This window comes from Paenibacillus sp. FSL H8-0537 (assembly GCF_038051995.1).
Lineage (GTDB): Bacteria > Bacillota > Bacilli > Paenibacillales > Paenibacillaceae > Pristimantibacillus.
This window is the reverse complement of sequence record NZ_CP150290.1, coordinates 6,881,543-6,996,885: the sequence shown is the minus strand read 5'-3', so window position 1 is coordinate 6,996,885 and position 115,343 is coordinate 6,881,543. Positions and strand designations below refer to the sequence as shown.

Sequence of the window (115,343 nt, the reverse complement as noted above, 5' to 3'; positions counted from 1 at the left end):
AAACACAACGCTGCAAATTGAAGGCGTATTGCTCACTATGCTTGACGCCAGAACGAATCTGGGTATTCAGGTTATTGAAGAAGTGAAGAAATACTTTCAACAGAAGGTATACCAAACGATTATTCCGCGTAATGTACGCTTAAGTGAAGCACCTTCTCATGGACAAGCGATCATTACGTATGATCCCAAATCGAAGGGTGCAGAAGTATATCTTGAACTGGCGAAGGAAGTGATTACGTATGAGCAAGCGGCTAGGTAGAGGTCTGGATGCACTTATTCCATCGCTTTCGGTAAACGATGATGATAAAGTCATTGAGGTTGCAATTGCGCAATTGCGACCAAACCCTTACCAACCACGGAAAACATTTGATGAACAGTCGATAAAAGAATTGGCGGAATCGATTAAGCAGCATGGTGTCATTCAGCCTATTATTGTTCGCACTGTAATGAAGGGCTATGAGATTATTGCGGGCGAACGTCGATTCAGAGCATCGCAGTTTTGCGGCAATGCGACTGTTCCGGCAGTTGTCAGATCCTTCTCGGATCAACAGGTTATGGAAATTGCGTTGGTTGAAAATTTACAGCGTGAAGATCTAAATGCGATAGAAGTGGCGATAGCTTATCAGAACCTAATGGACAAGTTCAAGCTGACCCAAGAAGAGCTTTCTATGAAAGTAGGCAAGTCCAGATCGCATATTGCTAACTTCGTGAGATTGCTGGCATTGCCAGAATCTATTAAAGACAATGTTTCACGTGGAACAATTTCCATGGGACATGCCCGTGCACTGGCAGGCATTAAAGATTTGAAGGTGCAGCTGGAATTGGCCGAACTCATTATTAATCAGGGCTGGAGCGTACGTGAGCTGGAGGAAGCGATTCAGAAGCTGGAGTCGATTAAGGATGAGGACAGCAATGACGGCAAACAGGCCAAAGGCAAAACGAAGAAGCGTGATCCTTATATTGAAAGCTTAGAGGAATCGCTCAGAGAACGCTTCAAAACAACAGTGAAAATTAAGCAGCAAAAGGATAAAGGGAAAATCGAACTTCAATATTATAATAAACAGGACTTGGAACGGCTTCTGGAGATGCTTCAATACATGGCGTAGTCTTGATAAGATAGCATACCCGAGGTGTAATCTTTGATCCTGAAGATTAAACTAAGGTATGCTATTGTTATGAGAAGAAACGTTAGTGATGGTAGGAGTGGATGGATGATGAATACTGATGGTGAAAAAATCATTTACTTAGATCATGCTGCAACTTCATGGCCGAAACCTAACTCGGTTATTGATGCTGTAAATCATGCTATGCTGCATGATGCAGCTAACCCGGGGAGAGGCAGTCATCGAATGGCTGTTCGAGCAAGCCGTGTGTTGTTTGATACACGAAAGCAATTAGCTAAACTGTTTCGGGTGAGAAACCCTAATGATATTGCATTTGCAGGGAATACGACAGGCGCTTTGAATATGGCGATAAAAGGCTATCTCAAAGAAGGCGACCATGTAGTTGCTACTGGAATTGAACATAATTCCGTAAGACGGCCGTTGGAGTTTTTAAAGCAGTCACTCGGGATAAAGGTCACCTACGTAGAGGCGGACGAACAGGGTAATATAACGGTTGATCAAGTACGGGATGCAATTGTGCCGAAGACGACGCTAGTTATCGTGAGCCATAGTTCAAACCTGCTGGGAACCATTGTTCCTTTAGCTGAAATTGGCGAGCTGACCCGCCAAAGAGGTGTGAAGCTGCTAGTGGATGCTGCTCAAAGTGCAGGAATTCTGGAAATTGACGTTGAAGCTATGGGGATTGATATGCTTGCTTTCCCTGGGCATAAAGGGCTGCTCGGTCCACAGGGCACAGGGGGCTTGTACATCCATCCGGAGCTAGACCTTGTTCCAATGCTCCACGGCGGTACTGGAAGCCAATCTGAGGCGGCTGAGCAGCCTCATGTGCGTCCGGATCGTTATGAAGCGGGGACGCAAAATACGCCAGGTCTGGCTGGTTTGAAGGCTGGCGTGGAGTATGTTCTGAATGAGACGGTTCATAAAATCCATACTAAGGAATGGACGCTTACCCAGCAGATGATGGAGGGGTTGTCTGCGGTAGAAGGAATCAGGCTGCTTGGGCCGAAGCTTGGTCAGCAGCGGACGGGTATGGTTTCTTTTGTGGCGGAAGGCGTAGATCCTTCGGAGATGTCTTTTATTTTAGACCAGCATTACCAGATCGCTGTGCGTGCAGGGTTTCATTGTACGCCGCTTGCTCATGCCAGCGCAGGTACGATGGCTACAGGAGCGGTTAGAGCGAGTGTGGGTTATTTTACAACAGAGGCGGAAGTGAGTGCTCTCGTTGATGCGGTGCGTGAAATACGTACGCAATATAAAATTTGATTTATTTCTGGGGGCGGAAAGGTTTACATGAATGATTGGATGAACAACCCTTTATACGGTTTGTTGGCATTACTGGTACTGCTGCTTTTTATTATTTTAATTTGGGTCATTTCTCTGGGAAGAAGGCTCAAAAAACTGCGTAAGCAGTACGTTGAGGTCATGGGCAATACAGGTGTGACGAATATTGAAGAAGTCGTTATTGGTCTGAAGCAGGAAATAGCCGAGCATGCAAGGCATTCTAGAGCAGTGGAGGCGCAGTTGGAGCAACTGGAACGGCGCCAGCTTGAGGAGAAGGGACGCTTGGGTATTATTCGCTATAATGCGTTCTCGGAGCAAGGAAGCGACCTTAGCTTCTCCATTGCAATTGTAAATGCCGCGCAAGACGGAGTCGTCGTGTCGAGTATTCATAACAGGGATAGTGCTTATGTGTATGCCAAGCCGTTAGAGGGCGGAAAATCAACGTATCCGTTAACACCGGAAGAGCTGCAGGCGATTGCGAAAGCAAAATAAAAAGGGCGAGTCTAGAGCTTGAGGTTGTATCATTCGGCTGAAGCGGCTTGTTCTCTAGCCTGAAGCATGACACGATTGCTGCCCATTACAGCGGAGAAAAGGCCAAAGGCAATAAGGTCGGCCATCTTGATAACAAGATGCAGACGGGTATTTTGCAGCACGAAGTATTCCATAAAACCACCCACATTCACGATGCCGGTAATATGCATATCACCGACAGGCGGGAGCTCCTTATTAACACCGGCTCCAGGGCGTACCGGACCCGTTCCAATATGAACGGAGCCAATGCTGGATACTTGTCCTAAACAAGCATCAATGCCAATGATAAATGGATTGTGGTGGTTTTGATGAATAAGTGCCAGCGTATCGGTCAGGTTCATCGCGTGAACCGGCTCTTCCAGCGTGCCGTATAAAGCAAAGTAAGGGCTGTTGTATTTTGCGAGAGAGGTTCCGATGATGGGGCCAAGCGAATCGCCCGTTGAACGGTCGGTACCCACGCATACGATGATGAGCGGCCTGGTACCTGAAAGCTCATTGAGCATCAGGGAGAGGCGGTTTACGATTAACGTCATGGCGTTGGTATCGGTATGCGGAACTTTCAATGGTACATCCTTCAAAAAAGAAAGTTTCATAGAATCCCTCCGTTATAGCTAATATGTTATCTAGTATATGGATGGGACAACCATTTTATACGTCATAAACCCACTGATTACGTTGCGTAAAAAGAGGGAGAGGAGAAAACTGGCTTATGTTGATTGCCTTTGATTCCACACAGCAGGCGTTGCGCGCGGAAATGCTGCTCGAATATGCGGAGATTGAAATAGATATTTGTCCAACCCCTAAAGAGATTACGGCGGGGTGCGCCTTGTCTATTCATTTTCCAGAGGACGATTTGGAGACGGTGCAGCAGGTCATTGTGTCTGAGAACGTTGAAATAAGAGGGATTTTTAAACCTATTCACTCGGGATATGAACAAGTGAATCTGTAGGAGGAAATAGCTCTTGAATACACTAAACATGTACAAAAACTTCATGGATTGGTTGACCAATGTGGAAACTTGGCAGCGCTTCGGCGAATCAGCACTTCGGATAGCGCTCATTATTGTTATTACGCATTTGTTAATATGGATTGTCAATAAATCGATTGATCGTATATTATCAAATAAACAAACAAGCCGGTTGCCGATGCAGGCTAGAAGAATGGTCACGGTAGGACGGCTGCTCAAAAATATCGTTATGTACGCTTGCTATTTAATTGGCGGCATGCTGTTAATGTCGGAGCTGGGCATTCAGCTGGGGCCGCTGCTCGCAGGTGCCGGAATCGTAGGTTTGGCTATTGGCTTTGGCGCGCAGAGCTTGGTGAAGGACATTATTACCGGATTCTTTATTATTTTGGAGGACCAGTTTGCCGTGGGCGATGTCATTCAGGCTGGACAGTTTAAAGGAACGGTCGAGGTTATCGGATTGCGTACAACTAGGCTGCTGAGCTGGACAGGGGAAATATTCATCATTCCAAATGGCATGATTAATGAGGTGACGAACTTCTCCTTGCGCAACTCTGTAGCAGTCGTGGACGTTTCGATCGGCTATGAGGAAGATGTAGATCGGGCGACAAGCATTATCCAAGCAACCGTAGATAAGCTGGAGGATGAAAATCTTGCCAAACCGCCTGAGGTTCTCGGTATTCAGCTGATGGGCGCAACAGATGTCAAAATCCGTATCATAGCGGAATGCTTGCCTAATACCCAGCATGCGCTGGCTAGGAAGATTAATTTGCAGGTGAAGAAAGCTTTGGTTGAGAACGGTATGGATACACCGTATCCACGCATGGTTACCTATCATCGCGATGAGAGGAGCGGAGAAAGAAATGGAGCGTAAGCAATTTGAGCTTGGTGATGTCGTACAGATGAAAAAGCAGCATCCTTGCGGTTCGAATGAAATGGAAATTATTCGAATGGGCATGGATATCCGTATTAAATGCGTAGGCTGCAAGCACAGTGTATTAATACCTCGGGCGAAGTTTGAGAAAAATATGAAAAAAGTGCTTCGTTCCACCGCTTCTGCTGATGGTGGGCAAGCGCCGGCCCAGTATGAGCTGGACTCTCAATGAAAAATCATTGACGGAATAAATGATTACAGGAATGAGTGACCTCCAGCCTTTTATTTAAAGGCGATGGAGGTTTTTTTATTTCTCGGCTTTTCCAACGTTTACAGCCTGGAAACAACGCGGACGTCTTTCAGATACTTTTGCTCCGTATAGTATGTTTTGACATTAGAAATACTATGTCTTAGCGATCAGGAGAGAGTGGAGGAAAGAAGCCGATGTGTGGAATTTCCGGAATCATCCGATACGGCAATGGAAGTGATCCAACGGATAGAGAGATTAGCAGCATGATGGAGCAGATAGGACATCGAGGTCCTAATCAATCCGGCATCCAGCTTATGGATAGAGCAGCATTAGGCTTTAACAGGCTTTCTATTGTTGATATTGAAGATGGAGCCCAGCCAATGACCAATGAAAATGGACAGGTTTGGCTTATTTTTAATGGAGAAATATATAATTATAAAGAGCTGAGACAACAGCTGCTGAGTAAAGGCCATCAGTTTCGCAATCGTACCGATTCAGAGATCATCGTGCATCTCTATGAGGAGTATGGAATAGATTGCGTGCACCATTTAAGAGGTATGTTCAGCTTTGTGATTTGGGATAGAAAGGAACAGCGCCTGTTTGCGGCGCGGGACCATTTTGGGATAAAGCCGTTCTATTATTCGCAGGAGGAGCATCAGTTTCTTTTTTCATCAGAATTAAAGGGGCTTCTGGCTGTAAGCGGGCAAGCTCCGCATGTGGATTATGCCAGCATGATGCACTATTTGACCTTTCAGTACGTACCGCAGCCGCAGACGATGTTTAAAGGGATTCAGAAGCTGGAGCCGGGGCATTTTATGCTTGTTGATCGGGAAGGCAGGATAACCAAGCGGCGTTATTGGGAGCCTGCTTTTGAACCGGAGCAGCGGCCGATAGGCACATTTATAGAGGAAATAAGAGCTGTGCTTCGCGATTCGGTGAAGCTGCATCGCCAGGGTGATGTGCCGCTTGGCAGTTTTTTATCAGGCGGAATCGACTCGTCAGCGATTGCAGCGTTATCGATGCAGGAGCAGCTAACGAAGACCTTCTCGGTAGGCTTTGCAGGAGAGCGAAATGAAAATGAATATGCCCGGGCAGCGGCTGATGTAATTGGCTCCAAGCATTATGAAGAAGAAATAACGCCGGAGCAATTTTTTGCAAATACGCAAAAAGCAGTATGGCATATGGACGAGCCCGTTGCCGATCCGTCAGCTGTTGCGTTATACAGCCTATCTCAGCTGGCAGGAAAGCAGGTAACGGTCGTCATGTCGGGAGAGGGGGCAGATGAGCTGTTCGGCGGTTATGGGATCTATGGCGAGCCACGCTCGTTGCGGCCTGTCTCATGGCTGCCGGACGGCATGAAGTCGCGGCTGCATCGAATGGTGGAGCGGGTTCCGCTCGCTTTTCGCGGGAAAAACTATTTGTTACGCGGTTTCTCGCCGATTGAGCAGCGTTTTTACGGAAATGCCAAGCTGTTTAATGAAAAAGATAAACAACAAATCACGCTGCTTAATCCGGAACGTTTTGAGGCGATGCAGCCTTCGGCTTCATTAACAAGCGACGTTTATTATAATAGCCGCCATCTAGATGATGTGACTCGAATGCAGTTAATTGATATGAACTTCTGGCTGCCGGGCGATATTTTGATGAAAGCGGATAAAATGAGCATGGCGCATTCGCTGGAGCTGCGCGTTCCTTTTCTCGATAAAGAGGTGTTTGAGGTGGCCCGCAAAATTCCAGCCGAATACAAGCTGGCGAACGGAACGACCAAATACGTGCTGAGGGAAGCGATGCGAGGCATTCTTCCTGAGCCGCTAGTGCAGCGGCCCAAGCTTGGATTTCCAATCCCGCTCCGCAAGTGGCTGCATGGAAAGATTGGAGATCAAATGCTGGAGCAAATTAGCTTTGTGCCGCAGTGGTTTAATGTCCATGCCGCCCGTCTAATGCTGATGCAGCACCGGGAGGGCAAGGGAGATTACTCGCGGAAGCTGTGGGCGCTTTATATATTCGCAGTATGGCATTCCACCTTTATTGGTCAATATTCCTTTGGGCAAGCGCGCACGCAGCAGCTGCAAATAGGCACGAATCGGTTGCATGCTAACGGCATAAAAATATAAGAGGTTTTAGTTGCATCGAGTCGGCAAATATGATAAGATCTTCTTATATGCGGAGAGGTACCCAAGAGGCCCAAGGGGGCTGACTCGAAATCAGCTAGGCGTGTCAAAGCGTGCGTGGGTTCGAATCCCACCTTCTCCGCCATTCTCGCACATATGCGCTGTTACAGCGATTGTAATACTATAGTGTTACCTATGAAAAAGCTGGTTCCTGCTTCAAACGGGAATCAGCTTTTTTTGTTGTGCTTATTATGAAATGAAACCAGTCCCTTAAGGAGCTGGCTTCGCTTCCATCGTTTTTTTGGACAGAATAATAATAATTGCAGCTGCTACGGATAACAGGGTACAGCACGTAAACATGGCAGGGTAAGAGCTGCTTTGCAGTAGAATGCCCATTGCGAATCCGCCAAGGGAAAAACCAAGGTCGTAGGACGATAAAAAAATCGCCATCAGCACATAGCGGGTTTTCTCCGGCAAAATAAAAGAAAGATAGGTCGTCAGCGTTGGATAGAGCAGCGCAACGGCGAAGCCATTAAATACGGCAGACACGTATACAAAAGCACCTACAATGTCCAGCATGGCCAGCAGTTGGCTCCCCAGCGCAGCAGACAGCAGCATCCCAGCCATGAGCCATGTATTCCAGCTGCCATTGGACGGGATTTTTTTGCGCAAAACAAACCGGCAGGTGATGACGACCAGACCCTGTATTGTTAAATATACACCGGCATTCCCTGAGCCGGCTGCTAACATAAACAGCGGAAGAAAGGTCGCGGTTGCCCCAAACACGCAGGAAGCCAGCAGCATAATGATGCTGCTAATGAGCAAGGGTGGACTCGTCCAAATCGTGCCCAGGGAAGCAGCCATATCGCGAAGCGTATAGGTTTTGTCCTGTACAGTCCGTTCCGGAAGCGCCGCGCGGTAGAAGACGAGCAGGGGACCGATAGCCAGCACGATCATCAGCAGGGCGAATAGCAGCTGGCTGTCGCTTTGCCATATTTGTAAAGCGGCGATCGGAATAACGAGTGACGGGACCATTGTAAACAAGGTGTACATGGATAGCCCCTGAGCCCGATCTTTATTTTCCAAAGATTCAACAATTCCCACCTGCATCGTCATGGAGAAAAAAGCCGTTATAGCCCCCTGCAGCGCTCTGAGCCAAATGTATTGCTCCGTTCCGCTAACGGTATAAATGAGCAGGAGGACAGCATGGGCACAAAGCAGCCATTTCATAACGGAAAGCGGGCCAAAACGGCCAATTAGCTGTGCGGCAAAAGGTCTGAAGAGCATACATGTAAACATATAGGCTCCCATAATGAAGCCGATCTCCGCCTGATTCATGAGGGCTGCCTCGCTTCGGAGCGGCAAAATAATCGTTAAAGCCGAATTGGCTGCGAAAAAGAAAAAGGCCAAAACATACAAGCGAATAAATGAAGCAGAGGAAGGATGCTGCTTCGCTGATACAAAATGCAAGATAATACCCACCTTTGTGCAAATCAATTAAGCCATACTCTGATTACTTTACCATGGAACAGGCATTTTATAATATAAAATAAACATACGAAAAAGGAGCTCTTGCGAGCTCCTTCAGGCTGTCGAGAAAGTCTCGACAGCCATCTTTATAAGCATTTGGTTTAACACGACACCGCGTTACTATGGTATAATAAAGATAACTTATACGAACGGAAGGTGTCGCCCTATGCTGCGTTCTAATCGAGATAAACAACAAAGTTACGAGTTCGTTTCCATAGAAGACTTAGTGCCTGTTGATCATATGCTTCGCAAGATCGACAAGTATATTGATTTTTCCTTTATTGATGAAAAGGTTCGACATCTGTATTCACAAGATAACGGGCGTCCAGCCATTGATCCGCTTGTTCTTTTCAAGATGATCTTTCTGGGCTATTTCTACGGGATTCGTTCCGAACGTCAGCTTGAACGCGAAGTGCAAACGAATCTCGCGTATCGTTGGTTTTTAGGACTGGGATTAACGGATCGTGTGCCTGACCATACAACGATTAGTTGGAACCGGCGTACCCGGTTTAAAGATACTTCTGTTTTTCAAGACATCTTTGATGAGATTGTGCTGCAAGCCGTCTCGCATCGCATGGTTGGCGGCCGTGTGCTGGTTTCGGATTCGACCCATGTCAAAGCGAACGCGAACAAAAACAAATACACGAAAGAACAAGTCAAGCAAAACACAAGAGATTATCTCGATGAGCTAAATGCAGCCGTTGAAACGGATCGTCAAACCCAAGGAAAAAAGCACTAAAACCACGGGAGGAGGTGAACGAGGACAAGGAAGTGAAGGTGAGCACAACGGATCCGGACAGCGGATATATGTTTCGGGAAGGCAAGCCAGAAGGCTTCTTTTATTTGGATCATCGCACCGTTGATGTGAAGTACAACCTCATTACCGATGTTTTCGTAACCGCAGGCAACGTCCATGATTCCGTCCCGTATCTCTCTCGATTAGACCGTCAGCGTAAACGTTTTGGTTTTGAGGTAGAAGCCGTTGCTTTAGATTCAGGCTACATGACCACGCCCATTTGCAAAGGGCTGGAAGAACGTAAAATCTTTGGTGTCATCGCGCATCGCAGATTTCATCCCACGCAAGGGTTGTACCCGAAGTGGAAATTCACGTATGAGGCCGAGCGAAACGTGTACCGCTGTCCCGAGCAGCAGGAACTGGTGTACCGCACGACGGATCGTCACGGGTACCGACATTATGCTTCGGATCCGAAGAGGTGTGCCGCTTGTCCTGTCCTGGAAAAATGTACGCGATCTCGCAACAAGCGAAAGATCGTCACGCGGCACATCTGGGAGAATAGTAAGGAGCAAGTGCGATTAAACCGCCTCAGCAAGTCAGGCAAAAGGCTATACCGAAAACGAAAAGAGACGATTGAGCGAAGCTTCGCGGATGCTAAACAGCTCCATGGGTTTCGCTATTGCCGGTTGCGGGGACTGCGCAATGCTACGGAGCAAGCGCTGATGACCACAGCCGTGCAAAACATGAAGAAGATCGCCCTCTATCTTGAAAGGAGGGCGCAATAGAGGAATCCTCCTCCTTTAGCTTCGTTTGGATCCCCAAAACAAAGAGAAACCCAAGCGTCTTGGAACAAGACGTAGGGTTTCTCGACAATCTGAAGGAGCTCTTGCGAGCTCCTTCTCCTGACGGTGTTTGATCGATTGAGTACATTTTCTCACTACTTTACAACAGAAACATGGGAGCAATCACTATTCAATCAGTACCAACGTTTCCGCTGCTGCGTATTCGTTAACTGACCTGTCCATTCTTCTGGCTGGCGGCATATACCGCTTTACTTTTGGAAATGGGCAAGTGTGCGTGTGTTACGGACATTGTCTTTGGCACAACCCTCCGCTTCTAAAGCTCAGTGGACAAATTCCTCTTGTAGCAGCCCTTGCACTATGAAGTCCAACGGAACCACACCTCTCTTCACACCGTCATAAATTAGAATGCCCACGCTGGGCGAAAGCTATACATTCGTTTTGAAATTTAGTGGCCCATTCGCTTCCACTTGCGCTCGTGGTTCGAGTTGTCCGGGAAGCGTTGGCCTTTGCTCAGCTTTACCTTCTGCGGGTTTTGAATGCCTTGATGAAAGGAATTGACGCCATCCTCGATGTAAGTGCCATCATTCGGCGCCTTATCGCCAGCGGAAAACAATGTTCCTTCGCCCATCGTAAATAACCTCCTGTACATGATGTGGATTGCCATTGAAGCCGTTATGACGTCATGACATAAGCCTGCAAGCATAATGAAATCGTCTGCCCGCTACATTAATATGAGCCGAGGGCTGGACGTTCATGAACGCCAGATAACGGGAGGAAATAGAAGCTTGTTTTTGGGCTATATATTTGGTATAGTTAGAGGATGCGAGTAAGAACCTCGCTCCTTGCTCCATTTATGGGGCCGTTAGTCCAAAAGGAGGTGAAACATAATGCGCAAATACGAAGTGATGTACATTGTTCGTCCTGATGTTGAGCAAGAAGCTCTTCAAGCTGTCGTTGAGAAATTTAATGGCATCATCTCCAATGGTGGAGAAGTTACGAAACAAGATGTTAGCGGTAAACGCCGTCTTGCGTATGAGATCAACAAGATTCGTGAGGGATACTACGTTCTGGTTCATTTCAACGGAACTACGGAAGTCGTTAACGAACTTGACCGTATCCTGAAGATTACGGATGAAATTATCCGCTTCTTGGTCGTCAGAGACGTAGCTTAGTTGAAGCCAAGGATTGATCGATTGGGAGGTCAGAGACGATGTTGAATCGTGTAATACTTATTGGTAGATTGACGAGAGATCCAGAATTGCGTTACACGCCTGCTGGCGTTGCAGTAGCGCAATTTACAATAGCAGTTGACCGTCCGTTTACGAGCGGTCAGGGCGAGCGTGAAGCGGATTTCATTCCGGTAGTCACGTGGCGTCAGCTAGCCGAGACATGCGCCAACTACTTACGCAAAGGCCGCTTAACGGCGGTTGAAGGTCGCATTCAGGTTCGGAACTACGAGAACAACGAAGGCAAGCGCGTCTATGTGACGGAAGTAATCGCTGACAACGTCCGTTTCTTGGAATCCAACAAGGATGCGGGCGGAGCGCGTGAAGAGAGCGGTGCCATGAGCGGCGGAGGCGGTTCTTTCGGAGGCGGTTCTTCCTACGGTAACGGTGGAGGAGGCGGAGGCGGCTATAACAGCAACAACAACAACAGTAATAACAATAGCGGCCGCTCCAGTAACAACTCACGTAACGACAACCGTGATCCGTTCTCGGATGATGGTCGACCGATCGATATATCTGAGGATGATTTGCCATTTTAATTGAAAGGATGGATTCGAATGAGCTTTAAGCCAAGAGATGGCGGAGACGGAGAGCGTCCAGAACGCAAATTCGGCGGCCGCAAAGGCGGACGTAACAAACGCCGTAAAGTTTGCTTCTTCACCGTGAACAAGATCACTAAAGTTGATTATAAAGACACGGACCTGCTTAAAAAGTTTATCAGCGAGCGCGGCAAAATTTTGCCACGTCGTGTAACTGGAACAAGCGCGAAGTACCAACGCCTGCTGACTGTTGCGATCAAACGTTCGCGTCAAGTAGCATTGCTGCCGTACACTACAGAATAGATTTTTCTATTCAAAAGAAGTCTGCCTGAGATTCGTCTAGGCAGGCTTCTTTTTTATGCCTATTTATGATGGTTGATTTGGGCAGGCTGAATAAAAGGCAAAAAGAGACCCACAGCAACGGGCTGTGGGTCTAAGCATTTATATTAATTAAAAGGGGGGTTGAGTACTAGTATAGAGGTTGTTTATTAAAACAAGATGAAGAGAACTTTGCAAATACATTACTAATCATTGCAAGTCATTTCACGTTATTTCAAGCTTGTGGGGCGACACTGGGAATGGATGCTTGCTCGTGGCTGCTGGACAGCTTGCGAGAAAGCACAATCAAAATCACAGCAAGCAAAACGCCAAATGAGCCAATCCACGTAATGCTAGGCAAGGAGACTTTGGCGACGATTAGTCCGCCTGCGCTTGCACCAACAGCCATCGCTAGCTGCAGTACGGAAGTATTCAGGCTGAGCATAATGCTCGATGCGCCCGGAGCAAGCGTCAGCAAATTGTATTGCTGTGTAGGTCCGGATGACCAAGCAGCAAATGACCACAGCATAAGCAGCGGGAAGACAATAACAGAAGAGCTGGAGCTGAAGGAAATGAACAGTAGAGCAGCAGCATGAACGAGCATACCTCCCATTAACGTACGCTTCACGCCCCATTTATCTGTGCTGAAGCCGCCTAGCTTGGAGCCAATCAGGCTGGCTACCCCAAAACCGAACAAGGCGATGCTTAGTGTATTTTCGCTCATAGAAGTGACTTGTAGAAGGTAGGGCGAAATGTACGTATAGGGAATCGAATAGCCGGCTATCCATAAGAAAGTGACACCTAAAGCAGCGGCTATTTTTGGAGTTTTGAGCAGAGCTAGCTGCTCCCGCAGCGGTACAGAAGGCTCGCCATCATATCTTGGAATAGCAAATGCAATAATAAGGATGGCAAGCAAACCGAGTACGCCGATGCCACCGAAGACGCTTTTCCAGTCATAAGAGGCTGCTACCATACGGCCAATTGGAATGCCGATGATAAGCGCGGCAGTAAACCCCGTTACGACGGTAGCGAGTGCGCTGGCCTGTTTGCCTGGCGGTGCCATTTTTGTAGCAAGCGTTAGTGATGTTACAACGACGACGCCTGCCCCAAGCGCCATAATGATGCGTGCTGCAATAAAATAGCCAAAGCCTGGAAGAGCGATGGCAAGCAAGTTGCCAAGAACGAAGACGACCATCGCATACATGAGCAGCTTGCGGCGTTCAATCCGTCCCGTCATGGCCATCAGAATAGGGGTGCCAAGCGCGTAAGTAAGCGAGAAGAAGGTGATGAGCTGGCCTGCGGCACTGACTGATACGCCAATATCCTCCGCTATTTTATCCAGTATCCCCGCAATGACGTATTCCGAAGTTCCAACCAAAAAACTAATTAAAGCAAGCAAATAAATTTTCCACGTGTTTGACAGCATGATGATAGAAAGTCCTCTCCACTTATATTTTCATATTTCTAAAAATATAGAAATTAAAATCAAAAAAATTACGCCAGCAAATAAGGAGCGTATTTCTGTATAACGTCCATATCCGGGCTGTAGTAAATAAACGTACCTTCCTTGCGCATTTTTAACAGGCCGCATTCGGACAGCTGCTTCAAATGGTGGGAAAGTGTTGAGCCTGCAACCATCTCTAATTGATGCCCAAGCATGCTGCAGCATTGATCAGGCTGCTTAGCGAGCAGTTGAGCGATTTTAAACCGAGTCGGCTCTCCGAGCGCTTTATAAACTTTTACGGCGGCTTGCGCTGCTTCCTGTTCCTCCACGGTCTAGCCCCTCCTCCAATATTATTTCTATATCTGTGGAAATAAGGCTATCATATTGGTATGTAATAAGTAAAGCTTTAATTTTAAGAAGGAATGAGGTGGGATTTTCTTTACAATAACCCCCTAGGGGGATAAGATGAGGAGAATATGCGGTACAAACGGGAGGCTTGAATTGAAGGGCATGTTCGATCGGTGAAGGAAATGACGGCCGACGGACGCGACTGCTCGGATATTTTGCTGCAGATCGCGGCGGTGCGCAAGGCGCTCGATAATGCGGCCAAGCTGCTGCTTAAGGATCATTTGGAGAGCTGTGTGGTGGATGCGATTCACCATGGGGAGAAGAAGACGCTGGAGGATTTGAATAAGGCGCTAGAGCATTTTATACGCTAGCCAATAACTGCTTACGGGTTACGGAGGGATACGGATACCTGATAAACAGTGAACGGTAACCAGTTAACAGGAAGACAAGCCGTGTTTCTCTGCTGAAGAGAAGCACGGCTTGTTTTATGCCTATTTTTTCTACACGGCTATTCGGTCTTTCTTCGGGTGAACGCCAGCATAAGAAAGGAGATTAGTACAATGGCCATCGTCCAAGCCCATGCCATCGTCATATTTCCCCCGTCTACGGCGACGTAGATCGCAGTTGGTACCGTCTGCGTAACACCTGGAATGTTGCCAGCAATCATGAGCGTAGCGCCGAACTCACCGAGCGCTCTGGCGAAGCCGAGTAGATAAGCGCTGATGAGTGATGGCCATACAAGCGGCAGCGTAATATAGCGAAAAATCTGCCACTCGTTGCCGCCCATGGAGCGGCCCGCATCCTCAAGATGATGATCTACTCCTGAGAAGCCAACCTTCATCGTCTGGTAGACGAGAGGAAAGGCAACGACAATGGAAGCGATAACCGCCGCCCACCAAGTAAAAATGACCGGTGCATGAAACACCCATTCAATCAGCTTGCCCATCCAGCCCCTGCGGCCCAGCAACACAAGCAGCAGGAAACCAACGACTGTAGGCGGCAGCACGAGCGGCAGCATGAATAGCGTTTCAAGCAGCAGCTTGCCTTTAAACTTTGCTTTTGACATCCATTTTGCAATGAGGACTCCAAGCAAAAGGGTTACAACACTCGATAGTAAGGCAACCTGTAGAGAAAGCCGGATCGGCGTCCAAAATGCGGGCCAATCTATGCCTGCCCCAATCATTGCGCTGCGGAGAATCCGTATTTAGTGAATACGTTCATCGCATCGGCTGTTTGCAGGTAAGCGTAAAAAGCTTCTGCTTCGCTTTGATGCTTCGTTTCTTTCACAATACCGATTGGATATACAATGGGGGTGTAAGTTGCCGGGTCAACAGCAGCAGCAATTGTGACTTTATCGGAAGTTAAAGCATCTGTACGATAGACGAAACCAGCGTCTACATTGCCTGTTTCTACATATTGCAGTACTTGGCGCACGTCTTTCGCTTGGACAAGCTTGGATTGCAGGCTATCCCACAGCTTAGCGTTCGTCAAAGCTTCCATTGCATAGTTGCCGGCAGGAACGCTTTCTGGAATACCGATTGCGATTTTGCCAAGGGTATCCTGGCTGAGATCAGCAATCGCGGCTACTTGAACTTTGCTGTCAGCTCTCGTTACAATAACGAGTTCATTGGCTAGCAGCTTCTTTTGCTGGTCTTCGTCAATAAAGCCGCCTTCAACGAGCACCTTCAGGTTTTTGGAAGAAGCCGAAAGGAACAGATCAGCTGGAGCTCCTTGCTCGATTTGCTGTTGCAATGCGCCAGAAGCGCCGAAGTTAAAGTTCAAGGAAATGGATGGATTTGCAGCTTCATATGCTTGCTTGATTTCTTGCAGGGCATCCGTCAAGCTGGCAGCAGCGGAAATCGTTAAAGCTGCGTTTTCAGCGGGTGCGGCAGCTTCGCTCGCTTGCGGCGATGCCGATTCTACAACAGCAGCGCTAGGACTGCTTGTGCTGGTATCTATTGCAGCCGTTCCGGTATTGTTCGCGCCACACGCCGCGCATACTAGCAGCACAGCCAACATGAAAAAAAGCACAGCAGGTTTTTTGAAAGGTTTAAACATAAACTCTCCTCCAAATATAGTTTATTATATCTACTTATAACTAAATATCATTATAGATGGTGTCAATTCTACTGTAAAGGGAGATGGGATGTTTGAAATATATTATGCTACAATTAAGGGTATGAAAATAATGACCAAAATCAGCCCGCAAACTAGGCTGAGCGAGGCTAAGGAGATCCAATATGTCCGCTGACATCTCATATACAACTGAAGAAATCGCCAAGCTATTAAAAATTTCCAAGCTCACGGTATACGATTTAATTAAAAAAGGAGAGCTGCCGTCCTACCGGGTAGGGAAGCAGATGCGAATTGATGCTTCCGATCTGGAAGCATACAAGCTGCGGGCTAAAGGCCTCCAGGCTAATATGCCTGCCAGCAAGTCAACAGCTTCCCAGCATCAAGGTACTCCACACGTGTATGCACAGGACTTATCGGACAGAAGCGCTGCCTCAGCAGCTGCTGGCGGGGGACGGCCTATCGTCATTACCGGACAAGATATGAGCCTAGATATTCTAGCCAAGCATATCGAGCGGGAGGGCTTGGGGCTGCGCCCGCTGCGCTCCTACGTCGGCAGCATGGACAGCCTAGTATCGATGTATAGAGGAGAATCTGACATTGTCAGCACGCATTTGCTGGATGGCGATACAGGGGAATATAACGTTCCCTATATTCGTAAGCTATTAATTGGAGCACCTTATATCGTTGTGCATTTGCTGAAGAGAAGCGCAGGCTTGTTCGTGCAGAAGGGCAATCCGCTTAAGCTGGCAAGCTGGGCCGATTTGGCGAAGCCGGGACTGCGCCTCATCAACCGCGAGCGCGGTGCCGGCGCACGCGTTCTGCTCGATGAGCAGCTGAGGCTGCACCATATTCAGGCAGCCTCCATAACGGGCTATGACCAGGAGCAGACGAATCATCTTGGAGTAGCTGCGCAGATTGCGTCAGGCGAGGCCGATGTGGGTATTGGAACGGAGAGGGCTGCAGCGAACGTTTCCCGCGTTACCTATATTCCGCTTGTTCAGGAGCAATATGACTTGGTTATGTTGAAGAAGCCGGACAATCAAGTTTTCATTAATGCGGTTATTCGCATTTTACAGTCGCAAAGCTTCAAGCAGGAGCTGGGAGCTATCGAAGGGTATGATTTAACCCGTACCGGGGAAATTACCGCGGAAAGCTGAGAACATCAAAAGCAGGAAGAAGGAACAGCGGATGAACCATTTTAAAACAGGAACAGAGCGGTTTGTACAATTTATTTTAAATAATAAATTTGTTATATTTCTGCTCGTGCTGCTTCTGGTAAGTTTGAATATTTTCGTCATGAGCAAAATCTCCTACGTGTTCACGCCGCTCACCGTATTGTTCAAGACGGTGCTGCTGCCGATTATTTTAGCCGGTGTAGCTTATTATTTGCTAAATCCGATTGTTGACTATTTGGAGACGAAGAAGGCTCCGCGCATTTACTCCATTTTTGTAATCTTTGCGGTCATTTTAGGCTTGCTGACGATTTTGCTGACGGTGGTTATTCCAATTGTAAGCACACAGGTCGTAGGTCTGGTCGAAAATTTACCGGGTTATGCGGATCAGCTGCGAACGAAGTTTGATGAGCTGATGCACAGCGGCGACCTGCGGGATATCGAGCGGTGGCTCAATATAAATCCGTCGGATTTGAGCGGCAATATTACGAAGCGGGCAACAGAGCTGCTAAATGGCGTGTGGCAAAGTGTTGGTTCTTTCGTTGGCGCGCTTAAAGATGTTGTGCTTGCAGTCATCACGCTGCCGTTCATTCTATTCTACTTATTAAAGGATGGTAAAAAGCTGCCGGATTATATTGCTACTATACTGCCAACGAACATGAGGACGCATACGAAGCGTATTATGGGCGAAATGAACGGCCAAATCAGCAGCTACATTAGAGGGCAGATTATTGTGAGCTTCTGCATTGGCCTGCTGCTGTATATCGGTTATTTGATTATTGGGCTCGAGTACTCGCTGGTGCTGGCGCTGATCGCTGCTTGTACAGCTATTATTCCGTATCTGGGTCCAGCTATCGCGATTACGCCCGCTCTCATAGTAGCGATGGTAACCTCACCCGTCATGCTGCTTAAAATGATTGTGATCTGGACCATTGTCCAGCTGATTGAAGGAAAGTTTATTTCTCCGCAAATTATGGGGAAAAGCATGAAGATTCATCCCATTACGATTATTTTCGTCATTTTGACCGCTGGAAATTTGTTTGGATTGGGGGGCATTATTTTAGCCGTCCCAGGCTATGCGGTGCTGAAGGTTATCGCAACGAATTTCTTCCATTGGCTGCAGGCGCGTTCCCCGCTTTACGCAGCGGAGGAAGTGAATGCGGATAATGATTTTAAGCTATAATATAAGCATTATAAATCGGAGGACTGCTGGCATAAGCAGTCCTTTTATTAAAATATAATAAAGGATCTAAAAGTTGTAATTGCAGTTTTTGTCGCAAAGGAATAAAATGAACATGAGTGTGGTCAAGTCCCTCTAATTATGCACCCTTATTGTGAAACATTTCACAATTTCAGGCTTTTTTTTCAGAGGCGGCTTGCCGTTGTAACGGCGTTTAACTAATCATGCAACAAACAACGCAAGGGAGGCATTTTTCGTATGTCGGAAACATTAACAGAGCAAGAAGTACAGACGGGATCTGTACGTAGTGAACTGGACGTTCTGGAGCAATTGCTTAAACCGGAAATCCAAAGCTCGCTGAATCAGCTGGTAGAAAGCTTGCCTAAGCTTGCTGAAATGGTTACTTTGATGACCAAAGCTTATGATGTAGCAACAACTGTGGCGAATGATCAAGTGCTTATGGGCGACATGAAGCATGGTATTGAGGAATTCGTTAAGCCGATTACGGACAAGGCTAAAGGCATTGCATCGGCTGCTGTAGAAGCAAATGATCGTGCACAAGCAGAGCCTACGACAATCGGTCTGTTCGGCATTCTCAAAATGCTGAAAGATCCTCAGGTTCAACAAACATTGCGTTTCGCGCAATCGTTCCTGGATGTATTGGCTGAGCGCAACAAACAACGTTAAGATCGGATCAGAATGAGAACGGAGGAACAGTATGTCTAAGCATATTTTGATTTTGGGTGGCGGATATGGTGGTTTGCTGAGCGCATTGACAACTCGCAAACATTTATCCCCCGAGGAAGCAAGCATTACCGTTGTTAACCGTATTCCATCGCACCAAATCGTAACTGAATTGCATCGTCTGGCTGTTGGCGGCGTTCATGAGAACAACGTTGCTTTGCCGCTGACGAAGCTGTTCAAAGATAAATCCATCAATTTAGTTATCGACACTGTCGACAAAATTGATCCGGACCAGAAGCAAGTTCACCTTTCCAGCGGTGCAAAAACTTCCTACGATACGCTTGTTATCGCTCTTGGTGGCGAAACGGCATTTTTCGGCATTCCAGGCCTTGAAGAGAACAGCCTGACGCTGAAATCGGTTGAGGAAGCTAACCGCGTGAGCGCGCACATTCAAGAGCGCCTTGCTGCGTATGCAAAATCGAAAAACAAAGCTGACGCAACGATCGTTGTTGGCGGCGGCGGCCTGACTGGTATTGAGCTGATCGGTGAAATTGCCGACATGCTGCCAAAATGGTGTGAGCAAAGCGGCGTAAACATCAGCGAAGTATCGGTATACAACGTTGAAGCAGGCCCGTCGATCCTGGCTGGTTTCCCTTCAGAGCTTGTTGACCGTGCGAAAGCAAGCCTTGAGAAACGCGGCGTTCAATTGCTGATGGGTATTGCGGTTACAGAAGTGAAAGGCAACGAAGTTATTTTGAAAGACGGTCAAACGCTTGTGGCTAACACATTCGTATGGACGGGCGGCGTTACAGGCAACCCTGTCGTAGCAAACTGCGGTATCGAAGTGAACCGTGGCCGTGCGACAGTGAATGAGTTCCTGCAATCGACTTCGCATCCTGAAGTTTACCTGGCTGGCGACAACGCAGTTGTATTTAGCCCGGATGGCCGTCCATATCCGCCAAGTGCACAAATCGCATGGCAAATGGGCGAAGCAATCGGCTACAACTTGTTCGCGCAATCCAAAGGCTTGCCGCAAAAATCGTTTGAATTCGTTAACTCCGGCGTTCTTGCGAGCCTTGGCCGCAAAGATGCAATCGGAACAATTGGCGCAAGCCAGCTTCGTCTGAGAGGCACTGCAGCTTCCCTGATGAAGGAAGCAAGTAACGTTCGTTACTTGACGCACGTTAACGGCTTGTTCTCGCTCGTTTACTAATTTAATTATGAATAACCATAATAAGTTCTCGTTTAAACGGCAGCAGCTGTTTGGGCGGGAACTTTATTTTTGTTGCTTTAAGATGGTACGATAAAAAGAAAGGGGGACAACGGCTATGGAACATTATGTTGAATATTGCCTGGGCAAGAAGGGCGCTTTTGAAGATTATCCTTTCGGACCGGAAGCGTTGGTTATGAAGGTAGAAGGAAAGATGTTTGCCCTGATTTCAGACGACCGGAAATCGATATCGCTCAAATGCGACCCCATCATTGCGGAAAATTTACGCGAGCAGCATGCGGCGGTTATTCCCGGCTACCATATGAACAAGAAGCACTGGAATACGGTGCTGCTGGACGGCAGCTTGGAGCCGGAAGAGGTCGAGAGCATGATCACCCACTCCTATGAGCTGGTGGTGAAGTCGCTTCCGAAGGCGGTGCGCGAGAGCTTGAGCTGAAGTTAATAGGCTGAAAGTATGGTTTTAGAGGCTCATTTCAGGTATAATAAAAGCATTGAGCTTGTAATTGAATAAAAAGATGTTTTTTGGAGGAGTCTGTCAACAACGGGATTTCTCTGTCTGCTTGTAAGGAGCCCGTATATATGCGGGCTCCTTCTTTACGTTTTTTTGCTGCAAAAGGAGGAAGATGAAATGGAATTTATTTTAACGTTAATGCTAATTATTGCGGTGTCCAAAATCGCTGGGGCGATCACCGTTAAGCTGGGTCAGCCTGCTGTACTCGGAAAGCTGCTTGCAGGAATAGTCGTCGGTCCCGCTTTGCTTGGCTGGGTCGACAATAGCGACTGGCTCGCTCATTTCTCAGAAATAGGCGTGCTGCTGCTCATGTTTATCGCAGGGCTTGAGACGGATCTGGAGCAGCTGCGTAAAGACTGGAAAGCATCACTTTCAGTGGCGCTGGGGGGCATTATTTTGCCATTCGCCGGTGGATACGGAGCAGCTGTCTTGTTCGGTTTATCCTCTGGGCAGGCGATCTTTCTCGGGCTGCTGCTCTCGGCGACCTCGGTCAGCATTTCGGTCCAAACGTTGAAGGAGATGAACAAGCTCAGCTCCAGAGAGGGCACGACCATACTCGGAGCAGCGGTTGTAGATGACGTGGTGGTCGTTGTTTTGCTGGCTGTTGTCATGAGCTTGCTTGGTTCAGGAGGAGATGTATCTATTCCATTGCTGCTCGGGAAAAAAGTTCTGTTCTTTGCTGTTGTCATCGCTGCGAGCTGGTGGCTGGTGCCCTTCGTCATGAAGCGGCTATCCCGCTTTCCGGTTACAGAGGCGGCGATAAGCGCTGCGCTTGTTATCTGCTTTGGGTTTGCCTACTTCGCAGATGCAATGGGCGTAGCTGGCATTATCGGTGCCTTTGCTGCGGGAATTGCGATTGGGCAAACACCGCTTCGCCATACGGTCGAAACGAAGATTGAGCCTATAGCCTATTCGTTGTTTGTGCCTGTTTTTTTCATCAGCATCGGACTTAACGTTACCTTTGCCGGAATCGGCGAGCAGCTGCTGTTTATCGCCTTGCTTTCCATTGTTGCTATACTGACAAAGCTGTTCGGCGCTGCTGCCGGAGCAAGGCTCACAGGCTTCAATATGCGTTCTTCCATAGGAATTGGTGCGGGAATGATCTCCAGAGGCGAGGTAGCGCTTATTATCGCTGCATCGGGCTTGCAGTCGGCCCTGCTGCCGCAGGCTTATTTTACTCCGGTCGTACTCGTCATTATGGTGACAACGCTGGTTACGCCGCCGCTGATGAAGCAGTTGTTCAAGCGGGAGCAGACAGCAAGCTAATATTAGGACGACGGAGCATGCAGGGGAATATAAATAAATCGGGGCGCCTCTCTATTATAAAGAGAAGCGCCCCGATTTTAACTTATGAGTCCTATGCGGTTGTTACAACCTGTGAATCTATATCATTGGCTTCGATAATCAGCTCGACCTTCTTGATTCTATGCTTGCCGATCTCGCGAATAATAAAGCGCATATTCAGGTGATGGAGCTCCTTGCCGATGCGCGGATCTTGAATTTCACTGTACAGCCAGCCGCCTACCGTATCGACTTCCTCATGCTCCAGGTTGATGCCTGTCAGCTCGCTTAGTTCGTCGAGCGATACTTTGCCGTCTAGCAGGTAGGAGTTGTCCTCCAGCTTCTCAATATCCTTGCGCTCGTCAGCATCAAATTCATCGCGAATTTCGCCAACGATTTCTTCCAAGATATCTTCAATCGTAATAAGGCCGGATGTTCCGCCGTATTCATCCATCAAGATGGCGATATGAACTTGCTCCTGCTGCATGCGCTTAAGCAGCGTTTTGACAGGCAGCACTTCGGAAACCGTAAGTACAGGATGGATCAGCTTTTTGAAATCAAACTCTTTATTATGATGGAATTGCAAAAACATCTGCTTCGTATTAATCATGCCGATAATGTTGTCTTTGCTGTCTTGAGCGACAGGAAAGCGTGTATATTGTTCTTTATGAATAATTTCCATGTTTTCAACTAACGATTTGTTGGAATACAGGCAGATCATATCGGTGCGGGGCACCATAATCTCCTTCGCGAGCATTTCGTCAAAAGCGAAAATGCGGCTCACGTAGCCATATTCCGTGTTGTTGATTTTGCCGCTCTGGTAGCTGTCATTCAGAATAATCTGAATTTCTTCTTCGCTATGAGCATCTTCATGTTCTTTAACGGGCTTCAGACCGAACATGCGCACAAGCGCGTTAGCGGAGCCGTTCAGTACCCAGATGAAAGGATACATAATTTTGTAGAACAAAATGATTGGCTTTGCTACTGTGAAGCTGATAAACTCAGCTTTTTGAATTGCCCACGTCTTCGGAGCAAGCTCACCAATAACAACGTGCAGGAATGTAACGGAAGCGAAAGCAATAATAAAGGACAATATGTGACTGACTTCACTGCTTATACTAAGCTGTTGAAAAAGAGGGAACAGGATTTTCTCCACTGTCGGTTCACCCAGCCAACCTAACCCGAGAGCTGTAATGGTAATACCAAGCTGACAGGCCGACAGATAACCATCCAAATTGCTTGTAACCTGTTGTACGGCAAGAGCGTTTTTCTTGCCTTCAAGCACTAATTGATCGACCCGGCTTGCCCGGAGCCTGATAACAGCAAATTCCGTTGCCACGAAAAAGGCAGTCATCACAATTAATAATGCAATCAATAACAGATTAAGTCCTATACCCATGTCTACTTTTCACTATCCTTTTTAAATGAATTTTAAGTTCTTATGAACTAATATACCGAACTCTAGGGTCAATATGCAATCTCGCCATTCGTTGTTAGCAGGCCATATGAGGCAAATTACAGGCAAAAATGCGAAAAATGTTGATATTATTGGCTATTATCGCGTCTTTACATTCCTATATCGCAGGCGTATGATAAGTTCATTCGAACTTGAAATGGTTCAGTACAAGTAGGAGGAAAGCGATATGGAGTCTTTCACGCTTACTCGAAAAGAAATGGCTTGCCTGCTGATGGCGCTGGATGGACAGGATGGACATCGTCCTCTGCAGGTGCTGCAGGATGCTTGGAAGAAGACGCACCGCGATGCATTGGAAGCCGGAGCTTCTCTGCCCGCCTTCTTATCCACGGCCCTTCCCCCCATTCTGGAGAAGATGATAAAAGGCAATGAGGTGAGAGGCTTCTCACTGCAGGAAATCGCTACGCTCGGCCATATGGTGGAGTATTCCAACATGTCTATTACCTCTATGCAGAATTGGGTGAAGCGCGATTTTAAGGTTTATTTCGATTGTCCAAAAATGGGTAAAAAATATTCATTGAATCAAGCGGCGCTTTTGTTCGTCATTGATGATTTGAAGTCGAATCTCGATTTTGAGTCGATTCGCAAGCTGCTTGAGATTTTATTCATTAAGCCGGAGGATGAATCGGCCGATCTGATTGGTCCGCTTGAGTTGTATGCGTCTTACTCGGCCATGTTTGAAGAGCTTGATGCGAACAATGATCAGCTTCTGGATACATTCGGCCATGTAAAGGGTGGCAGCAAGCAGGATGCATTGACGGAAAATGCGATTAAAGCTTCGGCGGACCGTTTTGCCCGGAAGCTGCCGGATTTGACGAACGATCAGTCGGAGGCGCTTCGCAATATTTTGTTCATTGCGGCAATTTCGATCCAGACGGCGTATTTCCACTCGCTGGCCCGCCGTTATTTGAATGCGACTTTGTTTCTGCATCGGTAACCGTGCAGCAGGAGACATGTCCGATTAGGCTCACAGCGCCTGCTCAGGCTTACGTGCAAGGCGGGTAAACAATAAGGCTCCTATCCTTTAAGCGGATGGGAGCCTTATTTTTCTCGGAATGAAACGCGCCGCGCCGTCAAAGGATGGCGACAGCCGTCTCACCTTGTACCTTTTACTTGAATTGTGCAGCTTGCTTCTCGGCGATGTCGCCAACGTAAGGTAGTTTGAATTGCTTGCCTTGGTAAGCTTGAAGCATTAGGAAGATCCAGAGGACGAACCCAGCAATACCAAGCAACCCGCTAATCAGTGTGCCGATAATCGGAATGATGTTCAGTACCATCATGACCACGAACAAGCCGCCGAATGTAATAATCGATTGCATGGCATGGAATTTCACAAAGCGGCTATTTTTCTCCAATACCAGAAATATAATCCCAGACACGAAGCTCAACACATAACAAAGCAGCGCTGCGACCTTAGGATCGAGCCCAGTTGAGGATTGATCAGGTTGATTGATTTGTTGCATTTGTGAAGGTCATCCTTTCTGATTAGAAAAATGAATGGTGCGTTATACTATATTCTTCCTTACCCACTATTATTCCTGCCAAAACTCGCTAGAATTCATCAATTGGTAGCAAAGTCTTGTAAAAGTTTTGTAACTTATGGCTCAAGGTTGTCGTTTATGATGGTGAGTGTGCTTCTGAAGCACTATAACCTTAATAGTTAGGAGTTAGGGAAATGTCAAATTGGACCAAAAAGAAGAAATGGATATATACGCTGTGCGCAGCGGTGCTCGTGCTTGGAACGGCGGGTTATTTTAATCGCGGAGCGCTTGCTATGCTGGGTTTCAACTGGTTTCTCTCTGATCAGGTTGCTACTGGGCTGGAGCAAACCTATAAACCAATAGAAGGCCGCGAACCTATTAAAGTCGGCAATATGAATACGAATCCGTTCGCACTTATGCTGCTTGGCGTCGACCAGCGCGGCAAGGAAACAGGAAGATCGGATACGATGATCTACACGGTCATACGTCCGAAGGACGGTGCTATTCTCATGGTATCTATCCCTCGTGATACGTATACGGAAATTGTGGGTAAAAATAAAGAGGACAAAATTACGCATGCGTACGCATTTGGTGGTGCCAAGATGGCAATTGAGACGGTCGAAAATCTATTTGATCAGCCTATTAACTATTATGCGGCTATTAATTTTCAGGGTTTTCGTGCTGTTATTGATGCAATGGGAGGGATTTCCCTGCCGATTGCAGAAGATATAGTAAATAAAGATCCCGATCACGAAAAATTTGTCGTGAAAGGCGGTCAGGATGTATATAATGGCAATGATGCGCTGAATTACGTTCGTTACCGTGAAGATGCCGGAGGCGATATGAGCCGTACGGGAAGACATCAAATTTTTCTGAATCAGCTGCTGGATAAAGCATCAGAGGTCGGTCAATGGAGCAAAATCCCTGACCTGATTGACATTATGGGCGAAAACTTCAGTACGGACATCCAGCCTGACCAAATGATTAAGCTGGCGCAGCAGCTGCTGCAACAGGATAACCGCACGATATACAGCCATACGCTGAAAGGCGAGGGACACAGGCTGACGAATGGCGGCGCATGGTATTATTTTGCAGATAAAGACGATTTGTCCAAGACGCAGGCGATGATTGGCAGCTGGCTGAACCCAGATACGGCGAAGCAGGATTTAATCATGCCGGATGAGTACACCTCGAAATTGCAAAAGCCGGTTGGCTCATTGTCCAGCGCAAGCGACGCCGAGTAGACTGCGGGCAGTCTCAGGGCGGTAAGCGAAGGAAGAAATGGAGTTGATTGACGGATGAACATTGCGTTTTTCCTGCTGCCCAAGCAGGAAGTCGTAACGGTAACACATGACGCAACACTTAGGCAGACGCTGGAGAAAATGGAGCATCACCGTTACACAGCCGTACCGATTATTAACGCTGAGGGCGAATATGCAGGTGTTGTCACAGAAGGCGATTTATTATGGTTCATGAAAAATAGGCCGGAGCTGACTTTCGAAATGACGAATAAAGTCAAGCTGGCGGACGTTCCGCTGCGGCTCAGTCACCGCTCGGTTCGAATTGACGCGAACATGGAAGACCTCATTATGCTGGCGAAGGTACAAAACTTTGTGCCGGTCGTTGATGACAGCGAGCATTTTATTGGCATTGTGCGGCGAAGTGAAATTATTGATTATTGTCAGACGATTATGCAAAGCGCAATTGCGATTGAGGCATAGTCTATTTCAAAGAAGGCGGAGAGCAGCGGCTCTCCGCCTTTTATCAATGTAAGGCCATGCCGTTTACGCTTGAAATATGCAAAACAGATTCAGTCTGCTGCTCCTTGATTAGTGCACCGCAGCATATGATTGTGGTGAGATCACTGTTGCTGAGATCAAATAGCCTGGAACGCTTACTTTATTTTGCCGGACTGAGTTTCCGCTATTCCGGCTTTTAATCCAGTTTCAGGACGTAAGCGGACAGGAAAGCCGTTATTGCCCTCATTACCCTGTCAAAGTGGCTAATTGCAGCTCATTAGCTGCTCCTGAGTCCGCAGGCCGTATCCTTACCTCTGATTTTGTTGAAATAACGGCTGCTGTGTCCGCCAAGTTTATCTTTTTTCAGGGCAAGTAGTAGAGGGATGACATTTGACGCTACATTCGATCAGCATCTGGCTCGCTTACGTTGGCATACACGTCCTAACATTTCATCGCGAGACGAGCACGGTCTCCTAAATAGGCTTCTATTTCATCGCGAAACGAGCACGGCCTACAAAGTAAGGCCATGCCGTTTACGCTTGTTGGATGCGGTGAAGCTTATTTGTGATATAATGGGGTCTGGCAAGCATGGCGGCTAGATTTACGAATATACATGTGCAAGAGGTGAACGGTTTGAAGACCGGTATGAAATCTGTTTTATGGAGCGCGGTAGCCCTGCTCCTGTTATTGTCCATAGCTGTACCTGTTCTTAATATTTTGACCATCTTGTGTCTTATGGTTCCTTATGTGGTGTTGTACACAGCGCTTCCCGCGCGTGGGTTCATTCTGCATATGCTGCCGGTATGGGTAGTGTCCTTCCTCATATTAGGAGCTCCAGCGTTAATTATCGGTTTGTTTTTCCTTGTTCCTTCTATAGTGATGGGGCATATGTTCAAGAAGCAGCTGCCTGCACATAAAGTGCTGTCAAGAACGGTTATTACGCTGCTTGTACTGTTTTTGATGGAATTTGCAGCTTTTGAAGTGATTTTAGATTTGTCTCTGACTAGCGAAATGGGCAATTTTGTCCGCTCCGTATTTAGCGATCCACAATTGCAGCCACTGCTTCCTGCGGAATGGAGCGATGAGTATACCGAGATGCTCATTCAAATGATGCTGAATACGATTCCGCTCGCTGTTATTAGCGTATCGTTCTTCTACGCTGTTGTTACCCAATATATTTCGCGGCGTGTGCTTGTATCCTCGGGCATAGAGGTACCGAGAATGCCACTGGCGAAAGATTGGATGCTGCCGCGGGTATTAGTCATTTATTATGTGATTGTTTACATTCTCAGCCTGTTTGTCAGTCCAGACAGCAAGTCATTCTTGGGAGTAGCCGTGCTGAATTTACTGCCGCTGCTGAGGCTCGCTTTTGCAATCCAAGCCGTCGGTTTCTTCTTCTATTTGGCCCATGAGCGCAAATGGAACCCGGCTATACCAGTTCTTATTGCAATACCTGTACTGCTTTTCTCGCCACTGAGCTTAATCGGTGTGCTTGATGCTGCTTTCCCTATCCGTAAGTCATTTACGAAGAAATCCTAGCACAGGAGCGATCAGGAAATGCCAAAGTTTTTAGTTGTTCGCTGGCATGGCATGCATCAGTTGGCGGCTTTCGCTATTATGGCGGTTATGACGACAGCCCTTGCTTGGTTCGAATGGCGAATCGGGCTTATTGCTCTGCTGTTTATGATCGGTTTCAGCGTATATGGTTTTCTAGCGGAGCGGGCGTTCCGCAAAGATTTAAAAACGTATTTAGGTACGATTTCTTACCGGGTAAAGAAGGCCGGCAATGATGTGATTAGCGAGCTTCCTTTCGGTATTATATTGTATAATGAAGACAAGACGGTCGAATGGCATAACCCTTATATTGCTGAGATTTTGGGCCATGATTCTGTCGTAGGGCAGACCATCGCAGAGCTGTTTCCCTCCTTGCACCAGACGAAGGACAAGGAACGCGAGGCAGAGCAGCAGGTTATAGTGGGAAACTATGTTTTTCAGCTGATTTTCAAGCCGGAAGAGCGCATTTTGTACGTGAAAAATATTACCGAGCTGTGGCATCTCTCCAAGAAATATGAAGAGGAGAAGCTGGCACTGGGCATCGTCATGATTGACAGCTTGGATGAAGTAACACAGGGCATGGATGACAACCAGCGCTCGGCGCTGTTGTCCAAGGTTACGACCGAGATTACCGAGTGGGCGCAGCGTTATCAGCTTCATATTAAGCGGCTGACCTCAGACCGGTTTTTGCTCATCACGAACCTCAGGACGCTTAGGCAGCTGGAGCAATCCCGGTTTGTGCTGCTCGACGAAGTTCGCGAGCTGACCTGCGATCAGAAAATCCCGACGACGCTCAGCATCGGCTTTGCTGCTGAGGCAGAGAGCATTGTCGAGCTGGGCCAGTGGGCGCAATCCAGCCTTGATATTGCTCTTGGGCGCGGCGGCGATCAAGCAGCTGTCAAAATCGGCGGCAGGCAGTCCTTCTATGGCGGCAAGTCCAATGCGGTCGAGAAGCGGACCCGTGTTCGGGCTCGCGTCGTGGCGCACGCGCTTAGAGATTTGATTAAGGAAAGCGGCAATATTATCATCATGGGCCACAAGATGCCGGATATGGATGCAATCGGCGCAGCTATTGGGATTACGAAGGCGGCGCAAATGTTCGGCAAGGAAGCTTTCATTGTGCTGGAAGGCATCAACCCTTCCATTCAGAAAATGATGGAGATGCTGCGCGAGGATGAGCGTTTCTCCAAACGGTTCATTACGCCGGAGCAGGCGATGTCCATGACGAACAATAAGACGCTGACGGTTGTCGTCGATACCCACAAGGCGTCGATGGTGAAGGAACCGCGGCTTATTGGAGCACATGGGAAAATCGTCGTCATTGACCATCACCGCCGCAGTGAGGAGTTTATTGCGAATGCGATTCTGGTCTACATGGAGCCCTATGCGTCCTCCACTTGCGAGCTGGTAGCGGAGCTTCTGCAATACATTGCGGATCGCATCGTGCTTGATGTGCGGGAAGCGACTGCGCTGCTTGCTGGCATTACGGTAGATACGAAGAGCTTCTCGCTTCGCACTGGCGCCAGGACGTTTGAGGCAGCATCGTTCCTGCGTCGCAACGGCGCGGATTCCATGCTTGTGCAGCGGATGCTGAAGGAAGATTTGGAAGAGTACGTACGCAAGGCGGAAATTATTAAGCATGCTAGCGTGCATTATGAGCATATCGCGATTGCTGTAACCGATCCGGGCCGCAAGGTAAGCCAGCTGTTAATTGCACAAGCGGCAGATACGCTGCTCAATATGACGGATATTTTGGCATCGTTCGTCGTTGGCGAGCGAACAGACGGCTTAATCGGCATAAGCGCACGTTCGCTTGGCGACATGAACGTGCAGGTCGTGATGGAAAGAATGGGCGGAGGCGGGCATTTAACGAATGCTGCCGCCCAGCTTGAAGGCACCGTTAGTGAAGTAGCGGAGAAGCTTAAAGCGGTACTAAAAGAAATTGATAAGGAAGAGGGGTTATTTGAATGAAAGTAATTTTTTTGGCAGATGTTAAGGGACAAGGGAAAAAAGGCGAGGTTAAAGATGTATCCGAAGGTTATGTGCGTAATTTTTTACTTCCTAAAGGACTGGCAAAACCGGCATCAGACGGCAATCTGAAGACGCTCGAAGTACAAAATGCTTCCGAGCAGAAGCGTAAAGCGCAGGAGAAGGAAGATGCGAAGACGCTTGCGAAGAAGATGGAGGAAATGACGATCGTGCTGAAGACGAAGGCTGGCGAAGGCGGCCGTTTGTTCGGTGCCATCACATCCAAGCAAATCGGAGAGCAGCTGGCTGCACAAGGTGTTAAGGTCGACAAACGTAAAATTGAGCTGGAAGAGCCCATTCGTACACTTGGCATGACGGAAGTGCTTGTGAAGCTGCATCCTGAAGTGAAAGCCAAGCTGCGCGTGCAAACAACTGAGGAATAATAGTTATAGGGGGAAATGATGAGTACAGAGCTGAAGTTTGATCGTGTTCCGCCGCAGAACATGGAGGCGGAGCAAGCCGTTATCGGTGCCGTGCTGCTGCAGGCGGAAGCGCTGATTACAGCTATGGAGCGTCTTCGCAGTGAAGATTTTTACAGCGGCCCCCATCAGCGTATTTATGAAGCGATGATTGAGCTGGCTGAGAATAATCAGCCGATCGATCTGGTTACGCTCACTGCGCATTTGCAGGATCAGCAGCTGCTCGACGAAATTGGCGGCGTGTCTTATTTGGCACGGCTGGCCAGCTCCGTTCCAACGGCAGCGAACGTCGATTATTACGCGCAGATCGTAGAGGAGAAATCCTTGCTGCGTCGTCTGATCCGCACGGCTACGAATATCGTAACCGAAGGTTATGCCGGAACGGAGCAGGTAGGTGCGCTTCTGGGCGATGCGGAGCAGAAAATTCTCGAAATTTCCAATCGGCGCTCCAGCAGCGGGTTTATTTCCATCCGCGATGTGCTGATGGAAGTGTTCGAGAAGGTCGAGCACTTGTATATGAACAAAGGCGGAACGTCAGGCATTCCATCGGGCTTTGTCGATCTGGACAAAATGACGTCCGGCTTCCAACGCAGCGATCTCATTATTGTTGCAGCCCGTCCTTCCGTTGGTAAGACGGCTTTCGCACTGAATATTGCCCAAAATGTCGGTGTTCGCGCACGCGAGACGGTCGCCATATTCAGTCTGGAGATGTCGGCTGCACAGCTTGTGCAGCGGATGATTTGTGCGGAAGCGAATGTGGACGCGGGCCGGATGCGGACAGGCTTTCTGGAGGGTGACGACTGGGAAAAGCTGACGATGGCGATTGGCGCCTTATCCGAGGCGCAGATCTTTATTGATGATACACCCGGCATAACGGTCGCTGAAATTCGTGCGAAATGCCGCCGTCTCAAGAAAGAACGCGGGCTTGGCATGATTTTGATCGATTACCTCCAGCTTATTTCCGGCCGCGGCAAGGCAGGGGAAAATCGGCAGCAGGAAGTATCGGAAATTTCCCGTACACTGAAGCAGATTGCCCGTGAGCTTGAAGTGCCGGTTATTGCGCTTTCGCAGCTCAGCCGGGGCGTTGAGCAGCGTCAGGACAAGCGTCCGATGATGTCCGACCTTCGGGAATCCGGTTCGATTGAGCAGGATGCCGACATTGTATCCTTCCTTTATCGGGATGATTATTACGATAAGGAATCGGAGAAAAAGAATATTATCGAGATTATTATTGCCAAGCAGCGGAATGGACCCGTTGGTACGGTCGAGCTGGTGTTTCTGAAAAATTTCAATAAATTCGTCAGCTTGGACCGTTCTCATGAGGATCCATCGCAGGCATCCTAATGATATCCGAACAATTGTAGAGCTCTTTCTACAATTGTTCGTTTTTAGTTTGACTTCTATTTCGGGTACTGCTACACTAATATTGCTGTCTTCGTGTGTCACCCGTTGTTCTCGTAAGTAAGGGAAAACCGGTGCAATAGAAGAACAGTAAATTTCGGTGTGTCTATACACCGGACGGGGGTATGTTTATGTCTACGGTTGTTGTGGTTGGTACGCAGTGGGGAGACGAAGGAAAAGGCAAAATTACCGATTATCTGGCGGAAGGCGCCGACGTCGTCGCTCGCTATCAAGGCGGTAACAATGCCGGACACACTATTCTCATTGACAATAAGAAATATAAATTAACGATGGTACCTTCGGGTATTTTTAATCACAATAAAGTGTGTGTCATCGGTAATGGTATGGTTATTAACCCTAAAGCGCTAATTGAAGAAATTAACTATATTCAAGAAAACGGGTTTTCGACTGAAAACTTGAAAATCAGCGATCGTGCCCATGTCATTATGCCTTATCATATCGTACTTGATGCATTGGAAGAAACGCGCAAAGGCGATAATAAAATTGGTACAACGGGCAAAGGCATCGGTCCTTGCTACATGGATAAAGCCGCTCGCAACGGCATTCGGATCGCCGACCTGATGGATGCAGAAGAGTTTGAGCAGAAGCTGCGCCGCCTTGTTGTCGAGAAAAACCAAGTGATTGAGCAAGTATTCGGCGGCGAGCCGCTGAATGCCGACAGCATCGTTGAGGAATACCTCGCTTATGCTGAAGTGCTTCGCTCGTATGTAACGGACACATCCGTTGTCCTGAATGATGCGATTGATGCTGGCAACAAGGTGCTGTTTGAAGGCGCGCAAGGCGTTATGCTGGATATTGACCAAGGTACATATCCATTCGTAACTTCGTCCAATCCATCCGCTGGCGGCGTATGTATCGGTTCTGGCGTAGGCCCATCGAAAATCCAGCAAGTTATCGGCGTAGCTAAAGCCTATACAACACGTGTTGGCGATGGTCCATTCCCAACTGAGCAAAACAATGAAATCGGCGATTTGATTCGCGATAAAGGTCACGAGTACGGTACGGTTACTGGCCGTCCGCGCCGTGTAGGCTGGTTCGACAGTGTAGTTGTACGCCATGCTCGCCGTGTTAGCGGAATTACAGGCTTGTCGCTTAACTCGCTCGACGTTATGACAGGCATTGAAACGGTTAAAATTTGCACAGGCTACAAATATAATGGAGAAATCATTACGCACTATCCAGCAAGCCTGAAAATGCTTGCGGATTGCGAAGCGGTATATGAGGAGCTTCCAGGCTGGTCCGAGGATATTTCTGGCGCAAAAACGCTGGATGATCTGCCAGTGAACACGCGCAATTACTTGAACCGCGTTTCGGAGCTGACAGGTATTCCGATTGCGATTTTCTCAGTCGGCCGCAACCGCGAGCAGACAAATCCGGTTGTAGCTATTTACAAATAGACGAATCCGCTAGACGGATAACAAATAAGAAGACAGCTGCGAATGCTGTCTTCTTTCTTTTTTTTCACAATAAATGAAAAGGGATGATGTGGAATGAGCAAGGATATTCAGCTTTTGGCGATTTCGGGAAGCTTGCGTGCGAAGTCTTCCAATACGGCACTTATGAGCGCGATTATCGGACTGGCTGCGGAGCCTGTACGTTTCAGCGTTTACAGCGGGCTGAGCGAGCTTCCGCATTTTAATCCTGATCTGGATGTAGAGGAAGGGCCATCAGCGGTTAGAGAGCTGCGAAAACAGCTAAAGGAGGCAGACGGTGTTCTCATCTGTACACCTGAATACGGGAATGGTGTCCCGGGCTCCTTGAAAAATGCGCTCGACTGGATCGTGTCCTCTGGCGAATTCGTCAACAAAAGAGTGGCGGTTGTCACGGCATCGCCATCACCAATGGGCGGGGATAAAGCCAATGCTTCGCTGCTGCTCACGCTGAATATGATTAATGCGATTATCGTGGATCAAGGCATAGTCATGATTCCGCATATCGCCCTCAAGATGGACAAAGAAGGCGTTATTACGGATGAAGACACGAAGCAGCAGCTGCTCGCTATGCTGGCTAGTCTGGCACAGCCCAATTCTCTTGAATAAAAGGGCCTCTCAGCGCTGAGCAGCGGTTATGTGCCCTTTCTCTTGTCTATAATGGTAAAAGAAACCAATATGCGGATAGGTCAAGCAGGAAGGGCAAGGTGAAGAGCATGTGGAAGATGACAGGGTGGCTGGCGAAAACGGTGGCAGCAGGAATCATTATAAGCTTTTTGTCGATTTGGACGACGGGCTATATTGTGAGCAGTTACGTGGATACGATTTTGAAGCAATATAATTTGCCTTTGGAAGTAAAGCCAATGGCGCTGACTGGATTATGGGGAAAAATGTGGGGCGCTGATCCGCTGATGGCGGATACAGGCGGCTCCAAGGGGCAGTCTGGCGCCTCGCAGGCTGGAAAGGATGGCTCAGGGGCGAGCAGCAGCAGCTCGGCTGAGCAAGGAGAGACGGGAGCTCAGAAGCCCAGCGGAGAGGTTTCCTCAGGCGAGGGCGCAGCGGCAGGGGAAGATTCCCCGCTTGCCATCGATGCTTTCGGTCAGCAATCGGAGCCGCCGCTTACCGATATGGGCATTGGCGGCGGGACGAAAGCGGGCGGCGGTGCGGCCTTAGGTATAGGCGCAGGCGGTACGGAAAGCGGTACAGAGGGTAGTGGTACGACGAACGGCGGTACGGAAGAAGTGGATGGAGAGCAGCCTTTAGTAGAGTCGGAGCCGGGTACAGATGGCTCTTCCATTGACGGTACGGAAACAGCGGTTACGACGGATCAGTTGAACCAGGTCAAAAGCCAAATGAGCGACACGGACAAGACAGAGCTGTTCGGATTATTAATGACCAAGCTGCCCCAAGAAGCTTGGCAGACGATATCCGGCTACATGGAAAATGGCCTTACAGATCAAGAGCTTACAGAGCTTCAACAGGTCATTGCCCAGCATTTGAGCAAGGAAGAATACGAGCAAATTATGAGTATTCTGAAGAAATATTAATATTAGGCGGTATTCGGAGAGGTTGCTCCTCGTGTTAAGGCTATGTTAAAGTAATAGTCGGGTGTTCTAACGGGACAAAGGGCCCTGATATGAATCGGAAGACCTAATTAAGATAGCGGCATTAAGGCGAGAAGGAGACGATCATGACCGATTTTAGGGCAACGGGTCGGATCCGAAAGGCGTGGAATACATCCATTCAGTTCTTTCGGCAATTCCGAACACAAGACTCGAAAGGCATCAATCAGCAACCGACCGCAGCAGTGCAAGCGACATCGACAACAGCAGCAGCTACTAACTATAAGAAACCTATCATCCTTGCAGGCGGAATTATCGCGATTTTGGCAGCAGTCGGAATTGGCGGTATACAATATATTAAGGCTAACACGAATGACTATTATCACTTATATATGAACGGCACCGAAGTAGGGACGGTCGGCAGTCCGCTGGAGGTTGGGGCGCTGCTTGAGCAGAAGGCATCCGAAGCACAGCAGGCAACGCCGGATATTCCAATCTTGTTGGAATCAGGTCAACTTACATATACGAGTACAAGTGCATACAAAGGTGTCCCGAATACGCAGCAGACGCTTGCGAAGCTGGAAGGCCTGCTTACAACCCACGCTGTTGGCGTAGAGGTGAAGGTAAATGGCAAAGTAATCGGTATTGTGAAGAACCAAGAAGCAGCAGATGCCGTACTGGCACGTGTGCAGAGCAAATATGCACCGGAAGAGAAGGCGGAGAAGGAATCAACGAAGGTTCGCGCACTCGCTTTTTCATCAGAGGAAGCAGAGGTGGACAAGAATACACCTAAGGCAGGCAAGGAACTGACGGATGTCGCTTTCGTAGAGAAGGTGGAGACGGATGCGGTATCGACTTCGCTTAGCGACATTGTCTCAGACAATGATATGTACAAGCTGCTCGTAGAGGGCACAATTAAACCAACGAAATATACGGTAGCGCAAGGTGATTGCGTCGGTTGTATCGCTCAGAAATTTGATATTTCACCTCAAGTAATTTATGAGAATAACAAAGGCATTGAAGATGATATGATCAAGGTTGGAGATGTGCTGGATCTTACGGTTCGCCAGCCGGAGCTTTCTGTCCGGACAACCGAGAATTTGACGGAGATCGTAACAATCGACCCGCCAACCGAGGTTCAGAAAAATGATGACATGCGCGTTGGAGAATCCAAGCTGATCAGCGCAGGCGTCAGCGGCTCCAAGAGCCTGACCTACAAAATCGTGAAAGAGAATGGTTACCTAATCAGCGAAGAGCTGGTAGACCAGCAGGTGATTACGGAAGCTATTCCAACCGTTATGATGAAGGGCACGAAGGTCATTTTGGGTGAAGGAACGGGTTTATTCTCTTCTCCAGTATCGAGCTATTCGGTGTCCAGCACGTTCGGACAGCGTTGGGGACGGATGCATAAAGGCATCGACATGACGGGCAGCAAAACGATTACAGCAGCTGACAATGGCGTTGTTAGTTTTGCGGGCACGAAGAACGGCTACGGCAACGTAGTCATTATTGACCATAAGAACGGATATGAAACGCTGTACGGGCATCTTGATTCGATTAGCGTCAGCGTAGGCGATATATTAGAAAAAGGCGATACACTAGGTATTATGGGGAACACGGGACGGTCTTACGGCGTCCACCTTCATTTTGAAATTCATAAAGACGGAGAGCTTCAAAACCCGTTGAAATATTTATAATCGGACTTATACCATCAGGGGGAGTGCAGCCGAAGCGAAAGCTTGCGGGGGCGCTCCTCTTCTTATTTTCTACTCAGGCGCATGAAGGAACTTTAATTGGGAACTGGGTATGGCAGTATGGTAAGATAGTATTGCTATTTCAAACAGATCAGAATTAGGAAGCGACAGGCGGTGTGACGATGCACGGTAAAATTTTAGTGGTCGACGACGAACAGCCGATTGCAGATATATTGAAGTTCAACTTGGAGAAAGAAGGCTACGAGGTTATTTGTGCTTTCGATGGCGGACAGGCTGTGGAGCTTGCTTTTGCAGAGAAACCGGATTTAATGCTGCTCGACCTGATGCTTCCGGTGAAGGATGGCATGGATGTGTGCCGCGAGGTTCGCGCGAAGCTGCATATGCCGATCATTATGCTGACGGCGAAGGATACGGAAATCGATAAGGTGCTGGGCCTTGAGCTTGGTGCGGATGATTATGTGACGAAGCCGTTCAGCACCCGCGAGCTGCTGGCCCGAGTGAAGGCTCATCTAAGACGGCAGCAGAAGTCGGCGGAGGTTACGGTAAGTGCGGGAGGCTCGGATGGAGGACAGGACGAACAGCAGGAGAAGCAGGGCCTGCGTCTGTTTAATTTGTTCATTGATACCGATATGTATGTCGTCTACAAGGACAACCAACCGCTTGATTTGACGCACCGGGAATACGAGCTTGTCTATTATATGGCGCGCAACAGCGGCAAGGTCATGACGCGGGAGCATTTGCTGCAGGCGGTATGGGGCTTTGAATATTTTGGCGACGTGCGGACGGTGGATGTAACAATCCGCAGGCTGCGTGAGAAGATCGAGGATGATCCGAGCAGGCCGGAGTTCATTATGACACGGCGCGGGCTGGGTTATATGATGCGAAGCACGAAGCCGGGAGGTTACGGTTACGTATGATGGTGCGGCGATTTTTTCGCACGATCCAGGTGAAGCTGGTCATTATTTATTTGCTGCTGATTCTGGTGGCGATGCAGTTGATTGGCGTCTATTTCATCAGCACGGTCAAGACGTCGCTGACGGACAGCTTCACGAACAACCTCAAGGAGCAGGCCGATATTTTGTCCAAGCTGGCGGCGCGCCACTTGTCGATCAAGCCAGGCGGCGATCTGGATACGAATGTGGAAAGCGCGGAAGGTCTCAGCCTCGTCGTTCGCAACTTGTTCAGCATAAGCGGCACAGAGGTGCAGGTGCTCGATGCGAATGGCAAGATCGTTGCGACGTCTGTTCAGGTGCCGGAATCGTATGTAGGCAAGAAAAATCCGTCGCTCGCGGTGAGCCGGGCATTGGTCGGCATTCCAGAGAACGAGGAAGAGATCATTGACGAAAATAATGTCCGGAAAAAGATCATTGCGCTGCCGGTAACAGGCAACGACAATGACAATGTGCTCGGCGCGGTCTATATGGTCGCGTCGATGGACAGCCTGTATGACACGGTGAACCGGGTCAATCAGATTTTTTTCTCGGGAACGCTCCTCGCTTTGGGGCTGACGGGGGTGCTCGGCATTTTGCTTGCCCATACGATCACGAGCCCCATTCAAGGACTGACCCGGCAGGCGGCAGCGGTCGCTGAAGGGAAGTTCGATTTCAAGGTGCCGGTGCTGGGCGATGACGAAATTGGGCGGCTCAGCATGGCGTTTAACGATATGACGATCCGGCTGAAGGAGGCGCTGTCGGTCAATGAAGAGGAGAATGAGAAGCTGAATTCCATTCTCTCGAATATGAGCGATGGCGTTATTGCAGCGGATGAGCACGGGAAGGTCATCGTCTGGAATCGGCGGTCGCTGGAAATGCTTGATCGCAAAAGCTGCGAAAATTGCAGCCTGACCGAGCTGCTGTCGCTGCCTCAGCAGCGCTTGGACGAGCTGCGGCAGGGCAAGGAGCAGACGCTCATTCTTGATCGGGGCGAGGAATCGGAAATGGATGAGGCGGAAGGGATAATGCGCGTCACCTTTACGCCTATTCACCGCCGGGATAAAGGGACGACGGGTACCATTGTCGTCTTGCAGGATGTCACCGAGCAGGAGAAGCTGGAGCAGTCGCGCAGGCAGTTCGTTGCGAATGTCTCCCATGAGCTGCGGACGCCGCTGACGACGATCAAGAGCTATGCTGAGGCGCTGAATGACGGGGCGCTAGCCGAGCGGGAGCTGTCAGAGCGTTTCGTCGGCGTTATCAGCAATGAGACGGAGCGAATGATTCGGCTCGTATCCGACCTGCTGCATTTGTCACGGCTGGATTCCAATCAGGCGCCTATGCGGCGCAGGCAGACGAACATCCACGACATGCTCGACGAGGTGGCGGATCGGTTCTCGTTCCAGCTGCGCCAGAAATCGATTCGGGCTTCTATTCAGGTCGATAGCGAGCTGAAAGAGGCTTGGCTGGACCGGGATCAGATTGATCAGGTGCTGGATAATCTTTTTTCCAATGCGATTAAATATACGCTGGACGGCGGCAAAATTCAGCTGAGTGCCCGCAAACAGGAGCAATCGCTAATCGCGATTAGCGTAAAGGATACGGGAATTGGCATTCCGAAACGGGATTTGCAAAAGATCTTCGATCGGTTCTACCGCGTAGACAAGGCCCGCTCGCGCAATATGGGCGGAACAGGGCTCGGCTTGTCCATTGCCCGGGAAATCGTCAAAGCGCATGGCGGCACGATTTCGCTTGATTCGGAGCTGAATGTCGGGACGACGGTTACGTTCACGCTGCCGATGCTGGAAGAGGACGGTGAGCGAAGCTAATGGAACGGGCGAAAACGATGCTATTAATTTTTTTGGTCGCCTTCAGCCTCATACAAAGCTATTTCCTCGCTTACAGCATGCCAGGGCTTGGGGCTACGGTACGGACGGAGCAGGACTACATTAATGCGGAGCCGCTTGGTGAAGAGACGACGGTGGAAAATGTTGTTTTTCCCGATGAGCTGATTATCCACTTTGGCGGGGACAAGCATACGGTGCTGTATCCGGGCATGACCTTCTATAATATGATTCTCAAGGACCGCATACAGGGCCGCGAGTTTAAAGGGTTTCAGCGGAGTCCAATCGATGTCATGGATTGGGAGCAGGTGCGGAAAAAGGATGCGGGTGTGGAGCTGCGCTTCCAAAATGGCGTACCGGTTGATTTGCTGCGCAAGCTGCTGAAGGTGCAGGGCGACATTATGTTTTTGAATGAGACGATTGACCGCATCTGGATTTTCAAAACGAGCAATACGGAAGAGGTGCGAACCTTCTTCTTTAGTGAGGGTGGCGATATTGTCTATGAATCGGTTCAGGCCGATTTGACGGTTCGCGATGTGCAGGATTACGTCGGCTTCGGGGAATATCAGACGAATTTTCAGTATGCGGACGGCGATCTGTATATTCCGGATAAGCCGCTTCAGGCGGTGGAAATCGTGTATCCGTATACGATTTATTCGGCAGATGTGGTGCAGCGCAATCTGTTCTTCGATCCAGGAACGACGAAGGCGCTTAAGGATCGCAGCGGCGCACAAATCTATACCGATGGCAAACGCGGGCTTCAAGTGGAGCAGAGCGGCAACTGGATGATTTATACCGATCCGGCGGCGTCAAAGAGCGCAGATAATATTTTGAGCGATAATGTGTATGCCGCAGTGGAGTTTGTGAATCAGCATGGCGGCTGGGATGGCACGCATCGCTTCGTTAATCCTGTACTGGATGCGGACAGCAAGCTGGGCAGAACGGTGCTGTTCCAGCAGTATTTGGAGCAATATCCGGTTTTGGAGGCGGCTGGCTTTCAGTATGGCTGGATTCGGCTGATTTTGCAGCAGGGCGTGGTGACGGAGTACAATCGTTCGCTGATTACGCTTGGCAATCAGGCAGAAACGCGGGAATCGCGTTATTTGCCGGGTGGCGATGATTTGCGGGTAGCGCTCAAGCATTATGCAAAGCTATCTGAGGTCACAAGTCTGTTCCCGGCACTTCAGGCGGTGCCGAAGGAAGGCAGTAAGCTGGATTTTGTCCCTGTATGGGGTGTGAAGCTTGCGGATGGCACGCAGGAAGTGCTGATGGAGGCTTATCCAACAGGCTACGTTCCGATGGAAGTAACGACCGATGCTGAAGGATCGGCTGGAGCGGCGAAGTAGGAGGTGAGAGGCGTTTGGATTGGAGCAGAGCGAAAAGTGTGCTAATCGGCAGCTTCCTGCTGCTTAATATTTTGCTTGGCTATCAGGTATGGCTGGAGGTGCGGGAGCAGCTGGACATTAACAATCACTCAGCGGAGCTTCCGCCAGACACCGTCGCGGTGATGAAGCAGAAGCGCATCGAGCTGAACGCCAACTTGCCGCTTGAAACGCCAAGCATGCGTGATTTAACCTACCAGCTCAAGTCGCTAAGTCTGGAGAAGCAGGAGATTGTGAAGCTGGAGACGCCAGTGGATAGACGTATCGTCTTCTCGCAAAAGGATTTGCTCGCTGCACTAGGCAATCAAATTCCTGATATTGAACAATACGCTTTCGATCCGCTCGGCAGCAAGGCAGGCGTATTCGTCTTGTACCGGATGGTCGATAACCGGCCGCTGTTCGAGGTCAAGCTGGAGCTGTATTACAGCAATCAGAAAATTACGGGTTTTAAGCAGTCGCGCATTGAGGTGCTGGACAGCAATGATGCGAAGCAGCAGACGGTGCTGCCGGCAGCGAAGGCGGTAGCGCCGTTCATTGAGCGGAATTTGCCGGATGGCTCGGTTATTACCGATATTCAGCTTGGCTATCATGGACAGACGTTTGATACGGACATGCAAGTATCCGCGCCTTATTGGCGAGTACTAGTAGAGGATGCGGACCGCCCTTATTATATCCATGCGGTAAGCGGTGAGGTTGCCCAGGATAAGGAGCAGTAGGTACTTGCCATGCTCAAGAGGGAGAAAGGATAGGACGAGGCGGAAATGGGACTATGGTTTACAGTACTGGCAAGCGGTTCAACGGGGAATGGCACAATTATCAATAATGGCGACAAGATGGTACTCGTCGATGCGGGGCTTAGCGCCAAAAAAATGGAGGAGCTCATGAAGGAGCGCGGAGTGTTCGGCCATCAGCTGGATGCGCTGTTCGTCACGCATGAGCACTCCGATCATATTAAAGGGCTCGGCGCCTTTGCGCGCAAGCACGAGCTGCCTATTTATGCGAATGAAGCGACTTGGGGCGCGATGGAGCGGCATGTTGGCAAAATCGATGCCGATAAGCGCATCGTGATCGAGACAGGAGATACGCTTAATTTTGGATCGCTGCAAGTACAGTCTTTTCCGATTTCGCATGATGCTGCGGAGCCGGTTGGCTATACGTTCGTCGATCAGGGCGTTAAGCTGAGTCTGGCGACCGACCTTGGTTATATGAGCGATAAGGTGAAGCAGGCGATCATCGATTCGGATGTGCTGGTGCTGGAATCCAATCATGATACGGAGATGCTTCGTATGGGGCGTTATCCATGGAATACGAAACGGCGCATTTTAAGCGACGTCGGACATTTATCCAATGTAGCGGCTGGGGAAGCGCTTTGCGAGCTGCTGACTGACCGGACAAAACGGGTGTATTTGGCCCATCTTAGCCTTGATCATAATTTAATGGACTTAGCGATGCTAACCGTTAATAATATATTAGAAGACAACGGGATTTTCTTCAAAAAAGAGGACTTCCCCCTGCGGCATACGTATCACAACAAGCCTACTGAATGGGACGAAGTGAAGAAGAAATAAGCTTCTGAAGCTGTTCATCCATTTGCCCGTCAAGCTGGCTAGTCTTGGCTTGTAATTCCTCTAGTGTGATAATGCCTTTCTCTAGCAGAAGCTCTAGCAAAGCGCTTAAGGTTAGAACGGTACGATAGTGCTCCTCTTTCAGATCTGCGAGCATCGCACCGAGCTGCACATGCTCCCAGGCGGATGGGATGGAGGAAGGTTTTTTCATTAAAATCAGGCTCCTTTGGCTGGTAATCTATTATTATTGTAGTCCAATCTTCCGAAATTATTCCTAGCAGCATGGATTTGGATCGAGAGATATACCAAATAGTCTTGATGTCGGCCGGACATCGAGAGGAGAGATAGATATGGGATTATTCGATGACGATTTCTATTCGACGAAAGTATCCAGACGCACACGCGCCTTTAGCAAGGAGCGGCGCATCTTGTCGAGCAAGCAGACGAGGCGGAATTGGTCCAGCGTGCGCATTGCCTTTATCTCTTCATCTACGAGCGCAATAGCGGCTGTGCTGCTGTTCGGGCTGTTCTTTAATGGTGGAGTTGGCGGCAGTGCCAAAGTGCAGGCGGTTTCCACGGCGAAGATGTCGGGTGACAGCGAATCACTGGAAATAAAGACGATTCAGGCTTCGGCGAAGGTTAGGCCGGCAGTTGTCAGCGTGATTAATGAACAGCGGCAGGTTTTCAGCATGGGCGTTCCGAATGAAGAAGGCGAAGACAGCAAGGCTGAAAGCAAGGACAGCACGGAGAAGAACAGCTTGCAGCAGGCCGGCGTTGGTTCAGGGTTTATTTTCAAAAAAGAAAATGGCAAAGCCTATATTATGACAAACTATCATGTCACCGTCGATGCGGATGCGCTTAAAGTGACGCTCATTAGCGGCGAGCAGCGCGCGGCGAAAATGGTTGGCGAAGATCAAATTTCTGATCTGGCTGTTCTGGAAATCGACGACAAGGGCATTGATACCGTTGCGGAAATCGGCGATTCCTCTGCCCTGCAGCCGGCTGAATTCGTCATTGCCATCGGCAATCCGCTCGGATTGGGCGATTCCTTATCGATGGGTATCGTGAGCAAAACACGTCAAATCGTGCCTGTCTCGCTGAACCAGGATGGCAACTATGATTGGGAGCAAGAGGTTATTCAAGTGGATGCGTCCATCAACCAAGGCAACAGCGGCGGCCCGCTCATTAATCTCGATGGTCAGGTTGTCGGCATCAACAGCATGAAAATCTCCGATATCGGAGTGGAGGGTCTCGGCTTCGCCATTCCGACGAACAATGCGATGCCAATCGTAAGCGATTTGCTCGCAAAAGGCTATGTGCCGCGTCCGTATTTGGGCGTGTACACGATGGACTTGGCGCAATATTTTGCACAGCAGGGCGGCAGCGCTGGAGGTAAAGCGGGCGGTTCGAAGGATGGCAGCGTTGAAGAGGCTGAAGGAGCGGGGCAGCTTATTTTGCCGGAGGATGTCCGTGCTGGCGTCATCGTGCTGGAGGCGGTTGGTCCAGCGAAGGACGCTGGCCTCGTCTTCAACGATGTGATCGTCAAGCTGGATAAGCAGGCCGTTGGCAGTACGATGGAGCTGCGGAAGTACCTTTATTCCAAGAAGCATATCGGCGACAAGGTGGAAGTGACCTTCTACCGGGACGGCAAGCTGACGACGGCGCAATTGGATTTAACCGATAAGGTGGAAGAATAAAAATCGTCATCCTATTAGGGAGAGCGGTCGTGAACAGGGAGGAAGCCTGTTGCGGCGGCTCTTTTTTTTCGGCCCGATAGTGCGGGCTTCACATTATGCAGGTTGTTTGTTATGCTAACTGAAGGCAAAGGGACAACACCCTGATTAAATCAAGTAGAAGAGGAAGCGAACCAACTATGTATTGTGTATGCAAAAAACACGTGGAGCTAGCGATCGATAAGTTCGTTGATGAGTACGAGGACGCGCCGGATATCGTAGATTTGAAGGAAACGGAATTTGCAGACTGGGACCCGCCGCGTAAATGCGATTTATGCGAGGATGGGGCACTGTTTCTTGTCGTATAGCATGAGTTCAATGATCAATTATTGAAAATAGGATGAAAATAAGAGGCGTCCCTCAGTCATACACATGACTCTGGAGACGGCTCTTTTTAATGTTTTTATATTTTTTTTGCGAAATGGCAAACCGAGTTCATCTAGCGGGCGTTATCTCTTAATAGAAACTACTTTTAGATGGGAGAATGATGAAATGAGAAAAGGAAAAAGCTTGATTGTCGCTTTTGTAATTTGTGCATTCCTTGTAATGCCATTTGCCACGGCCACTGCCGCGGAGGAAGGTCAGAAGGCGGGCGAGCAGGTACAGACCTATGCTCAAACGGCGGAGTCGCTAGGCTTACTGGTTGGAGAGGGAAAAGGTGTGAACGCGGCTTATCTGGCCAAAAAGAGCACCCGAATCCAGGCAGCGCTTATTTCGCTTCGTCTGCAAGGTAAGCTTGCGGAAGCGCTCGCCTATAAAGGCAGCCGTACCTTTGCGGATGCCAGTCTGGCAGGAAAGAGCAATCAGCCGGTGCTTGCTTATTTAAAGGATCATCCGCAAGCAGGCTGGTCCGGCTCGGGTGGAGCGAAGTTCGACCCGCTCTCACCGATCAGCTCGCAGCAGTTGTATAAGGCGATATTGGAATCAATGGGCTACAAAGCAGGGAGTGACTTCCAATACAAACTCACCGAATCATTTGCCGCTGGCAAAGGTCTTGTCCAGATTTCCGGAACTGCCGCATTGACCAACAGCCATATCGCTACTGCGTTGATCGAAGCGCTCTCGGCGACTACAGCTCATGGTCATTCGCTGCTCGATATGTTGAAGGCGGAAGGTGTTATTAAGGAAACGGCGCTGGCCAGCAGCGAACAGATTGCCTTGCGCTCAAATGAGAAGCTAGGCACCTATTTCACTGACGGGAAAGGACGCGCCTTGTATTTGTTCACGAAGGATGCGCAGGATTTGAATGCTTGCACAGGCTCATGTATTGAAAATTGGCCTCTATTTACCTCTGAGAATTTGCAAATTCCGACATCTCTTAACGCAGCTGATTTCACTACGCTTACACGCAAGGACGGTACGAAGCAGTGGATGTATAAAGGCTGGCCGTTGTATTACTTCATTAAGGATTCGATGCCGGGCGATGTACAGGGTGAAGCGGTTTCGGATGTTTGGTTTGTAGCCAAGCCGGATTATTCCGTAATGCTTGGAACGAACAGCGTGCTGGGTCATTATTTGACAGATAGCATGGGACGCACGCTGTACTATTTTGACAACGATACTCCGCAGACAAGCGTATGTGAAGGTCAATGTCTTGTTAATTGGCCAGCATACAGCATAGCAGGAGGCAGTGTGCCATCCACCTTGTCCAAAGCTGATTTTGGCTCCATCAAGCGAGTGGACGGAACAACTCAGGCAACCTATAAAGGATATCCGTTATATACGTTTATTGCGGACAAAGCTCATGGCGATACGATGGGGCAAGATGTGAATAACGTCTGGTTCGTAATCGATCCGGCTAAGTTTACAGGTACTACTGCCGGGGAAGCGGCTGCTACAGCTGCATCGACAGCCAAAACGTATCGTGTCGATATTAAGGATTTTTCATTTGGTTCTGGCCCGTTAACGGTTGAGGCAGGATCGACGATCATCTTCACCAATCTGGACGATATGAAGCATAACGCAGTGGCCAAGAACGGAACCTTCGCCATTCCGCTGATTGGCAAAGGTGAATCGGCTTCCATTAAGCTGGATAAGCCAGGAACGTATGATTATTTTTGCGAGCCCCACAAAAGTTTTATGACCGGCCAAATTATTGTAAAGTGAGGGATAGACTATTATAAAGCATATTCGAATGTCAGCCTCTTGGCTGACGGTGGCTGCGATGTTGATTCTAACTGCTTGTGGAAGCTCGAGTACATCTTCGGAATCTGATGCTAATCAGGTGCCAGCAAGCAGCAGCAGTCCTACAATGGAAGCATCATCAGAAGGAAATCAGTCGGGAACAGCAGCTGAGACAAATGTTGAGACTAACACCCAAAACGGCAACGCAGAGATTAAGACGGAGGATCAGCCTCATAAAGAACATGAAGCTAAACCAAGCGATACAGCCCAAACCGATAAACCGGATGAAATAGCTACAGAAAATGCAGACAAGCCGTCAACGGCGAAGAAGGATGAAACAAAGGGAAATGGAAGCGGCACAACATCGGCTCACAAGGACACTAGTGCAAAAGAAACGCCAGCTAAAAGTGGCAATGCAGCAGCATCTGCGAGCCCGCAGGACAAGGTGAGCGTAATTAAGCCAACGGTGACGCCTAAGCCTGTTGCTACACCAGAGGTGAGTTCTAGCAGCTCAACACCGGCATCTTCCAAGCCTACGAAGACACCAGTTGCACAGCCTGCTAGTGTTACACATGTCGTTGAAATTGTAGACTTTGCGTTTTCGATTGCCGAATTGGATATTAAGGTCGGAGACAAGGTGGCGTTTATTAATCGAGATAAAATGAAGCATACAGCAACCGCGAATGATAAATCTTTTGATACGGGTTTGTTGGGTGAAGGTGAAAAAAAGATCATTACCTTTGATAAAGAGGGAGATTTCAGCTATTTCTGCACCCCTCACCCAGGCATGACGGGCTTAATTAAGGTGACGGCCGGCTGACCATTTGCTTTAGTAGAAAGATGAATAATTATAACTATGCCGACTTGGGGGCCCTGCGGTATGCGGAATCATTCCGATTATGAACTGATGCTGCTCGTAAAGCGAAAGCGGCATGATGCTTTGTCCGAGTTATATGACCGTTATGCGGTATTGGTATATTCCTTTGCCCGAAAAGCGGTGAGAAACGAGCAGGCCGCCCGTGAGATTGTACAATCTGTTTTTGTACGGCTGTGGACGACCGAATCGGAGTACCATTCAGAAAAAGGGCAATTTAAGAGCTGGCTGCTTACGATAACCCGCAATCTGGCAACGGATTGGCTGCGTAAGCAGCGCAGGCAGGATGCTGATATCATTTCCTATCTCCCAGAGGAGCTGGAGCAGTTCGTCGATAAACGGGCTGCTTCACCTGAGGAATATGTGGAGCGTGAATCGCTGAAGGCTCAGCTCCAAAGCGCCTATCGCTTTCTGTCGAAACAGCAAATAGAGCTTCTGGAGCATTTTTATTGGCATGGATATAGCCTGAGCGAGTTAGCTGCCCGTTATAAGGAGCCGCTTGGAACAGTCAAAAGCAGATTGCATCAAGCATTAAAAATATTACGCAGACATCTGGCAGTTGAAGGGGAGGGATGACAGTGGAGGAAAAGAAGCTTTGTGATTTGACGCTAGAGGTTCTGTCAGGAACTTGTACCGAGGAGGAGCAGCTTGCCTTTGAACGGCATCTCTCCAGCTGTAAAGCTTGTCAGGTTGAAATGGAAGAGCTGCGTATGGCATGGGAGGCAATTCCTGTCGATATGGAATGGTTGGAGCCACCAATAGATTTGAAGCAGCAGGTTATGGATGCGGTGCTTGCGGCTGAGGAGCAGCAAAGAGCGGAACAAACAAACAAGATGGGCGGGACAAACAGAATAAGCTGGCGTAAGCGAAGGAAAAGATCATATATGGCCGCATCGGCCGTTTTGCTGTTGATCATGCTGACAGCCAGCTTGCTCGGGAATGTATGGTTGTATCAGGAAAAATCAAAGCTTCCGCTGCCCATTGATCAAGCGCTAAGCTTGCCTGCAGCCGAAATACAGCAAATGGTGCTGTTGGAGACGGTGGCGCAGCAGGGGGAGAGCTCAGGCGTAGTATGCGTTGTGGGAAGCGGACAAAATACGCAGTTTGTTGTCTATTTGTTCGGCGCTGCAAAAACAATTGACGATGAGTCTTATCAAGTATGGCTGGTTAAGGATGGCGTTCGTCAAAGCGCCGGAACGATGCGTGTCGCCAACGATCAGGGTGTTGCTGTATTGGCGGTTCCGCTAGCATCGGAGAAGCTGTCATTTGACTCCATCGGTATTACGCTGGAACCGGATGATCAGGGCGCGCAGCCAAGGGGCAAGCAAATATACCGCTCAGTCTAACAAGTAGCAGGCGAGACCGCAGTGAATATAGAGTATGCAGCAAAAGGGGCGCCTCAGAGTCATTTTCATGACTTATGGGGCAGCCCCTTTAAACGGTGACTAGCTTTATTTTTTGAGCAGCAAATAAGCAAAATAAGGTACGCCGATTAGCGAAACCATAATGCCTGCGGCAATGCCGTCCGGATCGACGAGATTGCGTCCGACTGTATCGGCCAGCAGGAGGAGCCAGCCGCCCATCAAGATGGCGACGGGAATAAACAGCTGGTTGCGCGGACCGACAAGCGACTTGGCGATATGCGGCGCCATAAGTCCGACGAAGGCGATGCCGCCGGTCACAGCTACCGCTGAGGCAGCAAGAGCGACAGCGGTCAGCAGCAGGACGAGGCGCTCGCGCTCGACCCGCAGGCCGACGCCAATGGCGGTGGGCTCGCCAAGCCCAAGCAGATTCAGGCGCGTGGATTTGTACAGCGTAAATGGAATCAAGATGGCGAGCCACGGCAGCAGCGACCAAATGAACGGCCAATCGGTCCCCCAAATGCTTCCCGCCAGCCACTGGGCAATAAACGTCACCTTCTGTCGTTCTGCCGCGGAAATAATGACAATCATAATACCGGACAGCGCAAGCGAGAAGCCGACACCGGTCAGAATAAGCTTGACGGGGTTCAGTCCCTCCGAACGGCGGTAGGAGAACAAATAGATCAGCCCCGCTGTTATGACCGCGCCGATAAATGCGACCAGCGGCAAAACATAGACGAATGAGCCGACGTCTATCGGAACATAAAGAAAGAAGATCGCGATGGCGACGCCTGCCCCCGAGTTGATGCCAATAATGCCGGGATCGGCAAGATCGTTGCGCGTAATGCTTTGCAGGATGGAGCCGGACAAGGCTAGTGCCATGCCTGCCAGCAGCGTAATAATAATGCGCGGCATCCGTACTGAGAACAGTACGAAATTTTCTTTAAACACCCCATCGCCGAGCAGGACCGGAATGAGCCGATTATAGGACAGTGACGAAGCGCCTAGGCCCATGCTGACAATGGCAGTCGCAACAATAAGCAGCAAGCTGGACAGGACGATGAGCCGTTGTTTTCGAATAAGAGCAGTTGGAATCATGAGCGTTTTCCCCCTCCTTTATTTACGACAAACAGGAAGAAAGGCAAACCCATCATCGCAACAATGGCAGCAACGGGCGTCTCGTATGGCGCATGAATGGTACGCCCCATCGTATCGGCCAGCAGCATGAAAGAAGCGCCCGTAATGGCGGATAAAGGCATAATGGCACGGTAATCGGTGCCCGCGAAGGTACGGACAATATGCGGAATCATGAGGCCGACAAAGGCAATATTGCCAACAAGGGCGACCGATGCGCCCGTCAGCACAATCACGACAACGAACAACAAAGCTTTAATCAGCACGAGCCGCTGGCCCAAGCTAACGGCCACATCATCGCTGAGGCTCATAATGGTGAGCTGCTTCGAGAGCAGCGTTGCGATTACAACCCCAATAATAATAACGGGAGAAATCGCTTGAACTTGATCCCACGTCGTACCAATTAGCCCTCCAGCCGTCCACATGGATACATCCTTGGATATTTTAAAATAAAGACCGACCGCTTCGGATACGGCGTATAGAAAAGCAGATACCGCCGCACCGGCAAGAATGATTCGGGTAGGGGACAGCTGGCCTCTGCGCATGGCACTAAGCAGCAGGACGAGAGAAGCGCCCAGCGCCGCGCCTAAAAAACAGGCCAGCATAATGCCGAACGTGCCTACGCCTGGAGCAAAAGCAAGGATAAGCGCCAGCGCCATGCTCGCCCCCGAGGACAGGCCAAGCAATCCCGGATCGGCAAGCGGGTTGCGGGTAACGCCCTGCATAATGGTTCCAGCCACAGCGAGCGCGGCTCCTACCAAAATACCGGCTACCTCACGCGGCAGCCGCAGCTCGCGAATGACGAGAATGCTGTCGCTCACCTCATCTGAAGCAATCGCCAGCCATACGTCCTTGGCGGTAGCATCTGCCGCGCCATAAATTTGCGATAGTACAAATAAGACGACAAAGATGAATAGACAGCCAAGCAGTTTGAAAATAAAAGGGATGGAGCGCTTCATGTTCTTCATCAGTATCTCATCCGTTCCTTCCGTCAGCATACAGAAGGAACTCTTGCAGGAAGAGTTCCTTCAACATATATGGATGAAGCATTAGCCCAGCAGGCTCTTAATGAAGAATTCCAGCTGATATTCCAGCGTAATCGGATCGTTGAAGTAGAAGGCTTTCGCATTGACTTCGTAGAGGTGGCCATTTTTCACGGCAGGAATATTTTTATACGTATCGGTGTTCTGGAACGCATTGTCGGCATCGGGATTTTTGCTAAAAATAACATAGTCGCCAGCATATTGCGGCAGCACTTCAGCGGACAAGGCATAATAGCCGTCCTTCAATGCCATTTCTTTTACTTTCTCCGGCATGTTCAGCTTCATTTCCTGATACAGAATTTCAGTGCCGCGTCCCCAGTTGTCGCCAAACACATAAAGCTGCTTATCGAAGCTTTCAATAACGGAAATGGTGGAAGCTGCACCGATTTTCGCTTTAATGTCTTCGCCAGCTTTTTGAGCGCGAGCCTTAAAGTCTTCAACCCAAGCGGCTGCTTCTTTCTCTTTGTTGAGCAGCTTGCCTATTTCGAGCTGCTGTGTCAGGTAGTCCACTTTACCGTAGGTGTAAGTAATTGTTGGGGCGATTTGCTTCAGCTTATCCACGTTTTTGAGGGTGGAAAGGCCGATAATCAGGTCTGGCTGGAGCTCAATGATTTTCTCCAGGCTTTCGTCGGTTACTGCTTCAACATCCTTCAATGTCTCTTCGAAGTTAGGGTTCATCTTGGACCAGTCGTCTACGCCGACGAGGTTTACGCCGAGCGCCATCACGTTACCCGCATAAGAGGAAAGCACGATTACGCGCTGCGGGTTTGCCGGTACCTCGACAGGACCTTGCTCCGATTGGTACGTTATCGTTCCCGTTGCCGCTGGCTCTGTGGAAGCCCCTGCATCGCTGGCTGCTGGTGATTCGGATGGTGCAGTAGATGCCGCTGCATTGCTGGCGTTGCCGTTCGAGGCTGCACCATTGCCACAGGCGCTGATTACGAGCATAAGGACAAGTAAGAATGGAAGAAAAAGCTTTTTCAATGAAATTCTCTCCTTTGTTTTAACGCCGTGGCGTCTGTAAATGATTTTGACGGACTCGAAAAACTTCGAAATACTGTGAATGACTGTAATGCGGCAAGACTTCCAAAGTCTTTAAACCAAATTGATGATAATGATTCTCATCATCACACTTGCAAATTTTAATGCGTGCTGCTCTGCTTGTCAAGATGTCGGTCAATATTAACATTGACATGAACCTGACAGCTCGATATATTGAAGGTAACTTGTTGCAGGGCGAGAGATTATTAAAATCTGTTAATGCGAATCCGTGGATTCGTTAGTGGCGCACTCTTTATCGAAAGGGAGTGTGTTTTTATATTTCACCCGCAAAACGGTAGCTTTGCCGCCAGAGGACGGCGGGTGCGGTTTGCGCTTTTCTGAATTTGATACCTAGGAGAATGAACGTGGACAGTGGAAGTAAGCAGCAGTTTCAGCGGAAAATGCAGGCGCGGCATCTCGTTATGCTCTCGCTTGGCGGTGTTATTGGGACGGGCCTGTTCCTAAGCTCCGGTTACACGATTCAGCAGGCGGGCCCGTTTGGCGCGATTTTGTCCTATCTGGTCGGCGCCATCGCGGTATATCTCGTTATGCTGTGCTTGGGCGAGCTGTCGGTACATATGCCGGAGACGGGAGCGTTTCACAGCTATGCGGCAAAATATCTCGGTCCCGCTACGGGCTACACCGTCGCATGGCTGTACTGGCTCACCTGGACGGTGGCGTTAGGCTCGGAATTTACGGCGGCGGGGCTGCTCATGCAACGCTGGTTTCCTTCGGTTAATGTCTGGATTTGGAGCGCGTTATTCGCTGCGTTAATATTTGTCTTAAATGCACGATCGGTGCGTTTTTTTGCGGAATCGGAATTTTGGTTCTCATCTGTAAAAGTTTTAACGATTGTGCTGTTTATTGTCATAGGAGCAGGAGCGATGTTCGGCATTGTGCCAATGGCGGATTCGGAGCCAGCGCCCTTATTATCCAATATTACGAGCGCAGGTTGGTTTCCAAATGGAGCCTTTGCGATTTTATTGACGATGCTGGCGGTGAATTTCGCCTTCTCCGGCACGGAGCTAATTGGGATTGCAGCGGGAGAATCGGTTAATCCTGAGAAGACGATTCCGAAAGCGATTCGCACGACGCTGTTTCGTCTCGTTATTTTTTTCATTGGAACGATTATTGTGCTGTCAGCCTTGCTGCCTATGTCGGAGGCGGGGGTAACGGAAAGTCCCTTCGTGACGGTAATGGAGCGGGTTGGCGTGCCGTATGCGGCGGATGTGATGAACTTTGTTATTTTGACCGCGATTTTGTCGGCGGCGAACTCCGGATTGTATGCGTCGTCGCGGATGCTGTGGTCGCTGGCCGATAAGAAGACCATTTCGCCTTTGTTCGCAAAATTGTCGAAGCATGGCGTGCCGCTGAATGCTGTCATTCTGAGTATGATGGGTGGCGGGCTTGCGCTGCTTTCCAGTATTGTTGCGCCGGGCACGGTGTATATTGCGCTGGTGTCCATATCCGGGCTGGCAGTTGTCGTCGTGTGGATGAGCATTAGCGCTTCGCAGTTTATGTTCCGCAGGCAGTATCTTCGAGAGGGGAACTCGGTGGACAAGCTGGCGTACCGGACGCCTTGGTATCCTTTTGTGCCGATTGCTTCGTTTCTGTTGTGCTTAGCGTCCTGCATCGGCATCGCGTTTGATCCGACACAGCGGATTGCGCTGTATTGCGGGGTTCCGTTTATTGCGCTGTGCTACGGTAGCTATTATGCGTTTTATCGTGTGAAGAGGTAGCGATTGAGGCAGGACGTGACGTGAAGTGAAGTGACGGGAAGTATAGAGCTGAAAGACAAAGAGATTGATAAATAGTAGGAAAAGGGGAGGGAAAACGTTATGAGAAAGCCTAACGGTACTGCGCACAATGTTATAGAAGATATTTTGCAAAAGCATGAGATTATGGTGCTGGATGGTGCAATGGCGACGGAGCTTGAGCGGCATGGCTGCGATCTCAATGATGCGCTGTGGTCGGCGCAGGTGCTGCTGTCACAGCCTGAGCTGATTTATCAGGTGCATCTGGATTATTACCGCGCAGGAGCGGATTGCGCGACAACGGCGAGCTATCAGGCGACGGTGGATGGTTTTCGCAAGCGCGGGTTTAGCGAAGAGGAAGCTTTGAAGCTGATCAAAAGCACGGTGGAGCTGGCGCGGAAAGCACGTGATGATTATTGGGAGCAAGAGGGTGCAGGTGCTGCTGGTGGTGACCGAGATGGGAATGGTGCTAGTGAGCAGGCGGCATCTTTGCGGGCCGCTAAGTCCGTTAACAGCCCAAAACCGCTTGTAGCTGCCTCTATTGGACCATATGGCGCTTATTTGGCGGATGGCTCGGAGTATGTCGGCAACTATGGCGTGTCGGATGAGGTGCTGACGGAGTTCCATCGTCCAAGAATGGCGGCAGTTATTGAAGCTGGGGCTGACCTGCTCGCGTTCGAGACGGTTCCTTCTCTTCAGGAAGCCAGAGTGCTGGATGCTTTGCTTAAGGAGTTTCCGGGTGTGTATGCGTGGCTGTCGTTCTCATTGAAAAATGAAACGGTAATCAGCGAAGGTACTCCGCTGGAAGAATGCGCGGCTGCTTTTGCTGGTAGCGAGCAGATTGCCGCAATCGGCATGAACTGCGCCCCCGGCGCTGTCGTGACGGAGGCGATTAAGGTGCTTCGCGCTCACTCGCAGAAGCCGATTATTGTTTATCCGAATTCTGGGGAAAGCTATAATCCGGAGACGAAGACTTGGCATGGCGAGGGCAGTTGTCCGAGCTTCCTGGAGGAAGCGGAGGGCTGGTACGAAGCCGGCGCCCGTATTATTGGAGGCTGCTGCCGAACTTCGCCGCAGCAGATTGAAGCGGTGGCGAGGAAATGGCGTGCTTGAGCTGCTTATTTTTGAGTGCTTGAGTTTGATGGAATTTGATGAGTTAGTAAGCCTAATGGACTTGTGAGGATAGAGTCTAGGTTTTTGAATCATAAGGTCAGCCAGAGAAGGTCTGGTTGGCCTTTTTTTATGGGCTTATTAAAGTGTTTTTGCCGCGAGCGGATGGTATGATGGGTAGTAATAGGACAGGCCAATAACCAGGCTGCGAATAAAGGAGAAGTTGTCAGTGCAAATACAGATTATTTCAGTGGGCAAGCTGAAGGAGAAATATTTAACGCAAGGGATTGCGGAATACGCTAAGCGCTTGGCTCCGTATGCAAAGCTCACGCTAATTGAGGTAGCGGATGAGAAAGCGCCAGAGCAGCTTAGCGCGAGTGATGAGCAGCAGGTGAAGGCGAAGGAAGGCGAGCGGATACTGAGCCATATTAAACAGGATACGTACGTTGTCGCAATGGCAATTGAAGGCGAGATGTGGACGTCAGAGCAATTAGCTAAGCATGTCGAGGAGCTCGGTACGTATGGGAAAAGCCAGATCGCTTTTGTCATTGGAGGTAGCTTGGGGCTCGCTGATGAAGTAATGCGCCGCGCTAATATGAAGCTGTCTTTTGGGAGAATTACTTATCCGCATCAGCTGCTCCGCCTTGTTCTGACGGAGCAGGTTTATCGGGTGTTTAAGATTGTGCGGGGGGAACCTTATCATAAATAGTGGCAACGGTTTTTGGTGGAAAGCAGGAAGAGTAAGCTTTCATCAGATATGACAACAAAGCCTGCCCAGTGGCAGGCTTTGTTTAGAGTGGATTTGTTAAACATAAGCTTAAGCTATATGGTCAATTGTTGAGGATCTGCCAATGCGATATGTATATAAGTCCATTGAACATCCCAACAGATCCCAATTTACTTTACATATAATTATTGATGTGGTATGTTTACTTTACATTGATAATGTATAGAAAGAAGGGGTGCCAATTGAGAAATATTCTTTTAGTTAATGATATTCCAGCTAAGCATGTGTTTAAGAAAGAGCTAAGTCCAACTTTACTTAGCCATGTTCATGCTGGGGTTCTTGATGGTTATGAACTTTCGAACTTGGCAATGAGAGATATAGAGTTTATTGGGTCTTATGTTGGAAAAAGAATACGCTCACAGCTTCAAAATGCAGCTGTTGAATTCTCTATAGAGCAACGCATACATAAATTTAAACTCGCTGTGGATATTGTTCAAGCTGACAACTCCGTAAGAACATTTCCTCATTATCAGTTTAAATTTAATTCATCAATGTTTACAGTAAGTCGGACTTCCAGAGCGAGTTCATTGCCTAGAACAGCAATTTTTCGATCTAAGAATGCGGCTCTTAATCATCAAATAAGTTTCTCTATTTCAGAGAATTCATTTGTTCACGAGACCACACCATCACAAAAAATGGTGACCCAGAACTACTTTTTACTGGTGCATGGTGGAAAAACACGCCCTGAGTTTATGCGTATGGGTGTTCCCCATCCTATGATGAAAAATTGGCTGTATCAGTTTGATTTAATGCAAGTGCCAATTTTGATTCAACATGATAAAGTAGAGCGAGAGGAGATTACAGAGAAAACTCTCGTATCTTTCAAAGAGAAGTTAATAAAACGCGAGGATGTGCAAGGAAATGGACCACAAGGTTAATTCCGGTCCTACGGTGAATGGTAAAAAACAGAAGAACTTTATCCCGGATAGGTTGCGTAGGGTTAGATTGGCCCTCGGTTATTCAGTTATTGAATTTGCTGATCGTATTGGCGTGAGTAGACAAGCGCTGTCCCAATTCGAAATTGGAAGGACAAATCCGGGGTATGACACACTGCAACGAATCGAAGAACTAACCAGATATCCAGTCGCATATTTCTTTATGCCGATGGAAAACACCGTAGAAGGACCTTTTCTTTTTCGTGCTCAGAGTAGTGCCTCTAAGCGAATGAAAGAAATTCCAAGATTCGTAATAAGTGAAATGCAGGACATTTACAACTATCTCGACGGATTTATGGATTTTGCTAAAGTGAATGTTCCAAATGAGTTAGAATTCAGTGTATACAGTGATATTGAAGAAATAGAGGATATCACTCTTAGGATTAGAAGACACTGGGGCTTGGGACTAGGGCCAATTAGCAATATTACAAGGCTATTAGAACAAAACGGTTTTCTAGTAAGTAAGTTATCAAATCATATTGAAAAGATTGATGCATGCTCACAATGGCGAAATGGACGTCCGTATCTCTTTGCTGGTTCTAATGAAATTTCTGCATCTAGATTACGCTTTAATGTGGCACATGAAGCAGGACACTCATTTCTTCATAACGAAAGGGATTTAGAGATTGAAAATGAGAAAAGTAAAGAGTTCCATAACTTGCTTGAAAAACAAGCACACCGTTTTGCAAGTTCCTTATTGATGCCAAGAGAAACTTTTTTAGATGAAATGTACTCAACTTCCTTCTCTCACCTCATAGAGATGAAGCGTCGTTGGGGGGTATCGATTGCTGCGATTATTTACAGGTGCCATGATCTGGGGATTCTTACTGACGGCCGATACGAGATGTTAATACGCCAAGTTAGAAAATATGGCAAGAATGAACCTCTAGATTTAGAAATCGAGCAGGAGTCTCCAAATTCATTCCGACAAGCTTTTGAGTTGCTTGTAGAGCACGGTGTTAAAACGAGGGATGATATACTGAGGGAGTTACCATTTCCTTCAGATAGATTGGAAACGTTAGCTGGTCTTGAACCGGGATTTTTTACTGAAAAGACAGACACGACAAATGTAGTTTTCTTACGTCCCCAAAAGTGAAACCAGACAAAGGAATTATTATGATTGGAAAACCAAGAGGCTATAGAGTAGAGGGTTTTTTGAATAGATAGGTAGGATTACCAACTAAGAAATGGTGATACACAGAATTCTCTATATAATGGTTGAAGAATGGGTTAGTGAATGTCTTGATTCGGACGATGGGAAGGGAATTTGCACTGTAGTGCAAGAGTTATTATCCTATGTTCGAAGGGCTTTAGCTAGAAAATAGCTAAGGCCCTTTTTTAGCATAATTATATGTAATTTTAACTTGTTGTTACAGATAGGGCGGCGTAACAGTATCACAAGTGACGGAAACTACATAATCCCATTGGTTCGCCTTTACTAGTCGCTCCTTTATTTCACTAACCGATGATCATATGTAGCATTATACTCAAAATGACTCTTTATAAGTTTAAACTACAGGGGTGTTTTATGGAAAATCTAATTGATTTACTATTTGGACAACCAAATGATGAGTTCTATAAATCTAGTAAAGGTTACAAGATGAGTGAGAAAGCATTCTTGGACACCTGGAAGAAGCACGGTTCTCCAGACCAGCTTTTTGGTAATGAAAGTTGCTACTCATTTCTTAAAGATTTGCATGAAAATACAGAAGGATTATTTATTGTAGACCACTTCTCACTATATAATTACGATAATATTTTTAATATTGAGCATAATGGTGATTACATTCATTTTATTTGGAAGGATTTTGAGAAAGTTCCTCCACCAAGAGGATTTGAAAGTATGACTATGGAGTTATACAATGCCCATTATATTTTTTCGCTGTGTAATATTCAAAGAATCCAATTTTTTGATTTGAATGGTCACATGTACGCGATAGTTATGCCAATAATTGCGGAGATAAAAGAAGTAAAGAAGTATTTGGGGATAGATAAGTTAGATTCAACCAAAGTCCGAATTGATGAAAATCTGGAAAAACTATTTACGACTATCCGATACATAAAAGATAACAAAATTAATGAATGCATACTGCATAATCTTCCTTTTTTTAGTTTCTTACTTCAACCTAAAGAGAAAGCAAGAGATGCAGGGTTTTCACAGAATATCCTGATGTACGCAACACTTGATTATGTGAATAATCGTCTTGAGAAAGTGAAGTCAAAAACAAATGTAGTTGACCAGTATGATTTTGATGAGATACGAGCATCAGGTAACATTATTAGAACGATTTTAGAGTCATTAGTTAAATACTATAGTATCTATCACGGTTACTCTCTTCCAGAAGACCACTATGGTAATAATCTATTAGGTAAGCTGAAGAAAAATCTTAAAGATGATGATTTAATGGTTCAGTATTTAAAACAAGAGATGATCAATCTTGCAAATGAATTCTCGCATGATACTGGTAAGGCGTGTAGCAAAGTGGATTTGATTAAATTGAATGATTATGCAATAGGGCTTCTAGAGGCAATTCAAGAGAAAATGAAAATTAATGATGATGATGAGAACGACGAGGATGTTGATCAGGGGAACTAAAAATTATTGTATATATTATTTGATACTCTCAACGAAAGGTTATCCATCAAGGATATTCTTTCGTTGAGGGAGGTTTTTAGCTGTTAAAGAGATGCTAGAGTATTTGACATCCCAACTCGTAATATAATCCGGTTAATTTTCCTGTCTTGAGTAACTGATATTTCCTTAATCAACGTATGCACAAGTTGCTTGCGATTTTCATGGCTGATTTTTCCGAAAATAGTGTTGAAGGATGCTAGTAGTCCTCTAACCATTTCAGCAGATACGGGAGATGTATTTTCCATAATAAGCTGCTTCTGTATAACTGCATGTCGCTGCTCCAGTCGCAGCCTTGTTTCGGATAACCCATTGATCTTTACTTTTAGGTCGATTGGCTCCAATACATCTTCTTCGTACAACTTGTAATACTTGTCTTTTATACGGTTAGTATCAGTCAGTTCCCTCTCCAGTCGCTGTAGCTCTTGCTCAAGCGGCTTTTTGTTAATTGCCCGCTTACCATTCATGGATGCCGTCAAATCATTAATCAGCTTAGGATTTTCTAGTAGCCGCTGAACACGGTTCATAATTTCCCGCTCCGTATAGTCGGCACGTACACTATTTGCTCTACATACAGACGAACCTTTATTAGTAAATTGCCCGCACTGGTAGTATGGCGTATACTTGACCTCGCCAGTTTTCTTACTCTTACGAGTCGCTCTTTGAGCTACCATTCCGTGACCACATTGGGGGCAACGCATAACGCCTGTAAAAGGTAAGCTCCCGTAGTATACCCTTGCTGGATGCTTGTTTGCATTTGCATAGCGAGCCTGTACCTTGTCCCAAAGCTCTTGAGAAATAATTGCTGCATGCTGTCCATCAACAATAATAGGATCAGGATTTGTGCCCTTACGTCTTTTTGTATTCCAGTCTTGTTGCTTATTAAAGCGAACTTTGCCAATGTACAAGGGATTCGACAAAATGCCCTTAACCGTTGTTATGCTGAACGGACTGCCCATTTTGGTCTTATACCCCATATAATTAAGATCATTGGTAATAGATTTAAAACCTTTTCCTTCCGCATATTTATGAAAAATAAGGCGAACAACAGCAGCCTCTGACTCAACAATCTCTAATCGTGTTTCTTTGCGTTTACGGTTTGTACTGCCTTCAATCTCAATACTGGCATAACCAATTGTTTGCCCGCCATTCCATTTACCCTGCTTCGCCCTCTGCCTCATGCCTAGCTTTACATTATCTACAATGGTATTTCGCTCTAGCTCCGCAACGGCCCCCATCATCTGCATTAGAAACTTCCCAGCAGCATTGCCTGTATCAAACGGCTCGGAAAAGCTTTTAAAAGCCACACCATGCTCTTCCAGCTTGCCGGAAATATAAAGCAAATCGGCCATAGAACGAGATATGCGATTGACCTTCCAAACCATAGCTTCATCAAACTGTCCCTTTTTGGCATCTGCCAGCAATCGGTTAAGCTCAGGACGATTTTCAATAAGTTTACCTGATATTCCCTCATCTACGTATTCATCAAAAATGATGTATTGATGTAGCCTTGCATAAGCACGCAGCGTCTCCAATTGAGCCTGTATCGAAAAGCCCTCATCCACCTGCTCCTCAGTAGATACCCTCACATAGATAGCAATTGTTTTTACGTTCATATTTGTATGCCTCCTTAAAGTACGGGAACGACCTGTTCCGTTGCCGATGGTTGAAACAAAACCGATTTTTTTCCGGCAACGGAAGACTCTCAAGCCTGAGACGAGGACGTTCCTTATACATAAAAGAAGCGAGAACTACAAAGTTAACTCCTAATTGCCTGCTAAAGAAATGGAGATGATTACGCTTTAGCCAACGCGCAGTTGATCCATCGACAATTGAACATTTTTCTGCTTCCCATGGATTTTTACTTGTAATTAAAGGAATGGGGGAGTTAAGCGTGGCATTTAAAAAGACAAAACAGCGATTTTTTAGATCGCTATATCGAGATTGTTTTGTATGGAGTAGGCAAATTGATTTTCTATATTTTTGTACTGCGGTATATGTCCAGCAACGATTTCGGTTAAAGGTTAGGAAGAATACTTATGTCAAAAGTTAAGGCCAGACTTGAGCAGGCGAAAAAGCAGATTCAGCGTATAGAAAATCAACATAGAGATGCGATGTCTATTCGTATCCAGAGGTTGGGATACGACTCAAATGAGGTTTTAGAAGCCTTTTCTTATAAACATAAAGCAGGTAATGCTAGGCTTATGGTGTGGTTGGAGTATCAGGAAATTAATCTGGAATGTCCGATGGAGTTAATTGCAGAAGTAGAGTATGCGGGCTCCTTTTATCCAGAAATTATTCTGAACTATTTGCATTATTTACTGGATGAAGTAGGTGTACCGCCACTTGAGGAGATTGACATATATAAAGCGGTTATCTTGAAAAGTCATTCCGAACTAGCGATGAATATGTACCAGTTGGAGCATAAATGGAGACAGTACTCTGAGGAGAGTATACGGGGTACGCAATAAGTAATGTAGAAGTGAAATAGAAAAATTTCGTTGTTTGCGCATTTTAATAGGTTTCTCGCTAAAAGAAATCTGTCTTTTTAGGTACAAGGGAGGTCAAAAGGAACCAAAGACACCCACCTCACCCTGTGGCGAACTGGATAGAGAGAGCATTGCAGATTTTTGGATTAGCAAAATGCCCCCCATTTAAAAAAAGATACGAAGAAGCTTCATTTTACACAGTCACGCTATTCAAACGCTAGGAGGAAAGGGATATGAATAACCTAGTTCAAATCCATAATAATAATGATTTAAAGTCGAGAAAGCGTAATATACATGTACAGGATGCTGGAGATGTTAAGCGATTGATGAACAAGGTGATAAACGAATTGCGACACGGAGAGATTGACAGTAAGAGCGCTAATGCAATTGGTTATTTGGCAAATATAATTTTAAAGACGATTGAAGTAGGTGAGATGAAGGAACAGTTAGAAATGCTTGAAAAAAAATTAGAAGAGCAGAGTGAGATGTAGTAAATGGAAGGAATCTCGCGATTTTACTATGAGAAAAAATTTTTCTCCACACACTTTATATAAAAATGGCCGAATATGGCCGAATTTGATATTCAGAGTATTGAAACAAGGAGTAAACTTTGAACTTCGTACTTTATTTATAGTGAGCGAGAAAATTGCTTAGTGAAAAAATAATATCTAAATAGAAGGAGTGTTTGTTTTGGATTTAAAGAAGCTAATGTTTGAAGAGGAAATTTTGCCTCCAGAAGGAGAATATGAGGCGATAATTTTAGAAGCATGTTTTAGGAATTATAATAGTGGTAATGAAGGTATAGGTGTCACATTAATGATTAGAAATGATATCGAGCAAGAATGTCAAGACATGGAACTTACAGATCAATTGGTGAAAACGAAAGCAGCTATTTATAAATTTAGAATGATTCGCAATGCCATACCAAAAGTAATTGAGCATCCATGGGAGAATTTGCAAGAGCTTGCTAAACTAATAGTTGCCCAGCCAGTTCGAATTTATGTAAAGCACCGAGAAGATGTATACGGTCAAACAGTGGCGAGTATATCCTCATACAAGAAAGGTGAGCCATTTGAACTGGATGAAGAATATAAATAGTAGAGCAAGCTGCTGTCTAAGTGAATATAGTTCATGTAAAGAACTATGGGAAGGATTGGTGAAAAAGGGGCTGCAAGCCCCTGCCGCGCAGCGGCAGTATAAAGGGCCTTGTAATTTCTTTTATATGTTCTTATAAGGGTTCTTTTAAAGTTCTTTTAGTCATAGTTAACAAGCTTCCCAGTAGAAGAAAATGGGATGGGTTCCGCTTAACGCCTACATTATCCCGCTCAACTCTCTCCACAAACCGCTTAATGTCCCCCATGCTCCGCTTAATCCCATTGAATGGAGAAGGAGCATGTTAAGCGGGGAAGGAAATGAGCGATTTTTTTATCGGAGGTGATTGGATGGGAAAGCATAAAGAGGACAGTCTGCTTTTATACAGTGAACGAGCCCTGGATACTTTGTGCTTATGTGGCATACGTGGACGGCCATCACAGGGTAATCTGAACCCGATAAGAACTTATCATTCATTAAATAGTTCAACAGTTACTATACAGCGACCGGTGTTTAATGAAATGGTAGAAGATATTACACAGGCTGATATGGATATTCTTCGGGCGGTCATAACACAATACGTCTTTGAGCAGGGTTATGATTCTACAAGCTCGGATGCGTCAATACAAGATGAGGATGAGCTGCTGCTTGTTATAGCGCCAAAAAATATCCGCTCATTGCTCAAGGTAAGTCGGCATGATTTACCTACCCAAGCCATAACTAAATCGTTAAAAAAACTGAGCGACTTGAAAATAGAAGCAGAATACCATGTGAGGACAGCTAACGGATCTAATTTATGCTCAGTCACAGGATCGTTATTTAGATTGGGAACTAGTTATTCATCAGGCAAACGTGTGTATGACTATGCTTTGGATTTTAATACGCCATGGGGTCAAGCATTTATGCATAATGTACACTGTGGAAACTTTATCATAATTAGAGACATACCGTATCGGCAGTTGGACAATGGTATGAAAAACTTAATGTATATGAGTATGGTAATGAAAAATTCATTTTTCTATCGTAAACAGGATAATCTACTTCGTTTAATAAACAACAAGGACGATCAGAACAAGCCAAGAGCGATTCAAAGGATGGAGGGTTATCTTAATCAGCTTTCAATTCTGGGAATGATGACATGGTGGTTAAAGGGCGATGTGTATTATATTCAACGCGTATACGATCCAATCAAGGGCACTCTTCATAAGGGTTTAGGGTTGGGACAACGACAAGTATTAACAGACAATGAGGGTCTGAAGGAAGAGGAACAAGGTATACTAGCCGAAACGTCTATAGCTGTAAATACCGAGCAGCAAACAAACGAGGAGGATTCATGGCTTAATCAAATGGAGCAGTCTCTAATTAAACTCATCAATAAGCCATTGCGGTCGGAGTGGGAAGAAATTCAGCATGAGATTGTGCAGTCCATTCTACAGATGCAAGAGAAAACAGAGGGTTTCAAAAATTCCGAATCTAGAAAAGGTTACAAAAAGGCAGTCTTGCGTAGGGAGTGGGAGGATTATTCACCTTATTATATATGGACACAGGTAGAGATTCGTGAACGGTTATTTGCGGATACAGGGCAAGCAAAATATAATTCAAAATATGTTCAGCTACAAGAGATTTTTAAACAAATTGAAGGTAGTAAACGTCTGCAAGATGATTTAAAGGAGTGGGTTATAGCTGTTGAGAAATTTTGTGAACTACGCCTAACTTCCTCGCTCACATAAATATAGCAGTTTCAGGCGTTAACTTTAACCGAGCCTGCTTTATTTATATAGAACTAGTTAGGGGGAGTAAGGTTGCCACAAAATAATGAGCATGCCTATAAAGCCTTTATTGATCTGTTAGCGGATATATTGTTGGAATATATGGATGCAGCAGAATCGGAGACGGAACAGGACAGATCGAATTTTTGAACCAACAGGGCGGGACTTTGCGAAGAATCCCGCCTATCATCTCTTAGGCCAAAAATCGCTTCCGTGTTCAAAATCAGATTGAAACTGCTGTCCCAGTTGCGTGAGCAAACTGGGGTATAAGATGTCTAGAAAATTAGTTAATTTGTAATTGAATACTACGGTAGTGCTTGAATTTGAGTTAGCACATTATCTACTGCTTTAATAACGGTATCGGGGTTATCAGTCATAACGTAATGGCCAGACTTTTTGTCAACTACACGAACAGCGATATCTGATAGACTAGCAATGTCTTTTTGCATGTTGTTCCATATTTTCATAGTTTCCGTATCAAATGCTTTTTTACCCGCAGTAACCACATAGATAGGAAGGTCTCGTAGAGGATCAAGGGGTCTGGATGTGCGAGCTACTTGACCATATGTGATATTAAGGTCTATCCAGTCACCCTCCTCAACCATCTCAGTCTTATATCTTCGTACAAGTTCATCCATTTCATCAGGAAATAATGTTTGCTCTTGAAATTCATAAGAAGGGTCTAAAAAGACTACTCCTGACACCTCATCTTGGTACAATGCAGCATACATACGCACATTCAATCCAGATATGCCATGAGTAACGAATAGATAAGGTGGAGGCACATTCAGACCCTTAAGTAGCTTATGAAGCTGAATAGATTGATCCAGAGCCGTATGAGTCGAGCCCATGCTTTGTTGACTCCAACCTATTCCAGCTCTATCGTAAAGGACGGTTTGAGTCTGTTTTCTTACCGTGGGTTCTACCTTGTCCCATATTGTGTAAGAATCTCCGTATCCAGCATCAAATACTACTGTAGGGTATTTTCCCTTAGTTCCATTTACTTCACCGTATAGCTTAAATCCACCTACATCAACTTTGTAGCCTGTGAGCGTGTCTGGCAAGCCTTCTTTGTCAGGTTTAGCAAAAACATTCCCCGTCATAGTAGTCAGAAAAACCAGCGTAGCACACAGTAGAATAAATTTTCTTCTCATTCAAATATACCCTCACTTTACTATTGGTAAGATATCACTGCTTGTAAAGGTATGTAATTCATCCCACGAATTGAAGTATTCATGACGCAAGCCTTCTTTGGAATGAAAGCAGGCAATGCCCTGATTATGGTAAACGTCAACAGGAACGCAAGCAAATGAGTTATCCAATAGATTGTAGCCGATAATAAAATCAACATGCTGTAGTGTAATGGAATCATGCTTTCCGTTTGGAAAGGCTTTTATTTTATATACCTGATAAGGCAAAAGAGAATTTTTATAACATTCATCAAATTGCAGATGTTTAATGAGCAACCGAGCATTTACATTATTTTTATTTGCTGTCAAGTGGTAGCCCGATTCGAGTGAGGAGGCGCGCGCGACTACAAAGCCCTGTTCAAGAAGTAGGGCGGAAACAATCGGTTCGGCAGCTTGGTGAGTGTACCTTTTGATCATAAATTATGCCTCCTATAGAAACAGTTTAGATCAAGCTTATTCGGTAGGGTCGTCTTCTTGCTTTTGTCCAAAATACTTCCCCCCAGTCATCATCCATAATGTCCTTATGAAATTCATAATCTGAACCGGTATGTGGATTTAAGCCCTCTCTACTGTCCAAATTATACTTGGCCTGAAAAATGTTCTTCCAATGCACATCGTCTTCGCCTCTTAGTAAGCAGTTGCTGCTTCTTACATATTCCAATGAGGGCAGGGTAACGGCGATAGAAGTTTTTAGCGGTATTTAATGCTTCTTCCCATGATACTTCTACATTACCACTGAATAGGCTGTTTTGAAGACGAGCAATATCCTGCGCTACCTCTTGTTCAAAATGAATAGGTTCTGTAGCTGTAGTTTTGCGCTGCGGCTGATTCTTGGGCTCGAATATGAAGATGTTCCCCATTTATTGAAGCTCCTCTCAAGATTCATGAATTAGCATGATTACCGTAAAGTTTGCTAAGGTGCATAGTTAGGCTGGAGCAGCGCTTGAATCTCTGGGAATCCTTGAGCCATCTCCATTGCTGTGAGGCCGTTGTCTTCCTCTAATGAGGGATCAGCACCAGCAGCCAGCAGCACTTTTACCAAATCAGTGTTTCCTCTTACTATAGCATTGCCTAAAGCGCTATCCCTTTGTGGATTAGTTGGAATATTGGGGTCGGCTCCGGCTTCTATAAGTAATTGCACAATATTATTAAACATGTAATCATTTCTGTCTGTACTAAAATAGGATACGGATAAGGGAGTGAGACCACCAGTATCACTAGCGTTGGGGTTAGCGCCTTGATTAAGTAGCTCCTTTACTTGTTCTTCATCCGCATTGGAAGCTGCATCAAGAAGCTTTTGGTTCAATTCTGTTTGATTAGTGGAGCTTGCTATATCGAAGTTGTCTATTAATTGAACTTGAACGAGTTCCTTATATACAAAGTAATTGGACATTTTTGGCATTTTTAATTGAAGCTGTACTAAGCCGATTTGAGGGGCATAATAAGCCTTCCAATATCCTACGACCTTTTCCTTAAGATAGGTTTCTTGAGTAATTTCAATACAGTTGTAATAGGTACCTGATGGGGTAACAATTTCAGAATTTGTTCCTGTCAGAGTGTACACCGTTCCTTCATTATCAACCCAATTCTGCTTATTAGTCAGTATCGTACGGGGATCGTTTCGAGTCGTGCCAAGCAAATTATTACTTGATTGGCTCTCAATCACCGCCGTTGATGAAATATCATAATAGGTTTGCATATTTCGTGTGGGCTCATGCAGAGAATCCGTTCCAACAATGTCGATTAAAAAAGTTGAGTTATCACCATTTGCGCTAACGAATTTTGTAGTTGCATAGTCAATAAGCAGCGTTTTTCCATCATTAGAGTAGGAGTTATATGTGCGAACCATAGTGGTATCTGTTGGGAAATAGTCTTTGGCTACGATTGAAGCGTTATATGTATTCGTGGCTTGGGTGACAGGAGAATCAGGTTTGTATGATGTGCAGGATGAAGTAAGCAGGGTAATTAAAATTAAACTCACAACTGTAAGGATGCATTTTGAATGGTTCAATTTTAAGGATTTTTTGTGCTTGTTGTTAATGCCAAAATGAAATAAAAGCACTACTGTTGGATTCATATAATCCTCCTTGAATGGGTGGTTCAGATAATGAAGTAACTATAACCACTATAAATTTGATTGGATTTACATATATTATCTATTAATGTTATTCGTCAGTCAAGTAACACTTATAGTTTGTTAAGTAATTCTATAACCTCATTTAAGCTTGTATTGAGGTGGTTATATGGCAGACCTTATTAATAGGCTGGGAGATCGCATACGGCTATTGAGAAAAGATCAGCAATTAAGCCAGGAACAGCTCGGTGAATTAGCTGGCTTACATACAAACTATATTGGGCAAGTCGAACGTGGTGAGAAGAATGTTACTGTCGAGAGCCTTGAGAAAATTGCCTCTGGTCTCGGGGTTTCTATGGAAGACCTATTTCGTTTTATAGATCCAGCGAAGCGGGAGGACAAACTCAGTCAGATTCAGCAGCTTTTATCCTCCCGCTCATCCCAAGATCATGCTATGGTACTTAAAATCCTCCAAAATATATTTGAATGGGAATCAGCAAAGTATGAATAGCTGGTTTCACACTGGTTCTTTTGGAGGTTCGGGTGATGAAACTCCCAAATTTGAAGAATAATTATGATTATGGGCTAAAAGGCTTTTTTCTAATCTTACATGAATAAGCTCGGTTTGTAGGTCTTGTTGTATATGGTGTATAGACAGCATTACTTCCTCAACAGTTAACATATCCAGTTCGGGGCCGTGTTTGTGAACGGTATGCAGAATGTAAGATTGAATAATATTCAGTGTTTCAATGCGCCTGCATAACTGATTTTCTTCTGTTACGAATTGTTCGTACATTTTTAATACTTCACTCATCTTCTATCACCTCCCGAGGACAAATCAGTTTTCTTGTCTCTCGGGTTTATTTTTTTCGTGACAAATTCAGATTTCAACAGGTAAGCAGTCTAATTACTAAACTTAAGTAAAAAAGGAGTCAATATGAGAAGGTATTTTGTTGATGCATCAACACTACAGTTTGATGAATGGTTAAGAATTATTCTTTCAAACGAATTCGATCAGCTTATAAATGGTAAGTCATTTCCGTCCGATCAAGTAATGGATCAATTCATAAGTGTGATTCATTCCTTAACCGAAGAACAAATAAAAACAGTGCTACGAAGATTTCTAGTAAGAACTGGAGAGTCTGAACGTGATGCTAATAAGTTAAATGGATACCAAGCAACTAATGGAGAATTTTATGGAGACTTAGTTGGTACAGAGTACTTAAGGCGACTAACTTCGAGTGATAATTATGCATGGGAAGGTATCACGTGGATATTAGATTTACTGCCATACTACCCCTTGAGGGCAATAGATGCAATTAGCTCATATATTTCAGCGCACATAATGATATTGCATGATCTTGAAATCAATGGGCTGAGCGATGCCGTTTCGGTTATAAAAGCTAGATATATTGATAAAGAGCATCCAAAAGAGTATTTCTTGCGCTTACATCCTAGACAGTTTGAGTACCTAGTTGGAGTATTATTTGAAAAAATGGGATACGAGACAACAGTAACTCCTTATTCTAACGATGGAGGCAAGGATGTAATTGCAATATCGCAAGAGTTGGGCAGGAAAGAAAAGATTTACATAGAGTGCAAGAACTCAACCTCAAAAGTTGGTCCAGAAGTGATTTGGGCGTTAATAGGTGTGGTAACAGCAGATCGGGCGACAAAAGGCATTGTAGTATGTGCCTCCGATTTTACTCGGAAGTCCAAAGAAGAAGCCGGACGGAACGGAATTGAACTTATTAATAATACGGATCTCTCTAAACTACTTAACTCTTACTACGGAACAAATTGGCCTGTCTCTATAGATAAAGCAATCTTCTATAAGGAAAAAGAGGATAAACAAGGATTATAGAGCCAATCTCAGAAACATTTTCGTTGCCGAAGCACCAAACGCGGTGAACCTTATCATAAATAGCCGCAAACGAATTTTTGTTAGAAAGAGCCTCAATATCTTAAGGCTCAAATACTAACGTTATTCTTTGTAACGTTTTCTGTTTAGTGGTATTACCATCTTTAACGGTAATACTATCAATTAATGAGTGAAGGAGTCTTTTTTTTAAAACTCTAAATTCACATCTTCAAATACATGCAGAAAGTTTTGGAGTATTGCATGGATATAGTCGGGTTCAATCAAACTCTGAGATTTGATATGTTCTATTTCGTTTTTGATTTTTGTTGCTTTTACGTTAAGTTCCTTTTCCCTAGTGTCCAAAAACTCCATTCTTTGCATTAATAGGTTAAGCGATATTTTATTACTTAATTCGAGTTGTAGACTTTCTTCTTTTTTGGCTTGAACATTGTTAAGCTCTCTTGTGATCTCATCCAGTTCTTTAATCATTGGTCTTGTATCGATTGAACTATTTATTTTGAGCTTGTTTACAATAGAATTTACTAGCTCTGGAGTATTGATAAGTTGGGTTATCTCATTTAATACGTATTGCTCCGCATAATCGGCGTTAACTAAGTTCGTAGGGCAGGAAGCCTTACCCTTATTAGCGTGGTTTCAGCACATGTAGTAGCGATGATATTCTCCTGGTTTTTTATACTTCTTAGTTCTATGAGAAACCATTGATGAACCACATAGGGGGCACTTTAACAATCCAGTTATACATGCTGTTGTCTTTTTTGCTGTAGATCCTGATGAGATTTATATGACGACACATCTGGAGAAGGAGAAAACATTTTTCCTTCCATTTAATAAAGGTAACAATGGTGGAAAAGGAAATCCAGTAGTCGCCTCTGATTACAGAACTTCATATCTATGGCGTGAGATTTGGCTCAAAGACAGTTTGGTTGAAATTCTGTTCCGCTTCGTTTTCTTTAAACAAGATGATATACGGGACAGCACAGGTGAAATCATCGATAAGAAAGAGACGGTTATGGATTTTATGTTTGAGGAAATCTATAACGGGTTACAAAATTGGGTTTCATGATGAATAGATGTTTTGGATGTTCACTAAGATGGTTAAGATGACTCTGACTCTTTGGGAAGAAAATGTAAGTTTTTGCGATGGCATTGTGAGGAGTTAAAAGAAGAACAGAGCCACTGCGGCTCTGTTCTTCAAAGGCCAATTTCTAATAAGTTTTATGGGGGTCTTTTGGTCTAATAGTGGCATAACCGCTTTTAGTTTTTCCTAATGTATGATTATCCCTCATGTCTACAACTTTTGCCTTTGAGTATCTGGATTGTATACCATCATTTAAAAAGGGATTGGCTTTATGTGCTTGAGACAAATTTTGATTTTTGATTTTTTCAAACTTCCTCATATGCACACCTCCCTTTACTTAATTATACGACAAATTGTAAAGAGGAACAAGCGTTCTCCACTATGTGTCGATTAACTGCTCAATAACACTATATGCTTGATCTAAAGAATTGTTTGTAGTAAACCAGTTACGAATGCGTGTGGTGTTACCTGAAACTTTAGTTATTTTATGCCCTTCGGTTTTCCATAATCCGTTGTCTTGGAATAACCTTAGTGTTTTTGTATTGTTTTCAGTATCCTCAATCCAAGTATGGACATTATTCGTATTATCAATACTAAATGTCCAGTTGAGATTTTCTTTCACTTCTGCAAGATCATTCATCAAATGAATTATTGTCTTATAACGTTGGTCAAGGTTTACTTTTAGTGCCTTCTTAACTACTTTCCTGAGTGAATCTGGGATATGAGGGAGGAATATATTTCGATTTGGAAATACCCCTCTTACAACCTCATTTTCGGTGACACCACCTTGTTGCAACTTATCATCAAATTCATTATTTCCGTTACACATTCTATACAATGTTAGTCCAGCCTGGTACACATCATATTGAACACTAAAATCACCAGCCTGAAACCATTCAGGTGTTAAATGTGTGGGATACGCCATTTGAGCTTGTGCAAAACCAAGTCTATTTGTCAAACTGGAAAGGCCGAAATCGGTCAATAAAGCTTTTCCAGCATCATTGATGATTATATTGCTAGGTTTAACATCGAAATGGATTAGTCCCTTTGAATGGATAAAGTGTAGAGCACTTAGAAAATCCAAACCATAATGGACGATTTCAGGTATAGTCAAATATTTATTGTTAATAAGTGCATTTAATGATCCCTTACTGTGATATGGCATAGCCAAATATATATTATCGTTATCTTGACTCGCGTAATGTATTTCCATTACATTAGGATGCCTGGAGGCATACAGATGTCTAGCTTCGGTAAAGTAATCAGTATTGCTAGGGATACTGGCTTTTTCAATTTCTTTTATAACAAGAGTTGCATCGAGTTGAATATCTCTGGCTAAATGAGTTTTAGAGTTTAGCCCCTCAGCCCCAATTTCATTCAATAACTCGAAACTTATTTCGCTGACTCTCATATCCATATTATTCACCTCTACAATTCTAATGATGCAAGAGCAGTAAGGAGACTTTCACGCTTTTCCAAATGGCTTCTTGGTATATTAGGGAAATTTTTAAATTCAGTTCGTCCTTCAAAATAATCGGTAATCTCTGAGGTTGGCGTTTCTAATAGTCTAGCTATAGAGTTCTTTGTCCCTAAAAAGTATTTGTCTACTGAACTATCAACAAATAATTCCTGGACAATTCCCTCAAGGTACACTCTAAAAGTGCTTATATTGAGAGCAGTGTTTTCGGTAGTCCTGATTCCAGCATTCGAAATATCAAATTGCATAATAATAGATAAGAGATTATTCCTGATGTAAGATAACTTGTGAGCATTGTCCAGTGCTTCAGGTATGTTAAGTTTATCAATCAATTTTGTTTGTACACTTCCGTCAGGCAAAAGAGCCAATACAGAAAAGTGAACCGCTTTAGAACCAACACGTATCCCAATGCCAACAGTCATTAGCTTACCTCGCTTTCTGTTATAAAAAAATAGCTAAAATTTCAATAAAAACCCACTATAAATATAATAGCATACATGAGTAAGGTTAGAAAAACAAAAAAACGCCAATTTTAACTAGTTATATTGGGGTGGCTTTACTTTTGTGAGTATGAGTTGGTGTTGGGTAAACACTATAGCATCTCAATTATATAAACGCTTTCTAGGATTAACAGAATGGGGCAGTTACAGGAATACAAAGCCGAATTTCATGGAGATTCTGAGGATAAGGCACATCGTCCTTATCCTCACTCCTGTAGTAGTAATGATCAAATTTCAATTTTAATTACCTTAGTTCGTTTGCTCCTTACTACACCACGGTGAACCGTATCATAAATAGGGCAGGTTTAAGTTGTAAGAGGTTAAATCCCCCAAACGTCGTAATACTTTCACCCTGTTGGCATGGGGTCAGGTATGGGATGATGGGTACATCAAAGGTTTGGAGTTACGGCTTCTGAACGTTGATCTTTAGGCTATTGCGATCCTTCCTTCTACATCATTGGCGAAATTAGGGTCGCAGCTTTCCTAATGTACTTCAATCACGAGAGGAGGCGTCTAGGCTATCATATTCCTTCCTACCTTCCTTTTACCCATATGATATTAGGGATATGGCTTTCCTGGACACTTTGTTTGATGAACAATACCATTTATCTGCGCAGAGCAAACAAACTGATTGTAGACGAAGGCGAGAGGCTGGATCGGCTCCCGAAGGCTTATTTGGCAACAGCCCTAAAAAACATCGAAGTTCTTGGATTTACGTTCTCACCGTCCTTGATCCGCGCTTTGTACACTTTATCCAAAGAGCAGTTCAAAGATTTGTATGATGAAATAATTGCAGCTTTAAAGGCAATGGTAGGCGCACATGTGAAATACTGTCCGATGTACCCCGATTTCCCGATGCAGGTGATGCAGGCGGATGATGTGGAGCTGTATCTGAATGCTATGTATCACTACCATACCTTAGATTTGCCTAGGTATGAGACGGCCGACAGACCTCCATTCCTGGATAGGGTAAATCTGAAAGTAATCGGTCTTGGAAGCAAAGCGGAGCTTCACACCATGATGCGTCAGCTTATACAGGCCAAAGGATCGATCTCCGATACAGACAAAAAGGACATCGATACAGTTCTGGAGTTCACAGATCTGGAGGCAATACATGAGATTCTCCCGTCCGAGATTCCATTCAAGGAGAATGCCGGATTCGTAGTTGCTTCATTACTGAAGCATGAGAAGGCTAATCTAGAACAAATCGGGCACTATTTCACAACCGCTATGGATGTGCTTCGTCTGGCTGTGGCTTGGTCAAATGGCGATGTCAGTCTGGCTAAAGCGACAAGGTTTCGTAAATTCAAGCGGCGTGAAAGACGGTTGCTACTCGGACTACTGGAACGCTGTTACCCTATTACAGAGGATATGCTGAGATACAAGGAACGCTGGATACGGTTAGGAGAAATCCTGCACCCCTCTGAATATAAGCACCGGTATATACGCTGCGAGGAAGCGTTTGATATTTTACGCAATAATAAACCCTTTACGACCTTTAACGGAAGTGTAGAGCTTGCATTCAAGTATTGTCAGATCTGGACGCTGATCGATCTGTTGCTGCAGCGTCCTGGTGAATTTGCCAGACGATTGGATCAATTATTGCGGTCAACTGAACACACGGAGTATGTCGTGCTCGCCTTTGGCGAAGTGGCCAACCAAGTATCGACGCCTGTACTGCTTCAAGTGAAGAATCATTTTACCCATCGCCATGAACCGCATGAGCTGCGTGTCTTTTTCCCAAAAGGAAATGTTGCCAAGGCCTTTGCTGTTTCCAATACCCTTCCGGATATTGATAAAGCGGCATGCGAAGACATTGTGCAGGGTTGTGAACGGGTGCTTATGGAGCGATTCTCCGTACTCCCATCTTTGGGAAAGACATATGTCGATCAACGATTGCAGAATTATCTTGTGCCATTCTCTCAAAGATCGGCAAGCAAAGCTCTGCAAACGATAGTCCGGGGGAGTCGTGTACCGATAATGGAAGGGGACACCATACGCTTCTTTAGCTGGTGGAAAGAGGGAATGGTGAACGATAAGCCTACAGGCCGAGTGGATATTGATCTGTCCGCTGTCTTGTATAATCACAATTGGCAGTATGTTGAGCATATCTCTTACACCAATCTGCGGTCCTCCAAATATAAAGCCGTCCACAGCGGAGATATTGTATCTGCTCCTCAGGGCGCATGCGAATTTATTGATTTGCATATTCCCTCCATTGTGGATTATGGCGGACGATATATTGTGGCGACTCTCCACTCCTTCACCAACCAGCCCTACTGCGACCTGCCGGAGTGCTTTGTGGGCTGGATGATGCGTAAGAACCCCGGTTCCGGTGAGATCTTTGAGCCTTCTACAGTCAGCAATAAAATCGACGTTACCGCTGATACGGAAATTGCCGTTCCCGTTATCCTGGATCTGGTGGAGCGCAAGATCATCTGGACTGATCTGTCTCTGACCAGACATCCGAATTACTACAATAATATAGAGGGACACCAAAAAGGTATGGTCTTAATAGGTAAGGCTATGACGGATTTACGGAAACCGAACCTCTACGATTTGTTTAACCTCCATGCCAAGGCAAGAGGGGAACTAGTAGATACAGCGGAACAGGCTGATGTGATATTTTCGGTAGAAGAAGGCACTACGCCATTCGATATCGAGCTGATTATGGCTGATTATGTGGTTTGAGCGCAACGAGCTCAATTAAACTTTTAGAGATATAAAAATACTTAGGCTATTAAGCTTATGCTTGATGTGCAGGATGGATTTACGCCAAAACGTGGATCTTGTTATTTAAAAAATCAAATTAGCGAAGAATGTTTGTTAAATTCAAAGAGAAGGCTATCCCGCAAGCTATGGCCTAAAACTTGCCGTTACAGACGGGCGGCGAACCGTATCATAAGTGACGGCAACGGTTATAAACTGAGGGCCGCAATTAATTAAGAAGAGGACTGAGCATATGGGCAAAAATAAGCCAAGGAAACGAGTCAAGAAGCGCCTTCGTGATATCGATAGTATGAAAAATTTATCTAATACAGCTAAGGGGATAATGGATCTAAAAGAGGCTATGCCCCTTCTGGGACCGATCCTTAAAGAAGCTGGTGTAGATGTTAATAAAATGGAAGACGCTTTTCAAAAAGCAGATAGTATGGCAAAACAAACAAAAGAACTGGTAAGTATACCTGATAGATTCAATAACTTTTTTGCTGATCAGGGTTGGATAATGTACAGCATGATGAGCCTTGAGGTTGCAAGAGAAGCTGTATTAAAAGCAGAATCGGGTGATTTTCAGGGAGCACAGGAAATAATTCTTAGATATTATGACGTTAAAACGGTGGGGTTACAGTTAAGAAGCTTAAATGCAATAAAAGCATTTAAACCAAGAATGGACTTAGCTTTAAAAGGATTGAATGACTATGAAGAGAAACGGTACCATGCATGTATTCCAGTTATACTGGCTTTAACAGATGGTTTAGTAAATGAGCTTCATGAAGATCATAAGGGCTTCTCTGCTGGAACAACACAACTAGAGGCGTGGGACTCTATAGCTGCTCATAGTCAGGGACTAGGGAAGTTAGTGAGAATTCTGCGAAAAGGTCGCCGTAAGACAACAACAGAAAAAATTAACCTTCCTTATAGAAACGGAATTTTACACGGAACAGATTTAGGTTATGACAATGAGATAGTCGCAGCAAAAACATGGGCAGTTCTTTTTGCTGTTGGTGAGTGGGCAGCAAAGGTGGAGCGGGGAGAAACGAAAGCTCCTGAGGAAAAGCCAAAGGAGTCTATAACTGAAATATTAACAAAGGCTCATGCAACTGAACAATTCAAGAGAGAGATATCGGAGTGGAAGCCTAGAAATATAATACCAATGAATCCAGAGTCATTTGTTCTAGGCTCACCAGAGTATGCTTTGAATGAATTCTTATCGTTCTGGATTGGAAAAAATTATGGTGGAATGACCAATATACTACCTCACAAGATAATTGATACAAAGGCAGCACCATCAAAAATAAGAAAGCATTTTAAGGATAAATTACTTAAATCATTTGAGTTTGTTTCAATTGTTGATATAGCCCTTTCTAATACAACCCTGGAGGTTCTTTTGCAGATTGAAGAGGATGGAAGACAAAGCGAAAAGATTAGTAAATTTGTAATGATAATGGAGGATACAGAAGGACGTCCTGTTGGTAGAACTCAAGTAAATTCAAAATGGGTAAGTCACACTTGGAAGGTATACTGAGAGATTATTCTTTGATACGGAGTGGGTTAATAAGTTTGAGCGACTTTGCTAAGGCACTAAAAACATAAGAAGCCCACAATATAGAGAGTAAATGCTACTATCAGCTTTTGCTACACGAATTGTAGAAGAACGTATCACAAGTGGCGGTAATGATTTGAAAAAGATCTAAGCTATTAGCCCCTAGAGAACTTGGACACTAAGAGAGTGTATGAAGCACACTACTAGTGACATGGGATGATGGAATTGAAACGAATTAAAATTGAATGAAGACGAAGGAAATAGTTATTAGACGAATTGAGCGAAAAACGTCTGAATTCTCCCGAAAAGCGAATGGAATAGCACCTTAACCTTGGTGACTCCTTTGATAAAGGACAACTCCTGCTCCATCGCGTCTAGGGGTTCGGAGATGGGAGGGAGACGGATGCAAATCTTCCGATGACGTAGCCGCAAGTTTTTTTGCATAGTGTTGTCAATCAGTAAAGTTTGAGGGAAGAAAGATTATAGGATAGGTTCATTTCGCTTGCATCCAATAGATGGGTAAAATCGAAGGAGAAGAACGTTGGCTACCGACTTGTAAGATGATCTGTTTGCTTATTTCTGAGCACGGATATCGTCGCCCACCTATAGGAGGACTGTAGGCTCGTGTTGGTTGAGACTACGCCGTCAGCCTCTCTTTTTGATTCACTTTATGAAAATATCAAACTCTATTGTTTTTCATTCTCTAATGTCGCAACATGTTGAAAGAAATTGGAAATTGTATTATACTAAAGATGCCTCATGTGTAGACATGAGGGAATAGGATTGCTGTCAACAGGCGGGCAAATATTCCAATTCGGAATAGTGTCTCAGTTGATAGCCGCTGAGTTAACATGACTGTAACTAACCAACTTACAAGCATGATGACGAAGCCTCCCTTATCTTCAATCTTACAATGATTGAGTATTGAGCAAATCTTGGGCAGCTGGATTCATAATGTATAAAAACTAAATGAGTTCACGTGGGTTGCACTCGGTTGTAACCTGGTTATGCCTGTTAGCTTAGGGATGCTGCCCCCCATGTTGACAGGCATTACGCCATTATTAGGGGGTATAATTTTGAACCTTGATGAATGGAAAGAAAGACATAGGGCTAGACGGAACCTTGCCCACTTCGATACAAAAGTTTCTTTAGCTCAGGTCTGGGACTATGTTAGTGATCCAGAGAAGATTGCAACGCATGGTTTTTACCCTTTCATCAACTATACCTTATCAGTTCGTAAATATGATGAATCTAGCGACAATAAGACTAAAGTGAAGGATCGCGAAATCTGTTACTCTGCTCATATTGATCGATATATTTATCAGTATTATGGTTTTCTACTGAACCAGCACTATAACAAACGAGCTGAAGATGATGGAATAGAAGAAGCCTCCATTGCCTACCGAGACAAACTACATAGAAATAACATTCGTTTCGCTAAGAGAGCGATAGACTTTATAAAAAGTAAGCCCGAATGTTACATAATTATTGGTGATTTTGCGAAGTTTTTTGATAGTTTAGACCATGAATACTTGAAAAGAAAGCTATGCGACCTACTTGATGAAAAAAGGCTCTCAGCCGATTACTATGCTGTCTATAAGAATATAACAAAATACTCGACATGGAGCCGTGAACATCTGCTGTCTCACAACATGTTAGGGATTAAAAAGAAGGATATTATTGCATTCAATAAATTAGATCGAGCTATTTCTGTGGAGCAGTTTAAAAAATTAAAAAAGCTGCTGGTCAAACCGCACAAAGAGAACTGCGGGATACCACAAGGTTCCGCAATAAGTGCTGTTTTTTCAAATATATATATGTTGGACTTCGATAAATCAATCAATAATTATGTTTTAGAAAATGATGGACTATACATGAGATATTCCGATGATTTTATCATCGTTTTACCAAAATCAACTTCAGAAAATTTCAAAACGCAATATCAACAGATTCGTTTATTGATCGAGTCGATACCTAGGGTTGAATTAGAATTAGAGAAAACACAGTTATTTGAATTTAGTGGTGGGACTATAAAAAGCTGTAACGAAGATGTACTAGAGAATGTCCCGAATGGGCCAAGTTTCATGAATTATCTCGGGTTTACATTCGATGGTAAATCCGTATCCATACGAGCAAAAACAACTTCAAGATACTATAATAAATTGTATCGTAAGATTCGTACTGTGACGAAGAACAAAGGTGTCACAAAAAAGGGAGAAAGACTGAGCTGTAAAAATCTTTATTCAACTTATTCGATTAAAGGAGCTTTTCTTGGGAATAACCATGAGGATGGAAACTTCATTACTTATGCTAAGAGGGCCGAGAGTATCTTCTACGATGAACCAGCGGTAGCATTAGTGAGTAAGAGGCATATGCAGAAAATTCGGAAAAAATTGAAGAAAGTAGCTCGGAAGCAATAGGCACATCCTTGCTACCCAGATCAATGGCAGCAACAATAAAATTTACAAGTTGGAGGGCTTAAAATGGCAAGAAAAGTTCGGAGTGATTGTACAGTTGGCACGTTTGAGAAAAAGAATGGTCTTCCCCCAGGTACAATTAGAAATCCCGATGGCAGAGACACGCGAAGCGACAAGCTCATAGGAACAATCAGAAAACAAGCCGAGAAACATGGTAAATGAATGATGGAGTAAATCGAGACATTAAGCTTTGGAGCAAACGCGGCAAAGTTTGAAGCAAATATCGTCGTTAACCAACTAATGATAGCTATGGTGCCATCTAAGCAAATACTTATTTTAAGTTAAGTGACGTTGAGAAGATCATCAATCATTTTCGAAATCGGGACTGGATTTGTTTCTACGGATCTATGGAAAATACAGTTTCTGGAGGGCTCCATCATTTCTTTAAAACAGAACTGCAACGTCTTCCCAAATTTGCGAGCCATGTAGCAGCTTGGATGGGTACATAAAGGGCACCTTGAACGTCTATATGCGTGTTATTCAGTGATAGTTATAGTCAAAAGCGATGATGATTCATTTATTGACTGTGGAGACCGCAGCATGGTTTGCAGCATATGTGGCGGTGACAGCGATTTGTTTCATACACTGGATCACATTCTTGAGGAAAATGATTGGGAAGATTCATACGATCCAGACTAACAGGACTTAGGAAACAGAGCACTGAATATAAGGTGCTCTGTTTTCTATTAACAAACTAGAAACAAACCTTGAGAAAATATGTTTTTTAGAAGCGTTACCCCCTCACCAAACATCTTAATCATCACACTGTAGCGAATTGTGGTTTATAATTAATTGAGATAATCGGAGGATTTAAATGTGAGTAATTACACTGTTGTTCAAGAATATATTAATAAGCTTATTCGCAATTCAGAAATGTGTAACAGGTTTGAATCCGATAATGAGGGTTATAGAATGACCTTCTTCAATGGAAAGGAAGAAATCATTTTCAAAGCAAATCATGAATCAGAGACTATTAATATCAAAATAGATAGAAAACATATAGATCAAGATATTAGAGTGAACCACAAAGTTAAAATTCAATTTAAAGGTAATGAGATAAGAGCAAGTATTCAATCAATGAATTATGATTTTTCTAATTCAAAAGCTACTGTACATAATAGTGGGAAATTCGGGGAATATTTTTACAAGGCTCTTAAAAAGCAAATTGAAGTGGCATATTTTAATGTAGAGTTATTAACTGGAAATAAGGATATCACATAATACAGATCAAATTTATTTTATGGCTCCCATAAGGGTAATCCCCATATCCTTAGCGCAGTGAATTTTCTATGTTACTCTTTCCAAACATCCGCACAAAATGCGGTGGCAGTTTGCAGATTTGTCATGCCAAAAAATGCCAATTTGACCTCCTTTTCATGAATTTTGGGCACCCATTACTGAGGTGCCCTGAAAATTTTTGTTTTAGAGATGATACGCTGAACCATACCATCGATAGTGGTAAAGCATAAAATCGAATTGAAGGCGGAAGCAGCGCTGCTGAATTGGCAGATTGAGGTCTATGAACACACCCTATGTATGTGGAAATGGTTGTGTCGCACACGATTGGCCTTCACTGTTAAGTATCATTCTCGTTCTTGTTGTATATACTAAGTGTATACGAAGGGGTGGAGGTGTGATAGAATGAATCAAAAAGCTTCAAAACAAGGAGGGTTTTTCATGTCGACTACTGTGCAGAAATGGGGAAACAGTCTAGGTATTCGAATTCCAAGTCATATTGCTGAAAAAATTGAGATTTGCCAAGGAACCGAAGTTGATTTGATCGTAGGTGATAATCATACACTGACCATAGTACGTAAAAAGCAAAAGCCAACCTTGGAACAATTGCTAGAGCAATGCAAACCGGAAAATCGCCACGAAGAAATCGATTTTGGCAGAGAAGGGAAGGAATTATTTTAAATGAGTGCAGATCGGGGAGATCTAGTCTGGATCAATTTTAATCCTCAAGCCGGTCACGAACAGTCAGGAAGAAGATCTGCCATTGTGTTGTCACCAGCAGCATTCAATCAGACAACAGGTTTTGTTTCGGTTTGTCCTATCACACATACAGTCAGAGGATGGGGATTTGAAGTATTGTTGCCAGATGGATTAGTTTTTGACGGGGTCATTTTAACGGATCAAATTAAAAATCTGGATTGGCGAGCTCGGCGTATAGATGTCGTTGGCAGAGCGCCCGATGAAGTAGTCAATGAATGTCTGGATAAAATACGCACATTCCTATAAATCGGTTATATTTTGTTGGTATTGGCTTATTGCGTAATCATGTGTTTAAATAAATTCGCCGTTTACACCGATTTCAGTGTAATAAATACTTCTAATTATTTTCTGCATATTTTTGAAAGCGGTTTACCGTTATAATAGAACTTTAATCTATCTTTTATGAAGGAGGGTTGCAGATGACTGGTTTTTTAGCAATCTGCTCTATGCGAAGTCTAGACTACATACAACGGCGGTTGTTGTATAGAGCGAATGAATCATTTACCGCCTGACATCATGGCATGATGAAGCTATTTGTAGGATAGACTTTGCTTCCTTAAAACTTAAAAATTATTTTAAGGGGCAGAGCTATTATGAAATATGTAAATGCCGATATTATCCTTCCTGAAAGCTTACTAAAGGAAGTGCAGAAGTATGTCCAAGGCGGAATGATATACATACCTACTCCTGAGCAGTCGCGTAAAAAATGGGGCGAATGCTCCGGGGGCCGAACATACTTAAACCAAAGAAATGACGAAATACGCAAAAACTTTTCAGCTGGTGCAAAAATTGATCAACTATCCGAACAATTTTGCCTTTCTTGCGATAGCATTAAGAAAATCGTGTATTCAAAAAAATAATCTCGCAAAGTCACATCGGAAGGAATTCCTGTGTGGCTTTTTTCATTTTCTTTATTCAGCAGCCCTTAAGCAATAAATGGTTTCTAAGTATTTATTATATATATTTAAGCTTCTGGCATGGTTACTATAGGGATAAAAACAAAGTAATTATTATTTGATCTACAATAAGGAGATTATTCAATGATTGATGTTTTTGCTGTGGCGGACATTATTGTTAAACATATAAAGACCTATTACCCTGAGGATGTTGCAATTGTCGGCTACTACGGATCATACCTGCAGGGTCGAGCGACCAAGCGATCGGATTTAGATTTCTTCTTTATTCCGGCCACAGCGAGAGGGAGACAAGCAGGGTGTCAGTTTATAATCGACGGCATTAGCTTTGATTTCTGGCCAATTGGGTGGGATCGTGCAGAGAGAATGGCAGCATTCGAGGAGTGGAATACGACGATTATAGCAGACTGTGAGCTGTTATATGTTCGATCAGAAGGTGATCTTGCGAGGTTTATGGATCTTCGTGAGACCATATCCAACATGGGCAGTGAGTCCAAAGCAACTGAATTGACGATCAAAGCCGAATCAGTAGTAAAGGATTGCTTTTTCTACATGGCTAAAATGCAGCTTGCTGGCAACTCCAAGGAGTTGTCGTATTGTCGAACTCAGGCTCAGATGATTATGGTTAAAATATTTAAGTCTCTTGGCTTCTTGAACCAAATTTACTATAGGCGCATGTGGGGCTACTATCGCGAGCAAGTCAGAAGCCTCTCCATTAAGCCGGATCAACTGGATCAATATCTTGATACTATCATGTTCAGTCGTACCCCGGACGAAGTGATATTAGCTTGTGAAAAACTAATTACGGCTACCCTTAGCCTTATATCGGAGCGACAAAACAGTCAAGAAAAGCTTCGCTCTTATACTATGCAAATGAAGGGGTATTATGAAGAGGAAAAAGGGATGCTGAATAAACTTTTAACCGCATGCGAAAAGGGTCATTACGAAACAGCCTTTTTTGTTGCTATCGGTGTGCAGGACGGGTTAGCCCGAAATTTGTATGCGGCGGAAAAAGGATGTTGGCCCAGCAATGTTGACTTAGGCGAGCATCGCGAGTTCTATGTCCAATATGGGTATCCGGATCTTGTCGCGTTGCTAAATCCAACAGATTTTGAGCCGTTGCGATTAGCCGTTCTGCAGCTTACTGAGAAGTTAGAAAATCACCTCAAAGCAGAAGGTGTTCCTGTAAATCAGTTCGACACTGTGGCTGAATTCGAGTCATTTTATACAAATAAAGTCTAAGGCGATAAAGGAGAATTGAAATGAGACTTCGCAATAAAGTTGTTTTTGTTACTGGTGTTTCGGGAACCATAGGAGACAAGATTGTCACAAAATGCCTCAGTGAGGGCGCAAAAGTGAAAGGGCTTATACGAAGCAAAGAGCAAGTTCTCCTTTGTGATAATCTTGGCATTGTCCCTATAATCGGAGACCTAACGGATAGAAGCGTCATAAAGGAAGCTCTTACAGATGTAGATGTCATCATTCACGCTGCAGCGTATCTCGGTAGTGATAGGACCATGGCTGAGAAATCTAATATTCACGGGGTCGAAAGTCTGGTTGATGAGGCAATATGGGCAGGAGTTAAACGCCTCGTACATCTTTCCACTGTATCCGTTTATGGTCATCTGGAAGGCGAGGTGGAGCTGGATGAAGCCAGTGAATTAGCATACGGTCATTCTGAGGTGTACACTTCAACAAAATGCGAATCGGAACGGATTGTACAAGCTGCAATGGCTGATGGGTTAGGCTGCGTCATTTTGCGTCCAGGCATTATATGTGCTGAAAATAACTCCCACTGGGGCGACAGGCTGATTGCCAAGCTTGCTGCGGCAGATAATATAGATTGGATACATCCTGACGATTTAACACCCTGGGTGCATGCGGATAACTTAGCTGAGATGTGCGTATTAGCAGCAACGCATGCTGCGGCAGTCAATCTGACCTATAATGCGGTGGACGGAAACTATACAGAAGGTGAGTTTAGTGTACGTATTGTGCATGCTCTAAATAAAACGCTCATCATACCCGATGGCAGCCCAATAAGAATGGCCTATAGCTGTAATAAAATAAGAAACGAGTTGGGCTACCGATCAATAAAAAATTTTGAAGAGACAGTTGCTCATTTAGAGGAGCAAGCTCGCTCATTGCAATATCCGATCTAATGGCTCTAAATACGGGTATTCAGGTTTAACAAATCGATAATTTCGAACACTGATTTAATCTCCTCATAGGTATTGTGAACCGCGCCGTTAGTCAGAGGTCTCAATCCGTTCGTTTCGAACAAATCGACATTATGGATGGCCAAGGCCAGCATGCCATTATGCAGGCAGATTGAGATTCTTTTGCCGGGAAATTTAGTACACAAAGCGAGCAGTCGTTTTAACATATGGTCAGACAGCAAATAGCGAGTTGTTTTTTCATCGGTGGTTAATACCTGAAATAGACGGTCAAATGTGTCGTCCGCAGTCTTCATCTTGGAGCCAATGGACACCTTTAGAGCCGTGTATCTTCCTTTTCTTGATTGAATAACGGTCGTGCCTTCAAAATGCTTGTTGAAATGAGCTAGAAACACGAGCCCTGAGAATTTAATGCTCTTACTTTTGCTTTCCAGATCCTCTGTCACTTCCCAAACCTTAATATTGGCAAATTGAAAGTCCGTCACACCCAGCGTGCCGACAAACAAATCCTCGCCCTTCCATTTGTCTGAGCTTTTGATAACGTTAAACAGGGGAAAAGCTTGCAATTGCTCCAACGGAATACCCTCGTTAATTTTGTACTGGCAAGTGTATCGGGCATTTGCAATATTCGTCGAATACGATGCCTGTGCAATGAGGTTTGTGACGAGCTCAGGAACAACTAGCTTCTTGTAATGATAGCTAAATTTTTTGTGCATCTTTTGGTTGCCCCGCCATATGACATAGACACCTAGCAACACAATCATAAAGAAAGCGAACGCGGCGTAGATTGCGCCCTCTGGATCATCCTCTGGGGCGTCTAGATTTGCGAGAAAAAACACCCAAAACAACCAGAGGCCAAATAGGGAGATGGCAATTCCGGCTATCCATACTAGATTGCGGAGCTTGATGTAGAAATTGCGTTTCTCCTCTAGCTGATGCCAAGCATTTGTTTCCGCTATTTGCTTTGAAACTTCCTCATAAGTTGGGAGCATAATCAACCGTCCTTCTTTAGGTTTCTGTAAGAAATCCCCTCACCTTAAACTACGCATATAAAGGAAAAAACTCACATAAGGGAATATCTTTATTCTATTAAATCAGATATCCAAATAGAAAGGTACCACTTTAGGGAGATATCTCAAAATTAATGCAAGGTTAGGAAGTCATGATTACAATCAATATTTATCGTTTTGAATCCTGTAAGCGGTTGTTTTTTACTGATTTTTGCAAGAGGGAGGAAATTTTTCACATTGTAGAGATTTTGTAGAGGCTAAGTTTTTAAACTAAGAAAGAAAGTGTCGAAATTTGGGTGAAAGTATATTAGTAGTTTTGGGAATGGAGGAGAAGTGTGTCTTGAAACGAAAACGCAGCATAGGTAAAGCAATACTCTCTTTCTGCCTGGCAATTATGCTCGTCCTGCAGACGGTGGCATTCTCTGTCCCTGCATATGCGGAAAGCACGTCGAGCGCAGACGAACCGCAATCAGTAACTGAGGCGGTATACAATGTGCCGAACAAATCCATAATGATGACGGCAGCCGTGACGGACAAAACGGTGGTGTTTATGGATGAAAATGCTACCTTTCCGCTGAAGGTGACGCAGGGAACTGAAATTGCTCCAGGCGGTACAATTCAGGGCCGACAGGCATTTACCCTCAAATCAGAGGGCCTCAAGGTGCCGGTGAAGGGGGATTATGCAAATACCCCGGATGAAAATGACACGACCAAGTACATTCAGAAGGGAGACTCGATTGAGCTAAAAAGGGATCCCTACTTCAAGGAAGTGGTGCTGCCAACGGCTACCAAATCCTTGATGGCCACAACTGAATTCGGAGCGAAACAGCTTGGTACCGCTTATTTCACCCCGAATAGCATCAAGATTGTATTTAATGGCGACGATTGGTTTTTCAATGGTATCGGAAGAGCAGTTACCTTCGGCTTTGAAACCACTGCCAATTCGGATGTAACGGGCATGAATTACGGCGATACCAAGCCTATCTCGATTTTCGGGGGAGCGTATGAGCTAAAGAACCCGGATGTTACGCCGGCGTACAGCATCAACTTGGCAGGAAACAACTGGCCTAAAAATGGGAGCTGGACTTGGTGGTATGTGACCGTACCAGCCTATCAGGATGGTTTTCTGACCATCCAGTCTACTCCATCCTCTTTTGATGTGCTAGATACAACAATCAAGCTGCCACTAGATGGGATGACGTTCTATACAAAGCCTTCCGATTACCGTATGGTCTATGTACCGGGATCCTTCAAGGTAAACGGCACTACGGTAGAGCCAACCATTGGTGCAGATGGCGAGCTGAGCTACATTTTCCCGGCAGATACCGGGGTAGATCCAAAAGTTGAGTATCAAGCGTGGTTTAACAAGGATGTGTATTATAAAGAGTATCGGGGCGTGGCACTCGATCCCGGTCGATCTGGCGGACAGCGTTTTGATCCAAAGGTTGAGCTGAGGGATGCGGGGGCTAGTGTAAAAGCCACTGCAGTGCGGGAAACGTGGGTAGCACCCGACTGGATCCAAGCATCCGCCTCCTATGACCATCCAAATGAAACGATTACCTGGAAAGTAACCGTTAACCAATATAATAAAAAAGGGTTAAAGGACTTTTCTATAACAAATGTATTACCTGCTGGGCTGGAATTTGAATCGGCGACATGGCAGACAACGGTAGATGGTACTGTATCTGAAGCAACACAAATTGCACCAGATTCGAACGGACTTTATTCCTTTGGGGATATTAACGGTAAAGTAGAATTAGTAATTAAGAGCAAGGTGAAAAGCGGTTCCAGCTTTAGAATCGATCCTCGTGCCAACTGGAATTTGGATACACCAAATGGCATTCAAAACAACGATGTCATGACTGGTACAAGACCTAACGCAGTGACTGATGAGGCGATTGTCACCGTCGGGGCGCACACTTTTACAAAAACAGGCGCTATTACGATGGAGGATTATAACCTGGGCAGCGTTACATGGACCGTTAATTTAACGCCACAGTATGCCTTGCCAAATGCAGCGGTATACGATGTGTTGGTGCATGGCGGAGATCTTAACGTCTTGGACAACGCTGTGGATGAAACGGGCGAGGTTAGTGCGGAAACGATTGCGAAAATCAAGGGCAACGTCAATTCTGCGCAGCTTTGGAAGCAATATCAGGCGGGAACTCTAAAGACTAATGCAACCAGCCTGACCATAAAAAATATTCCTTTAACCGTGGACGGTAAAGTGGTGGCGGATTTGATCAAGGTGACCGGATACACCGACGAAGCTTCATCCTTCAGCTTCCGTGCACTTGAGACCAACACAGACATCCTCTTCAGACAGGATATTAACGAAGGGAAAACAATCTGGAATCGGGCTTTGCTCATTGACGGCGAAACCGTAAAACAAGCGCAAAACAGCGCCAACCTTCACCTGCGTATGCTGAACAAGGATATGCTTGCGGCATCCTATCCGATTAAGGGGGATGGGACGGCTGACACCTGGTATACGCCGAACAACGTTCAACGCTATATCGGTTATGACAGCTCCTCAAGCAGCGACGCATATACCTTTGCTGGTTATGACCGGATAACTAAGACGGTCACCTTCCGCCTAGCCGTCAATATGCCGGGCTACAACACAGTCGAAATGGCGAAAGACGGCGGAAGTCGGGTCATCACCAATGTGAAGCTGGTGGACACCTTGCCGGAAGGTTGGGAATTCGTTCCTTATGGAGATGGAAAGGACTATGAGCTTTATAAGGGCTACTCAGATAATGTCAGCGGCACTGGCTATGGGTTTCGAAACAACGCCGTGTCCATTATTGAGCCAAACGACCCTGCTCATGTGGCGAGTTTCTCCCATAGTGGCAGAGAAGGCACATTCACCTTCTCCAAGTTGGAAAGCCCTTATGTCATTCTGGTAAAGGCAAGACCTTCCAATGCAGCTCTGGAGAAATATTTAGAGGAGTACACCACCAACGGCACAGACAAGCAGGTGCTGTATAACAAAGCCGACCTTCATATGACATGGGGCGGAGAAGAGAAGGTTCTCACTGAACAGCGCAAAGTTATTGTACCTATTCAGACTCTGGGCAAGTCGGTAACTAAACCAGTTCCAGGGGTGCTGGAGTGGACGGTAAACTATACCCCGCCATTCAACATGGAGCAGGGCGTTTATTTACAGGATACCCTAGGTGCAGGTATGAATCTACGCTATGAAGGAGACGGGAAGCTTGTGCTGACAGTGCCTAGTATGGCGGTCTATCCTGCTAAACTGACTGCTGGCGGCGCTCTGGAACGAGACGGTGCTGCACTGAATCTCAGCGACCCGAATTCTGAAGTTCGGGTGGAAGCTGGGCCCGGTGAGGACGGCACTACGGTTCTACTATTTAAAATGGACAACCCTAATAAGTTTTACCAGTTTGTGTACCAAACCGAGGTTGACCCTTCTAAAGCGAGAGCTGGCGACAAAATGGGCAACGAGGTAAAGCTGATGGGCGATGATAAGCTGAAATCTGTCAGTGCCAAAAGTGAAAGCACGCTGGATAATTCAGACGTAGCCGGCAGTTCAAACTCCAATGCTCTGCTGCCTCTGAAAAAGGTAGATCCGGGCAACAATCCGCTAAAAGATGTAGAGTTCACGCTCTATAAGAAAGGCGACGGAACTCAAGTCGCTAAAGGAACAACCGATAGCGGAGGGAAACTTAATCTGCTATTCCCAGATCCAGGGTATTATGAGCTGAAGGAAACTTATATTGACACAACGACATGGTTGCCAACTACAAGAATTTATCAGGTATACGTAGGGAATACGCCTGGAAAGCCTATCTGGGTAGACGGCGTGAAAGTAACCTCTGATATTCCGCTGGTGGTGCCTACGCCGGCTCAAGGAAAGCTGACCATCAGCAATAAGGTGGAAGGAAACGGCAGCGACTCTTCCAAGGATTTTGAATACACTGTGACCTTCACTGGTGAAGGCAAGGATGGAGAGTACGTCTATCAGAAGTCGGATAATACGACGGGCACGATTAAGAGCGGAGACAAGATTACCCTTAAGCACGGAGAATCTGTGACACTCCCGGCATTACCTGCGGATCTGGTCTATACCGTAACGGAGGCCGATTATACGACCGTTGATGGTTATATCACCACGCCGGAGACGAGAGAGCTGTCTGAAACAATCGTGAATAAAGGCGACCACAAGGCGGACTTCATCAATGAGCGAAACGTTAACAAGCTGACCGTCAGCAATACGGTCATGGGCAATGGCGGCAACAAGACGAAGGAGTTCGAGTACACGGTCCTCTTTGAGGATGCAGGCAAGGATGGAAGCTACTCTTACTTGAAGTCGGGCGGCGGAACAGGTACGATCAAGTCCCGCGATACCTTCAAGCTCAAGGATGGAGAGACACTGGATATTTTGGATCTGCCTAAGGATCTGAAATATACAATTACCCAGAAGGAATACACAGCCGACGAATACGTGACCATTCCTGAGGAACGGTATTATACCGGAGTCATGGAGGGCAAAGATGAAGAGGCCCCATTTACGAACTTGCGAGTTTTGAAGGGCGGCCTGCTAATCAGCAACACGGTTAAAGGCAAAGACGAAGACAAACAGCTGCCGTTTAAGTACACGGTTACCTTCACAGGCGAGGGAGCAAGCGAATCCTACTCCTATGAGAAGTCGGACGGCAGCAAGGGCACGATCAGGAGCGGAGAGACCTTCGAGCTTACACATGGCCAGACGCTCGTTGTGCAAGGACTTCCGACGTATCTCCAGTATAAGGTGACCCAAGATGATTATACGAATGAAGGCTATGTGACGGATCCTGAAAGTCTCGTTCGCACAGGCACCATTCCGGAGAAAAAAGTGGCTGAAGCACACTTTGTCAATACACGCCCGTATCTGGAAGGCGTGCTGCGTGACAACAACACAGGAGAAGTCATTCCGAATGCACCCATTACGGTGACCGATCTGAAGACAGGCAAGGAGCTTCAGGTGGAGACGAATGAGAAGGGTGAATATTCAGTCCCAGTCACAGCGGATACCGACTATACGATCACATATACGAAGAGGTATCAGGTAGGCGGGAAGGATGTCCCTGTAGAATTCACGCAAAAAGCAAATGTGGACGGCAGCGTGACAGGCGAGACCGTTCCGGCGGACATTACGGCGGTAGGGATCGTTCTGTTCAAGCAACTGGATGGAGCAACAGAGCTATTCAACAATTCGTTTACCAGCCAGATGCATATCTATTTGAAGGACCAGGATGGCCATTATATTACAGAGAACGGTCGTCCCAAGGCATTTCCGATGGCTTCGAACGGAACTTTCTCCGTTGAAGGGCTAAGCGAGCAGAAGTACACAATGGAAATTCGCTATACAGCTGTGACCGGCGAGGAACTGCTCTTCAAGGTGACGCAGCTGGACGTAAAGGCTAACGGAGAGCTGAATATTTCCGAGGAATTGGTCGATCCTTACGGTACGGTTTATGATGAAACGACAGGAGATGCCATTACTGGCAAGAAAATTGACGGAGCCAAAGTTACATTGTATTATGCGGATACGCAGCGCAATAGAGATAAAGGCCGCGTTCCGGATACAAAAGTAACGCTTCCTGCAGTTCCAAATTTTCCACCGCACGATAACGAGAGCCCGGAGCAGGATAGCGACGCAAATGGCTTCTATGCGTATATGGTGTTTCCTGAAGCGGATTACTATCTGATCGTAACGAAGGACGGATACGAGACGCACAGGAGTGATACGATTTCTGTCGATTTTGACATTGTAAAATACGATGTGCCAATGAAGCCGATCAGTTCCGGTGGCAACCCTGGCAACGGCAACGGCGGAACCGGCAACGGCAACGGCGGAACCGACAACGGCAACGGCGGAACCGACAACGGCAACGGCGGAACCGACAACGGCAACGGCGGAACCGACAACGGTAACGGCGGAACTGACAACGGTAACGGCGGAACCGACAACGGTAACGGCGGAACTGACAACGGTAACGGCGGAACTGACAACGGTAACGGCGGAACCGACAACGGTAACGGCGGAACCGACAACGGAAACGGTGGAACCGACAACGGCAACGGCGGAACCGACAACGGCAACGGCGGAACCGACAACGGCAACGGTGGAACCGACAACGGCAACGGTGGAACCGACAACGGCAACGGCGGAACCGACAACGGTAACAACGAGCTGGACGATGCTCCGGAAACCGGAGACAACAGCGTACCGCCAATCTTCTATATGGCTTTGGCGCTGATGTCCTTGATGACGATTGGGTTCTGTCTACTCGGTAACAAGAAGAAAAAGTACATCCAGTGACCGGAAAGGCGGTAAGAAAATGAGCAAAACTAAGAAATTTCTTATCGCCGTTTCCTTCCTTGTGTTGGTATTTTCCCTCGTTAGTATTTCGAGAACTCTCCTGCGGGATTATGCTGAGCAGCAGAAAATCAAAGAGCTGACAAAAGTTTGGGAGGAAGGGTCTGACAAAGTCGGAGGGGATGCATTCCCCTCCCTTTTGTCCAATAAGGCGAATGAGCCGGTCATGCTTCCCGAATTTCGAGAGCTTTACGAGAGGAACCCGGACATCGTGGGCTGGCTGAAGATTGACGGCACCCGAATTGAGTACCCAGTCATGCAGAATCTACAGGATGCGGAGTACTATCTCAATCATGATTTCGATAAAAAGGAAAATAAAGGCGGCCTCCCTTTTTTGGACGCGCATAGTCGGACCGACGGTTCGGACATTTTGCTAATTCATGGACATCACATGAAAAGCGGCTGGATGTTTAAAGATTTAATGAAGTACAAGAACGAAAGCTTTTATAAAGAGCATGATACATTCCAGTTCAGCACGCTTTACGAAAAGGAAGAGTATGAAATTGTTGCCGTTCTGCTTTCAAAAGTTTATCGCAAATCGGACGACGTATTTAAATACTACCAGATTGAGAATGCAAGTACGCCCGCCGAGTTCGATTCGTATGTTCAAAATATCAAAGAACTCGCTCTTTATGACACTGGCGTAACAGCCCGGTATGGCGACAAGCTTATTGTGCTGTCCACATGCGAGTACTCGACCGAAAACGGCCGGTTAGCGGTGGTCGCCCGAAAGCGTTCATGACGATGCTGAAACACGAATCAATTTGCTTCATATCGCGTTCTCCACTTGGAGGACGCGATTTTTTTGCCTCCGAAACTCTGTGGCGTTATATCCTTGTCCATCAAATATATCATAAGAAAAATTGTGAAAAAATTACCGTTACAGATAGCGCGTAGAACTGTATCATAAATATCAGCAAGTTTTTTTGGAAACTGCATAATCTCAGGGAGGAATTCCAGTGCAAGCTATTGAAACTAATCGACTGATATTAAGAAATTTTGCTGCGGCAGACGCTCCAGGACTTCTAGAATACTCGGCTAATCCCAGAGTAAATTGCTTTCTTCAGGATAGTATTTCAACTCTGGAAGAAGCGGCTTTAGAGGTTCAAAAAAAAGGCAGTGAAGACTCTCATATTGCGGTGTGTCTCAAAGAAAGTGACCATATTATTGGAGAACTGTTTTGCCTGAAGCAAGAGCCTGACACGTATAGTATCGGGTGGAATTTTAACGCTAAATTCGAAGGAGTGGGATATGCAACTGAAAGCGCGGAGGCCTTATTAAAGTATCTTTTTATACAAGAAGAAGCAAGAAGGTTATATGCGTATGTCGAGGATGATAATTTCAGATCACAAAAGCTATGTGAAAAACTAGGTATGCGTAAAGAAGGCTGTTTTATGGAATTCATTTCATTTACAAATTACGCTGATGGAACGCCGAAATACGAAAATACTTTTCAATACGCTTTGCTAAAAAAAGAGTGGGTCAAAAATGGCTTGAACTAGAATTGATACGCAAAAAAGCTGGACGGAAAACGTCACGGTTTTCGTCCAGCTTTCACTTTATGGGCTCACAGGACAGTCCTGTGAGCTTATGCTACGTAAGAAGCGCGCAATCGCTATCGTTTTATTTACTTAAAGATGCGTTGCGAAAATTGATACAGCCCGCTGCTCCAAACTTTCCCTTCATGTCCGCCCACATCTAGATACCACATGTGCGGGATATTCATGGTGTTCAAGCTATTATGGAAGTTTTGGCTGACCCACAGCAGACCGTCCGATGCGCCGCATGACAGCCAAAGCAGCTTCAGTTGACTGGCAACCTGAAGCGGATTGGAGATAAGCTGCGATGCCGACTTCGTATTAGGAGCGGATGAGAACGCGCCAATCCAAGCAAATTTGTTCAGATGGGTTAGTCCGAAGTTCAGGGTTTGTCCGCCTCCCATCGATAAGCCGGCTAACGCGCGATTCTGCCGATTGGTATACACCGGATAATGGGAGTCGATGTAAGGAATGAGATCATTGATCAGATCAAACTCAAATCTTTCGAAGGCGGCTACCTTGTCCGGAGCAAAAATATCGCCTACTGGGCGATCATCCCACATTGCGCGACCGTTCGGGAATACTACAATCATTGGCTCCAGTTTGTTCTCGGAGTATAGGTTGTCGAGAATATTCCTCGGATTCATATTATTGAGCCATTCATTCTGATCCCCGCCAATACCGTGCAGCAAGTAGAGGACATTATATTTTTTTGAAGTTGAATAGCCCGGAGGCGTATACACCATCGCATTCCTCGACTTGCCTACTGTTGAGGAATAATAGGAAATCTGCTGAACGTTTCCGTGCGGAATATTTGCGCGATAATTGGTATATCCCTGCGGAGCCGGGATTATAGGTCCGCTGGCAGCCGTGACAGCAGGGCTGCTCTGGTTTTGTGTCTGGGACGCAGCATAAGACATCGTCGGCACCATTAACGCCGTGACCAAAGCTAGACTAAAAATGCGAGATAAGGTTTTCTTCATTTCAATTATCCTCCTTGAATAAATTTGTGAATGCTCTTGGCCTTGCTAGTTCGAGTGGACCCTAATTCACTCTGTTCTATTACTCTCTTTAGAAGCTACTCTCCTTTTACTATCTGATTGCAAACCCCTTTAATTTGGAATGGCCGCCCCCCTCTCCCGACCCGCAGTAATATCCAAACCCGAGAATCAAATCCATGCGTGGTCATAAATGTAAACGCATTCAAGGTGATGGTACCATATTTAGAATATTATGTAAATCACAAATTTCGCAATCTGCTCACGGCACAATACAATACATATCTATTAGATATACTCGAAACCTCGTGTGGGCTCACAAATCTCCCTTCGGTTGTATGAAGGGAGATTATTAGTCGCGCCTCAGCTCGGGCGATATGGATTAGGTAACATGAGACTTCTAATCAGTCTTATAGATATAAAATAATAAAAAAGGCGATTGCTAGGGCGAACCGATAATAGGCAAACCATGACAATCTCAACTTTTTGACCAGGTTCAGGAAAGTTATAATCGCAATCATGGCGACGGTAAACGCCGCAACCAGACCGATGAGAAATAACGGAATATCGGCGGAGGTCAAGAAGTCTCTGCTCTTATAGAGATCGTAGGCAGTAGCTCCGAACATAATCGGAACGGAGACGATAAACGTGAATTCAGCTGCCGCCTTTTGGCTTGTCCCAAGCAGCATCCCTCCGGAAATCGTTGATCCGGATCTCGAGAACCCGGGCCATACGGCCAAGCATTGAAATAAGCCGATTCCGAAAGCCTGTTTATATGAAATGTCATCCATTGTCTCCGCATTGACTTTTCCTCTATACCTGTCTGCGAGAACCATGAGAACACCTCCGGCGACAAGTCCGATAAGCACGGGCGCAGGACCGAATAATCGCTCCTTTATAAAGCCGTGGATTGTGAAACCGGTAATGACGAAGGGGATCATTGCGATAATGACATGGATTATATTAATGCCCGGTCGCTTCAACGCTGCGGGGGTCACCTTTAAAAATCCGAGAAACCTTTTCCAATAAAGAACTAGCACGGCGAGAACCGCCCCAAGCTGAATAACGATCTTAAAAGTATCGGCAACAGCCCCTTCAAAGTCCAGCAAGCGCCCCGCCAGTATCATATGGCCTGTAGACGATACAGGCAGAAATTCGGTTAGCCCTTCAATCATCCCCATGATGACGGCCTTAACGTATTCGCTTATCTCGTTCAATCCAATAACCTCCCCATTTCAATCCTTACTCGATTATAGTTAACAAGCAATCCAGGAATCTATGAATTTAGATTACAAAATCAAGCTTCTTCCTTACAAATTTGTAAGAGAGAAGAGCTGCATAATCAAAAAGAACAAGAAAGCCGGCTTCTTCCATGCGGGAACATATTTTGACAAATCGATAATTCAGGTGAAAAGGAGGTAGACTCTGGAAAAACAATCAATATAATAAAAGTAACAGACGTCATTTTACCTAGGAGGGATTGTGTTGCAGCAGCTTTTTAACGATCTGATTAAGCAGGATGTAAAGCCGTTCCTTGCTCAGCATGGCTTTACAAAGAAGAGTTTAAATTTCAGTAAAGCAACAGAAGGTCTCATCTACATGTTCAATTTCCAAAAATCCTCGGGCAATTCGGCGGACAATGTTATGTTTTATGTGAACTGCGGCATTTATGCGGCGGAGTTGGCGCAAATTCAATCGAAAGAGACTTTGACGGAGCCTAAGGAGGCGGAGTGTCACTTTAGAGCAAGAATCGAGGGGATTGCCCGGGCTGTTCCGGCTCGCTTTTCCATTTCTCCAGATACGGATAGGGATGAGTTGAAAAAAACGCTGTTAAGCGGATTGGAAGAAGTTATTCATTTCTATGATACGATGACCAGTGCGAGGTCTGTTGTGGACTATTACATATCAGGTCCATTTTTGCATCTGGGCGAGGAGAGCTTTCATTTGCTGTTGCAATCCAACGATGAAGCAGCGGCAAAAAAATATTTAAAGGCTTTGCAGGAGAAGTATGGAGCAGAGAATCGATGGACCATATTTGAAAATAAGTACGAGGCCATCTTCAATAAATACGGAGTAGAAGTTAAATAAAGGGGGATTTTAATGAGGCTTCGCGATAAGGTTGTTTTTGTTACAGGTATATCTGGAACTGCAGGGGACAAAATTGCCACAAAGTGTCTCAGAGAGGGTGCAAGGGTAAAAGGACTTATACGTAATAAAGAGCAAGTTCCCTTTTGTAATAAACTTGGCATAACACCTATAATCGGAGACTTAACGGATAGGGAAGCGATGAAGGAAGCGCTCAAAGATGTAGACATCGTCATTCACGCTGCAGCGTATCTCGGTGGCGATAGAACCACTGCTGAGCAATCTAATATTCAAGGGGTCCAAAGTCTGGTTGATGGGGCTATAACAGCTGGTGCTAAACGCTTCGTACATATTTCCACGGTATCTGTTTATGGTCATTTTGAAGGAGAGGTTGAGCTGGATGAAGCAAGCGATCTAGCATACGGTCACTCTGAGGTGTACACTTCAACGAAATGTGAATCGGAACGGATTTTACAAGATGCAAGGGATAATGGACTAAAATGTGTTATTTTGCGCCCAGGCATTATCTGTGCCGAAAATAACTCTCACTGGGGCGACAGGCTGATCGCAAAGCTTGCTGCGGCAGAAAAGGTGGATTGGATTCATCCTGAGGATTTGACACCATGGGTGCATGCGGATAATCTAGCTGAGATGTGTGTATTAGCAGCGACGCATTCTGCGGCAGTAAACCAGATCTACAACGCTGTGGACGGAAACTATACAGAAAATGAGTTTACTGTACGTATTGCGCGTGCAATGAACAAAACGCTAATCATACCCGATGGGAACCCAATAAGAATGACGTATAACTGCAACAAAATCAGAAACGACTTGGGCTACCGTCCAATAAATAATTTTGAGGAGACCGTTGCTCAATTGGAGGAACAGGCCCAATACCGTGTTTAGAGAAATACTACTGGGTTGATGATAAGCATGAAAATTCAATCTGTGAGGTATGGATTCCGGTTAGCAAAAGGTTGTAATAGCTTATCATTAGCTTTTGGCCACCCATTAGGTGGCCATTTTTCTGATAGGGGTGTATGTAAAAGAAGTGGAAAAGGATTTGCATGGCAGGAGGCAAATGAATATCCATACTTGGAGGGAGAGAGGGATCAAGTGAAAAAAATTCTTGTAATTGATGATGAAGCGGCACTTAGAGACTTAATTGAGCTTGTGCTCAAAAGAGAAAACTTTCGGGTGCAGACCGCAGAGAATGGCAGTATGGGACTTAAAATGTTAGATACCTTTCAGCCGGATTTGGTCGTACTGGATTTAATGCTGCCGGACTACTCCGGCTATGATCTATGCAAGGAAATGATTAAGAAGCAAGCGATTCCAGTCATTATGCTATCGGCAAAAAATGAAATCATAGATAAAGTTTTAGGTCTTGAGCTTGGGGCAGAAGATTACATGACCAAACCATTTGATAACCGGGAGCTCATTGCGAGAATCAAAGTTGTGCTTAGAAGATATGAGAACATCGATCCGACAAAAAGTGACGAAGAAACTCGGATTACTCATCAAGAGCTGGCGTTTGATCTGGAAACCAGGATGGTGCTGAAAAACGGAATCCCAATTTCGCTGACAGCAAAAGAATTTAAAATTTTGGAAACGCTGCTGAGAAGACCAAGGAAAATCTTCACAAGGGATGAACTGCTGGAGATCGTATGGGGATATGATTTTTTGGGGGACAGCCGCAGCGTTGATATGACGATCATGCGGTTAAGGAAGAAGCTGGAGGATGATGCTGAAAGTCCAAAATACGTGAAAACCATTTACGGATTTGGTTATCAGCTTGGAGGTGGCTCCACCTGAAATATGCAACCCGGCTTTTGTTGAATTATTTATTTTTTTCGGTATTGTCCTTTGCCGTTATTATTATTTCAGTCAATAAAGCGATTGATTACTTCAGCTTCGCGACCATAGAAAAGCAAATGATGGAAAAAGCGGATTTGAACGAGTTGTCATTTAGAGAGATACTGGCAAAGCATGAAAAAGCATCTGTGGAGGGGCAGGTCTCGGATTTGCCAAGAAGCGCTCTGGAAAGGTTAAAGGCTTCAGGCAAGGAAGTGCGGATCTATGACAGTAATCAGAAGCTGTTGGGACTAGCGGTGGATGGAATCATCATTAATGACGGGGAACCTCTGATTTTTCCGGTGAATATCCAAAATGCCCTAAAGGGGAATTATTCTTACACGGTCACTGACAATCATTTGCTGTATTTCTCTATACCCATTCAGGATATGTATTATCAGAATGTTTTTGTGTTCGAGTTCGTGGAGGACATCTCTTACTTTTATGATATCATGGACAAAATTCGTTATATCCTCTTTGCTGGCGCAGGTGGATTTCTTGTTCTGACCACTCTTTCCAGTTTATTCATTGCCCGTAATACAACAAAACCGATTAAATATCTGCTTGGTGCCACCGAGAGCTTCTCCAAGCAACAGTTTCAGCAGGTGCAATTGAACAGAAAAGACGAGCTTGGGATGCTTGCAGCAGGATTAAACCGGATGGGTATTCAACTGAGCGACTATATACAGTATCAGAAGCAGTTTGTCTCCAACGTATCTCATGAATTGAAAACACCGCTCGCTGCTATCCGAGGGTTCTCCCAATATTTATATGAGGGTGAAAATGAGGATAAGGATTTGCAAAAAATCTATTCTCATCTTGTAAATGAATCAGATCGGCTTACTCTGCTCATCAATGAGTTATTGATGCTATCCCGGTTTGACAAGGCAGGCCCGGAGGAGATTGGCACGGAAAAGACCGATTTAACTAAATTAGTTGACCAAATGGCAGCAGATATGAGAGCAAAAGCCGAAAATAAGGATATAGAGTTGGACATTAAGCTGGGCAAATCGGCTATCGTATATGTAAATCAAATTTTGATGTCACACGCCATTGCGAATATTCTAGACAACGCCATAAAGTATTCCAATCCTAACACGCAGATAAGAATGGAAACGTTTATCCGGCAGAATGAAGCGGTCATAAAAATAAGCGATCAGGGTATAGGAATTGATGAGGATGAGATTGCACGGGTCCAAGAAAGGTTCTACAGAGCCAGAAATTCAAATGCTGCCAAAGGATCGGGACTTGGCCTATCCATGTGCAAAGAAATAGCTGAGAAGTTCAACGGGCATTTGAGCATTGAGAGCAAAATGAATGTAGGAACCACCGTTTCTATCGTTCTTCCGTTGCTGTGAAGTTACAAGAATGATACATGTTTGTTATTACATTAATAAACGGTTTTCCTATAATAACCCCATAAGATGAAATAACCTAATTCATGGAGGGGTAAAAATGAAAGCATTAAGAAAATCAACAGCCTTGATGTTGCTGGTCGTAATGCGTACGACACTTTTGGCAGGCTGCCAGACCAATCAGAATAATTCGCAGGCGGCTGCCTCCACTGCTACTTCGACCAGTCCAACACCCGGGAATTCAGCTGGCAATAGCTCTGGTTTCGAGGTAATCAAGGAGGGCATCATTCAAAAGGACGGGAATGTAGTTCTAAAGGAGCTTGCCTTTGTCTATAACGACCACACCGTCGCTATTTCTGACATTGTTGATGATGAAAAGCTTAAAAGCATGCTGGGAAATGCGGTCGAGAAAAAATCCCACACCTATTCCAAATACGATGATCTAAATATGGACAGACTGCTTGGTTCTACCGAGAAGCGATATAAATTTTCAGGGCTTGAGATAAAAACCATTGATGCGACTGAGGGCAAAAAGTTCTTTATATTCCATATTAAAATGACCGACTCCAAATATTCCACGGTTAGAAATATCAAAGTCGGCGATAGTGTCAAGAAGCTAAGGGAAGCCTATCCCGAAGGTCATCTGTTTGGAAACGGAACACCTGGTGAAGAGGCTGTTTTTCAGTATGAAACGGCGAATTATGCGGAAGTTATGACATTTTACATAAAAGATGCCAAGGTTGAAAATATTCTAATGTACTCGCTTCTGAACTAAACTCTGCAATCAGAACGTAAAATGATTCCCTAAACGCTAAACGAGCCCTAGAAGAGATTTCAGGGGCTCGTTTTTTGTTTTTTGGCAAAGGTTGTTGCATGTCTGATTTTGGCTGCAGAGCAATTAACCTCACCTTGAAAAGATACTTGACAAAGGGGATTGTTTGTAACTATAATAATTACAACATAACCTGTAACTTTAATTGTTACATTAGTGAAGTGTGTAAGGAATATTTAGTTTGTAAAGAGAGGGAGTTTTGTAAATGTTAAGCAAGAAATCATCAATTGGAGTTATTTTGTTAGTTTGTTTTATGTTCATACTTAGCGCATGCTCGGGTACAGCAAGTACGGCGAATACTGAAACGAATGCTGCGACGGCTACCACGAACACCGCGAGCGAAGAAAATAAAGCACCGGCGGTGGATCTTAAGATTACGACATTCAATCCAGGAGAAAGCAGTATTTTCCCTGTCTCTTCAAGCCTTATCGAAGGGCCGAATGAATTGGTGCTCGTCGATGCCCAATTCCAAAAGAACGATGCTGAGCAATTGGTCAAAATGATTCGAGACACCGGAAAGAAACTGACTACAGTCTATATCAGCCATAAGGACCCAGATTACTACTTTGGTCTGTCGGAGATCCGTTCCGCATTCCCTGATGTAAAGATCGTCGCTACACCAGCCACTGTGGAAGGAATTAAAGCAACGATTCAGATCAAGAACGACTATTGGAATCCTCTCCTGAAAGAAAACGCCCCGACCGCGCAGATTATTCCTGATGTCCTTGATGGGAATCAGCTAACTGTAGATGGCGAAGCTGTACAGGTGATTGGCTTGGACGGTTCAGATCCGTCTCATACGGTTCTTTGGGTACCTTCCAAAAAGACGGTCCTTGGCGGTGCTCCAATTTACGAAAACGTGCATGTGTGGATGGCAGACAACCAGACTCCAGAGAGTCGTGATCACTGGCGCGAGCTTTTGGACCAAATTGTTGCATTGAATCCGGAACGGGTGATCCCTGGTCATTACCTAGGTGAGAGCTCCGGAGATGCAGCCAGTGTAACCTTTACCCGAAACTATATTGCAGAATTTGAAGCTGCGGCAGAGAAGGCCAAAGATTCTAAAGAGCTGATTGCGGCGATGGAAAAGGCTCATCCAGACTTCAAAAATACAGGTGACTTGGAAACGAGCGCTCAGGTAATCAAAGGTGAAATTTCCTGGCCATAAGTTAACGCTAAACGCCCCCAAACAACATCCTTTTCCGTTAATATTCGGATGGGATGTTGTTTTTATTTGATAGAACGACTACCTAAAAACGACTGATCGCAACGAATACAGCGAATGCGAAAAAGACAAGGTTCACGCTAATTTCTCGATATTCCTTACGCTTCATGTGAAAGAGGGCACCGAAGAGAACAACTACGGCAAGTGTTGTTGCGGCAATTGGCGTCAGCACCGGTGAGGTATTTGTCGCTTGAGGCAGAATGATTCCAATTGCACCGAGTAATTCTGCTAATCCAATAAAAACGACAAACCCTTTTGAAACGTCCTTTACCCATCCCCAAGAAGCCTTGGCTTTTTCGTACTGAAATGCCTTCAACCATCCTGAGTAAACAAAACCCAGTGCTGCTAGACCTTGAACGATCCATAACGCGATATTCATGAATAATGCTGCCTCCTAACTACTTTTTCGCTACTTGCTAAAGGTATAATAGACCTTGGTCAATGATTTAAGGAAGTAGGCACTTTATCTAAACATAGTTAACAAAAGGTTACCTTAACCAAACATAACCAAGCATAAGGAAATGAGGAAATGGGGGGCTTTTAATGAAATCATATTGCAAGTTTGAATCGGCACTGGATATTTTAGTGGGGAAATGGAAGTCAGTCATTCTGCTTCAGCTTATTTCGAACGGCATCATGAGATTCAGCGAGCTGCAAAGAGCAATAACGGATATCAATAAAAAGATGCTCACGCAGCAATTAAGAGAACTTGAATATAACGATATCGTTTATCGCAAGGTGTATAACCAAATTCCGCCGAAAGTGGAATACTCCATTTCAGAATACGGCAAAGGCTTAAGCACGGTGTTACAGGCACTTAACGATTGGGGAGAGACCCATAGCCAGCATATGATTGAGCTGCACGGGGAAGATCGTTCAGGGGATTAAGTTGGGTGAAAAACGATGGCGGGTGGCGGTTATATAAGCCCGGCAAGCGTTAAATAATGCCGAGGGGGCACCTGTTAAGGTGTTCAAAAACTTGCTGTTACAGATAGAGTTTGGTAATCCGTACTATTAAGTGACAGCAAGTTGAGTAGATTGTGCTACATTGTAGAATCATAAACCTATTTTTGATATAATTCCATTAGAAGTAATTAAGAAAAGGAAATACTGTAAGTAGTTTATTTTAAAGAAAGAGACCTAATAGCTTTATATTAAATTCTACTACAGTTTTCATATGGTTCTTTGCATCTATAGAAACACTTACAATTATTGTATCGACATTTTCCTCATTGAATATCACGTTTATTATCTAACTTCTCCCTACTAATAAAAATTATAATAACTCTAATATAGGGAAATATAGATATTTTGCGCCATTTCAAAGAAAAATCCTGGTTATTAGTGTGGGGTATGAAGTTGAAGAAATTGTTATCTTGGAAAAGTTATCGCCAATAATGTATTCTACCTTACTTACATTGATATAATAATGAGAAGACTATCATAGGAAGAGGTAAACAGTAATGAATATAAACCCTCAAATTATTGATGCTATTCAGAAAAATAAGCTAGTTTTTTTTATTGGTTCCGGCTTTTCAAAACCTCTAGGCTTTCCTAACTGGAGTGAATTAATAGTAGAATTTCTAAAGGACTTATCACAGTATGATCCAAAATATAACCAAATGATTGAAGTACTTAAAAATAAGTTTTTTACGGAAATTGAAGTATTGGAAAAAATTAAAGATAAAAAAAGAGAGATATTTGGTGTGCTTAATAGAGTATTTGATGGACAGTTTAGTGATTTAAGCAAACTAAGTGCACACGAAAAAATAGGTAAAATCTCAGAAAAAATTATTACAACTAACTACGACAGAGCGTTGGAGACAGCAACAGGTTTTAAAAAAATCCAATTCGACAATAACTATCATATAGCGAATTTATCGAATCTATCCAATTATATTTTTAAGTTGCATGGCTGTATAGAAGACCCAGGGAAATGCATCCTATTTAAAGATGATTACGAAGATTTGTATGGAAATAATGGAGCTGCTATTGAAAGATTAAAAACTATAATATCTGATCAAACAATTATTTTTATAGGATTTAGTTTTTCGGATCCATATGTAAAGCAACAATTTGAGTATATAAGTACAGTATACAAGGGATTAACAGGAAATCACTATATTGTAACTACAGAGAATGAAGGATTTGAAGAATATGGAGTTGAATCAATAAAGATAATGGATTGGGAGTCAGGGCTAACTAGCTTTTTAGATAGTTTATTGGTACAAAAAGATTCATTTTCTCGAGTCAGTGCGAGTGTAACAGAAGAGATTGATAATATAGAAAAAATTCAATTTGATACAGGTTTAATGAAAGTTGCAATATTAATCGCTTCACCTATTGATATTGCTTGTGGCTTTTCATTTGACAAAATAGTTAATCATTTCAGTAAGTTCGAAATGCAAGTTGACCTTTACTACTTATCTGAAGAAAACCTTCGTGATTTAGAGGAATATGACTACATATTTATATTCACTAAGTTAATGCAAAATAAGCATGTAGTAGAGGACGTATATTTAAAAAGTAAGTTTATGACTTTAGAAGAGATTGAACAGAATTTAGTGTTATACGAAAAACTAAAGGGGGTGTTTATTTACACTGATAAGGCACCCAAAAAAAATCAGGAGATAGTTACTTATCCTATCGTAAGAGTTTGGGGCACAGATTTAAGCAGTTTAATTTTTAAAGTTTTTCGAAAAGGGAAAATAGATGAGATTGAAAACTGTATTATATATAACCCGAACAAAATAATAATTATGAAGGCAGAAAAGGGTAAGGCGAAAATTAATATAAAAAATGGACAGGATAAGAGTAAACTATCCGAATTCATTGACTCAAAAAATTTAATTAGTTTTGTTGGTAGAACCACTGACTTAGAGGATATCATTCGTAAAGTACTTGAGACTAATGAGAGAATATTAACTATAAAAGGTTCTGGAGGTATTGGGAAAACTACAATAATTAAAAAAGCAGCAATCGAAATGTTCAATAGAAATCATTTCAGAGATGGGATTTATTTTATTGATTGCGAATTTATTGATAATTATAAAACATTTGAGTATAAAATTGCTCAATGTTTTGGGTTAGATAGTTCTATTAATCTTAAAGAACATGTTATTCAAAATCAGATGAAAATGAATGCATTAATTATACTGGATAATTTTGAGCCGATGCTTTATATTGAACAATCAGAGCAAATAAAAGATATTATAAATTTTATTTGTGAGTATTCTGTAGTTGTAGTAACTTCAAGAGAGTGGATTGGATTTGAATATGAGCAACGTCATGAATTGAGAGCGTTTACGTCGGAAGAGGCTCTTGAGCTTTTTCAAACATTTTACTTGTCTCCGATAAGTGATTTTGATTTGAAGATTTTAAAAGAGGATATTCTTGGAGATCTATTAAACAATAACCCTTTAGCCATAAAAATTGTTGCTAGAGTTATTCCTAAAGGGAAAAATTTGCCCATTCTCAAAACGGAGTTAGTTGATGACTTTTTTAATATTACTGACTCTGAATATACAGATATATTTGATGGGTTGACGGATAAAAATATCGAAAGATCAAAGTCACTGTTTCAGTCTATCTCCTACTCTTACAAAAGGTTAACTTCTAAGGAGAAAATACTATTTGAAATCCTTTCGTTGTTTCCGGATGGAATTCATATGCAAAATATCAAGACATTCTTTGAAAAAGACGAGTTTAAAATGGATAAGAATAAAATTACTGACAAAGAGATTAATGGTCTTGAGAATAAATCTCTTATAGAAATAAATAAAGGGTTTATTAAACTTCAGTCTATACTCGGCAGATTTGCCGAATATCAGTTTAATAATAGAACCGCAGAAGAGAAATCTGGTTATTATAAACGAGCATTTCAGTTGAATGAAGTTTTAATAATGTTTTTAAGTAATTTCTCAGAAGAAAATCGAAAAAATACTCTTTTAATCTTTGATAAGAATTCAGAGAATTTTCTGAAAAATATAAGTTATATAGATAAATTTGAAGAAGATAAAATGAGAAAAATATTATTTATTGAATCATTAGTATTTTTCTTTAGTAAAATAGAACATACTGAAAATCTTTGCGTAGAACTAAATAAAGTGAAGAACCATTTCGATAATATTGTAAATGGGAAATTATATATTGATATAATAACTGAAGGTTCGAGGTATTACAGGGGTTATTTTGAAGAATCTTATATGTTCTTAAATGAATTATTACCGATTGATAAATTAAGAAGTATCGATTTGAGTTCTGAAATAGGATTTTTATTAATAAAACATGCACTAGCAGTATATCGATATAAAAATGGGTACTCAATAATAGAATATTTAATAGATACAAATTTTTATGAATATCGTACCCGAATTATGGAGGAGTTATTATTTTCTCTTGGAGAATATAAGTTAATGATGAGCGTGAATAGGGAAATTGATTTTTTTACTTTTGAGGTCTCATTAAATTTAGGTACATTAAATATTAGTGAATTAGATGAATTTATTAATAGTTTATATAAGAAAGAATACATGGAAATTATGCAAACTAATTATATCAAAGCGAAATGGGGGTTTGTAGATAATGAAACTATAAATAAATTAGTAGTTACTAATCCTTATACATTAGGTTTGAAGAGCTTAATGCAAGCGTTTATTGAGAATGATGAAGATAAAGCGGTAAAGTTTTACAAAAAAGCAATAGAGAAACTAGAGCACATTAGTTACTATTATGTAGAAGCAATTTATTTTTACACTAAGTATTTGAGAGATATTAATTCATCAGAAATGAATGATTGGTTTAATAAAGGATTAATTTTAGCAAAAGAGCACAAATATAAATTTCAAGTATTTCAATTTAATAGTTTAATAAATAGTGTTAAGCAGAAATATGATGATGACCTAATGGATTTTCCGCTTAAAACTCAAGCGGAATGGTACTTACATGAATATAAAGAGAGATATATACACTAAAAATAGTTATTTTCGGTTTTGGCGTGTTTGACGGGCAGTGGGGCTCTTATTGCGGGAGAATGGGAAAGTTTAATGGCCATGGCTGTTGGCGGATTGTTTGTACCTAAATTGGCTGTAGCATTAGGCATATGGTCGGGCAATGGCAAGCTGTTTCAAGTGTTATCTGGGTCCCTATAACAAATGGAATGTTTTTGACATTATAGTATCCACACCGGAAAGTTTAGAGCGAGGGGTATATGTGTACTACCAACTGGCCATCGTTGGCAGATTACGTCAAGCAAAAATAAATAGTTAGTAGTAGTTTAAGCGTCAAAGCACAGAGCTGTGTTTTTGACGCTTTTTTAGTCTGCTTTTCTGTTTTCATGCAAGGGTCAAAAAAGGAAGGAGGGGCTGGTGTTAATGACCAGCCCATTCGATGAAGGGTTTGGGCAGCCAGTTGAACAGCCAGCACGCTTCCTATGTTGTCTGCGAAATATTGCTTTTCGTTTACCGCTGGTCCATTAATTTTTTAGCTTCAAAATAAAGCACTTGAATGAACTTCTTGGTGTTTTGGCGGATCAAGCTGGCGGAATCAGCTTCTTCATTCTCCAAATCCTTCATCCGTTTGCGGATATCGCTCAAATCAAAAAACTTGTTCGCGTATTGCTCGAACTTTGGATTCGCATAATCAAGCAACCCTAAAGAGGCCAAATGGGTTAACGCCTGATTCACCGTCCGCCGTACCCGCTGCTCGGCGGCTTTGCCCTCTTTTTTCAAGTAGGGTGCAGAAGCGGCAGAGCCTAGCTTCTTCTGGGCGAGCTGCTGGTAGGTTTCTTGAAGCGAAGGGAAGCCCTGCTCCAATGGATGATCGCGATCATAACGGAACAAATAATCGAGCATCTCCAGCAGATCCTTGCAGCCGGCTTCGCCGATTAGCCCAAGGTCCGATAAAACGTAGTTTCCGCAAGTGATGATGCTTTTATCATTGGATGACGGGTCTTTCTCTGTTAATGCGCCGCCTAAGCCTAGAGAACTGAGCGATTTTTGAATATCTCGAAGCGATTGATGCAGACGCAGCAGCTCAGAAACTTTGCGGATAACCGAAATGAATTCCAAACGGTTGACGGGCTTGGTGATATAATGTTCAATTCCGAAGGAATAGGCTTTGCCGATCATATCCTTCGATTCCACTTGAGATAGCATGATGATTTTTCCCTTGAAGCTGCTTGATATGGCTCGAACGGTTTCTATGCCGTCACGAATGGGCATCAGCAAATCGATCAGCACAATATCCACTTGCTTGAGGTCGAGCAAAGTATGATCGACATGCGCCCCGTCTTCCGCTTCGCCTACAACACTTCCTAAATCCTCATCCTCAATCATTTGCTCCAGCATGGAGCGTACGGCCGGATCATCATCAATAATAAAGAAACGCATCGTTCTACTCCTCCTTTCCTATTTGATCGACAGGCAGTGTGATCGTGAAAATAGTATCCTCTCCATCGCTGCCAGCTTGAACTCGGACGGTTCCGAGCAGACGCTCTGTCTCTTGCTTGACGTAAGCAAGGCCGATGCCCGTAGAGGGAGTGCCGGCTTCATCGTATTTCGTCGTATATCCGGGCATAAAGATTTTCTCCTGATACTTGGGTGCAATGCCCGGGCCACTATCGGCTACGCTGAAAACAACGGATTCCTGTTTCCGCTTAACTTCGATTCGAATAGTGCCTGTTTCATTCAATGCTTCAACGGCATTCACGACTAGGTTATTGAGCAAGGACAAAGAAACATATACGTGACACAAAGGAAAGACTCCCTCCGTGTGCAATGAGAAATCGATCTGCTTGCCGAGCGAGCGGGCATATTTCTGATTGGATCGTAGAACAATATCGACTAAGGCTTCCACCCGCATATATTCGCTTTCGTGCGTGATTAAGCCGGACAGTCCGGCATAAATGCGTTGGTTGTCCTTTTTGATATCATGAACCTGTCCCGCAATTTGTAGAGCCTTTTGAGCCAGCTCTTCAAGCGGCGCGGGATGTTCAGCTTTTAACGATTGATAGAGTCCGTAGCTGTCCCGAGCGATATTCTCGGCATTGTGCAGCGTTTTCTTCAATTGAATGGATTCCTCATACAGCTCCGATATGAGCAGCAGCATCTTCTCATTTTCCTTGCGCGTCAGCTCTTCGGCCGCCTTCGACTGCCGCAGCATGACGAGATTGAATAAGGAAAGCACAAAGAAGCTTCTAAAAATCCCGATGAGTAAAATTTGATTCCAAGTAGAGAAGCTCACGACCTGCTCCGTAACTGAATAGCGTATCAGCAGCTCTGTGAGCGATGCAGCAATTTCAATCGTCACGCCTAATAAACCGAGAATAATGGGGCGATTATGATAACGATTCAGTCGTACAGCTCTAAATGCCACCGCATAGGTCAAATAATAGAAGAATACCGGATAGTGGTGCAGAAAAGCAGCGTCCCAGCTTCTGGCCGGTTCGATGGCCACCTCAAGCCCGGTGCGAAAAAAGGTAACCGCGGCGCCGACAAGCAGGCCGGAGACAAAAGGGGAAGGAAACCTTAGCCAGAGTAAAAACAGAAAGAAGGCTGGTGTTCCCAGACTGACCCGAAAATCATTATGAAACGGATAAAAATTCAATTCCCCCGCAAGCGGCACCGAAACAACCATGAGCAGAAGCAAAAGCCATTTGTCTCTCAATGCTGCATCCCAGCCCCCTTTCTTGCATGACGTAACAGACATTCGACATCATTTCCCATTTTCCTTCGTGAAAAGAACCCTTCTGTCTCCTCATTATGCCGAAATTTATAAATTCTTATAACGAATTTGTAGATTCGAATAGATTTGTGTAGCTTGCCTGTACAATGAGACCATTCAAAGAAACACCGAAACTACACAAAATGAAAGCGCTTAATAACTATAGAAAAGGGGAAGCAGAATGAAAAAATTTGGTTTGGCTTTTCAAATTTTAGTCGGCCTTATATTAGGGGTGACTGTAGGGGCCATTTTTTATGGCAACCCAACCATCGAAAGCTACTTGCAGCCAGCGGGAGATGTTTTCATTCGTTTGATTAAAATGATTGTCGTGCCGATTGTCGTCTCCTCCTTGGTTGTCGGAATAGCGGGTGTAGGGGATATTAAAAAGCTCGGCAGGCTGGGCGGAAAAACGATTCTTTATTTTGAAATCGTCACGACGGCCGCTATTGTTTTTGGCCTGATCATCGCGAACATCTTTCAGCCTGGGGCTGGGGTTAATATGGATAGGCTAGCCAAATCGGACATTACGAAATATGTGGAAGCGACTGAAAAGGTGACCAGCCACAGCTTTATGGATACATTCGTAAATATCGTTCCGAAAAACATTTTTGAATCATTAGTAGCCGGTGACATGCTTGCCATCATATTCTTCTCGGTATTTTTAGGCTTGGGTATTGCTGCTATCGGTGAAAAAGGGAAGCCAGTTTTAGCTTTTTTTCAAGGACTCGCCGAATCGATGTTTTGGGTAACGAACCAAATTATGAAATTTGCTCCAATTGGGGTTTTTGGATTAATCGGCATGACGGTATCCAAATTTGGCATCGCCTCTTTGCTTCCTTTGGGGAAGCTGGTACTGGCCGTGTATGTTGGAATGTTTCTTTTTGTAGTGCTTATTCTAGGCCTGATTGCGAAGCTGTGCGGAACCAGTCTAATGTCATTCGTTCGCATCTTGAAAGATGAACTCATATTAGCTTACTCAACTGCAAGCTCTGAAACTGCGCTTCCTAAAATGATGGAAAAAATGGAGAAGTTCGGTGTGCCGAAAGCGATCACCTCTTTTGTCGTACCTACTGGATATTCGTTCAATTTGGATGGGTCTACCTTATATCAAGCGATAACCGCCATGTTTATTGCGCAAATGTACGGCATCCACATGCCGCTCAGCTCTCAAATTATGCTGGTGTTTGTTCTGATGCTAACCTCGAAGGGCATTGCCGGGGTGCCGGGCGCTTCGTTCGTTGTTTTGCTAGCCACTCTTGGATCTGTAGGCATTCCGCTCGAAGGTCTTGCGTTTATCGCAGGTATTGACCGGATTCTGGATATGGCCCGGACCGTCGTCAATGTTATCGGCAATTCCATCGCTACGGTTGTAATGGCGAAATGGGAGAAACAATATGATCGAGATAAAGGGCAGCGATATTTAGAGTCAATTAAAAAGGGTTCATAAGCTCATAACAAGGGGGAACGTCCAATGTCAGCTCATTTCAGAATCGAAAAAGATTTTCTTGGCTCTAAAGAAGTGCCGGAAGACGCCTATTATGGTATTCAAACGATGCGAGCGGTAGAAAACTTTCCAATTACCGGCTACCGCATTCATGAAGAGTTGATTCGTGCGATGGCCATCGTTAAGCATGCGGCGGTTGCAGCAAACATGGAGATTAGACAGCTGAACCCGGACACTGGAAGAGCGATTATGCAAGCAGCGAAGGAAGTGATGGACGGCAAATGGCATGAGCAATTTATCGTTGATCCGATACAGGGCGGAGCGGGCACGTCCATTAATATGAATGCCAATGAGGTCATCGCCAATAGGGCGATCGAGCTGCTTGGAGGAATCAAAGGCGATTATTTTAAAGTCAGCCCCAATACGCATGTGAATATGTCCCAATCGACCAACGATGCTTTTCCAACGGCCATTCATATTGCAACGCTTGTTTTAATTGAGAAGCTGCTTGCGACGATGGAGGAAATGCTGGCGACTTTTCGAAAAAAGGCTGTGCAGTTCGACGGCATTATCAAGATGGGACGAACACATCTTCAGGATGGCGTACCTATTCGTCTTGGGCAGGAGTTTGAGGCATACAGCCGTGTTCTGGAGCGTGATATTAAAAGGATTAAGCAAACCCGCGGCCATTTGTACGAGGTCAATATGGGAGCAACAGCTGTCGGAACCGGCCTCAATGCTGATCCCCGCTATATTAAGCGGGTCGTTGAATCGCTTGCCGAGCTTAGCGGATTGCCGCTTACTAATGCAGAACACTTAGTCGATGCTACGCAAAATACAGATGCATATACGGAGGTATCCGCTGCGCTCAAAGTATGCATGATCAACATGTCCAAGATCGCCAACGACTTGCGCTTGATGGCTTCCGGGCCGCGTGCCGGATTCGGGGAATTGAATTTGCCTGCCCGCCAGCCGGGCTCGTCCATTATGCCGGGCAAGGTCAATCCGGTTATGGCGGAGGTCGTTAATCAGGTGGCGTTCCAGGTCATCGGCAATGATCATACGATTTGTTTGGCCTCTGAAGCCGGGCAGCTGGAGCTTAACGTCATGGAGCCTGTGCTTGTATTTAATTTGCTGCAATCTCTCAGCATGATGAATCAAGTATTCAAAGTTTTCAGGGCCCATTGCTTGGAGGAAATCGAAGCGAATGTGGAGCGCTGCAAAGAGTATGTGGAGAAAAGCGTCGGGGTTATCACTGCGCTCAACCCGCATCTTGGCTATGAGGTCGTAGCCCGAATTGCGCGCGAAGCGATTTTGACAGGCCGTCCGGTTCGTGAGCTATGCCTGCTTTACAATGTGCTGACGGAAGAGGAGCTCCAAATCATACTCGATCCGTATGAGATGACAAACCCCGGCATTGCGGGAGTCGAGCTGTTGGACCAGAGATAAAAAAGCCATTTTCATAAATAGAGTGACCAAAAAAGGAGAGAGCGACATGTCCGTAACAAATGGTGCCAGCACCTATATGATATTTCGGCTGCAAATTGATAAACAACTAACTTCTCTTGGCGATATCGCCGCCGCGATTGAAAGGATAAGCGGGGATATCGTGGGAATTGACGTTATCTCGTCGAGCCGTACGAGCACCGTCCGCGATATTACCGTTAACGTATCCGATCAGGCACACAGCAAGCAGATTGTCGAATCGCTTGAGAAGCTGCAAGGCGTTAAAGTCATTCATGTGTCGGACCGGACCTTCCTTGTGCACTTGGGCGGTAAAATTGAGATTACCTCCAAAATTCCGGTGAAAAACCGTGATGATTTATCGCGGGTATATACCCCCGGTGTCGCCCAAGTTTGTACAGCGATTGCGGAACAGCCGAATAAGGCCTACTCGCTGACGATCAAACGCAATATGATCGCCGTTGTTTCTGACGGAACGGCCGTACTTGGGCTTGGTGACATCGGGCCGATGGCGGCCATGCCGGTGATGGAGGGCAAGGCCATGCTGTTCAAAGAATTTGCTGGTGTGGACGCTTTTCCGATATGCCTGGATACGAAGGACACCGAAGAAATTATCCGCATCGTAAAGGCCATTGCTCCGGCATTCGGAGGCATCAATTTGGAAGACATTTCGTCACCTCGCTGCTTTGAAATCGAGGAGCGTTTGAAGCGGGAGCTGGACATCCCCGTGTTTCACGATGACCAGCATGGAACGGCTGTAGTCATCCTGGCCGGGCTGCTCAATGCGCTCAAGATTACCGGCAAGCAAATGTCGGATATTAAGGTCATTGTGAATGGTATCGGCGCAGCGGGCATTGCTTGCTCGAAGATGCTTTTGGCCGCAGGCGTGCGCAATTTAATTGGTGTGGACCGCGAAGGCGCCATTAATCGGAGCATCTCGTATGGCAATCCTCATTGGACGGCATTTGCCGAGCTAACGAATCCGCATCTGGAAACAGGCAGCTTGTCTGAAGTGATCAAGGGCGCGGATGTATTTATTGGCGTATCGGCTCCGAATATTCTCAAGGTCGAAGACGTCCAGTCCATGGCGCAGGACCCAATCGTCTTTGCAATGGCTAACCCCGTACCGGAGATCGATCCGGAGCTGGCCGAGCCTTACGTTCGAGTTATGGCGACAGGGCGGTCCGACAAGCCGAATCAGATCAATAACGTGCTGTGCTTTCCGGGCATTTTCCGCGGCGCCTTGGATTGCCGGGCGAGTGAAATCAATGAAGCGATGAAGCTTGCGGCCGCTCAGGCGATTGCATCCGTTGTGACGGATGAAGAATTGAGCGAAACGTATATTATTCCGAGCGTATTCAACCAGAAGGTAGTGGAGAAGGTAAGAGAGGCGGTTATAGAAGCGGCCTATAATACCGGAGTTGCCCGAAAAAGATTGAGAGACTCCAATAAAGAGTAAATTCTGCCACTGTTACTGCCACTGTTACGGTGCGTTGCGAAGCTTACTCATACGAGCAGTTATCACAAAAGCGTTCTTTTGTGATAACTGCTTTTTATCGTTTATCGTTTAGCCAGTAAAAACGGGTTCACCCAGATCATGCAGACCCGTTTTCAAAATCTACCTTGTACCCTGCCGCAGCTTTTCCTTCAAAATCTCAATGATAGTTTTATCGGGAGTGCAGAGACCTACAGCTACAGAAAGCACTGTGACGGAGACCACGCAGTTTTGGAAGCTCATTCCTTTTTCGGCGGACTGAGCTTCCGCTATTCCAGCTCTTAATCCCATTTCAGGTCGTAAGCGGACAGGAGATTCGCTATTGCTCTCACATTCCACTCAAAATGAAGGTAGGCAGCACATTAGCTGTTCCTGTGTCCGCAGCCTTTACCCAAACCAGTGATTCGGTTGAAATAGCGGCTGATGTGTCCTCCAAGTTATGCCACTCCCGATAGTAGAGGTTTGAAGTTTAAACGCTGGCTTCTTTCGGGACCTAGCCAAAAGTCTTTCATTATTCTTTCACGGGGATTTGTTAAAATTTCAACAAGGGAATTTCAACCAAAATTTTTGGCATGAAAGAAGGTGTACATATTGTTATTTAATCAAGCAAGAAAGATGGTTTACCCTGTACTTATCCTCGTGCTGTTAATGGGATTGCTTACACCCTATGGGCAGAATACCGTTAATGCAGCACAAGAGGGCATGCGAAGCGTGAAGGGAGTACAGATTTCCGCAGGAGCTAACCATTCCGTCATGTTAAAAGCGGATGGTACCGTCGTCGCATGGGGACACAATAATGTGGGCCAAACGAATGTGCCGATCGGCCTTGCCCATGTCATCTCTGTTGCAGCTGGGAGTGATCATTCGCTCGCCCTAAAAGCAGATGGCACAGTCGTCGGATGGGGAAACAATAACGGAGGGGAAACGACAATTCCGAATGAATTAGCAGCGGGGGGGGTAAAAGCCATTGCTGCAGGAGGAGGCTCTTCGCTCGCCTTGAAAGCGGATGGTACGGTCGTGGTGTGGGGCAATAATGCCTATGATCATTTGAGCATACCCCCAGAAGCACAGACTGATGTGGTCTCAATCGCTGCCGGAAAAGAGGCTTCGTTCGTATTAAAGACGAATGGCACGGTTGTTGCATGGGGGAATAATCCCACATCGAATGTCCCTGCTGGTCTGAGTAACGTAGTGTCCATCGCCGCAGGAGCCTTTTTTGCGATAGCATTAAAATCGGATGGATCGATCGTCGCATGGGGACTTAATTCAAGC

General features: G+C 45.2%; 106 protein-coding genes, 1 tRNA gene and 1 pseudogene (2 of these 108 running past the window's edge). 79 read left to right on the top strand and 29 right to left on the bottom strand.

Going from position 1 to position 115,343, the window contains the following annotated elements; genetic code table 11:
* The 4 genes from MHB80_RS29635 to MHB80_RS29620 all read left to right on the top strand — a co-directional run.
* Positions 1-259: the 3' portion of an AAA family ATPase gene (locus MHB80_RS29635; RefSeq protein WP_341280282.1), read on the top strand. 515 nt of this gene lie to the left of the window's left edge; only the last 259 of its 774 coding nucleotides appear in the window; its start codon lies beyond the left edge, outside the window; it ends in the stop codon at positions 257-259.
* The gene (locus tag MHB80_RS29630; protein WP_341280281.1) at positions 240-1,106 is read left to right on the top strand and encodes a ParB/RepB/Spo0J family partition protein; all 867 of its coding nucleotides are present in this window, start codon (positions 240-242) and stop codon (positions 1,104-1,106) included. The genes MHB80_RS29635 and MHB80_RS29630 overlap by 20 nt, the downstream gene beginning before the upstream one ends.
* 108 nt (positions 1,107-1,214) lie before the next feature.
* Positions 1,215-2,387: an aminotransferase class V-fold PLP-dependent enzyme gene (locus MHB80_RS29625; protein WP_341283119.1), complete on the top strand. Its 1,173-nt coding sequence runs from the start codon at positions 1,215-1,217 to the stop codon at positions 2,385-2,387.
* Between the two features lie 27 nt (positions 2,388-2,414).
* A complete protein-coding gene (locus tag MHB80_RS29620; RefSeq protein WP_341280280.1) occupies positions 2,415-2,897 on the top strand; it encodes a DUF4446 family protein in 483 nt (160 codons plus the stop codon).
* 29 nt (positions 2,898-2,926) lie between these two features.
* Here the strand turns inward: MHB80_RS29620 and yyaC are convergent, their stop codons facing one another.
* Positions 2,927-3,529, bottom strand: coding sequence for a spore protease YyaC (yyaC, locus tag MHB80_RS29615; RefSeq protein WP_341280279.1), 603 nt, complete (start codon positions 3,527-3,529; stop codon positions 2,927-2,929).
* A gap of 116 nt (positions 3,530-3,645) precedes the next feature.
* Between yyaC and MHB80_RS29610 the strand changes: the two genes are divergently transcribed.
* The 5 genes from MHB80_RS29610 (at position 3,646) to MHB80_RS29590 (ending at position 7,280) form a co-directional block, all read left to right on the top strand.
* Positions 3,646-3,885 (top strand): DUF3343 domain-containing protein, encoded by a 240-nt coding sequence (locus tag MHB80_RS29610; protein WP_341280278.1) that lies wholly within the window; start codon positions 3,646-3,648, stop codon positions 3,883-3,885.
* A 13-nt stretch (positions 3,886-3,898) separates the two neighbouring features.
* Positions 3,899-4,774, top strand: coding sequence for a mechanosensitive ion channel family protein (locus MHB80_RS29605; protein ID WP_341280277.1), 876 nt, complete (start codon positions 3,899-3,901; stop codon positions 4,772-4,774).
* Complete coding sequence (locus MHB80_RS29600) at positions 4,764-5,006, top strand: DUF951 domain-containing protein (RefSeq protein ID WP_341280276.1); 243 nt, start codon at positions 4,764-4,766, stop codon at positions 5,004-5,006. Before MHB80_RS29605 ends, MHB80_RS29600 begins: the two co-directional genes overlap by 11 nt.
* A gap of 212 nt (positions 5,007-5,218) precedes the next feature.
* On the top strand, positions 5,219-7,138 hold the full coding sequence (asnB, locus tag MHB80_RS29595) for an asparagine synthase (glutamine-hydrolyzing) (RefSeq protein ID WP_341280275.1): 1,920 nt from the start codon (positions 5,219-5,221) through the stop codon (positions 7,136-7,138).
* A 51-nt stretch (positions 7,139-7,189) separates the two neighbouring features.
* Positions 7,190-7,280: transfer RNA gene (locus MHB80_RS29590), tRNA-Ser, on the top strand.
* Between the two features lie 125 nt (positions 7,281-7,405).
* Here MHB80_RS29590 and MHB80_RS29585 read toward each other — a convergent pair.
* Complete coding sequence (locus tag MHB80_RS29585) at positions 7,406-8,605, bottom strand: MFS transporter (protein ID WP_341280274.1); 1,200 nt, start codon at positions 8,603-8,605, stop codon at positions 7,406-7,408.
* 226 nt (positions 8,606-8,831) lie between these two features.
* On the opposite strand from MHB80_RS29585, the gene MHB80_RS29580 reads away from it, so the two are divergent.
* Positions 8,832-10,186 (top strand): IS1182 family transposase gene (locus tag MHB80_RS29580; RefSeq protein WP_341280273.1). Its coding sequence is split into 2 segments (ribosomal slippage): positions 8,832-9,399 and positions 9,399-10,186, totalling 1,356 coding nucleotides; the frame shifts between segments, so codons are not numbered across the junction.
* Between the two features lie 463 nt (positions 10,187-10,649).
* On the opposite strand, the gene MHB80_RS29575 is transcribed toward MHB80_RS29580, so the two are convergent.
* Positions 10,650-10,832, bottom strand: coding sequence for a YjzC family protein (locus MHB80_RS29575; protein ID WP_341280272.1), 183 nt, complete (start codon positions 10,830-10,832; stop codon positions 10,650-10,652).
* Between the two features lie 259 nt (positions 10,833-11,091).
* On the opposite strand from MHB80_RS29575, the gene rpsF reads away from it, so the two are divergent.
* Genes rpsF through rpsR form a run of 3 tightly spaced genes read left to right on the top strand, consistent with a single transcriptional unit; the run spans position 11,092 to position 12,272 of the window.
* The gene (gene rpsF / locus MHB80_RS29570) at positions 11,092-11,376 is read left to right on the top strand and encodes a 30S ribosomal protein S6 (RefSeq protein ID WP_099517873.1); all 285 of its coding nucleotides are present in this window, start codon (positions 11,092-11,094) and stop codon (positions 11,374-11,376) included.
* Between the two features lie 38 nt (positions 11,377-11,414).
* On the top strand, positions 11,415-11,969 hold the full coding sequence (ssb, locus tag MHB80_RS29565; protein ID WP_341280271.1) for a single-stranded DNA-binding protein: 555 nt from the start codon (positions 11,415-11,417) through the stop codon (positions 11,967-11,969).
* 18 nt (positions 11,970-11,987) lie between these two features.
* A complete protein-coding gene (gene rpsR / locus MHB80_RS29560; protein ID WP_099517875.1) occupies positions 11,988-12,272 on the top strand; it encodes a 30S ribosomal protein S18 in 285 nt (94 codons plus the stop codon).
* 250 nt (positions 12,273-12,522) lie between these two features.
* Here rpsR and MHB80_RS29555 read toward each other — a convergent pair whose 3' ends face one another.
* A complete protein-coding gene (locus tag MHB80_RS29555; RefSeq protein ID WP_341283118.1) occupies positions 12,523-13,710 on the bottom strand; it encodes an MFS transporter in 1,188 nt (395 codons plus the stop codon).
* A gap of 71 nt (positions 13,711-13,781) precedes the next feature.
* Positions 13,782-14,060: a metalloregulator ArsR/SmtB family transcription factor gene (locus MHB80_RS29550; protein WP_341280270.1), complete on the bottom strand. Its 279-nt coding sequence runs from the start codon at positions 14,058-14,060 to the stop codon at positions 13,782-13,784.
* A gap of 171 nt (positions 14,061-14,231) precedes the next feature.
* Between MHB80_RS29550 and MHB80_RS29545 the strand changes: the two genes are divergently transcribed.
* On the top strand, positions 14,232-14,450 hold the full coding sequence (locus MHB80_RS29545; protein ID WP_341283117.1) for a metal-sensing transcriptional repressor: 219 nt from the start codon (positions 14,232-14,234) through the stop codon (positions 14,448-14,450).
* A 137-nt stretch (positions 14,451-14,587) separates the two neighbouring features.
* Here the strand turns inward: MHB80_RS29545 and modB are convergent, their stop codons facing one another.
* Both modB and modA read right to left on the bottom strand, forming a co-directional pair.
* A complete protein-coding gene (gene modB / locus MHB80_RS29540) occupies positions 14,588-15,262 on the bottom strand; it encodes a molybdate ABC transporter permease subunit (RefSeq protein ID WP_341280269.1) in 675 nt (224 codons plus the stop codon).
* Complete coding sequence (gene modA / locus MHB80_RS29535) at positions 15,259-16,137, bottom strand: molybdate ABC transporter substrate-binding protein (protein ID WP_341280268.1); 879 nt, start codon at positions 16,135-16,137, stop codon at positions 15,259-15,261. Before modA ends, modB begins: the two co-directional genes overlap by 4 nt.
* Positions 16,138-16,319: 182 nt before the next feature.
* On the opposite strand from modA, the gene MHB80_RS29530 reads away from it, so the two are divergent.
* From MHB80_RS29530 to MHB80_RS29505, 6 genes are all read left to right on the top strand, one after another.
* A complete protein-coding gene (locus MHB80_RS29530) occupies positions 16,320-17,312 on the top strand; it encodes a helix-turn-helix transcriptional regulator (protein ID WP_341280267.1) in 993 nt (330 codons plus the stop codon).
* Between the two features lie 31 nt (positions 17,313-17,343).
* A complete protein-coding gene (locus MHB80_RS29525; RefSeq protein WP_341280266.1) occupies positions 17,344-18,510 on the top strand; it encodes an AI-2E family transporter in 1,167 nt (388 codons plus the stop codon).
* Positions 18,511-18,765: 255 nt separating this feature from the next.
* On the top strand, positions 18,766-19,194 hold the full coding sequence (locus MHB80_RS29520; protein ID WP_046234592.1) for a DUF1641 domain-containing protein: 429 nt from the start codon (positions 18,766-18,768) through the stop codon (positions 19,192-19,194).
* Positions 19,195-19,225: 31 nt separating this feature from the next.
* Positions 19,226-20,404 (top strand): NAD(P)/FAD-dependent oxidoreductase, encoded by a 1,179-nt coding sequence (locus tag MHB80_RS29515; RefSeq protein WP_341280265.1) that lies wholly within the window; start codon positions 19,226-19,228, stop codon positions 20,402-20,404.
* A 115-nt stretch (positions 20,405-20,519) separates the two neighbouring features.
* Entirely contained in the window at positions 20,520-20,858 is a 339-nt protein-coding gene (locus MHB80_RS29510; RefSeq protein ID WP_341280264.1) for an MmcQ/YjbR family DNA-binding protein, read from the top strand.
* Between the two features lie 192 nt (positions 20,859-21,050).
* Positions 21,051-22,199: a cation:proton antiporter gene (locus MHB80_RS29505; RefSeq protein WP_341280263.1), complete on the top strand. Its 1,149-nt coding sequence runs from the start codon at positions 21,051-21,053 to the stop codon at positions 22,197-22,199.
* A 91-nt stretch (positions 22,200-22,290) separates the two neighbouring features.
* Here the strand turns inward: MHB80_RS29505 and MHB80_RS29500 are convergent, their stop codons facing one another.
* Positions 22,291-23,613 (bottom strand): hemolysin family protein, encoded by a 1,323-nt coding sequence (locus MHB80_RS29500; RefSeq protein ID WP_341280262.1) that lies wholly within the window; start codon positions 23,611-23,613, stop codon positions 22,291-22,293.
* A gap of 244 nt (positions 23,614-23,857) precedes the next feature.
* On the opposite strand from MHB80_RS29500, the gene MHB80_RS29495 reads away from it, so the two are divergent.
* Positions 23,858-24,625 (top strand): DUF1836 domain-containing protein, encoded by a 768-nt coding sequence (locus MHB80_RS29495; RefSeq protein WP_341280261.1) that lies wholly within the window; start codon positions 23,858-23,860, stop codon positions 24,623-24,625.
* 172 nt (positions 24,626-24,797) lie between these two features.
* Here MHB80_RS29495 and MHB80_RS29490 read toward each other — a convergent pair whose 3' ends face one another.
* Positions 24,798-25,151 carry a DUF4870 domain-containing protein gene (locus MHB80_RS29490; RefSeq protein ID WP_341280260.1) on the bottom strand — a complete coding sequence of 118 codons (354 nt, stop codon included), beginning with the start codon at positions 25,149-25,151 and terminating at the stop codon, positions 24,798-24,800.
* Positions 25,152-25,363: 212 nt separating this feature from the next.
* On the opposite strand from MHB80_RS29490, the gene MHB80_RS29485 reads away from it, so the two are divergent.
* From MHB80_RS29485 to MHB80_RS29415, 15 genes are all read left to right on the top strand, one after another.
* Entirely contained in the window at positions 25,364-26,413 is a 1,050-nt protein-coding gene (locus tag MHB80_RS29485) for an LCP family protein (RefSeq protein ID WP_341280259.1), read from the top strand.
* A gap of 54 nt (positions 26,414-26,467) precedes the next feature.
* Positions 26,468-26,890, top strand: coding sequence for a CBS domain-containing protein (locus MHB80_RS29480; protein ID WP_341280258.1), 423 nt, complete (start codon positions 26,468-26,470; stop codon positions 26,888-26,890).
* Between the two features lie 606 nt (positions 26,891-27,496).
* Positions 27,497-28,447: a DUF2232 domain-containing protein gene (locus MHB80_RS29475; RefSeq protein ID WP_341280257.1), complete on the top strand. Its 951-nt coding sequence runs from the start codon at positions 27,497-27,499 to the stop codon at positions 28,445-28,447.
* 18 nt (positions 28,448-28,465) lie between these two features.
* Entirely contained in the window at positions 28,466-30,433 is a 1,968-nt protein-coding gene (locus tag MHB80_RS29470) for a DHH family phosphoesterase (RefSeq protein ID WP_341280256.1), read from the top strand.
* On the top strand, positions 30,430-30,873 hold the full coding sequence (gene rplI, locus MHB80_RS29465; protein ID WP_056036137.1) for a 50S ribosomal protein L9: 444 nt from the start codon (positions 30,430-30,432) through the stop codon (positions 30,871-30,873). Before MHB80_RS29470 ends, rplI begins: the two co-directional genes overlap by 4 nt.
* 18 nt (positions 30,874-30,891) lie before the next feature.
* Positions 30,892-32,253, top strand: coding sequence for a replicative DNA helicase (gene dnaB, locus MHB80_RS29460; protein WP_341283116.1), 1,362 nt, complete (start codon positions 30,892-30,894; stop codon positions 32,251-32,253).
* A 188-nt stretch (positions 32,254-32,441) separates the two neighbouring features.
* A complete protein-coding gene (locus MHB80_RS29455) occupies positions 32,442-33,728 on the top strand; it encodes an adenylosuccinate synthase (protein WP_341280255.1) in 1,287 nt (428 codons plus the stop codon).
* 93 nt (positions 33,729-33,821) lie between these two features.
* Positions 33,822-34,370 (top strand): NAD(P)H-dependent oxidoreductase, encoded by a 549-nt coding sequence (locus MHB80_RS29450; protein ID WP_341280254.1) that lies wholly within the window; start codon positions 33,822-33,824, stop codon positions 34,368-34,370.
* Positions 34,371-34,468: 98 nt separating this feature from the next.
* Positions 34,469-35,308, top strand: coding sequence for a hypothetical protein (locus MHB80_RS29445; RefSeq protein WP_341280253.1), 840 nt, complete (start codon positions 34,469-34,471; stop codon positions 35,306-35,308).
* 143 nt (positions 35,309-35,451) lie between these two features.
* Positions 35,452-37,020, top strand: coding sequence for a peptidoglycan DD-metalloendopeptidase family protein (locus MHB80_RS29440; protein WP_341280252.1), 1,569 nt, complete (start codon positions 35,452-35,454; stop codon positions 37,018-37,020).
* A gap of 179 nt (positions 37,021-37,199) precedes the next feature.
* Positions 37,200-37,955: a response regulator YycF gene (gene yycF, locus MHB80_RS29435; RefSeq protein WP_341280251.1), complete on the top strand. Its 756-nt coding sequence runs from the start codon at positions 37,200-37,202 to the stop codon at positions 37,953-37,955.
* Positions 37,952-39,796, top strand: a complete 1,845-nt coding sequence (gene walK, locus MHB80_RS29430) for a cell wall metabolism sensor histidine kinase WalK (RefSeq protein WP_341280250.1) — start codon at positions 37,952-37,954, stop codon at positions 39,794-39,796. The genes yycF and walK overlap by 4 nt, the downstream gene beginning before the upstream one ends.
* Positions 39,796-41,157: a two-component system activity regulator YycH gene (gene yycH, locus MHB80_RS29425; RefSeq protein WP_341280249.1), complete on the top strand. Its 1,362-nt coding sequence runs from the start codon at positions 39,796-39,798 to the stop codon at positions 41,155-41,157. Before walK ends, yycH begins: the two co-directional genes overlap by 1 nt.
* A gap of 14 nt (positions 41,158-41,171) precedes the next feature.
* Positions 41,172-41,909: a two-component system regulatory protein YycI gene (yycI, locus tag MHB80_RS29420; RefSeq protein ID WP_341280248.1), complete on the top strand. Its 738-nt coding sequence runs from the start codon at positions 41,172-41,174 to the stop codon at positions 41,907-41,909.
* Positions 41,910-41,954: 45 nt separating this feature from the next.
* Positions 41,955-42,761 (top strand): MBL fold metallo-hydrolase, encoded by an 807-nt coding sequence (locus MHB80_RS29415; RefSeq protein ID WP_341280247.1) that lies wholly within the window; start codon positions 41,955-41,957, stop codon positions 42,759-42,761.
* On the opposite strand, the gene MHB80_RS29410 is transcribed toward MHB80_RS29415, so the two are convergent.
* Positions 42,730-42,969, bottom strand: coding sequence for a hypothetical protein (locus MHB80_RS29410; protein ID WP_338553734.1), 240 nt, complete (start codon positions 42,967-42,969; stop codon positions 42,730-42,732). The genes MHB80_RS29415 and MHB80_RS29410 overlap by 32 nt on opposite strands.
* Positions 42,970-43,108: 139 nt before the next feature.
* Between MHB80_RS29410 and MHB80_RS29405 the strand changes: the two genes are divergently transcribed.
* From MHB80_RS29405 to MHB80_RS29380, 6 genes are all read left to right on the top strand, one after another.
* Positions 43,109-44,455, top strand: a complete 1,347-nt coding sequence (locus MHB80_RS29405; RefSeq protein WP_341280246.1) for a S1C family serine protease — start codon at positions 43,109-43,111, stop codon at positions 44,453-44,455.
* Positions 44,456-44,631: 176 nt separating this feature from the next.
* Positions 44,632-44,799, top strand: a complete 168-nt coding sequence (locus tag MHB80_RS29400; RefSeq protein WP_338553732.1) for a CxxH/CxxC protein — start codon at positions 44,632-44,634, stop codon at positions 44,797-44,799.
* Positions 44,800-44,983: 184 nt separating this feature from the next.
* Positions 44,984-46,597, top strand: coding sequence for a plastocyanin/azurin family copper-binding protein (locus MHB80_RS29395; protein ID WP_341280245.1), 1,614 nt, complete (start codon positions 44,984-44,986; stop codon positions 46,595-46,597).
* Between the two features lie 145 nt (positions 46,598-46,742).
* Positions 46,743-47,435 (top strand): plastocyanin/azurin family copper-binding protein, encoded by a 693-nt coding sequence (locus MHB80_RS29390; protein WP_341280244.1) that lies wholly within the window; start codon positions 46,743-46,745, stop codon positions 47,433-47,435.
* A 60-nt stretch (positions 47,436-47,495) separates the two neighbouring features.
* Positions 47,496-48,065, top strand: a complete 570-nt coding sequence (locus tag MHB80_RS29385) for a sigma-70 family RNA polymerase sigma factor (RefSeq protein ID WP_341280243.1) — start codon at positions 47,496-47,498, stop codon at positions 48,063-48,065.
* A gap of 2 nt (positions 48,066-48,067) precedes the next feature.
* Positions 48,068-48,835, top strand: a complete 768-nt coding sequence (locus MHB80_RS29380; RefSeq protein WP_341280242.1) for an anti-sigma factor — start codon at positions 48,068-48,070, stop codon at positions 48,833-48,835.
* Between the two features lie 105 nt (positions 48,836-48,940).
* Here the strand turns inward: MHB80_RS29380 and MHB80_RS29375 are convergent, their stop codons facing one another.
* From MHB80_RS29375 to MHB80_RS29365, 3 genes are all read right to left on the bottom strand, one after another.
* Positions 48,941-49,948 carry an iron ABC transporter permease gene (locus MHB80_RS29375; RefSeq protein ID WP_341280241.1) on the bottom strand — a complete coding sequence of 336 codons (1,008 nt, stop codon included), beginning with the start codon at positions 49,946-49,948 and terminating at the stop codon, positions 48,941-48,943.
* Positions 49,945-50,952, bottom strand: a complete 1,008-nt coding sequence (locus MHB80_RS29370; protein WP_341283115.1) for an iron ABC transporter permease — start codon at positions 50,950-50,952, stop codon at positions 49,945-49,947. The genes MHB80_RS29375 and MHB80_RS29370 overlap by 4 nt, the downstream gene beginning before the upstream one ends.
* An 81-nt stretch (positions 50,953-51,033) precedes the next feature.
* Positions 51,034-52,011, bottom strand: coding sequence for an iron-hydroxamate ABC transporter substrate-binding protein (locus tag MHB80_RS29365; protein WP_341280240.1), 978 nt, complete (start codon positions 52,009-52,011; stop codon positions 51,034-51,036).
* A 422-nt stretch (positions 52,012-52,433) separates the two neighbouring features.
* Here MHB80_RS29365 and mmuP point away from each other — a divergent pair, with 422 nt between their 5' ends.
* The 6 genes from mmuP to MHB80_RS29335 all read left to right on the top strand — a co-directional run bounded on the left by mmuP (position 52,434) and on the right by MHB80_RS29335 (position 59,250).
* Entirely contained in the window at positions 52,434-53,807 is a 1,374-nt protein-coding gene (gene mmuP, locus MHB80_RS29360) for an S-methylmethionine permease (protein WP_341280239.1), read from the top strand.
* A 99-nt stretch (positions 53,808-53,906) separates the two neighbouring features.
* On the top strand, positions 53,907-54,935 hold the full coding sequence (gene mmuM, locus MHB80_RS29355; RefSeq protein WP_341280238.1) for a homocysteine S-methyltransferase: 1,029 nt from the start codon (positions 53,907-53,909) through the stop codon (positions 54,933-54,935).
* A gap of 226 nt (positions 54,936-55,161) precedes the next feature.
* Complete coding sequence (gene rlmH / locus MHB80_RS29350) at positions 55,162-55,641, top strand: 23S rRNA (pseudouridine(1915)-N(3))-methyltransferase RlmH (RefSeq protein WP_341280237.1); 480 nt, start codon at positions 55,162-55,164, stop codon at positions 55,639-55,641.
* A gap of 260 nt (positions 55,642-55,901) precedes the next feature.
* The gene (locus tag MHB80_RS29345; RefSeq protein ID WP_341280236.1) at positions 55,902-56,597 is read left to right on the top strand and encodes a hypothetical protein; all 696 of its coding nucleotides are present in this window, start codon (positions 55,902-55,904) and stop codon (positions 56,595-56,597) included.
* Positions 56,581-57,750, top strand: a complete 1,170-nt coding sequence (locus MHB80_RS29340; protein ID WP_341280235.1) for an XRE family transcriptional regulator — start codon at positions 56,581-56,583, stop codon at positions 57,748-57,750. The genes MHB80_RS29345 and MHB80_RS29340 overlap by 17 nt, the downstream gene beginning before the upstream one ends.
* A gap of 432 nt (positions 57,751-58,182) precedes the next feature.
* Positions 58,183-59,250 carry a hypothetical protein gene (locus MHB80_RS29335; RefSeq protein WP_341280234.1) on the top strand — a complete coding sequence of 356 codons (1,068 nt, stop codon included), beginning with the start codon at positions 58,183-58,185 and terminating at the stop codon, positions 59,248-59,250.
* Positions 59,251-59,333: 83 nt separating this feature from the next.
* Here the strand turns inward: MHB80_RS29335 and MHB80_RS29330 are convergent, their stop codons facing one another.
* The gene (locus MHB80_RS29330) at positions 59,334-60,902 is read right to left on the bottom strand and encodes a recombinase family protein (RefSeq protein WP_341280233.1); all 1,569 of its coding nucleotides are present in this window, start codon (positions 60,900-60,902) and stop codon (positions 59,334-59,336) included.
* Between the two features lie 423 nt (positions 60,903-61,325).
* Here MHB80_RS29330 and MHB80_RS29325 point away from each other — a divergent pair, with 423 nt between their 5' ends.
* The 4 genes from MHB80_RS29325 (at position 61,326) to MHB80_RS29310 (ending at position 64,597) form a co-directional block, all read left to right on the top strand.
* Positions 61,326-61,757 carry a hypothetical protein gene (locus MHB80_RS29325; RefSeq protein ID WP_341280232.1) on the top strand — a complete coding sequence of 144 codons (432 nt, stop codon included), beginning with the start codon at positions 61,326-61,328 and terminating at the stop codon, positions 61,755-61,757.
* Between the two features lie 251 nt (positions 61,758-62,008).
* The gene (locus tag MHB80_RS29320) at positions 62,009-62,266 is read left to right on the top strand and encodes a hypothetical protein (protein ID WP_341280231.1); all 258 of its coding nucleotides are present in this window, start codon (positions 62,009-62,011) and stop codon (positions 62,264-62,266) included.
* Between the two features lie 199 nt (positions 62,267-62,465).
* Positions 62,466-62,873: a DUF669 domain-containing protein gene (locus MHB80_RS29315; protein ID WP_341280230.1), complete on the top strand. Its 408-nt coding sequence runs from the start codon at positions 62,466-62,468 to the stop codon at positions 62,871-62,873.
* Between the two features lie 344 nt (positions 62,874-63,217).
* Positions 63,218-64,597, top strand: coding sequence for a hypothetical protein (locus tag MHB80_RS29310; protein WP_341280229.1), 1,380 nt, complete (start codon positions 63,218-63,220; stop codon positions 64,595-64,597).
* A 344-nt stretch (positions 64,598-64,941) separates the two neighbouring features.
* Here the strand turns inward: MHB80_RS29310 and MHB80_RS29305 are convergent, their stop codons facing one another.
* The 4 genes from MHB80_RS29305 to MHB80_RS29290 all read right to left on the bottom strand — a co-directional run bounded on the left by MHB80_RS29305 (position 64,942) and on the right by MHB80_RS29290 (position 67,903).
* Positions 64,942-65,790, bottom strand: a complete 849-nt coding sequence (locus MHB80_RS29305; RefSeq protein ID WP_341280228.1) for an alpha/beta hydrolase — start codon at positions 65,788-65,790, stop codon at positions 64,942-64,944.
* A 12-nt stretch (positions 65,791-65,802) separates the two neighbouring features.
* On the bottom strand, positions 65,803-66,243 hold the full coding sequence (locus MHB80_RS29300) for a hypothetical protein (RefSeq protein WP_341280227.1): 441 nt from the start codon (positions 66,241-66,243) through the stop codon (positions 65,803-65,805).
* Positions 66,244-66,404: 161 nt separating this feature from the next.
* Complete coding sequence (locus MHB80_RS29295) at positions 66,405-66,686, bottom strand: hypothetical protein (RefSeq protein ID WP_341280226.1); 282 nt, start codon at positions 66,684-66,686, stop codon at positions 66,405-66,407.
* Between the two features lie 53 nt (positions 66,687-66,739).
* A complete protein-coding gene (locus MHB80_RS29290) occupies positions 66,740-67,903 on the bottom strand; it encodes an ankyrin repeat domain-containing protein (protein ID WP_341280225.1) in 1,164 nt (387 codons plus the stop codon).
* 166 nt (positions 67,904-68,069) lie between these two features.
* Between MHB80_RS29290 and MHB80_RS29285 the strand changes: the two genes are divergently transcribed.
* Complete coding sequence (locus MHB80_RS29285) at positions 68,070-68,411, top strand: helix-turn-helix transcriptional regulator (protein WP_341280224.1); 342 nt, start codon at positions 68,070-68,072, stop codon at positions 68,409-68,411.
* Between the two features lie 6 nt (positions 68,412-68,417).
* Here the strand turns inward: MHB80_RS29285 and MHB80_RS29280 are convergent, their stop codons facing one another.
* Positions 68,418-68,714, bottom strand: a complete 297-nt coding sequence (locus MHB80_RS29280) for a hypothetical protein (protein WP_341280223.1) — start codon at positions 68,712-68,714, stop codon at positions 68,418-68,420.
* Between the two features lie 123 nt (positions 68,715-68,837).
* On the opposite strand from MHB80_RS29280, the gene MHB80_RS29275 reads away from it, so the two are divergent.
* On the top strand, positions 68,838-69,764 hold the full coding sequence (locus MHB80_RS29275) for a restriction endonuclease (RefSeq protein ID WP_341280222.1): 927 nt from the start codon (positions 68,838-68,840) through the stop codon (positions 69,762-69,764).
* 204 nt (positions 69,765-69,968) lie between these two features.
* Here MHB80_RS29275 and MHB80_RS29270 read toward each other — a convergent pair whose 3' ends face one another.
* Positions 69,969-70,250, bottom strand: coding sequence for a hypothetical protein (locus MHB80_RS29270; RefSeq protein ID WP_341280221.1), 282 nt, complete (start codon positions 70,248-70,250; stop codon positions 69,969-69,971).
* A gap of 277 nt (positions 70,251-70,527) precedes the next feature.
* Between MHB80_RS29270 and MHB80_RS29265 the strand changes: the two are divergent.
* Positions 70,528-70,794, top strand: a pseudogene (locus MHB80_RS29265) (hypothetical protein); the annotation flags it as partial.
* A 193-nt stretch (positions 70,795-70,987) separates the two neighbouring features.
* On the opposite strand, the gene MHB80_RS29260 reads toward MHB80_RS29265, so the two are convergent.
* From MHB80_RS29260 to MHB80_RS29250, 3 genes are read right to left on the bottom strand one after another with little or no spacing between them, the layout of a single operon-like run.
* On the bottom strand, positions 70,988-71,179 hold the full coding sequence (locus MHB80_RS29260; protein WP_341280220.1) for a hypothetical protein: 192 nt from the start codon (positions 71,177-71,179) through the stop codon (positions 70,988-70,990).
* A gap of 60 nt (positions 71,180-71,239) precedes the next feature.
* Positions 71,240-72,277: a serine/threonine-protein kinase gene (locus tag MHB80_RS29255; RefSeq protein WP_341280219.1), complete on the bottom strand. Its 1,038-nt coding sequence runs from the start codon at positions 72,275-72,277 to the stop codon at positions 71,240-71,242.
* A gap of 11 nt (positions 72,278-72,288) precedes the next feature.
* Complete coding sequence (locus MHB80_RS29250; RefSeq protein WP_341280218.1) at positions 72,289-72,759, bottom strand: hypothetical protein; 471 nt, start codon at positions 72,757-72,759, stop codon at positions 72,289-72,291.
* A gap of 669 nt (positions 72,760-73,428) precedes the next feature.
* Between MHB80_RS29250 and MHB80_RS29245 the strand changes: the two genes are divergently transcribed.
* The 9 genes from MHB80_RS29245 to MHB80_RS29205 all read left to right on the top strand — a co-directional run bounded on the left by MHB80_RS29245 (position 73,429) and on the right by MHB80_RS29205 (position 84,649).
* Positions 73,429-75,528: a TerD family protein gene (locus MHB80_RS29245; RefSeq protein WP_341280217.1), complete on the top strand. Its 2,100-nt coding sequence runs from the start codon at positions 73,429-73,431 to the stop codon at positions 75,526-75,528.
* 271 nt (positions 75,529-75,799) lie between these two features.
* On the top strand, positions 75,800-77,083 hold the full coding sequence (locus MHB80_RS29240; RefSeq protein ID WP_341280216.1) for a hypothetical protein: 1,284 nt from the start codon (positions 75,800-75,802) through the stop codon (positions 77,081-77,083).
* 1,094 nt (positions 77,084-78,177) lie between these two features.
* Positions 78,178-79,521 (top strand): reverse transcriptase/maturase family protein, encoded by a 1,344-nt coding sequence (locus MHB80_RS29235; protein WP_341280215.1) that lies wholly within the window; start codon positions 78,178-78,180, stop codon positions 79,519-79,521.
* A gap of 873 nt (positions 79,522-80,394) precedes the next feature.
* Complete coding sequence (locus tag MHB80_RS29230; protein ID WP_341280214.1) at positions 80,395-80,799, top strand: hypothetical protein; 405 nt, start codon at positions 80,395-80,397, stop codon at positions 80,797-80,799.
* A 420-nt stretch (positions 80,800-81,219) separates the two neighbouring features.
* Positions 81,220-81,495 carry an AbrB/MazE/SpoVT family DNA-binding domain-containing protein gene (locus MHB80_RS29225; RefSeq protein WP_341280213.1) on the top strand — a complete coding sequence of 92 codons (276 nt, stop codon included), beginning with the start codon at positions 81,220-81,222 and terminating at the stop codon, positions 81,493-81,495.
* Entirely contained in the window at positions 81,496-81,819 is a 324-nt protein-coding gene (locus MHB80_RS29220) for a type II toxin-antitoxin system PemK/MazF family toxin (RefSeq protein WP_341280212.1), read from the top strand. It abuts the gene before it with no gap.
* Positions 81,820-82,166: 347 nt separating this feature from the next.
* Positions 82,167-82,433 (top strand): CD3324 family protein, encoded by a 267-nt coding sequence (locus tag MHB80_RS29215; RefSeq protein WP_341280211.1) that lies wholly within the window; start codon positions 82,167-82,169, stop codon positions 82,431-82,433.
* Positions 82,434-82,613: 180 nt separating this feature from the next.
* On the top strand, positions 82,614-83,729 hold the full coding sequence (locus tag MHB80_RS29210) for a hypothetical protein (protein ID WP_341280210.1): 1,116 nt from the start codon (positions 82,614-82,616) through the stop codon (positions 83,727-83,729).
* A 20-nt stretch (positions 83,730-83,749) separates the two neighbouring features.
* Positions 83,750-84,649 (top strand): NAD(P)-dependent oxidoreductase, encoded by a 900-nt coding sequence (locus tag MHB80_RS29205; protein ID WP_341280209.1) that lies wholly within the window; start codon positions 83,750-83,752, stop codon positions 84,647-84,649.
* Positions 84,650-84,654: 5 nt separating this feature from the next.
* Here the strand turns inward: MHB80_RS29205 and MHB80_RS29200 are convergent, their stop codons facing one another.
* Positions 84,655-85,656, bottom strand: a complete 1,002-nt coding sequence (locus MHB80_RS29200; RefSeq protein ID WP_341280208.1) for a DUF3137 domain-containing protein — start codon at positions 85,654-85,656, stop codon at positions 84,655-84,657.
* 358 nt (positions 85,657-86,014) lie between these two features.
* Here MHB80_RS29200 and MHB80_RS29195 point away from each other — a divergent pair, with 358 nt between their 5' ends.
* From MHB80_RS29195 to MHB80_RS29185, 3 genes are all read left to right on the top strand, one after another.
* The gene (locus MHB80_RS29195; protein WP_341280207.1) at positions 86,015-92,002 is read left to right on the top strand and encodes a SpaA isopeptide-forming pilin-related protein; all 5,988 of its coding nucleotides are present in this window, start codon (positions 86,015-86,017) and stop codon (positions 92,000-92,002) included.
* A 19-nt stretch (positions 92,003-92,021) separates the two neighbouring features.
* On the top strand, positions 92,022-92,801 hold the full coding sequence (locus MHB80_RS29190) for a class B sortase (RefSeq protein ID WP_341280206.1): 780 nt from the start codon (positions 92,022-92,024) through the stop codon (positions 92,799-92,801).
* Between the two features lie 217 nt (positions 92,802-93,018).
* Positions 93,019-93,561 (top strand): GNAT family N-acetyltransferase, encoded by a 543-nt coding sequence (locus MHB80_RS29185; RefSeq protein ID WP_341280205.1) that lies wholly within the window; start codon positions 93,019-93,021, stop codon positions 93,559-93,561.
* 125 nt (positions 93,562-93,686) lie between these two features.
* Here MHB80_RS29185 and MHB80_RS29180 read toward each other — a convergent pair whose 3' ends face one another.
* The gene (locus MHB80_RS29180; protein WP_341280204.1) at positions 93,687-94,580 is read right to left on the bottom strand and encodes an alpha/beta hydrolase-fold protein; all 894 of its coding nucleotides are present in this window, start codon (positions 94,578-94,580) and stop codon (positions 93,687-93,689) included.
* Positions 94,581-95,005: 425 nt separating this feature from the next.
* A complete protein-coding gene (locus MHB80_RS29175) occupies positions 95,006-95,803 on the bottom strand; it encodes an undecaprenyl-diphosphate phosphatase (RefSeq protein WP_341283114.1) in 798 nt (265 codons plus the stop codon).
* A gap of 274 nt (positions 95,804-96,077) precedes the next feature.
* Here MHB80_RS29175 and MHB80_RS29170 point away from each other — a divergent pair, with 274 nt between their 5' ends.
* From MHB80_RS29170 to MHB80_RS29145, 6 genes are all read left to right on the top strand, one after another.
* Positions 96,078-96,683, top strand: coding sequence for a DUF4304 domain-containing protein (locus tag MHB80_RS29170; protein WP_341280203.1), 606 nt, complete (start codon positions 96,078-96,080; stop codon positions 96,681-96,683).
* A 12-nt stretch (positions 96,684-96,695) separates the two neighbouring features.
* A complete protein-coding gene (locus MHB80_RS29165) occupies positions 96,696-97,586 on the top strand; it encodes an NAD(P)-dependent oxidoreductase (RefSeq protein WP_341280202.1) in 891 nt (296 codons plus the stop codon).
* Between the two features lie 27 nt (positions 97,587-97,613).
* Entirely contained in the window at positions 97,614-98,495 is an 882-nt protein-coding gene (locus tag MHB80_RS29160) for a response regulator transcription factor (RefSeq protein WP_341280201.1), read from the top strand.
* Between the two features lie 119 nt (positions 98,496-98,614).
* On the top strand, positions 98,615-99,892 hold the full coding sequence (locus tag MHB80_RS29155; protein WP_341280200.1) for a HAMP domain-containing sensor histidine kinase: 1,278 nt from the start codon (positions 98,615-98,617) through the stop codon (positions 99,890-99,892).
* A 97-nt stretch (positions 99,893-99,989) separates the two neighbouring features.
* Positions 99,990-100,664 carry a hypothetical protein gene (locus MHB80_RS29150; protein WP_341280199.1) on the top strand — a complete coding sequence of 225 codons (675 nt, stop codon included), beginning with the start codon at positions 99,990-99,992 and terminating at the stop codon, positions 100,662-100,664.
* Between the two features lie 262 nt (positions 100,665-100,926).
* Positions 100,927-101,889 (top strand): MBL fold metallo-hydrolase, encoded by a 963-nt coding sequence (locus MHB80_RS29145; RefSeq protein ID WP_341280198.1) that lies wholly within the window; start codon positions 100,927-100,929, stop codon positions 101,887-101,889.
* 82 nt (positions 101,890-101,971) lie between these two features.
* Here the strand turns inward: MHB80_RS29145 and MHB80_RS29140 are convergent, their stop codons facing one another.
* The gene (locus tag MHB80_RS29140; RefSeq protein ID WP_341280197.1) at positions 101,972-102,325 is read right to left on the bottom strand and encodes a DoxX family protein; all 354 of its coding nucleotides are present in this window, start codon (positions 102,323-102,325) and stop codon (positions 101,972-101,974) included.
* A gap of 164 nt (positions 102,326-102,489) precedes the next feature.
* Between MHB80_RS29140 and MHB80_RS29135 the strand changes: the two genes are divergently transcribed.
* Positions 102,490-102,834 carry a helix-turn-helix domain-containing protein gene (locus tag MHB80_RS29135; protein WP_341280196.1) on the top strand — a complete coding sequence of 115 codons (345 nt, stop codon included), beginning with the start codon at positions 102,490-102,492 and terminating at the stop codon, positions 102,832-102,834.
* Between the two features lie 575 nt (positions 102,835-103,409).
* On the top strand, positions 103,410-106,919 hold the full coding sequence (locus MHB80_RS29130) for an SIR2 family protein (protein WP_341280195.1): 3,510 nt from the start codon (positions 103,410-103,412) through the stop codon (positions 106,917-106,919).
* A 486-nt stretch (positions 106,920-107,405) separates the two neighbouring features.
* Here MHB80_RS29130 and MHB80_RS29125 read toward each other — a convergent pair whose 3' ends face one another.
* Positions 107,406-108,335, bottom strand: coding sequence for a DNA-binding domain-containing protein (locus tag MHB80_RS29125; RefSeq protein ID WP_341280194.1), 930 nt, complete (start codon positions 108,333-108,335; stop codon positions 107,406-107,408).
* 4 nt (positions 108,336-108,339) lie between these two features.
* Positions 108,340-109,653 carry a sensor histidine kinase gene (locus tag MHB80_RS29120; protein ID WP_341280193.1) on the bottom strand — a complete coding sequence of 438 codons (1,314 nt, stop codon included), beginning with the start codon at positions 109,651-109,653 and terminating at the stop codon, positions 108,340-108,342.
* 196 nt (positions 109,654-109,849) lie between these two features.
* On the opposite strand from MHB80_RS29120, the gene MHB80_RS29115 reads away from it, so the two are divergent.
* From MHB80_RS29115 to MHB80_RS29100, 4 genes are all read left to right on the top strand, one after another.
* Complete coding sequence (locus MHB80_RS29115; protein WP_341280192.1) at positions 109,850-111,115, top strand: cation:dicarboxylase symporter family transporter; 1,266 nt, start codon at positions 109,850-109,852, stop codon at positions 111,113-111,115.
* Between the two features lie 24 nt (positions 111,116-111,139).
* Positions 111,140-112,561 (top strand): aspartate ammonia-lyase, encoded by a 1,422-nt coding sequence (gene aspA, locus MHB80_RS29110; RefSeq protein WP_341280191.1) that lies wholly within the window; start codon positions 111,140-111,142, stop codon positions 112,559-112,561.
* Positions 112,562-112,607: 46 nt separating this feature from the next.
* A complete protein-coding gene (locus tag MHB80_RS29105; RefSeq protein WP_341280190.1) occupies positions 112,608-114,035 on the top strand; it encodes an NAD-dependent malic enzyme in 1,428 nt (475 codons plus the stop codon).
* A gap of 627 nt (positions 114,036-114,662) precedes the next feature.
* Positions 114,663-115,343, top strand: the beginning of a protein-coding gene (locus MHB80_RS29100) for an S-layer homology domain-containing protein (protein ID WP_341280189.1). 2,910 nt of this gene lie beyond the right edge of the window; 681 of the gene's 3,591 nt are visible here — the first part of the coding sequence; its start codon is at positions 114,663-114,665; its stop codon lies beyond the right edge, outside the window.

Bases quoted from the DNA above. Each gene is read 5' to 3' on its own strand.
- MHB80_RS29245 (WP_341280217.1), top strand. From the start codon at position 73,429: ATGAACAATACCATTTATCTGCGCAGAGCAAACAAACTGATTGTAGAC.
- MHB80_RS29145 (WP_341280198.1), top strand. From the start codon at position 100,927: ATGTTAAGCAAGAAATCATCAATTGGAGTTATTTTGTTAGTTTGTTTT.
- yyaC (WP_341280279.1), bottom strand. From the start codon at position 3,529: ATGAAACTTTCTTTTTTGAAGGATGTACCATTGAAAGTTCCGCATACC.
- MHB80_RS29285 (WP_341280224.1), top strand. From the start codon at position 68,070: ATGGCAGACCTTATTAATAGGCTGGGAGATCGCATACGGCTATTGAGA.
- MHB80_RS29490 (WP_341280260.1), bottom strand. From the start codon at position 25,151: ATGCAACAAATCAATCAACCTGATCAATCCTCAACTGGGCTCGATCCT.
- MHB80_RS29390 (WP_341280244.1), top strand. From the start codon at position 46,743: ATGGAAGCATCATCAGAAGGAAATCAGTCGGGAACAGCAGCTGAGACA.
- MHB80_RS29290 (WP_341280225.1), bottom strand. From the start codon at position 67,903: ATGAATCCAACAGTAGTGCTTTTATTTCATTTTGGCATTAACAACAAG.
- MHB80_RS29525 (WP_341280266.1), top strand. From the start codon at position 17,344: ATGAACCATTTTAAAACAGGAACAGAGCGGTTTGTACAATTTATTTTA.
- walK (WP_341280250.1), top strand. From the start codon at position 37,952: ATGATGGTGCGGCGATTTTTTCGCACGATCCAGGTGAAGCTGGTCATT.
- MHB80_RS29255 (WP_341280219.1), bottom strand. From the start codon at position 72,277: ATGGATATGAGAGTCAGCGAAATAAGTTTCGAGTTATTGAATGAAATT.
- MHB80_RS29630 (WP_341280281.1), top strand. From the start codon at position 240: ATGAGCAAGCGGCTAGGTAGAGGTCTGGATGCACTTATTCCATCGCTT.
- MHB80_RS29125 (WP_341280194.1), bottom strand. From the start codon at position 108,335: ATGCGTTTCTTTATTATTGATGATGATCCGGCCGTACGCTCCATGCTG.
- ssb (WP_341280271.1), top strand. From the start codon at position 11,415: ATGTTGAATCGTGTAATACTTATTGGTAGATTGACGAGAGATCCAGAA.
- yycF (WP_341280251.1), top strand. From the start codon at position 37,200: ATGCACGGTAAAATTTTAGTGGTCGACGACGAACAGCCGATTGCAGAT.
- MHB80_RS29280 (WP_341280223.1), bottom strand. From the start codon at position 68,714: ATGAGTGAAGTATTAAAAATGTACGAACAATTCGTAACAGAAGAAAAT.
- MHB80_RS29155 (WP_341280200.1), top strand. From the start codon at position 98,615: ATGATGGAAAAAGCGGATTTGAACGAGTTGTCATTTAGAGAGATACTG.
- MHB80_RS29530 (WP_341280267.1), top strand. From the start codon at position 16,320: ATGTCCGCTGACATCTCATATACAACTGAAGAAATCGCCAAGCTATTA.
- MHB80_RS29385 (WP_341280243.1), top strand. From the start codon at position 47,496: ATGCGGAATCATTCCGATTATGAACTGATGCTGCTCGTAAAGCGAAAG.
- MHB80_RS29165 (WP_341280202.1), top strand. From the start codon at position 96,696: ATGAGGCTTCGCGATAAGGTTGTTTTTGTTACAGGTATATCTGGAACT.
- MHB80_RS29335 (WP_341280234.1), top strand. From the start codon at position 58,183: ATGGAAAATCTAATTGATTTACTATTTGGACAACCAAATGATGAGTTC.
- MHB80_RS29370 (WP_341283115.1), bottom strand. From the start codon at position 50,952: ATGAAGAACATGAAGCGCTCCATCCCTTTTATTTTCAAACTGCTTGGC.
- MHB80_RS29260 (WP_341280220.1), bottom strand. From the start codon at position 71,179: ATGAGGAAGTTTGAAAAAATCAAAAATCAAAATTTGTCTCAAGCACAT.
- MHB80_RS29485 (WP_341280259.1), top strand. From the start codon at position 25,364: ATGTCAAATTGGACCAAAAAGAAGAAATGGATATATACGCTGTGCGCA.
- MHB80_RS29340 (WP_341280235.1), top strand. From the start codon at position 56,581: ATGGACCACAAGGTTAATTCCGGTCCTACGGTGAATGGTAAAAAACAG.
- MHB80_RS29320 (WP_341280231.1), top strand. From the start codon at position 62,009: ATGAATAACCTAGTTCAAATCCATAATAATAATGATTTAAAGTCGAGA.
- MHB80_RS29105 (WP_341280190.1), top strand. From the start codon at position 112,608: ATGTCCGTAACAAATGGTGCCAGCACCTATATGATATTTCGGCTGCAA.
- MHB80_RS29305 (WP_341280228.1), bottom strand. From the start codon at position 65,790: ATGAGAAGAAAATTTATTCTACTGTGTGCTACGCTGGTTTTTCTGACT.
- MHB80_RS29405 (WP_341280246.1), top strand. From the start codon at position 43,109: ATGGGATTATTCGATGACGATTTCTATTCGACGAAAGTATCCAGACGC.
- MHB80_RS29205 (WP_341280209.1), top strand. From the start codon at position 83,750: ATGAGACTTCGCAATAAAGTTGTTTTTGTTACTGGTGTTTCGGGAACC.
- asnB (WP_341280275.1), top strand. From the start codon at position 5,219: ATGTGTGGAATTTCCGGAATCATCCGATACGGCAATGGAAGTGATCCA.
- mmuM (WP_341280238.1), top strand. From the start codon at position 53,907: ATGAGAAAGCCTAACGGTACTGCGCACAATGTTATAGAAGATATTTTG.
- aspA (WP_341280191.1), top strand. From the start codon at position 111,140: ATGTCAGCTCATTTCAGAATCGAAAAAGATTTTCTTGGCTCTAAAGAA.
- MHB80_RS29275 (WP_341280222.1), top strand. From the start codon at position 68,838: ATGAGAAGGTATTTTGTTGATGCATCAACACTACAGTTTGATGAATGG.
- MHB80_RS29520 (WP_046234592.1), top strand. From the start codon at position 18,766: ATGTCGGAAACATTAACAGAGCAAGAAGTACAGACGGGATCTGTACGT.
- MHB80_RS29450 (WP_341280254.1), top strand. From the start codon at position 33,822: ATGAGCAAGGATATTCAGCTTTTGGCGATTTCGGGAAGCTTGCGTGCG.
- dnaB (WP_341283116.1), top strand. From the start codon at position 30,892: ATGAGTACAGAGCTGAAGTTTGATCGTGTTCCGCCGCAGAACATGGAG.
- MHB80_RS29150 (WP_341280199.1), top strand. From the start codon at position 99,990: ATGAAAGCATTAAGAAAATCAACAGCCTTGATGTTGCTGGTCGTAATG.
- MHB80_RS29200 (WP_341280208.1), bottom strand. From the start codon at position 85,656: ATGCTCCCAACTTATGAGGAAGTTTCAAAGCAAATAGCGGAAACAAAT.
- MHB80_RS29480 (WP_341280258.1), top strand. From the start codon at position 26,468: ATGAACATTGCGTTTTTCCTGCTGCCCAAGCAGGAAGTCGTAACGGTA.
- MHB80_RS29495 (WP_341280261.1), top strand. From the start codon at position 23,858: ATGGAGTCTTTCACGCTTACTCGAAAAGAAATGGCTTGCCTGCTGATG.
- MHB80_RS29515 (WP_341280265.1), top strand. From the start codon at position 19,226: ATGTCTAAGCATATTTTGATTTTGGGTGGCGGATATGGTGGTTTGCTG.
- MHB80_RS29210 (WP_341280210.1), top strand. From the start codon at position 82,614: ATGATTGATGTTTTTGCTGTGGCGGACATTATTGTTAAACATATAAAG.
- MHB80_RS29510 (WP_341280264.1), top strand. From the start codon at position 20,520: ATGGAACATTATGTTGAATATTGCCTGGGCAAGAAGGGCGCTTTTGAA.
- rpsR (WP_099517875.1), top strand. From the start codon at position 11,988: ATGAGCTTTAAGCCAAGAGATGGCGGAGACGGAGAGCGTCCAGAACGC.
- MHB80_RS29270 (WP_341280221.1), bottom strand. From the start codon at position 70,250: ATGATTAAAGAACTGGATGAGATCACAAGAGAGCTTAACAATGTTCAA.
- MHB80_RS29115 (WP_341280192.1), top strand. From the start codon at position 109,850: ATGAAAAAATTTGGTTTGGCTTTTCAAATTTTAGTCGGCCTTATATTA.
- MHB80_RS29475 (WP_341280257.1), top strand. From the start codon at position 27,497: ATGGCGGCTAGATTTACGAATATACATGTGCAAGAGGTGAACGGTTTG.
- MHB80_RS29225 (WP_341280213.1), top strand. From the start codon at position 81,220: ATGAATCAAAAAGCTTCAAAACAAGGAGGGTTTTTCATGTCGACTACT.
- MHB80_RS29625 (WP_341283119.1), top strand. From the start codon at position 1,215: ATGAATACTGATGGTGAAAAAATCATTTACTTAGATCATGCTGCAACT.
- rpsF (WP_099517873.1), top strand. From the start codon at position 11,092: ATGCGCAAATACGAAGTGATGTACATTGTTCGTCCTGATGTTGAGCAA.
- MHB80_RS29620 (WP_341280280.1), top strand. From the start codon at position 2,415: ATGAATGATTGGATGAACAACCCTTTATACGGTTTGTTGGCATTACTG.
- MHB80_RS29300 (WP_341280227.1), bottom strand. From the start codon at position 66,243: ATGATCAAAAGGTACACTCACCAAGCTGCCGAACCGATTGTTTCCGCC.
- MHB80_RS29160 (WP_341280201.1), top strand. From the start codon at position 97,614: ATGAAAATTCAATCTGTGAGGTATGGATTCCGGTTAGCAAAAGGTTGT.
- MHB80_RS29295 (WP_341280226.1), bottom strand. From the start codon at position 66,686: ATGGGGAACATCTTCATATTCGAGCCCAAGAATCAGCCGCAGCGCAAA.
- MHB80_RS29610 (WP_341280278.1), top strand. From the start codon at position 3,646: ATGTTGATTGCCTTTGATTCCACACAGCAGGCGTTGCGCGCGGAAATG.
- modA (WP_341280268.1), bottom strand. From the start codon at position 16,137: ATGTTTAAACCTTTCAAAAAACCTGCTGTGCTTTTTTTCATGTTGGCT.
- MHB80_RS29330 (WP_341280233.1), bottom strand. From the start codon at position 60,902: ATGAACGTAAAAACAATTGCTATCTATGTGAGGGTATCTACTGAGGAG.
- MHB80_RS29415 (WP_341280247.1), top strand. From the start codon at position 41,955: ATGGGACTATGGTTTACAGTACTGGCAAGCGGTTCAACGGGGAATGGC.
- MHB80_RS29220 (WP_341280212.1), top strand. From the start codon at position 81,496: ATGAGTGCAGATCGGGGAGATCTAGTCTGGATCAATTTTAATCCTCAA.
- MHB80_RS29180 (WP_341280204.1), bottom strand. From the start codon at position 94,580: ATGAAGAAAACCTTATCTCGCATTTTTAGTCTAGCTTTGGTCACGGCG.
- MHB80_RS29500 (WP_341280262.1), bottom strand. From the start codon at position 23,613: ATGGGTATAGGACTTAATCTGTTATTGATTGCATTATTAATTGTGATG.
- MHB80_RS29575 (WP_341280272.1), bottom strand. From the start codon at position 10,832: ATGGGCGAAGGAACATTGTTTTCCGCTGGCGATAAGGCGCCGAATGAT.
- MHB80_RS29455 (WP_341280255.1), top strand. From the start codon at position 32,442: ATGTCTACGGTTGTTGTGGTTGGTACGCAGTGGGGAGACGAAGGAAAA.
- rplI (WP_056036137.1), top strand. From the start codon at position 30,430: ATGAAAGTAATTTTTTTGGCAGATGTTAAGGGACAAGGGAAAAAAGGC.
- MHB80_RS29395 (WP_341280245.1), top strand. From the start codon at position 44,984: ATGAGAAAAGGAAAAAGCTTGATTGTCGCTTTTGTAATTTGTGCATTC.
- MHB80_RS29470 (WP_341280256.1), top strand. From the start codon at position 28,466: ATGCCAAAGTTTTTAGTTGTTCGCTGGCATGGCATGCATCAGTTGGCG.
- MHB80_RS29240 (WP_341280216.1), top strand. From the start codon at position 75,800: ATGGGCAAAAATAAGCCAAGGAAACGAGTCAAGAAGCGCCTTCGTGAT.
- MHB80_RS29505 (WP_341280263.1), top strand. From the start codon at position 21,051: ATGGAATTTATTTTAACGTTAATGCTAATTATTGCGGTGTCCAAAATC.
- MHB80_RS29215 (WP_341280211.1), top strand. From the start codon at position 82,167: ATGAAATATGTAAATGCCGATATTATCCTTCCTGAAAGCTTACTAAAG.
- MHB80_RS29140 (WP_341280197.1), bottom strand. From the start codon at position 102,325: ATGAATATCGCGTTATGGATCGTTCAAGGTCTAGCAGCACTGGGTTTT.
- MHB80_RS29600 (WP_341280276.1), top strand. From the start codon at position 4,764: ATGGAGCGTAAGCAATTTGAGCTTGGTGATGTCGTACAGATGAAAAAG.
- MHB80_RS29120 (WP_341280193.1), bottom strand. From the start codon at position 109,653: ATGTCTGTTACGTCATGCAAGAAAGGGGGCTGGGATGCAGCATTGAGA.
- MHB80_RS29410 (WP_338553734.1), bottom strand. From the start codon at position 42,969: ATGAAAAAACCTTCCTCCATCCCATCCGCCTGGGAGCATGTGCAGCTC.
- MHB80_RS29190 (WP_341280206.1), top strand. From the start codon at position 92,022: ATGAGCAAAACTAAGAAATTTCTTATCGCCGTTTCCTTCCTTGTGTTG.
- yycH (WP_341280249.1), top strand. From the start codon at position 39,796: ATGGAACGGGCGAAAACGATGCTATTAATTTTTTTGGTCGCCTTCAGC.
- MHB80_RS29440 (WP_341280252.1), top strand. From the start codon at position 35,452: ATGACCGATTTTAGGGCAACGGGTCGGATCCGAAAGGCGTGGAATACA.
- MHB80_RS29400 (WP_338553732.1), top strand. From the start codon at position 44,632: ATGTATTGTGTATGCAAAAAACACGTGGAGCTAGCGATCGATAAGTTC.
- MHB80_RS29310 (WP_341280229.1), top strand. From the start codon at position 63,218: ATGGGAAAGCATAAAGAGGACAGTCTGCTTTTATACAGTGAACGAGCC.
- MHB80_RS29130 (WP_341280195.1), top strand. From the start codon at position 103,410: ATGAATATAAACCCTCAAATTATTGATGCTATTCAGAAAAATAAGCTA.
- MHB80_RS29375 (WP_341280241.1), bottom strand. From the start codon at position 49,948: ATGATTCCAACTGCTCTTATTCGAAAACAACGGCTCATCGTCCTGTCC.
- MHB80_RS29325 (WP_341280232.1), top strand. From the start codon at position 61,326: ATGTCAAAAGTTAAGGCCAGACTTGAGCAGGCGAAAAAGCAGATTCAG.
- MHB80_RS29135 (WP_341280196.1), top strand. From the start codon at position 102,490: ATGAAATCATATTGCAAGTTTGAATCGGCACTGGATATTTTAGTGGGG.
- MHB80_RS29250 (WP_341280218.1), bottom strand. From the start codon at position 72,759: ATGACTGTTGGCATTGGGATACGTGTTGGTTCTAAAGCGGTTCACTTT.
- modB (WP_341280269.1), bottom strand. From the start codon at position 15,262: ATGATTGGGGCAGGCATAGATTGGCCCGCATTTTGGACGCCGATCCGG.